The 115,107-nt window shown below is 72.0% G+C and carries 97 protein-coding genes and 4 pseudogenes (2 of these 101 only partly in view); 53 read left to right on the top strand and 48 right to left on the bottom strand.

What is annotated here, in order from left to right; translation table 11 throughout:
- On the bottom strand, positions 1–348 hold the 5' portion of the coding sequence (locus CLT71_RS10970; RefSeq protein ID WP_101367025.1) for a maleylpyruvate isomerase family mycothiol-dependent enzyme. Its footprint begins 408 nt before the window's first position; the window shows 348 of its 756 coding nt (coding positions 1–348); its start codon is at positions 346–348; its stop codon lies beyond the left edge, outside the window.
- 247 nt (positions 349–595) lie between these two features.
- Here CLT71_RS10970 and rsgA point away from each other — a divergent pair, with 247 nt between their 5' ends.
- The 5 genes and pseudogenes from rsgA to CLT71_RS10945 all read left to right on the top strand — a co-directional run bounded on the left by rsgA (position 596) and on the right by CLT71_RS10945 (position 8,572).
- On the top strand, positions 596–1,666 hold the full coding sequence (gene rsgA / locus CLT71_RS10965) for a ribosome small subunit-dependent GTPase A (protein WP_101367024.1): 1,071 nt from the start codon (positions 596–598) through the stop codon (positions 1,664–1,666).
- 142 nt (positions 1,667–1,808) lie between these two features.
- Positions 1,809–4,736, top strand: a pseudogene (gene uvrA / locus CLT71_RS10960) (excinuclease ABC subunit UvrA); the annotation flags it as partial.
- A 235-nt stretch (positions 4,737–4,971) separates the two neighbouring features.
- Entirely contained in the window at positions 4,972–5,460 is a 489-nt protein-coding gene (locus CLT71_RS10955; protein WP_101367022.1) for a Rieske (2Fe-2S) protein, read from the top strand.
- A 77-nt stretch (positions 5,461–5,537) separates the two neighbouring features.
- Positions 5,538–7,475: an excinuclease ABC subunit UvrC gene (gene uvrC / locus CLT71_RS10950; protein ID WP_101367021.1), complete on the top strand. Its 1,938-nt coding sequence runs from the start codon at positions 5,538–5,540 to the stop codon at positions 7,473–7,475.
- 386 nt (positions 7,476–7,861) lie between these two features.
- Positions 7,862–8,572 carry a hypothetical protein gene (locus tag CLT71_RS10945; RefSeq protein ID WP_486483041.1) on the top strand — a complete coding sequence of 237 codons (711 nt, stop codon included), beginning with the start codon at positions 7,862–7,864 and terminating at the stop codon, positions 8,570–8,572.
- A gap of 8 nt (positions 8,573–8,580) precedes the next feature.
- On the opposite strand, the gene CLT71_RS10940 is transcribed toward CLT71_RS10945, so the two are convergent.
- The 3 genes from CLT71_RS10940 to CLT71_RS10930 form a co-directional block, all read right to left on the bottom strand.
- Positions 8,581–9,219: a DUF4760 domain-containing protein gene (locus tag CLT71_RS10940; RefSeq protein WP_101367020.1), complete on the bottom strand. Its 639-nt coding sequence runs from the start codon at positions 9,217–9,219 to the stop codon at positions 8,581–8,583.
- A 63-nt stretch (positions 9,220–9,282) separates the two neighbouring features.
- Positions 9,283–10,578, bottom strand: coding sequence for an MFS transporter (locus CLT71_RS10935; protein WP_101367019.1), 1,296 nt, complete (start codon positions 10,576–10,578; stop codon positions 9,283–9,285).
- Complete coding sequence (locus CLT71_RS10930; protein ID WP_101367018.1) at positions 10,575–11,177, bottom strand: helix-turn-helix domain-containing protein; 603 nt, start codon at positions 11,175–11,177, stop codon at positions 10,575–10,577. The genes CLT71_RS10935 and CLT71_RS10930 overlap by 4 nt, the downstream gene beginning before the upstream one ends.
- A 343-nt stretch (positions 11,178–11,520) precedes the next feature.
- Between CLT71_RS10930 and rapZ the strand changes: the two genes are divergently transcribed.
- The 8 genes from rapZ to CLT71_RS10890 all read left to right on the top strand — a co-directional run bounded on the left by rapZ (position 11,521) and on the right by CLT71_RS10890 (position 18,498).
- Positions 11,521–12,369: an RNase adapter RapZ gene (gene rapZ / locus CLT71_RS10925; RefSeq protein WP_101371337.1), complete on the top strand. Its 849-nt coding sequence runs from the start codon at positions 11,521–11,523 to the stop codon at positions 12,367–12,369.
- Positions 12,366–13,331 (top strand): uridine diphosphate-N-acetylglucosamine-binding protein YvcK, encoded by a 966-nt coding sequence (locus CLT71_RS10920; RefSeq protein ID WP_101367017.1) that lies wholly within the window; start codon positions 12,366–12,368, stop codon positions 13,329–13,331. Before rapZ ends, CLT71_RS10920 begins: the two co-directional genes overlap by 4 nt.
- Positions 13,332–13,406: 75 nt before the next feature.
- Positions 13,407–14,387, top strand: a complete 981-nt coding sequence (whiA, locus tag CLT71_RS10915; protein ID WP_101367016.1) for a DNA-binding protein WhiA — start codon at positions 13,407–13,409, stop codon at positions 14,385–14,387.
- A gap of 244 nt (positions 14,388–14,631) precedes the next feature.
- Positions 14,632–15,636, top strand: a complete 1,005-nt coding sequence (gap, locus tag CLT71_RS10910; protein WP_101367015.1) for a type I glyceraldehyde-3-phosphate dehydrogenase — start codon at positions 14,632–14,634, stop codon at positions 15,634–15,636.
- Positions 15,637–15,735: 99 nt separating this feature from the next.
- Positions 15,736–16,935, top strand: coding sequence for a phosphoglycerate kinase (locus CLT71_RS10905; protein WP_101367014.1), 1,200 nt, complete (start codon positions 15,736–15,738; stop codon positions 16,933–16,935).
- A gap of 32 nt (positions 16,936–16,967) precedes the next feature.
- Complete coding sequence (tpiA, locus tag CLT71_RS10900; protein WP_101371336.1) at positions 16,968–17,732, top strand: triose-phosphate isomerase; 765 nt, start codon at positions 16,968–16,970, stop codon at positions 17,730–17,732.
- Between the two features lie 51 nt (positions 17,733–17,783).
- The gene (secG, locus tag CLT71_RS10895; RefSeq protein ID WP_101367013.1) at positions 17,784–18,038 is read left to right on the top strand and encodes a preprotein translocase subunit SecG; all 255 of its coding nucleotides are present in this window, start codon (positions 17,784–17,786) and stop codon (positions 18,036–18,038) included.
- Positions 18,039–18,135: 97 nt separating this feature from the next.
- On the top strand, positions 18,136–18,498 hold the full coding sequence (locus tag CLT71_RS10890) for an RNA polymerase-binding protein RbpA (protein ID WP_101367012.1): 363 nt from the start codon (positions 18,136–18,138) through the stop codon (positions 18,496–18,498).
- A 189-nt stretch (positions 18,499–18,687) separates the two neighbouring features.
- Here CLT71_RS10890 and pgl read toward each other — a convergent pair whose 3' ends face one another.
- Genes pgl through tkt form a run of 6 tightly spaced genes read right to left on the bottom strand, consistent with a single transcriptional unit; the run spans position 18,688 to position 27,048 of the window.
- A complete protein-coding gene (gene pgl / locus CLT71_RS10885) occupies positions 18,688–19,452 on the bottom strand; it encodes a 6-phosphogluconolactonase (RefSeq protein WP_101367011.1) in 765 nt (254 codons plus the stop codon).
- A complete protein-coding gene (locus tag CLT71_RS10880) occupies positions 19,449–20,432 on the bottom strand; it encodes a glucose-6-phosphate dehydrogenase assembly protein OpcA (protein WP_101367010.1) in 984 nt (327 codons plus the stop codon). Before CLT71_RS10880 ends, pgl begins: the two co-directional genes overlap by 4 nt.
- 39 nt (positions 20,433–20,471) lie before the next feature.
- A complete protein-coding gene (zwf, locus tag CLT71_RS10875; protein WP_101367009.1) occupies positions 20,472–21,986 on the bottom strand; it encodes a glucose-6-phosphate dehydrogenase in 1,515 nt (504 codons plus the stop codon).
- Between the two features lie 50 nt (positions 21,987–22,036).
- The gene (locus CLT71_RS10870) at positions 22,037–23,713 is read right to left on the bottom strand and encodes a glucose-6-phosphate isomerase (protein WP_486483192.1); all 1,677 of its coding nucleotides are present in this window, start codon (positions 23,711–23,713) and stop codon (positions 22,037–22,039) included.
- Positions 23,710–24,897, bottom strand: coding sequence for a transaldolase (gene tal, locus CLT71_RS10865; RefSeq protein ID WP_101367008.1), 1,188 nt, complete (start codon positions 24,895–24,897; stop codon positions 23,710–23,712). Before tal ends, CLT71_RS10870 begins: the two co-directional genes overlap by 4 nt.
- 12 nt (positions 24,898–24,909) lie before the next feature.
- Positions 24,910–27,048 carry a transketolase gene (gene tkt, locus CLT71_RS10860; RefSeq protein ID WP_101367007.1) on the bottom strand — a complete coding sequence of 713 codons (2,139 nt, stop codon included), beginning with the start codon at positions 27,046–27,048 and terminating at the stop codon, positions 24,910–24,912.
- 261 nt (positions 27,049–27,309) lie between these two features.
- Between tkt and CLT71_RS10855 the strand changes: the two genes are divergently transcribed.
- The 3 genes from CLT71_RS10855 to CLT71_RS10845 all read left to right on the top strand — a co-directional run bounded on the left by CLT71_RS10855 (position 27,310) and on the right by CLT71_RS10845 (position 29,718).
- The gene (locus CLT71_RS10855) at positions 27,310–28,272 is read left to right on the top strand and encodes a heme o synthase (protein ID WP_101367006.1); all 963 of its coding nucleotides are present in this window, start codon (positions 27,310–27,312) and stop codon (positions 28,270–28,272) included.
- A 193-nt stretch (positions 28,273–28,465) separates the two neighbouring features.
- Entirely contained in the window at positions 28,466–28,801 is a 336-nt protein-coding gene (locus tag CLT71_RS10850) for a hypothetical protein (RefSeq protein WP_101367005.1), read from the top strand.
- A 5-nt stretch (positions 28,802–28,806) separates the two neighbouring features.
- The gene (locus CLT71_RS10845; protein ID WP_101367004.1) at positions 28,807–29,718 is read left to right on the top strand and encodes a hypothetical protein; all 912 of its coding nucleotides are present in this window, start codon (positions 28,807–28,809) and stop codon (positions 29,716–29,718) included.
- 53 nt (positions 29,719–29,771) lie between these two features.
- Here CLT71_RS10845 and CLT71_RS10840 read toward each other — a convergent pair whose 3' ends face one another.
- On the bottom strand, positions 29,772–30,722 hold the full coding sequence (locus CLT71_RS10840; protein WP_101367003.1) for a COX15/CtaA family protein: 951 nt from the start codon (positions 30,720–30,722) through the stop codon (positions 29,772–29,774).
- A gap of 107 nt (positions 30,723–30,829) precedes the next feature.
- Between CLT71_RS10840 and CLT71_RS10835 the strand changes: the two genes are divergently transcribed.
- The 9 genes and pseudogenes from CLT71_RS10835 (at position 30,830) to CLT71_RS10795 (ending at position 38,924) form a co-directional block, all read left to right on the top strand.
- On the top strand, positions 30,830–31,585 hold the full coding sequence (locus CLT71_RS10835) for a helix-turn-helix transcriptional regulator (protein ID WP_486483191.1): 756 nt from the start codon (positions 30,830–30,832) through the stop codon (positions 31,583–31,585).
- Positions 31,582–33,012 carry a Fe-S cluster assembly protein SufB gene (gene sufB, locus CLT71_RS10830; RefSeq protein ID WP_101367001.1) on the top strand — a complete coding sequence of 477 codons (1,431 nt, stop codon included), beginning with the start codon at positions 31,582–31,584 and terminating at the stop codon, positions 33,010–33,012. Before CLT71_RS10835 ends, sufB begins: the two co-directional genes overlap by 4 nt.
- Positions 33,013–33,067: 55 nt before the next feature.
- A pseudogene (sufD, locus tag CLT71_RS10825) lies at positions 33,068–34,288 on the top strand (Fe-S cluster assembly protein SufD); the annotation flags it as partial.
- A gap of 116 nt (positions 34,289–34,404) precedes the next feature.
- Positions 34,405–34,734, top strand: a complete 330-nt coding sequence (locus tag CLT71_RS10820; protein ID WP_101366999.1) for a non-heme iron oxygenase ferredoxin subunit — start codon at positions 34,405–34,407, stop codon at positions 34,732–34,734.
- Positions 34,731–35,504, top strand: a complete 774-nt coding sequence (sufC, locus tag CLT71_RS10815; RefSeq protein WP_101366998.1) for a Fe-S cluster assembly ATPase SufC — start codon at positions 34,731–34,733, stop codon at positions 35,502–35,504. The genes CLT71_RS10820 and sufC overlap by 4 nt, the downstream gene beginning before the upstream one ends.
- Positions 35,505–35,523: 19 nt before the next feature.
- The gene (locus tag CLT71_RS10810; protein WP_101366997.1) at positions 35,524–36,831 is read left to right on the top strand and encodes a cysteine desulfurase; all 1,308 of its coding nucleotides are present in this window, start codon (positions 35,524–35,526) and stop codon (positions 36,829–36,831) included.
- A pseudogene (sufU, locus tag CLT71_RS10805) lies at positions 36,831–37,262 on the top strand (Fe-S cluster assembly sulfur transfer protein SufU); the annotation flags it as partial. The gene CLT71_RS10810 and the pseudogene sufU, both read left to right, overlap by 1 nt.
- A gap of 224 nt (positions 37,263–37,486) precedes the next feature.
- Complete coding sequence (locus CLT71_RS10800) at positions 37,487–37,864, top strand: metal-sulfur cluster assembly factor (protein WP_486483190.1); 378 nt, start codon at positions 37,487–37,489, stop codon at positions 37,862–37,864.
- Between the two features lie 94 nt (positions 37,865–37,958).
- A complete protein-coding gene (locus CLT71_RS10795; protein WP_101371334.1) occupies positions 37,959–38,924 on the top strand; it encodes a DUF559 domain-containing protein in 966 nt (321 codons plus the stop codon).
- Between the two features lie 52 nt (positions 38,925–38,976).
- Here CLT71_RS10795 and CLT71_RS10790 read toward each other — a convergent pair whose 3' ends face one another.
- Positions 38,977–42,234 carry a penicillin acylase family protein gene (locus CLT71_RS10790; protein ID WP_101366996.1) on the bottom strand — a complete coding sequence of 1,086 codons (3,258 nt, stop codon included), beginning with the start codon at positions 42,232–42,234 and terminating at the stop codon, positions 38,977–38,979.
- Between the two features lie 305 nt (positions 42,235–42,539).
- On the opposite strand from CLT71_RS10790, the gene CLT71_RS10785 reads away from it, so the two are divergent.
- Complete coding sequence (locus CLT71_RS10785; protein WP_101366995.1) at positions 42,540–43,166, top strand: LysE family transporter; 627 nt, start codon at positions 42,540–42,542, stop codon at positions 43,164–43,166.
- A 155-nt stretch (positions 43,167–43,321) separates the two neighbouring features.
- Positions 43,322–43,969 (top strand): acVLRF1 family peptidyl-tRNA hydrolase, encoded by a 648-nt coding sequence (locus tag CLT71_RS10780; RefSeq protein ID WP_101371333.1) that lies wholly within the window; start codon positions 43,322–43,324, stop codon positions 43,967–43,969.
- A gap of 98 nt (positions 43,970–44,067) precedes the next feature.
- Here the strand turns inward: CLT71_RS10780 and ypfJ are convergent, their stop codons facing one another.
- The gene (ypfJ, locus tag CLT71_RS10775; protein ID WP_101366994.1) at positions 44,068–44,982 is read right to left on the bottom strand and encodes a KPN_02809 family neutral zinc metallopeptidase; all 915 of its coding nucleotides are present in this window, start codon (positions 44,980–44,982) and stop codon (positions 44,068–44,070) included.
- A gap of 265 nt (positions 44,983–45,247) precedes the next feature.
- Between ypfJ and CLT71_RS10770 the strand changes: the two genes are divergently transcribed.
- From CLT71_RS10770 to CLT71_RS10750, 4 genes are all read left to right on the top strand, one after another.
- Entirely contained in the window at positions 45,248–46,855 is a 1,608-nt protein-coding gene (locus CLT71_RS10770) for an ABC-F family ATP-binding cassette domain-containing protein (protein ID WP_101366993.1), read from the top strand.
- Between the two features lie 689 nt (positions 46,856–47,544).
- A complete protein-coding gene (locus CLT71_RS10760) occupies positions 47,545–47,772 on the top strand; it encodes a helix-turn-helix domain-containing protein (RefSeq protein ID WP_007462679.1) in 228 nt (75 codons plus the stop codon).
- A gap of 46 nt (positions 47,773–47,818) precedes the next feature.
- On the top strand, positions 47,819–48,583 hold the full coding sequence (locus CLT71_RS10755; RefSeq protein ID WP_101366991.1) for an enoyl-CoA hydratase/isomerase family protein: 765 nt from the start codon (positions 47,819–47,821) through the stop codon (positions 48,581–48,583).
- Between the two features lie 130 nt (positions 48,584–48,713).
- Complete coding sequence (locus CLT71_RS10750; RefSeq protein WP_199187571.1) at positions 48,714–50,669, top strand: ABC transporter ATP-binding protein; 1,956 nt, start codon at positions 48,714–48,716, stop codon at positions 50,667–50,669.
- Here CLT71_RS10750 and mug read toward each other — a convergent pair.
- The 8 genes and pseudogenes from mug to CLT71_RS10710 all read right to left on the bottom strand — a co-directional run bounded on the left by mug (position 50,654) and on the right by CLT71_RS10710 (position 57,250).
- Complete coding sequence (gene mug / locus CLT71_RS10745; RefSeq protein ID WP_101366989.1) at positions 50,654–51,277, bottom strand: G/U mismatch-specific DNA glycosylase; 624 nt, start codon at positions 51,275–51,277, stop codon at positions 50,654–50,656. The two genes, CLT71_RS10750 and mug, sit on opposite strands and share 16 nt — an antisense overlap.
- 175 nt (positions 51,278–51,452) lie before the next feature.
- The gene (locus CLT71_RS10740) at positions 51,453–52,214 is read right to left on the bottom strand and encodes an SDR family oxidoreductase (protein ID WP_101366988.1); all 762 of its coding nucleotides are present in this window, start codon (positions 52,212–52,214) and stop codon (positions 51,453–51,455) included.
- Positions 52,215–52,434: 220 nt separating this feature from the next.
- A pseudogene (locus CLT71_RS10735) lies at positions 52,435–52,921 on the bottom strand (NUDIX hydrolase).
- Between the two features lie 402 nt (positions 52,922–53,323).
- Positions 53,324–53,815: an SCO6045 C-terminal-like domain-containing protein gene (locus tag CLT71_RS10730; RefSeq protein WP_101371332.1), complete on the bottom strand. Its 492-nt coding sequence runs from the start codon at positions 53,813–53,815 to the stop codon at positions 53,324–53,326.
- Between the two features lie 71 nt (positions 53,816–53,886).
- Positions 53,887–54,738 carry a multinuclear nonheme iron-dependent oxidase gene (locus CLT71_RS10725; RefSeq protein WP_101371331.1) on the bottom strand — a complete coding sequence of 284 codons (852 nt, stop codon included), beginning with the start codon at positions 54,736–54,738 and terminating at the stop codon, positions 53,887–53,889.
- Positions 54,735–55,646 (bottom strand): TIGR04222 domain-containing membrane protein, encoded by a 912-nt coding sequence (locus CLT71_RS10720; RefSeq protein ID WP_101366987.1) that lies wholly within the window; start codon positions 55,644–55,646, stop codon positions 54,735–54,737. The genes CLT71_RS10725 and CLT71_RS10720 overlap by 4 nt, the downstream gene beginning before the upstream one ends.
- A 145-nt stretch (positions 55,647–55,791) precedes the next feature.
- Positions 55,792–56,370 carry a TetR/AcrR family transcriptional regulator gene (locus tag CLT71_RS10715; protein WP_101371330.1) on the bottom strand — a complete coding sequence of 193 codons (579 nt, stop codon included), beginning with the start codon at positions 56,368–56,370 and terminating at the stop codon, positions 55,792–55,794.
- Between the two features lie 82 nt (positions 56,371–56,452).
- A complete protein-coding gene (locus CLT71_RS10710; protein WP_101366986.1) occupies positions 56,453–57,250 on the bottom strand; it encodes a thioesterase family protein in 798 nt (265 codons plus the stop codon).
- A gap of 72 nt (positions 57,251–57,322) precedes the next feature.
- Here CLT71_RS10710 and CLT71_RS10705 point away from each other — a divergent pair, with 72 nt between their 5' ends.
- The 3 genes from CLT71_RS10705 (at position 57,323) to CLT71_RS10695 (ending at position 60,202) form a co-directional block, all read left to right on the top strand.
- Positions 57,323–58,213, top strand: a complete 891-nt coding sequence (locus CLT71_RS10705; RefSeq protein ID WP_101366985.1) for a carbon-nitrogen hydrolase family protein — start codon at positions 57,323–57,325, stop codon at positions 58,211–58,213.
- 81 nt (positions 58,214–58,294) lie between these two features.
- Positions 58,295–58,939 (top strand): HAD family hydrolase, encoded by a 645-nt coding sequence (locus tag CLT71_RS10700; RefSeq protein ID WP_101366984.1) that lies wholly within the window; start codon positions 58,295–58,297, stop codon positions 58,937–58,939.
- Positions 58,940–59,251: 312 nt separating this feature from the next.
- Complete coding sequence (locus CLT71_RS10695) at positions 59,252–60,202, top strand: RIO1 family regulatory kinase/ATPase domain-containing protein (protein ID WP_101366983.1); 951 nt, start codon at positions 59,252–59,254, stop codon at positions 60,200–60,202.
- A 4-nt stretch (positions 60,203–60,206) separates the two neighbouring features.
- Here the strand turns inward: CLT71_RS10695 and CLT71_RS10690 are convergent, their stop codons facing one another.
- Positions 60,207–60,452, bottom strand: coding sequence for a DUF2630 family protein (locus tag CLT71_RS10690; protein WP_101366982.1), 246 nt, complete (start codon positions 60,450–60,452; stop codon positions 60,207–60,209).
- A 603-nt stretch (positions 60,453–61,055) separates the two neighbouring features.
- On the opposite strand from CLT71_RS10690, the gene CLT71_RS10685 reads away from it, so the two are divergent.
- Together CLT71_RS10685 and CLT71_RS10680 are read left to right on the top strand one after the other, a co-directional pair.
- A complete protein-coding gene (locus CLT71_RS10685) occupies positions 61,056–61,700 on the top strand; it encodes a hypothetical protein (RefSeq protein ID WP_143743435.1) in 645 nt (214 codons plus the stop codon).
- A 6-nt stretch (positions 61,701–61,706) separates the two neighbouring features.
- Entirely contained in the window at positions 61,707–62,663 is a 957-nt protein-coding gene (locus tag CLT71_RS10680) for a nucleoside-diphosphate kinase (RefSeq protein WP_101366980.1), read from the top strand.
- Positions 62,664–62,685: 22 nt separating this feature from the next.
- Here the strand turns inward: CLT71_RS10680 and CLT71_RS10675 are convergent, their stop codons facing one another.
- The 3 genes from CLT71_RS10675 to CLT71_RS10665 all read right to left on the bottom strand — a co-directional run bounded on the left by CLT71_RS10675 (position 62,686) and on the right by CLT71_RS10665 (position 67,518).
- Entirely contained in the window at positions 62,686–63,468 is a 783-nt protein-coding gene (locus CLT71_RS10675; RefSeq protein ID WP_101366979.1) for a TIGR03089 family protein, read from the bottom strand.
- Positions 63,469–63,584: 116 nt separating this feature from the next.
- The gene (locus CLT71_RS10670) at positions 63,585–64,496 is read right to left on the bottom strand and encodes an NADP-dependent oxidoreductase (protein WP_101366978.1); all 912 of its coding nucleotides are present in this window, start codon (positions 64,494–64,496) and stop codon (positions 63,585–63,587) included.
- Positions 64,497–64,662: 166 nt separating this feature from the next.
- Positions 64,663–67,518 carry an aconitate hydratase gene (locus CLT71_RS10665; RefSeq protein WP_143743434.1) on the bottom strand — a complete coding sequence of 952 codons (2,856 nt, stop codon included), beginning with the start codon at positions 67,516–67,518 and terminating at the stop codon, positions 64,663–64,665.
- A gap of 332 nt (positions 67,519–67,850) precedes the next feature.
- On the opposite strand from CLT71_RS10665, the gene CLT71_RS36435 reads away from it, so the two are divergent.
- Entirely contained in the window at positions 67,851–68,528 is a 678-nt protein-coding gene (locus CLT71_RS36435; protein ID WP_143743433.1) for a hypothetical protein, read from the top strand.
- Between the two features lie 43 nt (positions 68,529–68,571).
- On the opposite strand, the gene CLT71_RS10655 is transcribed toward CLT71_RS36435, so the two are convergent.
- Positions 68,572–68,766 (bottom strand): hypothetical protein, encoded by a 195-nt coding sequence (locus tag CLT71_RS10655; RefSeq protein ID WP_101366976.1) that lies wholly within the window; start codon positions 68,764–68,766, stop codon positions 68,572–68,574.
- Positions 68,767–68,825: 59 nt separating this feature from the next.
- On the opposite strand from CLT71_RS10655, the gene CLT71_RS10650 reads away from it, so the two are divergent.
- Together CLT71_RS10650 and CLT71_RS10645 are read left to right on the top strand one after the other, a co-directional pair.
- The gene (locus CLT71_RS10650) at positions 68,826–69,470 is read left to right on the top strand and encodes a hypothetical protein (protein ID WP_101366975.1); all 645 of its coding nucleotides are present in this window, start codon (positions 68,826–68,828) and stop codon (positions 69,468–69,470) included.
- Complete coding sequence (locus CLT71_RS10645) at positions 69,467–70,153, top strand: hypothetical protein (protein ID WP_101366974.1); 687 nt, start codon at positions 69,467–69,469, stop codon at positions 70,151–70,153. The genes CLT71_RS10650 and CLT71_RS10645 overlap by 4 nt, the downstream gene beginning before the upstream one ends.
- On the opposite strand, the gene CLT71_RS10640 is transcribed toward CLT71_RS10645, so the two are convergent.
- Both CLT71_RS10640 and CLT71_RS10635 read right to left on the bottom strand, forming a co-directional pair.
- Positions 70,113–70,643, bottom strand: coding sequence for an ankyrin repeat domain-containing protein (locus tag CLT71_RS10640; protein ID WP_101366973.1), 531 nt, complete (start codon positions 70,641–70,643; stop codon positions 70,113–70,115). The two genes, CLT71_RS10645 and CLT71_RS10640, sit on opposite strands and share 41 nt — an antisense overlap.
- A gap of 120 nt (positions 70,644–70,763) precedes the next feature.
- Positions 70,764–71,657 carry a LysR family transcriptional regulator gene (locus CLT71_RS10635; protein ID WP_101366972.1) on the bottom strand — a complete coding sequence of 298 codons (894 nt, stop codon included), beginning with the start codon at positions 71,655–71,657 and terminating at the stop codon, positions 70,764–70,766.
- A gap of 71 nt (positions 71,658–71,728) precedes the next feature.
- Here CLT71_RS10635 and CLT71_RS10630 point away from each other — a divergent pair, with 71 nt between their 5' ends.
- The 3 genes from CLT71_RS10630 to CLT71_RS10620 all read left to right on the top strand — a co-directional run bounded on the left by CLT71_RS10630 (position 71,729) and on the right by CLT71_RS10620 (position 80,174).
- Positions 71,729–72,625, top strand: coding sequence for a dihydrodipicolinate synthase family protein (locus CLT71_RS10630; RefSeq protein ID WP_101366971.1), 897 nt, complete (start codon positions 71,729–71,731; stop codon positions 72,623–72,625).
- Positions 72,626–72,682: 57 nt separating this feature from the next.
- The gene (gene pulA, locus CLT71_RS10625; RefSeq protein WP_101366970.1) at positions 72,683–78,250 is read left to right on the top strand and encodes a pullulanase-type alpha-1,6-glucosidase; all 5,568 of its coding nucleotides are present in this window, start codon (positions 72,683–72,685) and stop codon (positions 78,248–78,250) included.
- A 124-nt stretch (positions 78,251–78,374) separates the two neighbouring features.
- A complete protein-coding gene (locus CLT71_RS10620; RefSeq protein WP_101366969.1) occupies positions 78,375–80,174 on the top strand; it encodes a glycoside hydrolase family 15 protein in 1,800 nt (599 codons plus the stop codon).
- A gap of 107 nt (positions 80,175–80,281) precedes the next feature.
- On the opposite strand, the gene CLT71_RS10615 is transcribed toward CLT71_RS10620, so the two are convergent.
- Positions 80,282–81,289, bottom strand: a complete 1,008-nt coding sequence (locus CLT71_RS10615; protein WP_101366968.1) for an aminoglycoside phosphotransferase family protein — start codon at positions 81,287–81,289, stop codon at positions 80,282–80,284.
- A 52-nt stretch (positions 81,290–81,341) separates the two neighbouring features.
- The gene (locus CLT71_RS10610; RefSeq protein WP_158242211.1) at positions 81,342–83,570 is read right to left on the bottom strand and encodes a S8 family serine peptidase; all 2,229 of its coding nucleotides are present in this window, start codon (positions 83,568–83,570) and stop codon (positions 81,342–81,344) included.
- 162 nt (positions 83,571–83,732) lie between these two features.
- On the opposite strand from CLT71_RS10610, the gene CLT71_RS36430 reads away from it, so the two are divergent.
- From CLT71_RS36430 to CLT71_RS10595, 4 genes are all read left to right on the top strand, one after another.
- Positions 83,733–84,974 (top strand): tetratricopeptide repeat protein, encoded by a 1,242-nt coding sequence (locus CLT71_RS36430; RefSeq protein WP_158242210.1) that lies wholly within the window; start codon positions 83,733–83,735, stop codon positions 84,972–84,974.
- A gap of 144 nt (positions 84,975–85,118) precedes the next feature.
- Complete coding sequence (locus CLT71_RS10605; protein ID WP_101366966.1) at positions 85,119–85,424, top strand: hypothetical protein; 306 nt, start codon at positions 85,119–85,121, stop codon at positions 85,422–85,424.
- Between the two features lie 77 nt (positions 85,425–85,501).
- Positions 85,502–86,026 (top strand): SigE family RNA polymerase sigma factor, encoded by a 525-nt coding sequence (locus CLT71_RS10600; RefSeq protein WP_101366965.1) that lies wholly within the window; start codon positions 85,502–85,504, stop codon positions 86,024–86,026.
- A 10-nt stretch (positions 86,027–86,036) separates the two neighbouring features.
- A complete protein-coding gene (locus tag CLT71_RS10595) occupies positions 86,037–87,386 on the top strand; it encodes a hypothetical protein (protein ID WP_101366964.1) in 1,350 nt (449 codons plus the stop codon).
- A gap of 111 nt (positions 87,387–87,497) precedes the next feature.
- On the opposite strand, the gene CLT71_RS10590 is transcribed toward CLT71_RS10595, so the two are convergent.
- Complete coding sequence (locus tag CLT71_RS10590; protein ID WP_101366963.1) at positions 87,498–89,132, bottom strand: ABC transporter substrate-binding protein; 1,635 nt, start codon at positions 89,130–89,132, stop codon at positions 87,498–87,500.
- Between the two features lie 258 nt (positions 89,133–89,390).
- Here CLT71_RS10590 and CLT71_RS10585 point away from each other — a divergent pair, with 258 nt between their 5' ends.
- Positions 89,391–90,350 carry a winged helix-turn-helix domain-containing protein gene (locus tag CLT71_RS10585; protein WP_143743430.1) on the top strand — a complete coding sequence of 320 codons (960 nt, stop codon included), beginning with the start codon at positions 89,391–89,393 and terminating at the stop codon, positions 90,348–90,350.
- Positions 90,351–90,414: 64 nt separating this feature from the next.
- Here CLT71_RS10585 and CLT71_RS10580 read toward each other — a convergent pair whose 3' ends face one another.
- The 3 genes from CLT71_RS10580 to CLT71_RS10570 form a co-directional block, all read right to left on the bottom strand.
- Positions 90,415–90,897 carry a hypothetical protein gene (locus CLT71_RS10580; RefSeq protein WP_101366961.1) on the bottom strand — a complete coding sequence of 161 codons (483 nt, stop codon included), beginning with the start codon at positions 90,895–90,897 and terminating at the stop codon, positions 90,415–90,417.
- Between the two features lie 20 nt (positions 90,898–90,917).
- A complete protein-coding gene (locus CLT71_RS10575) occupies positions 90,918–92,651 on the bottom strand; it encodes a RyR domain-containing protein (RefSeq protein ID WP_158242209.1) in 1,734 nt (577 codons plus the stop codon).
- Between the two features lie 122 nt (positions 92,652–92,773).
- Complete coding sequence (locus CLT71_RS10570) at positions 92,774–94,291, bottom strand: aminopeptidase P family protein (protein ID WP_101366959.1); 1,518 nt, start codon at positions 94,289–94,291, stop codon at positions 92,774–92,776.
- Positions 94,292–94,503: 212 nt separating this feature from the next.
- Between CLT71_RS10570 and asnB the strand changes: the two genes are divergently transcribed.
- Positions 94,504–96,462 carry an asparagine synthase (glutamine-hydrolyzing) gene (gene asnB / locus CLT71_RS10565; RefSeq protein WP_101371328.1) on the top strand — a complete coding sequence of 653 codons (1,959 nt, stop codon included), beginning with the start codon at positions 94,504–94,506 and terminating at the stop codon, positions 96,460–96,462.
- A gap of 98 nt (positions 96,463–96,560) precedes the next feature.
- On the opposite strand, the gene CLT71_RS10560 is transcribed toward asnB, so the two are convergent.
- Positions 96,561–97,649 carry a lytic polysaccharide monooxygenase auxiliary activity family 9 protein gene (locus tag CLT71_RS10560; RefSeq protein ID WP_486483189.1) on the bottom strand — a complete coding sequence of 363 codons (1,089 nt, stop codon included), beginning with the start codon at positions 97,647–97,649 and terminating at the stop codon, positions 96,561–96,563.
- A 395-nt stretch (positions 97,650–98,044) separates the two neighbouring features.
- Positions 98,045–98,419 (bottom strand): nuclear transport factor 2 family protein, encoded by a 375-nt coding sequence (locus CLT71_RS10555; protein WP_101366958.1) that lies wholly within the window; start codon positions 98,417–98,419, stop codon positions 98,045–98,047.
- Positions 98,420–98,620: 201 nt separating this feature from the next.
- On the opposite strand from CLT71_RS10555, the gene CLT71_RS10550 reads away from it, so the two are divergent.
- Entirely contained in the window at positions 98,621–99,559 is a 939-nt protein-coding gene (locus CLT71_RS10550) for a PfkB family carbohydrate kinase (RefSeq protein ID WP_101366957.1), read from the top strand.
- A 159-nt stretch (positions 99,560–99,718) separates the two neighbouring features.
- Here CLT71_RS10550 and CLT71_RS10545 read toward each other — a convergent pair whose 3' ends face one another.
- From CLT71_RS10545 to CLT71_RS10525, 5 genes are all read right to left on the bottom strand, one after another.
- Positions 99,719–100,549, bottom strand: a complete 831-nt coding sequence (locus CLT71_RS10545) for an MBL fold metallo-hydrolase (protein ID WP_101371325.1) — start codon at positions 100,547–100,549, stop codon at positions 99,719–99,721.
- Between the two features lie 8 nt (positions 100,550–100,557).
- Complete coding sequence (locus CLT71_RS10540) at positions 100,558–101,007, bottom strand: thioesterase family protein (protein ID WP_486483188.1); 450 nt, start codon at positions 101,005–101,007, stop codon at positions 100,558–100,560.
- A gap of 162 nt (positions 101,008–101,169) precedes the next feature.
- Complete coding sequence (locus CLT71_RS10535; protein WP_101366956.1) at positions 101,170–103,461, bottom strand: FtsX-like permease family protein; 2,292 nt, start codon at positions 103,459–103,461, stop codon at positions 101,170–101,172.
- On the bottom strand, positions 103,458–104,114 hold the full coding sequence (locus CLT71_RS10530) for an ABC transporter ATP-binding protein (protein WP_101366955.1): 657 nt from the start codon (positions 104,112–104,114) through the stop codon (positions 103,458–103,460). Before CLT71_RS10530 ends, CLT71_RS10535 begins: the two co-directional genes overlap by 4 nt.
- Positions 104,114–104,665: a PadR family transcriptional regulator gene (locus tag CLT71_RS10525; protein WP_101366954.1), complete on the bottom strand. Its 552-nt coding sequence runs from the start codon at positions 104,663–104,665 to the stop codon at positions 104,114–104,116. Before CLT71_RS10525 ends, CLT71_RS10530 begins: the two co-directional genes overlap by 1 nt.
- A gap of 109 nt (positions 104,666–104,774) precedes the next feature.
- Here CLT71_RS10525 and CLT71_RS10520 point away from each other — a divergent pair, with 109 nt between their 5' ends.
- On the top strand, positions 104,775–105,938 hold the full coding sequence (locus tag CLT71_RS10520; RefSeq protein WP_101366953.1) for a phosphatase PAP2 family protein: 1,164 nt from the start codon (positions 104,775–104,777) through the stop codon (positions 105,936–105,938).
- Here the strand turns inward: CLT71_RS10520 and CLT71_RS10515 are convergent.
- The 3 genes from CLT71_RS10515 to CLT71_RS10505 form a co-directional block, all read right to left on the bottom strand.
- Positions 105,922–107,319 carry a PH domain-containing protein gene (locus tag CLT71_RS10515; protein WP_101366952.1) on the bottom strand — a complete coding sequence of 466 codons (1,398 nt, stop codon included), beginning with the start codon at positions 107,317–107,319 and terminating at the stop codon, positions 105,922–105,924. The genes CLT71_RS10520 and CLT71_RS10515 overlap by 17 nt on opposite strands.
- Positions 107,316–107,831, bottom strand: coding sequence for a PH domain-containing protein (locus CLT71_RS10510; RefSeq protein ID WP_101371324.1), 516 nt, complete (start codon positions 107,829–107,831; stop codon positions 107,316–107,318). Before CLT71_RS10510 ends, CLT71_RS10515 begins: the two co-directional genes overlap by 4 nt.
- Positions 107,832–107,968: 137 nt before the next feature.
- Entirely contained in the window at positions 107,969–108,223 is a 255-nt protein-coding gene (locus tag CLT71_RS10505) for a hypothetical protein (RefSeq protein WP_101366951.1), read from the bottom strand.
- 332 nt (positions 108,224–108,555) lie between these two features.
- Here CLT71_RS10505 and CLT71_RS10500 point away from each other — a divergent pair, with 332 nt between their 5' ends.
- From CLT71_RS10500 to CLT71_RS10490, 3 genes are read left to right on the top strand one after another with little or no spacing between them, the layout of a single operon-like run.
- On the top strand, positions 108,556–109,701 hold the full coding sequence (locus tag CLT71_RS10500) for an AAA family ATPase (RefSeq protein WP_101366950.1): 1,146 nt from the start codon (positions 108,556–108,558) through the stop codon (positions 109,699–109,701).
- Positions 109,698–110,654 (top strand): DUF58 domain-containing protein, encoded by a 957-nt coding sequence (locus CLT71_RS10495; RefSeq protein WP_101371323.1) that lies wholly within the window; start codon positions 109,698–109,700, stop codon positions 110,652–110,654. The genes CLT71_RS10500 and CLT71_RS10495 overlap by 4 nt, the downstream gene beginning before the upstream one ends.
- A complete protein-coding gene (locus tag CLT71_RS10490; protein WP_101366949.1) occupies positions 110,651–111,601 on the top strand; it encodes a VWA domain-containing protein in 951 nt (316 codons plus the stop codon). The genes CLT71_RS10495 and CLT71_RS10490 overlap by 4 nt, the downstream gene beginning before the upstream one ends.
- Positions 111,602–111,762: 161 nt before the next feature.
- Here CLT71_RS10490 and CLT71_RS36940 read toward each other — a convergent pair whose 3' ends face one another.
- The 4 genes from CLT71_RS36940 to CLT71_RS10475 all read right to left on the bottom strand — a co-directional run.
- Positions 111,763–111,936, bottom strand: coding sequence for a hypothetical protein (locus CLT71_RS36940; protein WP_158242208.1), 174 nt, complete (start codon positions 111,934–111,936; stop codon positions 111,763–111,765).
- A 339-nt stretch (positions 111,937–112,275) separates the two neighbouring features.
- On the bottom strand, positions 112,276–113,532 hold the full coding sequence (locus CLT71_RS10485) for an acyltransferase family protein (protein WP_101366948.1): 1,257 nt from the start codon (positions 113,530–113,532) through the stop codon (positions 112,276–112,278).
- Entirely contained in the window at positions 113,529–114,530 is a 1,002-nt protein-coding gene (locus CLT71_RS10480; protein ID WP_101366947.1) for an alpha/beta hydrolase, read from the bottom strand. Before CLT71_RS10480 ends, CLT71_RS10485 begins: the two co-directional genes overlap by 4 nt.
- Before the next feature lie 120 nt (positions 114,531–114,650).
- Positions 114,651–115,107 carry the 3' portion of a response regulator transcription factor gene (locus CLT71_RS10475; protein ID WP_101366946.1) on the bottom strand. The gene runs 209 nt beyond the window's last position, so 457 of the gene's 666 nt are visible here — the last part of the coding sequence; its start codon lies beyond the right edge, outside the window; it ends in the stop codon at positions 114,651–114,653.

The following is a 115,107-nucleotide window of genomic DNA, read 5'->3' as shown; positions in this document are numbered from 1 at the left end:
CCAGCCCTCCGCCGGCAGCGCCCGCGCCGCCTCGACGAACCGCTGCACGCTGGCCCGCAGGTCGGCGAGCTGCACGGCGACCGGCCGGGCCGCGCCGGCCACGATGTCCGCGTTCCGGGCGGCCGGGTTCGGGTACGCCGGGATCTCCTCCCCGGTACGCGCCGAGGTCAGCAGGTTGACGTAGGCGTCGGCGTTCCGGGCCAGATGGGTCAGGACATGCCCGCGGCTCCAGCCGGGGAGCAGGGACGGCTCGGCGATCGCCGCGTCGTCGAGCCCTTCGACGGTCCGCAACAGCCGGTCGGTCGCCCGGTCCACCTCGGGCAGCAGCGCGAGCGGGTCGAGTGTCACGACTCACGACGATAGCGGTCGACGGCCGGCGGGGCGCGACGCCGGGCCCGGGAGCGGCGGCGAGCCGGGGCCGGGAGCGGCTGCGGCGGAATTGGCTTTCCGTGTGGTCGGCCCAGCACCTACCGTTGCGGGGGACGCACCCGTAAGGCGTGAGGAGGTGGGATGCATGCCGGTCGCAGTGCGCGGCGCCACCGTTTCCACTTCTGGATTCGACTGCTGAATCTCACTCCTGACGACAAGGGTTGACATGACCTTCGATCTCGCGTCCCTCGGCTGGGACGCGTCCTCGGCCGCTCCGTACCCGGAACGCGGCGACGAACTACGGCCCGGCCGGGTGGTCCGGGCCGACCGGGGGATCTGCACGGTGCTCGGTACCGGCGGACCGGTCCGGGCCAGCCTCGGCGGCGGGGTACTCATCGCCGCCGCCCGGGACGCGGTGAACCTGCCCTGTGCCGGTGACTGGGTACTGGTCCGGAACTGGCCGGACCAGCGACTGACAGTGGAGGCGGTGCTGCCCCGGCGTACCGCGATCGTGCGGCGTACCGCCGACAAGGACTCGTCCGGGCAGGTGTTGGCGGCGAACGCCGACGCGGTGGCGGTGATCGAGCCGCTGCACCCGTCCCCGGACGTGGCCCGGATCGAGCGGCTGCTCGCCCTGGCCTGGGAGTCCGGCGCCACCCCGCTGCTGGTACTCACCAAGTGTGATCTGGTGGCCGATCCGGCGGCGGTTGCCGAGCAGCTCGGCCAGGTGGCGCCGGGGGTGGAGGTGCTGCCGGTGAGTGCCCAGCGCGGGACCGGGCTGGCCCGGCTGCGTCCGTGGATCGTTCCCGGCCGGACCCTGGCGCTGCTCGGGCCGTCCGGTGCCGGCAAGTCGACGCTGGTGAACGCGCTGGCCGGCGCGACGGTGATGACCACCCAGGGGGTACGCGGGGTGGACGGCAAGGGCCGGCACACCACCACGCACCGGCAACTGATCCCTATTCCGGGCGGGGGAGCGGTGCTGGACACCCCTGGCGTGCGGGCGGTCGGCCTGCTCGACGCGGCGACCGGACTGGACCAGGCCTTCGCCGACGTGGCCGCACTCGTGGCGGCCTGCCGGTTCGCCGACTGTGGGCACCGGGGCGAGCCGGGCTGTGCCGTCCAGGTCGCGTTGGAGGCGGGTGAGCTGAGCCCTCGGCGCTGGGCGAGCTGGCAGAAGCTCCAGCGCGAGGTGGCGTACGAGACACGCCGTCGGGACGCGCGGTTGGCGGCCGAGGAGCGGTACAAATGGAAGCGGATTCGCAAGGAGCAGCGGAGCCGGGGCGGCCCGGGGCGTTGACCGCCGGGCGTCGGTGGCGTTGACCTGCGGGAATCTGCCGGTGCGGAAAACTGTCATACGCCGGGGCTAGAGTTGCCGAGGCGCTCCTCTGCGCCACCAAATCGGACAGAACATATCTTTTCTCCCCGGGAGTGCGCGGACAGTGGCCGACCGACTGATCATCCGTGGCGCGCGTGAACACAACCTGCGCGACGTCAACCTCGACCTGCCGCGTGACGCCATGATCGTCTTCACCGGGCTCTCGGGTTCCGGCAAATCCAGTCTGGCCTTCGACACCATCTTCGCCGAGGGTCAGCGACGTTACGTGGAGTCGCTGTCGTCGTACGCCCGGCAGTTCCTCGGCCAGATGGACAAGCCGGACGTCGACTTCATCGAGGGGCTCAGCCCCGCCGTCTCGATCGACCAGAAGTCCACCTCCCGCAACCCGCGCTCCACCGTCGGCACCATCACCGAGGTCTACGACTACCTCCGGCTGCTCTTCGCCCGGGTCGGCGAGCCGCACTGCCCGATCTGCGGGCAGAAGATCTCCAAGCAGAGCCCGCAGCAGATCGTCGACCGGGTGCTGGCGATGGAGGAGGGCACCCGGTTCATGGTGCTCGCCCCGGTGGTGCGCGGCCGTAAGGGCGAGTACGTCGACCTCTTCGCCGAACTCCAGGCCAAGGGTTACGCCCGGGCCCGGGTCGACGGGGTGGTCCATCCGCTGACCGAGCCGCCCAAGCTGAAGAAGCAGGAGAAGCACACCATCGAGGTGGTGGTCGACCGGCTCACCGTCAAGGCGAGCGCCAAGCAGCGGCTGACCGACTCGGTGGAGTCCGCGCTCGGCCTCTCCGGCGGGCTGGTGCTGCTCGACTTCGTCGACCTGCCGGAGGACGACCCGGCCCGGGAGCGGCGCTACTCCGAGCACCTGGCCTGCCCCAACGACCACCCGCTGGCGATCGAGGACCTCGAACCCCGGGTCTTCTCCTTCAACGCCCCCTACGGCGCCTGCCCCGAGTGCACCGGGCTCGGCACCAAGAAGGAGGTCGACGCCGACCTGATCATCCCGGACCCGGAGCGGACCCTGCGGGATGGCGCCGTGCAGCCGTGGGCCGGCGGGCAGACCCAGGAGTACTTCCTCCGGCTGTTGCAGGCCCTCGGCGAGGCGGAGCACTTCGACCTCGACACCCCGTGGCGGGCGCTGCCGTCCCGGGCGCAGAAGACCATCCTGCACGGCTCCGGCGACCAGGTGCACGTCCGCTACCGCAACAAGTACGGCCGCGAGCGCTCCTACTACACCGGCTTCGAGGGCGTGGTGCAGTGGATCGAGCGGCGGCACAACGACACCGAGTCGGAGTGGTCCCGGGACAAGTACGAGGGCTACATGCGGGACGTGCCCTGCCCGGTCTGCCGGGGCAGCCGGCTCAAGCCCGAGGTGCTGGCGGTCACCCTCGGCGGCCGGAACATCGCCGAGGTCTGCGCGCTCTCGGTCGGCGAGTGCGCCGAGCTGCTCGGCGGGATGACCCTGACCGACCGGCAGAAGATGATCGCCGAGCGGGTGCTCAAGGAGATCAACGCCCGGCTGCGCTTCCTGGTCGACGTCGGCCTCGACTACCTGTCGCTGGACCGCCCGGCCGGCACGCTCTCCGGCGGCGAGGCGCAGCGGATCCGGCTCGCCACCCAGATCGGGTCCGGCCTGGTCGGGGTGCTCTACGTGCTGGACGAGCCGTCCATCGGGCTGCACCAGCGGGACAACCACCGGCTGATCGAGACGCTGGTCCGGCTCAGGGGGCTGGGCAACACGCTGATCGTGGTGGAGCACGACGAGGACACCATCCGGACGGCGGACTGGATCGTCGACATCGGGCCGGGGGCCGGTGAGCACGGCGGCCGGATCGTGCACAGCGGTTCGGTACCGGACCTGCTGACCAACACCGAGTCGGTGACCGGGGCGTACCTCTCCGGGCGCAGGTCGATCCCGACCCCGAAGGGGCGCCGGCCGCAGATGCCGGGCCGGGAACTGGTGGTGCAGGGGGCACGGGAGCACAACCTGCGCAACCTCACCGTGTCGTTCCCGCTCGGGCAGTTCATCGCGGTCACCGGGGTCAGCGGCTCCGGCAAGTCGACGCTGGTAAACGACATCCTCTACGCGGTGCTCGCCAACCAGATCAACGGGGCCCGGCTGGTGCCCGGCCGGCACACCCGGATCACCGGCCTGGAGCACGTCGACAAGGTGGTCGGGGTCGACCAGTCGCCGATCGGGCGTACCCCGAGGTCGAACCCGGCGACGTACACCGGGGTCTGGGACCACGTCCGCAAGCTCTTCGCCGAGACCACCGAGGCGAAGGTCCGGGGGTACGGGCCGGGCCGGTTCTCGTTCAACGTCAAGGGTGGCCGGTGCGAGGCGTGCAGCGGTGACGGCACGATCAAGATCGAGATGAACTTCCTGCCGGACGTCTACGTGCCGTGCGAGGTCTGCAAGGGTGCCCGCTACAACCGGGAGACCCTGGAGGTGCACTACAAGGGGCGGACGGTCTCCGACATCCTGGAGATGCCGATCGAGGAGGCGGCCGAGTTCTTCTCGGCGATCCCGGCGATCCACCGGCACCTGAAGACCCTGGTCGACGTCGGTCTCGGGTACGTCCGGCTCGGCCAGCCGGCACCGACCCTCTCCGGCGGCGAGGCGCAGCGGGTCAAGCTCGCCTCCGAGTTGCAGAAGCGCTCCACCGGCCGCACGGTGTACGTGCTCGACGAGCCGACCACCGGCCTGCACTTCGAGGACATCCGCAAGCTGCTCGGGGTGCTGGAGAGCCTTGTCGACAAGGGCAACACGGTGATCGTCATCGAGCACAACCTCGACGTGATCAAGACCGCCGACTGGCTGGTCGACATGGGGCCGGAGGGCGGGCACCGGGGCGGCATGGTGCTGGCCACCGGCACCCCGGAGGAGTTGGCGGAGGTGCCGGAGAGCCACACCGGCCAGTTCCTCCGGCCGGTGCTCGGGTTGACCGGCCCGCCCCAGGGAGCGAGCGCGGCCACCACCCGGGCGGCCCGGGCCAACGGCACGGCAAAGGCCAACGGCGTCGCGACCAGGGGGAATGGCGCCACGAAGGCGGGCAACGGCCGGGCCGCCGAGGGTACGGTGAAGGGCGGCACCGCCCGGGCCGGTACGACGGCGAAGGCCACGACCGCGAAGACCGGTACGGCGAAGAGCCGGCGGACCGGAAAGTCCTGACGCCGGTCCGGTTGAACCGGTTGGTGGATATATCCGTGTCTTCGGGCGTGGCCGCGGACGACCAGGAGCGCGGCGCCGAAGAGGAAGGCTAGGTATGAGTGACGAACTGACCGGGCCGGGCACGCAGACCCGACGGGCGCTGTTGGCGGGCGCGGGTGCGGTGGGCGTCTCCGTGGTGTTGGCCGCGTGCGGCACCGGTGACGACGACGCGCTCGACGGCACCGGAAGCAGCCCGTCGGCCGGCGGCGCTCCGGCTCCCAGCGGTTCGGCGAGCGCTCCGGCCGAGGGTGGCGGCGGCGCCGCACTGGCCAAGAAGAGCGAGATCCCGGTCGGCGGCGGCAAGATCTTCGCCGACCAGCAGGTCGTGGTCACCCAGCCGACCGAGGGCGAGTTCAAGGCATTCAGTTCGATCTGCACCCACCAGCAGTGCCCGGTGACCGGGGTCGACGGGGGCACGATCAACTGTAGTTGCCACTTCAGCAAGTTCTCCGTGACTGACGGTTCACCCAAGGGCGGCCCGGCCACCAAGCCGCTGGCCGAGCAGAAGATCACGGTCGACGGGGACAACATCGTCCTGGCCTGAGCGCCGGTTCGCCCGGCGCGGTCGACCCTCCGTCGCCGCGCCGGGCGGTGTCCCAGCCTGGGTCTAGGCTTGTCGGCGTGCCCGACCCCGCTACCTATCGCCCGGCACCGGGCACCATTCCCGACCTGCCCGGGGTTTACCGATTCCGCGATCCCAGCGGCCGGGTGATCTATGTCGGCAAGGCGAAGAGCCTGCGCAGCCGCCTCAACTCCTACTTCGGCGACCTGTGGAATCTGCACCAGCGCACCCAGCAGATGGTCACCACCGCCGGCAGCGTGGACTGGGTCACCGTCGGCACCGAGGTCGAGGCGCTCCAGCTCGAATACAACTGGATCAAGCAGTACGACCCTCGGTTCAACGTGCGCTACCGGGACGACAAGTCGTACCCCTATCTCGCGGTCACCCTCGACGAGGAGTTCCCACGGCTCCAGGTGATGCGCGGCGCCAAGCGCAAGGGGGTGCGCTACTTCGGGCCGTACTCGCATGCCTGGGCGATCCGCGAGACGCTGGACCTGCTGCTCCGGGTCTTTCCGGCCCGGACCTGCTCGGCCGGGGTGTTCCGGCGGCAGGCCCAGATCGGCCGGCCGTGCCTGCTCGGTGACATCGGCAAGTGCTCCGCACCCTGCGTCGGGCGGGCCTCCGCCGAGGAGCACCGCCGGATCGTCGAGGAGTTCTGCGACTTCATGGCCGGCCGTACCGACCAGATGGTCCGCCGGTTCGAACGCGAGATGGCCGAGGCGAGCGAGGCGCTGGAGTTCGAGCGGGCCGCCCGGCTGCGGGACGACATCGTGGCGCTGCGCCGGGCGATGGAGAAGCAGACGGTGGTCTTCGGCGACGGCACCGACGCCGACGTGGTGGCGTTCGCGGAGGATCCGCTGGAGGCGGCGGTCCAGGTCTTCCACGTCCGGGACGGCCGGGTACGCGGCCAGCGCGGCTGGGTGGTCGAGAAGGTCGAGGACCTGACCACCGGCGATCTGGTGCACCACTTCTGCTCCCAGGTTTACGGCGGAGCCGAGGGGGAGGGGGACGTACCCCGCGAGTTGCTGGTGCCCGCGCTGCCGGCCGACGTCGACGCGCTTGCCGAGTGGCTGTCGGCGCGCCGGGGTGGAAGGGTCGCCCTGCGGGTGCCGCAGCGCGGCGACAAGAAGGCGCTGCTGGAGACGGTGGCCCGCAACGCGGCCGAGGCGTTGACCCGGCACAAGCTACGCCGGGCCGGTGACCTGACCACCCGCAGCGAGGCGCTGGACGAGATCACCGAGGCGCTCGGGATGCGTACCGCGCCGTTGCGCATCGAGTGCTACGACGTGTCGCAGATCCAGGGCACCGACGTGGTGGCCAGCATGGTGGTCTTCGAGGACGGCCTGCCGCGCAAGAGCGAATACCGGCGGTTCGTGGTGCGCGGAGCCACCGACGACCTGTCGGCGCTCTCCGAGGTGCTGCGCCGTCGGTTCGCCCGCTATCTCCAGGCCCGGGGCGAGACGGGGGAGATCGGCGACGAGATGGCCTCCGACCCGGACCGGCCGGGGATCGATCCGACGACCGGACGGCCGCGCAAGTTCGCGTACCCGCCGCAGTTGGTGGTGGTGGACGGCGGGCAGCCCCAGGTCGCCGCGGCGGCGGAGGTCTTCGCCGAACTCGGCATCGACGACATCGCCCTCTGCGGCCTGGCCAAGCGGCTGGAGGAGGTCTGGCTGCCCGGTGACGAGTTCCCGGTGATCCTGCCGCGCACCTCGGAGGGGCTCTATCTGCTGCAACGCGTCCGGGACGAGGCGCACCGGTTCGCCATCACGTTCCACCGGCAGCGGCGCTCCAAGCGGATGACCGTCTCCGGCCTCGATCAGGTCCCCGGCCTCGGCGAGGTACGCCGCAAGGCACTGCTGCGGCACTTCGGTTCGGTCAAACGGCTGTCGGCGGCCACCGTCGACGAGATCGCCGAGGTGCCGGGCGTTGGTCGACGTACCGCCGAGGCGATCGTCGCGGCGCTCAACCCGGCGCAGGTCCCGGAGACCCACTGAACGGCTGAATGGCTGACGGCTGCCCGATCCGGACGGCGGGCTCTGGACGGCACATATCCCGTTTGGGTGTGGTGCCACCATGTCACCTTGGTGACTTGGTGGCACCACGCTCATGGGGGACATGCCTTCCCCGCCCGGGGCTCGAGGCTGGGAATGCCGGCCGCCGGCCGGTCGTTACATCTCGCGTACGGCTGAGTAGCACCGCCTGTGAGCTGGGCTGGTGGCCGGGCCGCCGGGAATGATCCGGGGCCTGCGGTCGTTACATATGGTGTTCGCCTGAGTACCAGCACCCCCCGGTGCGTGTGAGCCGGGCGAGCGTTCTTTTCTCCAATGGCACCCCGTGTCCCCCTGTGGGGTGTTCATCCCCGATTGGAAGGTGGACCATCGTGAACACGACTCTGTTCAGCCGATGGCTTCCGGCCGTCGCGCAGACTTCTCTGGTTCGTAGGACTGCTCTGGGTGTTGCTGGTCTGGCGTTCGTCGGTGGCGCTGTCGCCGGTCCCGCCGTGGCCGCGCAGGCTGCTCCGGAGCATGCCGGTTCGCCGGTGTCGCAGTCGGTGATGCAGGCCGACAAGCCCGACAAGGGCAAGAACGACAAGGGTGACAAGGGTAAGGGTGACAAGGGTAAGGATCGTAAGGGTGGTAAGCCGTCGCGGGACAGGCTTGTGCCGCGTGGTGTGCAGGGTGAGCAGTCGCGGATTCCGTTGTCGGGTGAGCAGTCGGACAATGTGCGGGCGATTGTGAAGGCGACGAAGAAGGCGGGTATGGATGAGCGTGCCGCGGTGATCGCGGTGGGTACCAGCCTGCAGGAGTCGAAGTTGGAGAACCTGGGTCATCTGGGTGCGCGTAACGACCATGACTCGCAGGGCCTGTTCCAGCAGCGACCCAGCTCGGGTTGGGGTTCGGTGGAGCAGATCACCGATCCGGAGTACTCGACCACGGCGTTCCTGAAGGGTCTGAGGCAGGTTGATGGTTGGCAGGACCTGCCGCTGACGGTGGCGGCGCAGAAGGTGCAGGTGTCGGCGTACCCGGACGCGTACGCGCAGTGGGAGGACCAGGCCGCTGACCTGGTAGCCAACGCCTGGAACAACAGCTGAGCGAACAGTCAGCCGATAGCACTACCCGCTCGCCGGGTCTCCAGTACTGGGGACTCGGCCAGCGGCGTCAGTCGGCGCCGGTACTCGGTCGCCAGCAGTTCCAGCGACTGGTAGATCTCCGCGCCGGCCAGGGACCGTCGGTCCGTTATGTAGCCACGGCAGAGCTCGAAGCACCTGGTCATGGTGCCGCCACGCAGGTTGAGCAGCAGCGGTACGTCCACCAGGCCGCGTACGGCGAGTACCGCGAGGAACTCGTAGTAGTCGAGCAGCGGCAGAACCTGTTGTTCGTCGTCGTCGGTCAGGTCGGCGCCGACCGGCTGGTGCTTGCTGATCCGGCGGGCCATCCAGACGTCTGCCTCGCAGAGCGTTTCCGCGCTCTGGAAGGCGGTGATCAGGCTGACGGTGTACTGCCGGCGCTGCGACTGCCGCTGTTGCAACACCGTCATCACACCGAAGACCACGGCGACCAGGATCGACGCCGCCGTTTCGTTGATCTCGCCACTGGTACGCAGGAAGGTGAAGCCGGTCATCACCAGGGCGGCGAGCCCGACGGCCTGCACCACCAGCCGGAGCGGCCGGCGGGCCAGCCGCCACCGCAGCTGTACCCGGCGCAGTAGGCGGGTCAGCCGCTCGCCGATGTCGCTCATTCCCCGTCCCCCATCACGCGGCTGCTGCGTGCAGTCGCCTCCAGCGAAGGTTATCGACCGCTGTCATCCCGCGACAGCGTGTTCCGGCTCCGGCAGCTCGCGCAGTTTCGGTATCGCGGTCGGCAGCACCCAGAGCAGCCCGGCGATCGCCCCGACGGTGGCGATCCAGAGCGTCGGGCGTACCCCGAGGTTGGCCCCCAGGGTGCCGCCCAGCAGCGCGCCGATCGGCCGGATGCCGTAGTTGACGGTCCGCTTCGCACCCGCGACCCTGGCCAGCAACCGCTCCGGGATGACCGCGGTCTGGAGCGAGCCGACGCTGATGTCGAGCATCATCAGGCCGAGCCCGGAGATGAACTCCGAGGCGAAGAGCACGCCGATCACCACCGGCGTCGACCCGCCGGCCAGCGGCACCAGCACCAGAGGCGCCGGGAAGAGCACGAAGCTGATGACCACGGTCCGGCCGATGCCGAGCCGGCGGACGAGCCGACCGGTCACCGCGGCGCCGAGCAGCGCGCCGATCGCGCCGATACCGATCACCAACCCGAGCAGGCCGGGGGAGAGGCCCAGTTGGGTGCTGACGTAGAGCACGTACAGCGCGGTGAACATGTAGTTGAAGAGGTTCAGCGTGGTGGTGCCGAGCAGCAGCGGGCGGAGGATCGGGGAGCGGACCACGAACCGGAGCCCTCGGCCGATGCCGAGACCGGCGCCGTCGGCCGACGCCGGCTTCGTCGGCCGGGTCAGCCTGATCCGGGCCAGGAAGAGCGCGGAGACCAGATACGACACCGCGTCGGCGAGCAGTGCGAAAGGCGCGGTGAGGGTCTGCACCAGTAGGCCGCCCACGCTCGGTCCGGCGACGAAGGACATCGCCCGGCTGCCGTAGGTCAGCGCGTTCGCGTCGACATAGTCCTTCCGGGGTACCAGGGAGACGAAGAGGGTGCTGTGGGCGACCTCGAAGAGCACGGCCAGGGTGCCGGTGAGGAAGGCCACCACGTAGAGCTGGCCGAGCGAGAGGACTCCGAACAGGTACGCCACCGGCACGGTGGCGAGCAGTACCGCTCGGCCCAGGTCGGCGACGACCATCACCCGGCGCTTGTGCGGGTACCTGTCGATCCAGGCGCCGAGGACCAGCGAGAAGAGCAGGTTCGGGGTCAGCGCGGCGGCGGTGAGGTAGCCCATCTCGGCCGGACCGGCACCGGTGCTGAGTACCGCGAGCAGGGGCAGGACGAGCACCGAGATCTCGTCGCCGAAGAGCGACACGGTCTGGGCCGACCAGTACCGCCGGAACTGCGTCTGGCGGAGCAGTTCCGGCACCCAGCGCCGGCGGCGTTCGAGGGGCGCCGGGGCCAGCGTGCCGGTCACCGTCCCGGCTCCTCGTCCGCGGCCGGCGCCGACGGCAACTCCATCGGCACCATCAGTTGGATGAGGTCGATCGGCCGGGAGCCCTCGGGTCGGGTCGACGGGTCGGTGATGCGTTCGTCGTACTCGGCGATCAGGGCTTCGATCCGCCGGCTCAGCTCGGCGAGTTCGGCGGAGGTGACGTGCACGAGCGAGTCGCCGAAGCCGAGTACGGCCCGCCAGTGTGCCGGCTCGTACGCCCGCCGCGCCAGGTGCTCGCGGGCCCGCGCGACGTAGTGGTCCAGGATCACCGCGTTGAGGTGGTTGGCGGCGGCCCGGGTCTCCGGATCGTCGGAGAGGTCGTCCCAGGAGGTGCTGAGTGCTGTCGCCTGCCAGGGGCGTTCCCGGGAGTCGGCGCCCTCGGCCCGCTCGGCGAGGCCGTACCTGGCGAGCTGGCGCAGGTGGTAGGAGCAGCTCGGCACGCTCTCGTCGAGTCGCTCGGCGGCCTGGGTCGCGGTGAGTGGCCCCTCCCGGCGGAGCAGTCCCAGCAGGGCCATCCGGAGCGGGTGCGCGTACCCCCGCAGGGCCCGGGGGTCGGTGAGGCGGATCTCGGGGATCGGCATATCCTAAAGATAACTCTAGAAAGATTCCTTTAGCAACGCGACGGCAGCGATCCCGCCGGCCCACCGCCCGGGGAGATTGCGACGGCCGGGTAGATTACGTCTCCAACCTCGCCGGATGGTCGACCGTCGGGAACACGCCTCGGGGCGCGTACCGTCGATCCGGCAGGCGGGTACGGCTGGGGGGTGGAACGTGAGCGAGACTCGGTTGGCGGCCGACGGGTCGCCGACGGGCACGGGCGACCAGAGCAGGGGGTACGAGACGGAACCGGCATCGGACGCGGCGCAGCCGGCACGGACCCGGTCCGAGACGGGACCGGCGGAACCGACCCGTTCGGACACCACCCTGGTGGTGGTCACCGGCGTCTCCGGCGGCGGGCGCAGCACCGTCGCCCGGGCCCTGGAGAACGTCGGCTTCTACGTGGTGGACAACCTGCCGCAGGCGCTCATGCTCGACATGGCCGAGCTGGCGTTCCGGGCCGGCGGGGCGGCCCGGAAGACCGCGATGGTGCTCGACGTGCGCAGCCGGGCGTTCTCCACCGACCTGGCCGGGGCGATCCGGGCCCTCAAGGAGCGCGGCTTCCAGCCCCGGGTGGTCTTCGTCGACGCCGACGACGAGGTGCTGATCCGGCGCTTCGAGAGCGTCCGACGATCGCACCCGTTGCAGGGCGACGGTCGGCTCGCCGACGGCATCGCGATCGAGCGCGGTCTGCTGGAGGAGGCCCGCGACCAGGCCGACGTGATCATCGACACCTCGCACCTGAACGTGAACCAGCTCCGCCGCCGGGTCGAGGAGCTGTTCGCCGGTGAGGACGCCCGGCGGCTGCGGGTGACTGTGCTCTCCTTCGGCTTCAAGTACGGCCTCCCGCCGGACGCCGACTTCGTGTTGGACGCGCGCTTCCTGCCCAACCCGTACTGGGTGCCGGAGCTGCGCGAGCACACCGGCCGCGAGGAGGACGTCAGCCGGTACGTGCTCGGCCAGCGCGGCGCGGTGACCTTCGTCGAGACGTACGCCCGGTTGATCAACGCGACCGCGCCCGGCTTCGAGCGGGAGGGGAAGCGCTACCTGACCGTGGCGGTCGGCTGCACCGGCGGCAAGCACCGCAGCGTGGCGATCGCCGAGGAGCTGGCCGCCCGGCTGCGCCAGGCCCGGTTGGCCGCCACCGCGCACCACCGGGACCTGGGGCGCGAGTGAGGCAGCGGATCGTCGCCTTCGGCGGCGGGCACGGCCTGGCGGCGTCGCTGCGGGCGCTGCGCCGCTGCACCCCGGAGCTGGACCTCGAGATCACCGCCGTGGTGACCGTCGGCGACGACGGCGGCTCCAGCGGGCGGCTGCGGCTGGAGCGCGGTGCGCTGCCCCCCGGCGACCTGCGGCAGGCGCTCGCCGCGCTCGCCGCCGACGAGCCCGTCACCCGGCGCAGTGCCGAGCTGTTCCAGCACCGGTTCGCCGGCTCCGGCCCGCGCCCCGACCCGCTGGCCGGCCACGCGGTCGGCAACCTGGTGCTCTGCGGGCTGATGGAGCTGCTCGGCGATCCGGTGGCCGCGCTCGACCACGCCGCGACGATGCTCGGCGCGGTCGGCCGGGTGCTGCCGATGGCCTGCCAGCCGGTCGGCATCGAGGCCCGGGTCCGGGGCGCCGACCCGCGCCGGCCCAGCGCGGTGCAGACGGTGAGCGGCCAGCACGCGGTGGCGGTCACCGACGGTCGGGTGGAGTCCGTCCGGCTCACCCCGGAGGGGCCGAGCGCCTGCCCGCAGGCGGTGGCGGCGGTCCGCCAGGCCGACTGGCTGATCTTCGGCCCGGGGAGCTGGTACACCAGCGTCATCCCGCACCTGCTGGTGCCCGAGTTGGCCGCGGCGATGGTGGCCAGCCCGGCCCGCCGACTGGTCACGCTCAACCTCGCCAACGAGGCGGAGACGCTCGGCCTCTCCCTCGCCGACCACCTGGCCGCGCTCGGCTGGTACCTGCCCGGGCTCACCGTCGACGTGGTGCTGGCGGACGGAAAGGCGGTCGGTGACCCCGAACCGGTGCATCGTGCGGCAGAATCCCTGGGTGCGCGGCTCGTCCTCGCCCCGGTGGCCGTACCGGACGGTGGCCCCCAGCACGATCCGGCAGCGTTGGGCGCCGCGCTGGTGCCTCTCCTGGGCGCCAATCGTTAAGCACCTACGAATCAACAACGAAGCACCTACGAATCACCGGCACCCGCCGGGACCGGCCCACGAGGTGACGACAAGATGGCGATGACGGCTGCGGTCAAGGACGAGCTGAGTCGGGTGGACGTACCCAAGCCCTGCTGCCGGCGGGCGGAGATGGCTGCCCTGCTGCGCTTCGCGGGCGGACTGCACATCGTCTCCGGACGGGTGGTGGTCGAGGCGGAACTCGACACCGGCGCGGTGGCCCGCCGACTGCGCCGGGAGATCGCCGAGGTGTACGGCTACCCGAGTGAGATTCACGTACTCGCCTCGGGTGGGCTGCGCAAGGGCAGCCACTACATCGTCCGGGTGGTCAAGGACGGCGAGGCGCTGGCCCGGCAGACCGGGCTGCTCGACGTGCGCGGCCGGCCGGTACGCGGGCTGCCCCCGCACGTGGTGGCGGCGAACGTCTGCTGCGCGGTCTCGGCCTGGCGGGGCTCGTTCATGGCGCACGGCTCGCTGACCGAGCCCGGCCGCTCCTGCGCGCTGGAGATCACCTGCCCCGGTCCGGAGACCGCGCTGGCCCTGGTCGGTGCGGCCCGCCGGATCGGCATCACCGCGAAATACCGGGAGGTGCGCGGGGTCGACCGGGTGGTGGTCAAGGACGGCGACGCCATCGCCGCACTGCTGACCCGGATCGGCGCCCACTCCAGCGTGCTCTCCTGGGAGGAGCGCCGGGTACGCCGCGAGGTGCGGGCCACCGCCAACCGGCTGGCCAACTTCGACGACGCCAACCTGCGCCGCTCGGCCCGGGCCGCCGTCGCCGCCGCCGCCCGGGTGACCCGGGCGCTGGAGATCCTCGCCGAGGACGCCCCGAACCACCTCACCTCGGCCGGCCGGCTGCGGCTGGAGCACCGGCAGGCGTCCCTTGAGGAGTTGGGTGCCCTGGCCGATCCACCGCTGACCAAGGACGCCATCGCCGGGCGGATCCGCCGGCTGCTCGCGCTGGCCGACAAGCGGGCCCGTGACCTGGGGATCCCCGACACCGAGGCGGCGGTCACCCCGGACATGCTGGCGGTCTGACCTCCCCCGGGGGAGTCGATCGGCCGGATTGTGCCCCGACGCAACGCGGGGCGGCGCGCTCGGATAGGGTCGCAGCGTACGGCGACGGGGCCGGTACCGGCCTTCTCCGCCGTGCTGACCGCCCAGAGGTCGCGGTGAGACGGCCGGGGTGACATCCAGCGGCCGGCTCCAACGGTCGGCGCACCCACCTTCGCCGCTGTGCGCTCTCACCGACGGCGAACCGAAACACGAGGAGATGGACCCAGTGACCATCCGGGTTGGCATCAACGGATTCGGCCGGATCGGCCGCAACTTCTTCCGCGCGGTGCTCGCGTCGGGCGCCGACGTCGAGCTGGTCGGCGCCAACGACCTGGGTGACAACGCCACGCTGGCGCACCTGGTCAAGTACGACAGCATCCTCGGCCGGCTGCCGCAGGAGGTCAAGGCGAGCGCCGACGAGATCAGCGTCGGCGGGCACAGCATGAAGGTCTTCGCCGAGAAGGACCCGAGCAAGCTGCCCTGGGGCGACCTCGGCGTCGACGTGGTGATCGAGTCGACCGGCTTCTTCACCGACGCCACCAAGGCGAAGGCGCACCTCGACGGCGGCGCCAAGAAGGTGATCATCTCGGCGCCGGCCAAGAACGAGGACGTCACGGTCGTGATGGGGGTCAACCACCAGAACTACGACCCGGCGAAGCACAACATCATCTCCAACGCCTCGTGCACCACCAACTGCCTCGCGCCGATGGCGAAGGTGCTCCAGGACACGGTGGGCATCGAGAAGGGGCTGATGACCACCATCCACGCGTACACCCAGGACCAGAACCTCCAGGACGGCCCGCACAAGGACCTCCGCCGGGCCCGGGCCGCCGCGCTGAACATCGTGCCGACCTCGACCGGTGCCGCCAAGGCGATCGGCCTGGTGCTGCCCGATCTGAAGGGCAAGCTGGACGGCTTCGCGCTGCGGGTGCCGATCCCGACCGGCTCGGCCACCGACCTGACCATCGAGGCCGGCCGGGACACCTCTGTCGAGGAGGTCAACGCCGCGATGAAGGCCGCCGCCGACGGTCCGCTCAAGGGCATCCTGCACTACACCGAGGACGAGATCGTCTCCGCCGACATCGTCACCGACCCGGCCTCGTGCATCTTCGACTCCGGGCTGACCAAGGTGATCGGCAACCAGGTCAAGGTCGTCGGCTGGTACGACAACGAGTGGGGCTACTCGAACCGCCTGGTCGACCTCGTGAAGCTGGTCGGCGCCGATCTCTGAGCGAGCTTGCGAGCTCCGCAGTCGTGAACGGAAAGGTAGCTCTGTGAGCGCGAGGAGTGAGCTTGCGAGCCCCGCAGTCGTGAACGGAAAGGTAGCTCTGTGAGCATCCGCAACCTCGACGATCTGCTCGCCGAGGGGGTCTCGGGTCGGCGCGTGCTGGTGCGCGCCGACCTGAACGTCCCGCTCGACAAGCAGACCGGCCAGATCACCGACGACGGTCGGATCCGGGCGGTGCTGCCGACACTGGCCGCGCTGCGGGACGCCGGTGCCGCCGTCGTGGTCTGTTCGCACCTGGGCCGCCCCAAGGGCGCGCCCGACCCGAAGTACAGCCTCGCCCCGGTGGCGGCCCGGCTCGGCGAGCTGCTCGACACCGAGGTCGCGTTCGCCACCGACACGGTCGGCGAGTCGGCCCGCGCAGCGGTCGAGGCGCTCGGTGCCGGCCAGGTCGCGCTGCTGGAGAACCTCCGGTTCAACCCGGGCGAGACCAGCAAGGACGAGGCGGAGCGGGCGGCCTTCGCCGACCAGCTCGCCGCGTTCGCCGAGGCGTACGTCGACGACGCGTTCGGGGCCGTGCACCGCAAGCACGCAAGTGTCTACGACGTACCGGCCCGGCTGCCGCACTTCGCGGGTCAGCTCGTGCTCCGCGAGGTGGAGGTGCTGGCCCGGCTGCGGCACGAGCCGGACCGCCCCTACGTGGTGGTGCTCGGCGGCTCCAAGGTCTCCGACAAGCTCGCCGTGATCGAGGCGCTGCTGCCGACCGTCGACCGGCTGCTGATCGGCGGCGGCATGTGCTTCACCTTCCTGCGCGCGCAGGGGCACGAGGTGGGCAAGTCGCTACTCGAAGAGGAGATGCTCGACACCTGCCGGGACCTGCTGGAGCGGGGCGCCGACCGGATCGTGCTCCCGGTCGACGTGGTGGCAGCGACCGAGTTCAGCGCCGACGCCGAGCACGACACCGTACCTGTGGACGCGATCCCGGCCGACCGGCTCGGCCTGGACATCGGCCCCCGTACGGTCGCCGAGTTCGCCGACATCGCCGGTACCGCCCGGATGGTCTTCTGGAACGGCCCGATGGGCGTCTTCGAGCTGGCTCCGTTCGCCGCCGGTACCCGTGGCGTCGCCGAGGCGATCACCTCCGTGAAGGGCTTCACCGTGGTCGGTGGCGGTGACTCCGCCGCGGCCGTACGCGCGCTCGGTCTGGACGAGTCGTCGTTCGGGCACATCTCGACCGGCGGGGGAGCCTCGCTGGAATACCTGGAGGGCAAGGCTCTCCCCGGCATCGTCGCTCTGGAGCAGTAGTGGCCACCCCCGCACCCGCCCGCCGCCCGCTGATGGCCGGCAACTGGAAGATGAACCTCAACCACCGGGAAGCCAACCTGCTGATCCAGAAGCTCGCCGCGAGCCTCAACGAGAAGCAGTTGACCGACGTGGAGACGGTGGTGCTGCCGCCGTACACCGACCTGCGGACCGTGCAGACCCTGGTCGACGGCGACAAGCTGCTGATCGGGTACGGCGCGCAGGACATCTCGCCGCACAAGGGCGGGGCGTACACCGGGGAGATCTCGGGTGCGCTGCTGACCGCGCTCGGCTGCACGTACGTGGTCGTCGGGCACTCCGAGCGGCGGACGTACCACCACGAGGACGACGCGCTGGTCAACGCCAAGACGAAGGCGGCGCTGGCCAACGAGTTGACCCCGATCGTCTGCGTCGGCGAGGGCCTGGACATCCGCGAGCAGGACGGGCATGTGGCGTACGTGCGCGACCAGCTCGACGGCTCGTTGGCCGGGTTGACCGCCGAGCAGGTGACGAAGGTGGTCGTCGCGTACGAGCCGGTCTGGGCGATCGGCACCGGCAAGACCGCGACGCCGGAGAACGCCCAGGAGGTCTGCGGCGCGATCCGGCAGCGGATCGCGGAGGTGCACGGTCAGGAGACGGCCGACCAGGTCCGGGTGCTCTACGGCGGGTCGGTGAAGGCGGCGAACATCGCCGCGATCATGGCGCAGCCGGACGTGGACGGCGCACTGGTCGGCGGGGCGAGTCTGGATGCCGAGGAGTTCGCGCAGATCTGCCGGTTCCCGGAGCACATCGCGCGCTGACGGTCGCTATCCTTGACGAGCCCCGCGTAGCTGAGAGGACTGACCCCTACCATGCCGATCTGGTTCGCATACACGTTGATCGTGTTGCTGGTGATCACGAGCGTGCTGCTCACCTTGCTGATCCTGCTGCACCGGGGCAAGGGCGGCGGGATGTCGAGCATGTTCGGCGGAGGGGTCAGCTCCAGCCTGGCCGGCTCCTCGGTGGCCGAGAAGAACCTCGACCGATACACCGTTCTGGTGGGTCTTGTCTGGTTCGCTTGCATCGTCGGTCTGGGTCTCTGGCTGCGTCTGGCCGAGACGACCTGACAACCAGGGCGTACAAACCGCGCGCGGTCCGCTAACGTGGGCCGCGCGCAGTTTGTCATACCCCTGGGGACCCCCTCTGACGAACGGAGCGAGCAGCGTGCCCACTGGCAGCGCTATCCGTGGCAGCCGAGTCGGTGCCGGCCCAGCCCGGCCGACCGAACGATGCGAACCCGCCCCCCGCCGCCCGGTCACCTACTGGTGCGGCAACGGGCACATGCTGGAGATCCTGTTGGCCGCCGAGGCCCAGATCCCGGAGGTCTGGGACTGTCCGCACTGCGGGCAGCCGGCCGGGCAGGACATGCACAACCCGCCGGGACGGCAGCGGACGGAGCCGTACAAGTCGCACCTGGCGTACGTGAAGGAGCGGCGCAGCGAGGCGGACGCCGAGGCGATCCTCGCCGAAGCGCTCGCCGCGTTGCGGGCCCGCCGGGGTGAGAGCCGGCCCGACTCGGCCCGGTGACGTCAACCGGCCCGGCTCCTCGGTCCGGTTCAGCCGGGACAGACCCCCTGACCCTGGCCGACGACCCGCCGGGGTCAGAGCCCTGACACCAACGAGCGACCCGCAGGGTCGGCGGACGGCGGTGACGCGGGCGACGGCCAGACCCGCCGGCAGAAACCCGGGCGGCAAGGCTTCAACGGAGGCGGAACGTCAGCCGAGGCCGTGCGACGTCGGTTTCACCTCGGCTGCCGCCGCCCGGTCCAGCAGCCACCGGGTCCGTTGCACCCCGGCGACCCCGGCCGCCGGCAACCGGACCGGCCCGCCGCCGTTGCGCGCCATGCCGACCGCCTCGGCCTTGCCGCCGCCGCTGGCGATCAACCAGACGTCCTCGGCGGTGTTGATCGCCCCCTGGGTCAGCGTGATCCGCACCGGTGGCGGCTTCGGGCTGCCCCGGACCGCGCTCACCGGTCCGATCTCGTTGTCGAGCGGATGCTCCGGGAAGAGGGAGGCCACGTGGCCATCCTCACCGACCCCGAGCATCAGCACGTCGAAGTGGGGCAGCCCGGCCGGACCTGGTCCGGCGGCTGCCGCCAGTTCGGCCGCGTACCTGGCCGCCGCCGCCACCGGGTCGGCACCGTCCGGGCCGTCCGAGGCGGGCATCGGGTGCACCCGGGCCTGCGGCAGCGCGTCGAGCAGCGCCTCCCGGGCCTGGGTCTCGTTCCGCTCCGGGTGCCCGGCCGGCAGGAACCGTTCGTCACCCCACCAGATGTCGACCCGGGACCAGTCGACCGCTTCCCGGGCCGGCATCTCGCGTACCGCGCGGTGGATGGCCGCCGCGATCCGGCCGCCGGTCAGCACCACGCTCGCCTCGCCCCGATCCGCCTGGGCGTCGATGATCCTGACCAGCAACCGGGCCGCTACCGCCTGGGCGAGCACTTCCGGGTCGGCGTGCACCACCACCGTCGTCTCGGTCACGCGACACCCTGCGGCTGCTTCGTCGGGTCCTTCCAGACGTGCACCCGCTGGGCAGGCCGCCGGTCCAGCCGGGCAACCCCGGCGACGGCACCCAGCGCCTCGGCGTAGATCTGGTCCGGGTCGAGCCGGCGCAACTCCTCGGCGAGTTCGTCGCCGAGCGGCCGGCGTACCAGTGGCAGTTGCCGGTCGGCCTGTCCGGTACGCCGGAACGTCGCCTGGTTGTCGTCCCGGGTCAGCACCAGCTCGTCGCCGTTGGCGCAGCGCAGCTCCACCGAACGCATCCGGGGGAACTCGCTCGTGTGCTCCCAGTGCGGGTGCAGGCCCAGCCGGGCCTTCAGCCAGCCGATCATCAGTGCCGCGGTCGGGTCGGTGTGCGGCGCGACGACGGTGGCCGAGGTGACCCTGTTGCCCTCGGTCGTGTCGAACGCCCCGGCGACCAGGGTGCGCCACGGGGTGATCCGGGTCCACGCCAGGTCGGTGTCGCCGGGGGCGTAGTCCCGGGCCCGCTGCCGTAGCGCCTCCACCGGATCGGCCGCCTGCGCGCAGTCGGTGATCCGGCGGTCGGCCACCACGCCGAGGAAGTCGTTGGCGATCTCGGCCGGCGGTTCGCCGTGCCACCAGGTCACCACCGGCACGTCCGGGACCAGCAGCGGCATCACCACCGACTCGGCGTGCAGGGCGAGCCGGCCGTACATCCGGGTCACCACCGCCTCGCCCGGGCCGAGCCGGCCGCCGACGACGATCTCGGCGTCCAGCCGGTTGCGGTCGCGTTCGATGTCGGAGCGGACCACCACCACCATCCGGCACGGGTGGGCGGCCGAGGCGATGGTCACCGCCGCCTCGGCCTCCCGTACCCGCGGCTCGTCGACGACGACGATCAGGGTCAGCGCCATGCCGCTGGCCACTCCGCCCGCGCTGCGCCGTTCGGCGGCCAGGGCCTTCACCACCTCGTTGCCGGTGGTGTCCCACAAGCCGATCAACGCTGCCTCCTGGTTGTTGTCGTTACGATCCTTCGCGGGTCACGCCCGCCGCCACGCCCTGCCCTCGCGGGCCAGCAGCTCGTCCGCCGCCCGGGGACCCCATTCGCCGGCCCGGTAGGGCTCCGGCTTGACGCCCTGCCAGGCCTCCTCCAGCGGGTCGATCACCTGCCAGCTCTGCTCGACCTCGGCGGCGTCCGGGAAGAGGGTCCGGTCACCGATCAGCACGTCCAGCACCAGCCGCTCGTACGCCTCGGGGCTGGCCTCGGTGAACGCCTCGCCGTACTGGAAGTCCATCGCGATGTCCCGGACCTCCATAGTGGTGCCGGGGACCTTCGAGCCGAACTTCAGCACCACGCCCTCGTCCGGCTGGACCCGGATGACGAGCTGGTTGTTGCCGAGCATCTCCATGTCGGCCGGGTTGAAGGGCAGGTGCGGTGCCTTCTTGAACATGATGGCGACCTCGGTCACCCGGCGCGGCAACCGCTTGCCGGCCCGGATGTAGAACGGCACCTCGGCCCAGCGTCGGTTCTGGATGCCGAGCCGGACCGCCACGTACGTCTCGGTGGTCGAGTCCGGCGGCACACCCTCCTCGTCGAGGTAGCCGACGGCCCGCTTGCCGGCCACCCAGCCGGGCAGGTACTGCCCGCGTACGGTGCCGGTCTGCACGTTCTGCGGCAGGGTGATCGCCCGCAGCACCTTCAGCTTCTCGGCCCGGATCTCGCTGGCGTCGAAGCTGGTCGGCTCCTCCATCGCCACCAGGGCGAGCAGTTGCAGGAGGTGGTTCTGCAACACGTCCCGGGCGGTGCCGGTGGCGTCGTAGAAGCCGGCCCGGGTGCCGATCCCGACGTCCTCGGCCATGGTGATCTGCACCGAGTCGACGTACTTGGAGTTCCAGAGCGGCTCGAAGAGGTTGTTGGCGAAGCGCAGGGCGAGGATGTTCTGGACTGTCTCCTTGCCCAGGTAGTGGTCGATCCGGAACACGTCGTCCCGGGTGAAGACGTCGTCGACCAGGTCGTTGAGCGCCTTCGCCGAGGGCAGGTCGTGCCCGAACGGCTTCTCCACCACGACCCGCCGCCAGCCGCCGCACTTGTCGTTGTCCGCCATGCCGGTCCGGGCGAGCTGCTTGAGCACGGTCGGGAACGCGGCCGGCGGGATGGAGAAGTAGAAGGCGGCGTTGCCGCCGATCCCGTGGCTGTCCCGCAGCTCGTCCAGGCAGGTGGCCAGCTTGTCGAACGCGGCGTCGTCGTCGAACGCGCCGCCGACGAACTTGATGTTGCCGGCCAGCCGGCCCCAGACCTCCTCCCGCCACGGTGTCCGGGCGTGCGCTCGGGCGGCTTCCCTGGCCATCGACTCGAAGTCGCCGTCGCCCCAGTCCCGCCGGGCGAACCCGAGCACCACGAAGCCCGGGGGCAGCAGCCCCCGGTTGGCCAGGTCGTAGACCGCCGGCAAGAGCTTCTTGCGGGCCAGGTCCCCGGTGACACCGAAGATCACCAGTGCGCACGGCTCCGGGATCCGCGGCAACCGCCGGTCCTGCGGGTCGCGCAGCGGATTCACGGCACCCCCTCCTCGCTGAAGTCCGTCAGTGTCAGCATGCCGGGTCGTCGTCAACTCCGCAGGCCCCGTACCGCGTCGAGGAGGTGCGGAATCGTGGCGCCCCGGTCCGTCAGGTGCAGCCGGAGCACCGGCCGGCCCCGCTGGGCGAGGGCCTCGCGGTCACCGGCGGCCTGCGCGGCCTGCAACTGCCCGAACGAGTACGGCTTGCCGGGCACCGGCAGGTCCTCGGCGACGTCCCCGGTGATCTGGAGGTACGACCCGAGCTGCGGACCGCCCTTGTGGTACTGCCCGGTCGAGTGCAGGAACCGGGGTCCCCAGCCGAAGGTGACCGGTCGCCCGGAGGCGGCGGCGAGTCCGGGGCGCACCTGTGCGGTCTTGGCGTCGGCGAACCGGTCCAGGTACGCCATCACGGCCAGGTAGCCGCCCTCGGCGAGCCCGTCGAGCAGCAGTCGCAGCGCCCCGGCCACGTCACCGGGGATCGGGTCGGTCCGCTGCGGCTCGCCCGGGAACCAGTACCCCTCGATCCCGTTGTCGACGAAGGTCGGCGTCTCGACCGGCAGCCCGGCGCCGAGCAGCCGGTTGGTGTTCTCCTTGGACTCGGTCACGTTCGGCTGGTTGAACGGGTCGATCCCGAGCACCACCCCGGCGACGGCCGTGGCGTACTCCCAGGCCAGGAACTGCGCGCCCAGCGGGCCGTTCACCGCCAGGTCGGCCCGGATCCCGCCGCCCGGCACGGCACCGGCGGCGAGCCCGCCGCCGTAGGTGACGGTGAGCACGTCCGGCCCGGTCGCTCCCGGGCTGCCCGGGTCCTCGACCACCACCGGCAGGATGCCGACGCCGTTCTTGCCGGTGGACTCGGCGATCAGCTGCTCGGCCCAGTCGCCGAGACCGTCGATGCCGGTGCCGTCCGAGATCAGCGCGACCTTGTCCCGGCCGGTGGTGGCGGCGGCACCGAGCGCGGCGCCGATCGCCAGCCCCGGGTTGTCCTGCGCCCCGCCGAGCGCCCCGGCCAGCTCCTCGGCCTGGTCGAGCAGTTCGGAGACGTCGACCCCGGCCAGCGCCGAAGGGACCAGCCCGAACGCGGTGAGCGCCGAGTAGCGCCCGCCGACGTCCGGGTCGGCGAGCACCACGAAGGCGCCCATCTCCTCGGCGGTCTTGGACAGCGGCGAGTCGGGGTCGGTGACCACCACGAAGCGCCGGCCGGCCTCCGCCTCGGTCAGCCCGGAGTCGAGGAACGCCTGCCAGTACGCCCGGCGGTGGCTGTCGGTCTCCACCGTCGAGCCGGACTTGCTGGCCACCACCACGACGGTCCGGTCCAGCCGGTCGGCGATGGCGGCGCGTACCTGCCCGGGGTCGGTGGTGTCCAGCACGGTCAGCGACCTGCCGAGGGTACGGGTGATCACCTCGGGGGCCAGCGACGAGCCGCCCATCCCGGCGAGTACTACGTGGTCGAGGTCGGCCAGTTCGGCCTTCAGCTCGGCGAGCTGGGGGAGCAGTTCCCGGCTGCGCCGGAAGGTGTCCACCCAGCCGAGCCGGATCGCCGCCTCGGCCTGCGCGTCCGTCCCCCACAGCGTCGGGTCCTTGGCGACCAGCCGGGCCGGTACGTCCTCGGCGAGCAGCGCGGCCCGGGCCGAGGCCGGTGCGGCGGCGTCGACCGTCTCCGCACCGTAGACGGCGAGTCCGGCCGCCCCCTCGCAGCCGCCGTCGAGCAGGTCCTGGCTGGTCACGCGTTGCCTCCCGCCCGGGCGGCCGCCTCGGCGTTCTCCCCGGCGGCCTGGTTCGGCTCCCCGGCGCCCTGTGCGGCGGCCTCCAGCGACTTGCGTACCCCGTCGAGCAGTTCCAGCCAGCTGGTCTCGAACTTCTCCACACCCTCCCGCTCCAGGGTGGCGATCACGTCGTCGAAGTCGACGCCGGCCTCGGCCAGCCCGGTGAGCACCTCCCGGGCCTCGGCGTAGGAGCCGGTGACGGTGTCCGGGCGGGTCTCGCCGTGCTCGGCGAAGGCGTCGATCACCGGCTCCGGCATGGTGTTGACGGTGCCGGGGGCGATCAGCTCCTCGACGTAGATCACGTCGCGGTAGTCCGGGTTCTTGGTCGAGGTGGAGGCCCAGAGCGGGCGCTGCGGGTGGGCACCGGCGTCGGCCAGCGCCTGCCAGCGGTCCGAGGAGAAGACCTCGGAGTACCGCTCGTAGGCGAGCTGGGCGTTGGCCACCGCCGCCTTGCCCTTCAGCGCGGCCAGGTCCGACCCGCCGGCACCGCCGAGCTTGTCCAGCCGCTTGTCGACCTCGGTGTCGACCCGGGAGACGAAGAACGACGCCACCGAGGCGATCTTGCTGAGGTCGTGCCCGTTCGCCTTCGCCTGCTCCAGCCCGGCCAGGAACGCCTCCATCACCTGCGAGTAGCGCTCCAACCCGAAGATCAGCGTGACGTTCACGCTGATCCCCTCGGCCAGGGTCGCGGTGATCGCCGGCAACCCCGCCTCGGTCGCCGGGATCTTGATGAACAGGTTCGGCCGGTCGATCAGCCACCACAGGGCCTTCGCCTCGGCCACCGTCGGCTCGGTCCGGTACGCGAGCCGCGGGTCCACCTCGATCGAGACCCGACCGTCCACCCCGGCACTGCTGTCGTACGCCGGGCGCATCACGTCGCAGGCCCACCGCACGTCGTACGTGGTCAGCGCGCGTACCGCCTCCTCGACGCTGACCCCGCGCATCGCCAGGTCCCGCAGCTGCCAGTTGTACTCGTCCGCGTCGCTGAGCGCCTTGGCGAAGATGGTCGGGTTGGTGGTCACCCCGACCAGGTGCTTCTCCCGGCGCAGCTGGTCCAGGTTGCCCGAACTCAGGCGCACCCTCGAAAGATCGTCGAGCCAGACCGCCACTCCCGCAGCGGTGAGCTCACCCAACCGGTCAGTCATGTCTGAAACCCCTCAGTTGCCGGTGGTGTCACCGGTGATCTGGCCCAGCCGGGTCAGCGACGCGTGTGCGGCCGCGACGATCCGGTCTGGGGTGAATCCGAACTGTTCGAAGAGCACGCTGTGCGGTGCGCTCGCGCCGTAGTGCTCCAGGCTGACCGCCTCGCCGCTGTCGCCGATCAGGTCACGCCAGGACATCGCGATGCCGGCCTCGACGCTGACCCGGGCCCGGACGGAGCGGGGGAGGACCGAGTCCTGGTATGCCGAGTCCTGCTCCCGGAACCACTCCTGGCAGGGCATCGAGACGACCCGGGTCGGGGTGCCCTCGGCCTCCAGCCGCTCCCGGGCGGTCAGGCAGAGCTGCACCTCGGAGCCGGTGCCGATCAGGATCACCTGCGGCTGGGCGTTCGACGCCTCGGCCAGCACGTAGCCGCCCTTGGCGGTCTGGTCGGCGCCGGCCAGCTCGGTGCGGTCCAGCGTCGGCAGCGGCTGCCGGCTCAGCGCCAGCGCGGAGGGCCGGTCGGTGTGCTCCAGCGCCCGCCGCCAGGCCCAGGCGGTCTCGTTGGCGTCGGCCGGCCGGATCACGTCCAGGCCGGGGATGGCGCGCAGCGCGCTCAGCTGCTCGACCGGCTGGTGGGTGGGGCCGTCCTCGCCGAGACCGATCGAGTCGTGCGTCCAGACGTAGACCACCGGCAGTTTCATCAGCGCGGCGAGCCGGACCGCCGGGCGCATGTAGTCGCTGAAGACCAGGAAGGTGCCGCCGTAGGGGCGGGTGCCGCCGTGCAGCGCGATGCCGTTCAGGATGGCACCCATCGCGTGCTCGCGGATGCCGAAGTGCAGCGTCCGGCCGTACTCGTTGCCCGGGAACGTCTTGGTGGCGTATTCGCTGGGGATGAAGGACGGCTCGCCCTCCATCGTGGTGTTGTTGCTCTCGGCCAGGTCGGCCGAGCCGCCCCACAGCTCCGGCAGCACCGGGGCCAGGGCGTTCAGGACCTTGCCGGAGGCGGCCCGGGTGGCGATCCCCTTGGCGTCCGCCGGAAACTCCGGCAGCGCGTCGGTCCAGCCGACCGGCAGGGTACGGGTGGCCAGCCGGTCGTGCAGCGCCTTGCCCTCCGGGTTGGCGTCCGCCCACGCCTGGTACGCGGTCTCCCACTCGGCACGCTCCGCCCGCCCCCGCTCCAGCACCTGCCGGGCGTGCGTCAGCACCTCCTCGTCGACCTTGAAGTGCTGGGCCGGGTCGAAGCCGAGCAGCTTCTTGGTCTCGGCCACCTCGTCGGCGCCGAGCGCCGAGCCGTGGATCTTGCCGGTGTTCTGCTTGGTCGGCGCCGGCCAGCCGATGATGGTGCGCAGCGCGATGAACGACGGTTTGCCGGTCTCCGCCCTGGCGGCCAGCAACGCGGCGTGCAGCGCCTCGACGTCCTCCTGGTAGTGGCCCTGGTCGGCGTCACCGCTGCGCCAGTCGACCGTCTGCACGTGCCAGCCGTACGCCTCGTAACGGGCGGCCACGTCCTCGCTCTTGGCGATCCGGGTGTCGTCCTCGATCGAGATCTCGTTGTCGTCGTAGATCAGGATCAGGTTGCCCAGTCGCTGGTGCCCGGCGAGCGCGCTGGCCTCGTGGCTGATCCCCTCCTCGATGTCGCCGTCCGAGGCGATGCACCAGATGTGGTGGTCGAAGGGGGAGGTGCCGGGTGCGGCGTCGGGGTCGAGCAGGCCGCGCTCCCGGCGGGCGGCCATCGCCATCCCGACCGCGTTGCCGAGCCCCTGCCCGAGCGGGCCGGTGGTGGTCTCGACGCCCCGGGTGTGTCCGTGCTCGGGGTGACCCGGGGTGAGCGAACCCCACTGGCGCAGCGACTTGAGGTCGGCGAGGCCGAGGCCGTAGCCGCTCAGGTAGAGCTGGATGTAGAGGGTGAGACTGCTGTGGCCGGCCGACAGCACGAACCGGTCCCGGCCGGTCCAGTCGGGGTGGCTCGGGTCGTGCCGCATGACCCGGTTGAACAGCAGGTAGGCGGCCGGTGCCAGGCTCATCGCCGTACCCGGATGGCCGTTGCCGGATTTCTCCACGGCGTCCATGGCCAGCACCCGGACGGTGTCGACGGCACGCTGGTCGAGCTCGGACCAGCTCAGCGAGGTTTGCTCGGGTCGATTGTCAGCCACGATCGTGTGTGCTCCTCGGCGTGATGGGCGGAACCCTCCCACATGACCCTAGCGACCGCTTCCGCGCGCCAACCCCCGGATCTCGTCCACTGGCCGCGCGGTTCGCCGGAAGTGTGATCGTTCGCACCGAAGAAGGGTCGCCCGGGCAGCGAAAACGACGACGCGTAGGCTGTCGGTCGGCGTGCTGACCATGCGGTCACCCGTCACCCGCGCTGCCCGCGCAGCCAATCACCCGTGCCCGATGCCGGAAGGTGGCAATCCGTGAGCATGATCACCGAGCGCCCCGTGACCGGCGGTGCCCCGGCAGCGGGGACTCCGGGCGAGGTTGCCCCGGGCGAGGTGACCCGGCGCCCCGACGTCGCCGCCCTGATCCGGGCGTACGTCGCGCTGACCAAGCCACGGATCGTCGAGCTGCTGCTGATCTCCACGGTGCCGACGATGATGCTTGCCCACGGCGGGATCCCGTCGCTCTGGCTGGTCGGGGTGGTGCTGGTCGGCGGGTCGCTGGCGGCGGGTGCGGCGAACGCGCTGAACTGCTACATCGACCGCGACATCGACCAGGTGATGAAGCGGACCAAGCGCCGGCCGCTGCCGACGCACACCGTGGCGCCCCGCAACGCGCTGGTCTTCGGGCTGGTGCTGGCGGCGGTCTCGGTGACCCTGATGGCGGTCTTCACCAACTGGCTGGCCACCGCGCTGACCCTGGCCGCCATCGCCTACTACGACCTCGTCTACACCCTGTGGTTGAAGCGGACCACCTGGCAGAGCACCCTCTGGGGCGGCATCTGCGGCTCGGCTCCGGTGTTGATCGGCTGGGCGGCGGTGACCGGCTCGCTGGCGCCGCAGGCCTGGGGCCTGTTCGCGGTGGTGTTCTTCTGGCAGCTGCCGCACTTCTACGCCCTGGCCATCAAGTTCAAGGACGACTACGCCCGGGCGGGCGTCCCGATGCTTCCGGTGGTCGCCTCGATGCGCCGGGTGACCATCGAGATCGTGGTCTACACCTGGTTGACCGTGGCGGCGTCGGTGCTGGTCTGGCCGCTTGGCATGGGCCCGGTCTACGGGGTCACCGTGCTTGCCACCGGTGGGATGTTCATCGTCGAGGCGCACCGGTTGAGCCAGCGGGCCGCCCGGGGCGGGCCGGTCAAGCCGATGCGGCTGTTCCACTGGTCGATCACGTACCTGACGATTGTCTTCGCGGCCGTCGCGGTCGACGCGCTGCTCTGAGTTTTGGGGCCTTCGTGCCCGTTCGTCCTGTTTGTCGAGCTTTAACGTGAATGATGGTTTTGAATTGGTCACGTATAGCCCGATAAATCCCCCGAAGTCGGTGCGCCGTTACCGTAAACCTCTCCGTAATCGGGATCACAAATTATCGGTAGCTGCCCCTCGTGGCGGCGGAAGTCTGCTTAGGCTTCGCGTTATGGCAGATGGTTCCGATACGACGCCGACGGGCGAGCAGACCGTCGCGGGCCAGACCAACAACGGTCTGGTCGCCGGCATCCAGTCGTTTGCCGCCGGGCACGGCGGCGCGAAGGCGGTCATCGAGTACGTCGGCAAGCGGGGCGCACGCATTGTCCTGGTGGGGGAGGACGGCGTGTGGGCCGACCAGTTCGCGGACAGCACCGATGTCGCGCGACTGGCCTGCGCCAAGGCGGGGGTCGCCGTGGAGAACGAATGGGAGCGGGAACTGATGGACCAGATGCGTCCGAGTCACGATCTATGGCGATCGATGGCTCGACGGACCATGGCTCGTTGATAAATTTGTCCGATAACTACCGTGCGACCCGGGGCGAACCCCGGGTCGCTCTCATTACCTGTGCGGAACTGCCTGAACTCGACCCCGACGACCGGCTGTTGCTGGCCCCGCTCGCCGAGCGCGGCATCCGGGTCGAGGTGGCGGTCTGGGACGACCCGGATGTCGACTGGGCCGGCTACGACCTGGCGGTACTCCGCTCGGCCTGGGACTACCCGCCCCGCCGTGCCGAGTTCGTGGCCTGGGCCGAGACCGTGCCCCGGCTGGCCAATCCGGCCGACCTGGTGCGCTGGAACACCGACAAGCGCTACCTGCGGGAGTTCGCCGACGCCGGACTGCCGACCGTTCCTACCAGCTGGCTGGACCCGAACACCGACTGGCAACTGCCGGCGACGCCCGGCGAGTACGTCCTCAAGCCCGTCGTCGGCGCCGGCAGCCTGGACACCGGCCGGTACGACCTGACCGACGCGGAGCACCGGGAGCTGGCCGTCGCACACGTCAAGCGGCTCCAGGCGGCCGGCCGGTGGGTGATGGTGCAGCCGTACCTGGCCGCCGTGGACACCACCGGGGAGACCTCGCTGCTCTACGTCGCCGGCCCGGACGGGCTCCGGTTCAGCCACGCCATCCGCAAGGGGCCGATGCTCGTCGGTCCGGACTACGGCGTCGACGGGCTGTTCCGGCCGGAGGAGATCACCCCGCGTACCCCGGCCGAGGCGGAGGTCGCCCTCGCCGAGCGGGTACTCCCGGTGCTGCCCGGCGGGCCGGATCGGCCGCTCTACGTCCGGGTGGACCTGATCCCCGGACCGGACGGCGCACCGGTGCTGGTCGAGGTGGAGCTCACCGAGCCATCGCTCTTCCTGGCCCACGCCCCGGGCGCCGCCGACCGCCTGGCCGACGCCATAGCCGCCCGCCTGCGCTGAGGTGTAAGGAAGGGCCCCCGCTACAACAGAAAACGATAAGAAGGGGCCCTTCCTTACACCCGTTCGAGCAGCCGGGTGTTGGCGCTGGGGGGTGGGGTGACGGCGGGCGCGGTGCGTTCCCGGGTCGACCAGAGCACCGCGAGAGCGGCCAGCCAGACCAGGCAGGAGCCGAGCATGTGCGCGCCGACCAGCACCACCGGCAGCCCGGTGAAGTACTGCACGAAGCCGATCAGACCCTGGCCGAGTTCGGCGAGCACGAGCAGGCCGGCCGCCCGGACCGCAGCGGCGGGTGCGTCGACCGCCCGGAACGCGAACCAGATCGCGATCGAGAGACCGAGCAGCAGGAAGACCGTGTCGGCGTGCACCTGGGAGATCGTCTCCGGGTCCAGGTTGTTGCGGGCCGCCCCGGAGTCGCCGGAGTGCGGGCCGCTGCCGGTCACCCAGGTGCCGACCACGAGTACGGCGGCGGCCACCCCGGCGGTGAGCCAGGCGAGGGTACGCAGCGGTGCCGGTACGGTCGGCCGGACCGGTCCGTCCGGTTCGAGGCTCCGGCGCCAGAACGCGTACGCCGCCGCGATCACCGCCATCGAGGCGAGGAAGTGCAGCCCGACCACCCACGGGTTCAGGTCGGTGAGCACGGTGAACCCGCCGATCACCGCCTGTGCCGGGATGCCGAACGCGGCACCGACGCTGAGCCAGCGGAGCCCTCGGCGGGCCGGCCGCTGCCGCCAGGCGGCGACGACCCCGGCGATGACCACCGCGGCCAGCACGAAGGTGAGCAGCCGGTTGCCGAACTCGATCACCCCGTGCACGCCCATCTCCCGGGTCGTCACGTAGGAGTCGTCGGTGCAGCGGGGCCAGGTGGGGCAGCCGAGTCCGGATTTGGTCAGCCGGACCGCGCCACCGGTCCCGACGATCAGCACATTCCCCACCACGGAGGCGAGGGCCAGTCGCGATAGGGTGGGTTTGCCAGAGAATTCGCCGAATCGGCTCACGCCGGCCATGGTACGTGCAAATGTGATCATGCTGGACGGCGCGTCCGTCGTCCGGTGGCCTGGATCACCGGATGCCGGGTTTGCGGACCTCGGACGAAATACGTAACGTTGGCGTAGTGAAAAACCTGGCGGCGTGCTCGGAGCGGGAACGGGTGACCGATGCGGTCGCCGGTCCCGGCGTGGCCGACGCCGCCGGGCCGGACGGCCGTCCCACCCGGGATCGGGTGACGCAGTTGCTGCTTGAGCACGGCGCGGCCACCGCGGCGCAGCTCGGCGCGGAGCTGGGGCTCAGCCCGGCGGCGATCCGCCGGCACCTGGACGCGATGCTCGCCGACGGCGACGTGATCGCCCGTGACCAGGTCGTCCGCGGCCAGCGCGGTCGTGGCCGACCCGCCCGGATCTTCCGGCTCACCGACTCCGGCCGGCGTCGCTGCGGCACCCACACCTACGACGGGATGGCCACCGCCGCGCTGCGCTGGATCTCCCGGCACGGTGGACCGGACGCGGTCGACGCCTTCGCCGCCGAGCAGGTCGCGGCGCTGGAGGCCCGCTGCCGGGCCGCCATGGAGGGCGCCGGGGACGACCCGCTGGCCAGGGCCGAGGCACTCGCCGGGGCGCTGACCGCCGAGGGATACGCTGCCAACGCGTCGACGATCGCCTCCGGTGGGCAGCTGTGTCAGCACCACTGCCCGGTGGCCCACGTGGCCGCGGAGTTTCCCCAGCTGTGCGAGGCCGAGACGGCGGTCATCTCCCGCCTGGTCGGCACCCACGTGCAGCGGCTCGCCACCATCGCCCACGGCGACGGGGTGTGCACCACGCACATCCCGACCCAGCCCAAACCCTTCCGTCTCAGTGTGAGGACAGACAGATGACCGAGCAGATCGTCCAGCCCCTGACGCAGGAGGAGCAGCTCGCCGCCCTGGGGCGCTACGAGTACGGCTGGGCCGACTCCGACATCGCCGGTGCCGCCGCCCAGCGTGGCCTGAACGAGGCGGTGGTGCGGGACATCTCCGCCAAGAAGAACGAGCCCGCCTGGATGCTCGACCTGCGGCTGAAGGGGCTGCGGCTGTTCGGCCGCAAGCCGATGCCGAACTGGGGCGCCGACCTCGGCGGGATCGACTTCGACAACATCAAGTACTTCGTCCGGTCCACCGAGAAGCAGGCCGCCAGCTGGGAGGACCTGCCCGAGGACATCAAGAACACCTACGACAAGCTGGGCATCCCGGAGGCCGAGAAGCAGCGGCTGGTCGCCGGTGTGGCCGCCCAGTACGAGTCCGAGGTGGTCTACCACAAGATCCGTGAGGACCTTGAGGAGCAGGGCGTCCTCTTCCTGGACACCGACACCGCGCTCAAGGAGCACGAGGACATCTTCAAGGAGTACTTCGGCACGGTGATCCCGGTCGGCGACAACAAGTTCGCCGCGCTGAACACCTCGGTCTGGTCCGGCGGCTCGTTCATCTACGTGCCGAAGGGCGTCAACGTGGAGATCCCGCTCCAGGCGTACTTCCGGATCAACACCGAGAACATGGGCCAGTTCGAGCGGACCCTGATCATCGTCGACGAGGGCGCGTACGTGCACTACGTCGAGGGCTGCACCGCGCCGATCTACTCCTCCGACTCGCTGCACAGCGCGGTCGTCGAGATCATCGTCAAGAAGAACGCCCGCTGCCGCTACACCACCATCCAGAACTGGTCGAACAACGTCTACAACCTGGTCACCAAGCGGGCTGTCTGCCACGAGGGCGCGACCATGGAGTGGATCGACGGCAACATCGGTTCCAAGGTGACGATGAAGTACCCAGCGGTCTTCATGACCGGCGAGCACGCCAAGGGCGAGGTGCTCTCGGTGGCGATGGCCGGCGAGGGCCAGCACCAGGACGCCGGCGCCAAGATGGTGCACGCCGCCCCGCACACCTCCAGCACGATCGTCTCCAAGTCGATCGCCCGGGCCGGTGGGCGTACCTCCTACCGGGGCCTGGTGCAGGTGTTGGAGGGTTCGCACCACAGCAAGAGCACCGTCAAGTGCGACGCGCTGCTGGTCGACACCATCTCCCGGTCGGACACCTACCCGTACGTCGACATCCGCGAGGACGACGTGGCGATGGGGCACGAGGCGACCGTCTCCAAGGTCAGCGAGGACCAGCTCTTCTACCTGATGAGCCGGGGCCTGAGCGAGGACGAGGCGATGGCGATGATCGTGCGCGGCTTCATCGAGCCGATCGCCAAGGAACTCCCGATGGAGTACGCCCTGGAGCTCAACCGGCTGATCGAGCTGCAGATGGAGGGCGCGGTCGGCTGACCCCGGCCGCCCGTCGATCCGCCCGCGACCTCGTCGAGACAAGACCAAGGAAGAGATGACTACCGAAGCATTCGCGCCCGAGGCACCCGGAGCGCAGACGGCTCAGGTCGCACAGACCAAGGCGCAGACGCTCCGCTCGTACGACGTACGCGACTTCCCGGCCCTGACCGGCCTGGAGGAGGATTGGCGGTTCACCCCGCTCAAGCGGCTGCGCGGCCTGGCCGACGACACGTTCAGTCCGGTCGACGGCCGGCTGCGTTACGAGGTGGCCGCGCTGCCGGACGGGGTGACCTTCGGCGGCCTGCACGAGGGTGACGCCCGGATCGGCAGCGTGTTGACCCCGTTCGACCGGATCAGCGCGCTGGCGCACGGCCGGGCCGGCGAGGCGGTGGTCGTGACGGTGGCCCCGGAGACCCGGCCCGCCGAGCCGGTCACCGTCCGGCTGGTCGGGCAGGGTGCCGACGGCGCCTCCTTCGGGCACACCTTCCTCGACGTGGGCCGGTTCGCCGAGGTCACGCTGGTGCTGGAGCAGACCGGTTCGGTGACCCTGGCCGACAACGTCGAGGTCGCCGTCGACGAGGGCGCGAGGCTGACCCTGGTCACCGTCGCCGACTGGGCCTCCGACGCGGTGCAGGCCCAGCACCTGCGGATCCGGCTCGGCCGGGACGCCAAGGTGACGCACGTCCAGGTGAGCCTGGGCGGGGATCTGGTCCGGCAGTACACGAGCGTGGAATACACCGGCCGTGGTGGCGAGGCCGAGCTCTACGGCCTCTACTTCGCCGACGCCGGGCAACACCTGGAGCACCGGCAGATGGTCGACCACACCGTGCCGGACTGCCGTAGCTACGTCGGCTACCGGGGTGCGTTGCAGGGCGAGAGCGCGCACACCGTCTGGGTCGGCGACGTGCTGATCCGGGCCGCCGCCACCGGCACCGACACGTACGAGATCAACCGTAACCTGGTGCTTACCGACGGCGCCCGCGCCGACTCGGTACCCAACCTGGAGATCGAGACCGGCGAGGTGGCCGGCGCCGGGCACGCCAGCGCGACCGGGCGCTTCGACGACGAGCAGCTCTTCTACCTGATGGCCCGGGGCATCCCCGAGGGCGAGGCCCGCAAGCTGGTGGTCCGGGGCTTCTTCGCCGAGCTGCTCAACAAGATCCCGGCCGAGGAGCTGCGCGACCGGCTGGGCGAGCAGATCGAGACGCGGCTGGCCAAGGCGAGGAGTGAGCTTGCGAGCCCCGCAGCCGCCGGCGAGGACGGTGCGGCCAAGGCGAGGAGTGAGCTTGCGAGCCCCGCAGCCGCCGGCGAGGACGGTGCGGCCAAGGCGAGGAGTGAGCTTGCGAGCCCCGCAGCCGCCGGCGAAGACGGTGCAGCCAAGGCGGCGGTCTGATGATCCGGATCTGTTCGACCGAGGACGTGCCGAAGGGCAGCGTCGTCTCCGCCGACGTGGACGGCACCGAGGTCGCCGTCGTGCACGCCGAGGACGGCAACTTCTACGCCATCCGCGACGAGTGCTCGCACGCCGCCGTCGCGCTCTCCGAGGGTGAGGTCGACGGCTGCACCCTGGAGTGCTGGCTGCACGGCTCCCGCTTCGACCTGCGTACCGGTGAGCCGACCGGGCTGCCCGCGACCGAACCCGTACCCGTCTACCCCGTCGAGATCCGCGACGGTGACATCTACCTGAGTCTCACGCCGAGCAATGGAGTTACCGCACCATGAGCGTTCTGGAGATCCGTGACCTGCAGGTGTCGGTCCGGCTGCCCGAGGGCGAGCTGAAGCCGATCCTGGCCGGGGTCGACCTCACCGTGCGGGCGGGGGAGACCCACGCCATCATGGGCCCGAACGGGTCCGGCAAGTCGACCCTGGCGTACTCGATCGCCGGGCACCCGAAGTACGAGATCACCAGCGGCGAGGTGCTGCTGGACGGTCAGGACGTGCTCTCGATGGCCGTCGACGAGCGGGCCCGGGCCGGCCTCTTCCTCGCCATGCAGTACCCGGTCGAGGTGCCCGGGGTGTCCGTGGCGAACTTCCTGCGCACCGCGAAGACCGCGATCGACGGCGAGGCGCCGAAGCTGCGCACCTGGGCCGGCGAGCTGCGCGGCGCGATGGAGCGGCTCCAGATGGACCCGGCGTTCGCCCAGCGCAACGTCAACGAGGGCTTCTCCGGCGGCGAGAAGAAGCGGCACGAGATCGTCCAGCTCGAACTCCTCAAGCCGAAGGTGGCGATCCTCGACGAGACCGACTCCGGGCTGGACATCGACGCCCTGCGGGTGGTCAGCGAGGGAGTCAACCGGGTCCGCGAGACCGGCGAGACCGGGCTGCTGCTGATCACCCACTACACCCGGATCCTGCGCTACATCAAGCCGGACTTCGTGCACGTCTTCGTGGCGGGGCGGATCGTCGAGCAGGGCGGCCCGGAGCTGGCCGAGAAGCTCGAGGCCGAGGGGTACGAGCGGTACGTCGCCGGCGCGGGTTCGGCGCGGGCCTGAGCCGAAGGGCACTGTCGAGATGACCACGATCGCGATCCCGCCGGGGATGCCACAGTACGGCGACGTGCCGCGCTACGACGTCGAGGCGGTACGCGCCGACTTCCCGATCCTGGGCCGTGAGGTCAACGGCCACCCGATGGTCTATCTCGACAGCGCCAACACCTCGCAGAAACCCCGGCAGGTGCTGGACGCGCTGCGGGAGCACTACGAGCGGCACAACGGCAACGTCTCCCGCTCGGTGCACACCGTCGGAACCGAGGCGACCGAGGCGTACGAGGCGGCCCGGGCGAAGGTGGCAGCCTTCATCAACGCGCCGAGCCCGGACGAGGTGGTCTTCACCAAGAACTCCACCGAGGCGATCAACCTGGTCGCGTACGCCTTCTCCAACGCTTCGCTCGGCGGCCCGGCCGGTGACCCGCGGTTCCGGCTCGGCCCCGGCGACGAGATCGTGATCTCCGAGATGGAGCACCACTCCAACATCGTGCCGTGGCAGCTCCTCTGCGAGCGGACCGGCGCCACGCTGCGCTGGTTCCCGGTCACCGACGGCGGCCGGCTCGACGAGTCCGGGCTGGAGGAGCTGGTCAACGAGCGGACCAAACTGGTCTCGATCGTGCACATGTCCAACATCCTCGGCACGGTGAACGCCACCGCCCGGATCACCGAGCGGGTCCGCCAGGTCGGCGCGCTGCTGCTGCTCGACTGCTCGCAGTCCGTGCCGCATCTGCCGGTGGACGTGGTCGACCTGGACGTCGACTTCATCGCCTTCACCGGGCACAAGATGTGCGCGCCGAGCGGCATCGGGGTGCTCTGGGGCCGGGGCGAGCTGCTGGCCGCGATGCCGCCGGTCTTCGGTGGCGGTTCGATGATCGAGACGGTGAGCATGGCCGGCTCGACGTACGCGCCGCCGCCGGCCCGGTTCGAGGCGGGTACCCCGCCGATCGCCGAGGCGGTGGCGCTGGGCGCGGCGGTGGACTACCTGACCGGGATCGGCATGAACGCGATCCAGTGGCACGAGAAGGAACTCACCGCGTACGCGCTTGACGCCCTGGCGACCGTCCCCGGGCTGCGGATCTTCGGCCCGACGGTACCGGTCGGCCGGGGCGGGACGATCTCGTTCGCGCTGGACGGCATCCACCCGCACGACGTGGGTCAGGTGCTGGACGCCCAGGGCGTGGAGGTGCGGGTCGGCCATCACTGTGCGCGACCGGTCTGCGTCCGCTTCGGCGTACCGGCGACGACCCGCGCGTCGTTCTACCTGTACACCACGACCGGTGAGGTCGACGCCCTGGTGCGCGGGCTGGAACAGGTACGGAAGGTGTTCGGGTGATGCAGGTCGACCAGCTCTACCAGGAGATCATCCTGGATCACTACAAGCATCCGCACGGGCGCGGGCTGCGCGAGCCGTACGCCGCCGAGGCGCACCACGTGAACCCCACCTGCGGGGACGAGGTGACCGTACGGGTGGCCGTGGCCGACGACACGCTCAGCGACGTCTCGTACGACGGCCTCGGCTGCTCGATCAGCCAGGCGTCGGCGAGTGTGCTGCACGAGTTGCTCACCGGCCGGCGGGCCGGGGACGCGTTCGCGGTGCACTCCGCCTTCGTGGAGCTGATGTCGGGGCGCGGACAGGTGACCCCGGACGAGGAACTGCTCGGCGACGCGGTGGCGTTCGCCGGGGTGGCCCGCTATCCGGCGCGGGTGAAGTGCGCGCTGCTGCCCTGGATGGCGTTCAAGGACGCCGCGGCCCGGGCCGGCGTGCACGTCGAGGCGCCCGGCGGCGCGGACGTCGGAGTACTCGGCGGCGCGGACGCCGGAGTGCCCGGCGGCGCGGACGCCGGAGTGCCCGGCGGCGCGGACGCCGGAGTGGCCGGCGGCGCGGACGTCGGAGTGCCCGGTGGCGCGGACGTCGGAGTGCCCGGCGGCGCGGACGCCGGGACGGCCGGTGGCGAGGACAGTAACGAGCGGAGCGAGGTGAAGACGGCATGACTGACCAGGACATGAAGGCCGCGTCGGCCGAGTCTGCGGGCTCGACCGGCAGGGCTGCGGTCGCCGACATCGAAGAGGCGATGAAGGACGTCGTCGACCCCGAGCTGGGCATCAACGTGGTGGACCTCGGTCTGGTCTACGGGGTGCACGTCGACGACGAGAACGTCGCGACGCTGGACATGACGCTCACCTCGGCGGCCTGCCCGCTGACCGACGTCATCGAGGACCAGGCCCGGCAGGCGCTGACCACCGGCCCCGGCGGCGGCCTCGTCGACGACATCCGGATCAACTGGGTCTGGCTGCCCCCGTGGGGCCCCGACAAGATCACTGACGAGGGCCGCGACCAACTCCGCGCCCTCGGCTTCAACGTCTGACTTTCCACGGTCGAGTTGTCGCAGATCTTGACGACCTGTTGTCGTTCCCACGACAACAGGTCGTCAACATCTCCGGTGTACTCCCCGGGTGCGGATGCCGGGGGACGGGGATGGCGAGTGGGAGTGGCTGCTGTTCGAGCAGTCGCAGGTCGTCACATGGCAGCAGGCCAGCCGGGCGCTCTCGCCGGGCAGGGTGCGGCACCTGCTGGCGGCCGGGCGCTGGCGGCGGTGGTGCCGTGGCGTGCTCGTCACACATCCCGGTGAACTGACCCGGTCCCAACAGCTCTGGGTGGCGGTGCTGTCGGTCGGACCCGATGCCGTGCTCGCCGGCCTCAGCGCCGCCGCCGAGGCGGGACTGCGCGGCTTCCGGCGGGAGCCGATCGACGTACTCGTGCCGGAGCGGCACAGCACCTCGACCGCCCGCCGTCGACTCCAACCGGGAATGCCCGGCGTACGGGTGCACCGGACCAGATCGCTGCCGCCGGAGCAGGTACAGATGGCTCGGCCGCCCCGGACCGGTACGGCACGTGCGCTTGTGGACGCGGCCGGCTGGGCGCGTACCGACGACGAAGCACGGTCGGTGATCGCGGCCGGGTGCCAGCAGCGTCTGGTGCTGCCTGGCGAGATCGTCAAGGTGATCGAGGGGTTGCCCCGGGCCCGTCGCCGGGCGCTGGTGCTGGAGACTGCCCGGGATGCCGAGGGTGGTGCCGAGGCGCTCTCCGAGATCGACTTCGTCCGGCTCTGCCGTCGCTACCACCTGCCACGACCCGATCTTCAGCAGCGGCGACGGGACGCCGCCGGACGCCTGCGTTACCTGGACGCGTACTGGCGACGCTGGCGGTTGCACGTCGAGGTCGACGGTGCGCACCACATGGAGGTACGCCACTGGGAGGCGGACATGCGCCGGCAGAACGAGGTGTGGCTCGACGGCGACCGCCTGCTCCGCTTCACCGCCCACCAGATCCGCCACCGCCCGGCCGAGGTGGCGGAGCAACTCCACCGCGCCCTCACCACCGCCGGCTGGCGCCCGCCGAGCCACCGCCGAGTCGGCAGATCTTGACGAGTTCTCGTCGTTCGGGCGACAACAGGTCGTCAAGATCTCCTGACCGTCTTCAGTGTGCGTAGGCCTGGAGCTCCCAGAGGGAGACGCCGTAGCCGGTGGCTCGGGTGAGGGCGTGTAGGCGAAGGTAGCGGGCAGAGGTGGCGGGGAAGGCGTTGTTGTCGGTGTTGCCGTCGCCGACCGTGGTCGACCAGACCGGGCGCCAGCTGGTGCCGTCGGTGGAGACCTCGATTCGGTACGACCGGGCGTACGCCGCCTCCCAGTGCAACACCACCCGGCCGAGGGTACGGGTCGATCCGAGGTCGACGGTGATCGACTGGTTGTCCGACCAGGCGCTGGCCCAGCGGGTACCCGGATCGCCGTCCACCGCCCGGGCCGCAGGGTGCCCGAGCTGGCTGCTGGAGGCGCGCACCGGCCGGCCTGCGGCGAGGTTGGCGAGGTCGTCGCCGCGTCCGGCCGGGAACGACACCACCTGCTGGTACGTCGGCCGGTTCTGCCAGGCGATGATGTCGTGCCTGATCCCGCCCAGCGGGGACTGCACGATCGCGTCGGCGCACCACTGGTCCCCGGCGGCGCAGTACTCGTCGCCGGGATATACCTCGGCGGCCGGCTGGGCGGCGGCGGTGCGCAGGGTGTCCAGCAGGATCTGCCGGCAGGCAGCCAGGCTGCCGTTCCCGCAGTACGTCCGGCCGAGCCCGCCCGGCACCGGCTCGCCGAGTACCGCCCGCAGGTCGGCGTCGACGTAACCCCACCAGCCGTACTGGAAGGAGGAGCCCTTGTGCGTCTGGGCGCCGGCGGCCGAACCGGGCAGGTTGGTGTCCTCGCCCCGCTGGTGCCCGGAGGGTGACTCGTTGATCTGCATCGCGTTGACCAGCGCCTGGTAGAGGTCGCCGCCGAGCGGCCCGGCGAACTGGCCCCGAACCAGCAGCGGCCACCACGCGTCGAAGACCCGGATCGCCTCGGCGTGCTGGTACGTCCTCGAACCGGCCGAGGTCTCCACCCGCAGCGCCCCGGCCTGCCGCCACGCCTTCAGCCGGCCGATCACCCCGGCCAGGCCGGCGTCACCCACGGGTTGGCTCTCCAGCACCCGGACCAGTTCGTCGAGCACCTCGATCCCGCGCAGGTCGGTCAGGCCGGCCCGCTGCACCAGCGCGGTGAGCGAGGCGCGGTCGAACTTCCGTCCGGCCTCGATCGCCGCCCGGATCGGCTTGTCCAGCAGATCGCCCCGGTGCACCGGACCGAAACTGAAGTTGCCGTCCGCCGCGCCGTAGTCGGCGGCCTGCTTGTTGTTCCAGCTGACGTAGTAGTCCTGGTCGACCGAGTGCGGGTGTGCCGACGCCGGATGGTAGTTCGCGGTGTTGGTGGCCGGGTCGAAGCCCTGCCACTCGTACCCCGGTTCGGCCCGGATCGGCAGGTTCGGGTTCGATCCGGCGGCCCGGACCGGGTTCAGCCCGGAGTTGGCGTACGCGGCCTGGCGGGAGTTGACGTAGAACCAGTTGAAGGCGTACCCGATCTCGGCGGCAGCGGCGGTGAAGCCGGCGGCGTCGCCCATCGCGGCCGGGTCGTTGAACATCTGGAAGCCGATCGCCGAGTCGGCCTCGTGCCGGTACGTCGACCGGAGCTGGGTGAACGCGTGTGGCGCCCCGCCGACGGTGCCCCGCCAGGCGACCAGCCCCAGCCTGGTCCGCCGGGCGATCATCGTGTACGAGCCGGCCGCCGTGCCGTCCGCGACGGTCGGCTTCCAGGAGTTGACGTGCGAGATCTCCTCCATCGCCAGGCACTGCCCGCGATAGCGGTAGAAATTGCTGGCCAGCGTCGGTGTGCTGCCGTCGGTCGTGCAGAGCGGCACGGCGTAGGTGTCGGTGATGTCCTGGGTGGCCGAGGTGGCGCTCCAGGCGTAGTCCTGGCCCCGACCGAGCAGCACATAGAGGTTGACCCCGGCGAACGCGGCGCCCCGGGCGCTGATCCCCGGCCCCTGCAACTCCTGCATCATCAACAGTTGCGGGGCGAAGTAGCCGGTCTGCGGCCCGAAGACCGCTATCGGGTGACCGGTGGCCGAGTGCGCTCCGGAGATCACGGCGGCGTTCGACATTCCCCGATGGGTGACGGTGAGCCCCGACAGCGCGGCGGCCAGCTCGGCGGGTCCGCCGGTGGCCTGTCGGGCCGACCCGGTGGGATTGGCGGTGACCGCCTCGGGTCGGGCCGTGCCCGGGTCGGGGAGGACCACGCTGGGCGCGTCGGGGTCGGCGGCGCCGTACGGGAAGCTCTGCCCGTCGTGCAGGGTCAACACCGTCTCCGGGTTGTTCTGCATCCGGAACGCGGTCCAGACCCGGTCACCCTCGACCGGGCCGTACTTCGCCCGGGCGGCGATCCGGACCAGCGCGGACTGCATCTCGTGCCCGCCGCCGCCACCGAAGAGCCCGCCGACCACTCCGGAGATGGCGATCAGGTCGGTCATCTGGAACGGCTTCGGCCCGCCCGCGTTGGTGATCGCGTCCAGGTGCCCGGTCAGCACGTACTCGCCGGGGCAGTTGCGGTTGGCCATGCAGTGCCGGATGTAGGCGTTGATCCCGGCGATGTACTCCTGCACGTCGGCGTAGAGCTGCTCGCCCCGGGGACCGTGCTGGCGCAGCGCGGCGACCTGGGCGGCGAGGTCCGCCTCGGTGTACGGCGAGTTCCGCCAGACGCTCTGTTCGAGTGCCCGGTTGCCCGGTGCGCCGCCGGCGAACGGGGTGAGGGTGCCCCGGCCGACGTGCCGGAGCAGATCCATCGTGAAGAGCCGGTCCTCCGCATCGACGTAACCGGCGCCGAACATGGTGCCGCCCCGGGTGGTGCCGGTGACGTGCGGGACGCCTGTCGCCCGGTCCCGCAGCACCGTGACGTCGGCGCGCGGCGAGTAGCGGCGCTCGACCTGTCCGGCCGGTACCCCGAAGGAGGCGTCGTTGAAGAAGGCGCCGAGCTGATCCTCGCGCAGCCCGGCGTACCCGTAGACCAGGCTGGCGTACCGGTCGAGCTGGTCCCCGGCGTGCCGGGGCAGTACTCCGAGGGTCTGGTTGGCCAGCACCTCGACCAGGGTGGCGTTGCCGTTCTGGCCCGGCGGCAGGATGTCGGCGCACTCGCCCAGGCAGTGGTCGCCGGCCGCGAAGGCGGTGGCGGCGGGTGCGGCGGACGGTGCGGCGGGCGGTGCGGTGCCGGGGCCGGCGGGTCCGGGTGGCGGTGCGGCGGGTGCCGGGGCGGCGGTGAACGCGAGCGCGACCGCGCTGAGCACCGCGATCCCGGCGGCGGCGGGGCGGCGGGGACGGTGGGCCATCGGCGTTCCTTCCGACGGTACGAGCGAATGTGAGCAGCATTCGGCTACCGGATGGTAACGACTTCGTCGGCCCGATTGATAGTCCTGGATCGGCCCGGTTGCTGCCGCCTTCACCGACTCCGCCCCGCCGACGCTGCCGGATAATGCTTGGCGCACGGGGCACGATCGGGCCATCATGTTTAGATGATCATGGTTTTGCCGCGAGCCGCCGTTGCCGCCGCCGTTCCGGATCGGACAGTGCGGCGACGACCGAGGCGCCACCGACCGAGGCGCCATCGACCGATGTCGACGATCCTGGCGGTGTCATGAGCGAGGCACTCGTCGCCGGCCTGCTCGCCGGATATGGCGTCGCCATCCCGATCGGCGCCATCGCCATCCTCGTGATCGGACTGACCGCGCGTACCTCGATCCGGGTCGGCGCCGCCGCCGCGCTCGGGGTCGCCACCGCCGACGGGCTGTACGCCGCAGTGGCCGTGCTCGGCGGCGCCGCGCTGGCCGGCCTGATCGAGCCGATCGCCGAGCCGCTGCGCTGGGTCGCGGTCGGGGTACTGCTGCTGCTGGCCGGTACCGGAGCCTGGGGCGCCATCCGGCACCGGGCCGATCCCGGCCGGGCCGCCCGGAGCGACCGCAGCCTCGGTACGCCGCCACGGGCGTTCGGCGGCCTGCTGGCGCTGACCCTGCTGAACCCGATGACGATCCTCTACTTCGCCGCCCTGGTGCTCGGCCGGCGGGCCGGCGCCGACTGGACGGCAAGCGCGGAGGTGATCTTCGTACTCGCCGTCTTCGTCGCCTCGGCGAGTTGGCAGTTGCTGGTCGCCACCGGCGGCTCGCTGATCGGCCGGGCACTCTCCGGGCCCCGGGGACGGCTGGCCACCGCCCTCGTCTCCAGCGCGCTGATCGCCGCACTCGCCATCCAGGTGCTGCTGACCTGAGCACGACCCAGGTGCTGCTGACCTGAGCGCCCGCCATCCAACTGCCGACCTGAACGCGAACCATCCACCCTCGAGCGCCGTTGCGCCGGCTGGTAACGCGTCCCCGGGCGGACCCGGTGGCCGGGGGTGGGCGGCTGGCGTCGTACCGTTCGGTGGTGAACAGTCGACCCGCTGCCGGCGGCGGCCGGTGGGTGGACGTCTCCCCGGCCCGGCTCGCCCGCTGGCTCGACGGTTTCGCGCAGCGGCACGGCGGGCCGCCGGAGGTGACCGCCGGACCGGACGGGCCGTGCCTGACCGCCCCGGACGGCACCCTCGCGGTGCTGCACCCGCCACCCGGCGTGCCAAACACCGGTGACCTGCCCGACTTCCTGGCAGCCGTCGCCGCGCCCCGGCGGCTGGGCCTGCTGCTGGCCCGCAAGGGAGCGGTGGCGGTCGGCGTCGCCGACGGCGAGCAGCTCGTCACCTCCAAGGTGGACAGCCGGTACGTGCAGGGCCGCACCGCCGCCGGTGGCTGGTCACAGCAGCGGTTCGCCCGACGGCGCGACAACCAGGCGAAGGCTGCCGCCGCAGACGGGGCGGAGCTGGCGGTCCGGCTGCTGCTGCCCGAGGCCGCCCGGCTCGCCGCGGTGGTGACCGGTGGCGACCGGCGGGCGGTGGAGACCATTCTGGCCGACCGGCGACTCGCCCCGGTGGCGGCGCTGCGGGCCGAACGCCTGCTCGACGTGCCCGAGCCCCGGCACACCGTACTCGTCGACGCGATCTCCGCCGCCCGGGCGGTACGCGTGCTGCTCCGCGACCCGTAGCCGGAATCCGTAGCCGCGATCCGTAGCCGGGATCCCCCGCAGGACAGCGCCCGGCGGGGGAGCGGATCAGTGGGAGAGCCTGTCAGTGGGAGTGCGGCTCAGCGGGCGGTGCCGAAGGTGTCGCAGGAGGTCGGGTCGCCGCTGGAGTAGCCGGTGCCGAACCACTTCTGCCGGTCGGCCGAGCTGCCGTGGGTGAACTGCGACTCGTCGATCCGGCCGCCGGACTTCCGCTGGATCGCGTCGTCGCCGATCGCCGCAGCGGTGTCCAGCCCCTCCTGGATGTCCTGATCGGTGAGACTCTTGAAGATCTTCACCCCGCGATCGTCGGCGGTGCCGGTGGCGTTGCGGGCCCACGCGCCGGCGTAGCAGTCCGCCTGGAGTTCCAGCAGCACCGAGAGGCGGTTGGCCTCGGCGGGGTTGGCCTGCCGCTGGTCGCGTACCCGCTGCTCGGTGCCGAGCAGGTCCTGCACGTGGTGGCCGTACTCGTGCGCCAGCACGTACGGCTGGGCGAACTCGCCGGGGGCGCCGAGCTGCTCGGCGAGTACCCGGTAGAAGCTCAGGTCGATGTAGACCAGGTCGTCGAGCGGGCAGTAGAACGGCCCGACGCCGGAGTCGGCCCGGCCACAGGCACTGCTCACCGCCTGCTCGAAAAAGACCGTGTCGGACGGCTCGTACGGCCGGTCGAAGTGCTCCGGCATCGCCCGCTTCCAGTACTCCTGGATGGAGTTGACGAAGAGGGTGTTGCGGCAGTCGAGCTGGCGCAGCGCGTCGGCGGCGTCGCAGCGCTGCTCCAGCGCGGTGTTGTCGCCCTGTTCCCCCTCGCCTCCGCCGGCGAGCTGGCTGACGCCGAAGCCGCCGCCGACCAGGGTGACCAGGACGGCGATGATCAGGCCGACTATGCCGCCCCGACCGCCGCCGATCGGAATCGGGATCCCGGCGATCCCGCCGCCGCCGGACCCGCGCCGGTCGTCCACCTGACTGGTATCGATCCGTGCGTTCTCGTTGAGTTCCATCACGTACCCCGATCGCCCTGATCGCCGATGCCTTCGCCCGATGTCACCTGCGCAGACCGACTGTCGCCGGTGTTGCCCGGTGTCGGGTTCTGTCGATACCCGGTGATCTTGATCGGTAATCCGGCACCGGTCCGGGCCGGTCGCCCGGTACAATCGCACCGTGCTGCTCTGCGAAGGCTGAACGCCCCGAGCCGACGGATCGTGATCCGCCGGCTCGTCCGTGTGCCCTGAGTCAGCCTTCGACCCCGAGAGCGAGTCCTCCGACATGATCACTGCGAGCGGCCTGGAACTCCGTGCCGGCGCCCGGATCCTGCTGTCCGACACCACGCTGCGCGTCCAGCCCGGCGACCGGATCGGCCTGGTGGGGCGTAACGGGGCCGGCAAGACCACCACCCTCAAGGTGCTGGCCGGCGAGGGGCAGCCCTATGCCGGGCAGATCGACCGGCGCAGCCAGGTGGGCTACCTGCCGCAGGACCCGCGCACCGGCGACCTGGGGGTCACCGCCCGGGACCGGGTGCTCTCGGCCCGGGGCCTGGACGTGCTGATGGCCCGGATGAAGGAGATCGAGGAGCAGCTCGCCGACGGTTCCGGCGACGACCGGCTGGTCCGCCGGTACGGCGCCCTGGAGGACCAGTTCGCCTCCCTCGGCGGGTACGCCGCAGAGGCCGAAGCGGCGCGGATCTGCGCCAACCTCGGCCTGCCGGACAGGGTACTGGCGCAGACCATCGGTACCCTCTCCGGCGGTCAGCGCCGCCGGGTCGAACTGGCCCGGATCCTGTTCCGGGACGCGGCAGCCAACGGCGGCGGGATCCTGCTGCTCGACGAGCCGACCAACCACCTGGACGCTGACTCGATCACCTGGCTGCGCAGTTTCCTCGCCGCGCACAAGGGCGGCCTGATCGTGATCAGTCACGACGCCTCGCTGCTGGAGGCCGTGGTCAACAAGGTCTGGTTCCTCGACGCCACCCGCTCGGTGGTGGACGTCTACAACGTCGGCTGGCAGAAATACCTGGAGCAGCGGGAGACCGACGAGCGGCGCCGCCGCCGGGAGCGGGCCAACGCCGAGAAGAAGGCCGGCGCGCTGATGGCCCAGGCCGACAAGATGCGGGCCAAGGCCACCAAGACGGTCGCGGCGCAGAACATGGCCCGTCGGGCCGAGAAGCTGCTCTCCGGTCTGGAGGAGGCCCGGGTCGCCGACCGGGTGGCCAAGGTTCGCTTCCCCAGCCCGGCGCCGTGCGGCAAGACGCCGCTGACCGCCGTCGGGCTGTCGAAGTCGTACGGCTCGCTGGAGATCTTCACCGACGTGAACGTCGCCGTCGACCGGGGCTCCCGGGTGGCGATCCTCGGGCTGAACGGTGCCGGCAAGACCACTCTGCTGCGGATCCTCGGCGGCCTGTTGGAGCCGGACACCGGCGAGGTCCGGCCAGGGCACGGACTGCGGTTGGGTTACTACGCGCAGGAGCACGAGACGCTCGACGTGGACCGCAGCGTACTGGACCACATGCGCAGTGCCGCCAGCGAGCAGTCCGACACCGACCTGCGAAAGATCCTCGGCGCGTTCCTCTTCTCCGGTGACGACGTGGAGAAGCCGGCCGGAGTGCTCTCCGGCGGTGAGAAGACCCGGCTGGCGCTGGCCACCCTGGTCTGCTCGGGCGCGAACGTGCTGCTCCTCGACGAGCCGACAAACAACCTGGACCCGGTGAGCCGGGAGCAGGTGCTCGACGCGATCGCCCGCTATCCCGGGGCGATCGTGCTGGTCACCCACGATCCGGGTGCGGTGCTCGCGCTCAAGCCCGACCGGGCGATCCTGCTGCCGGACGGTGACGAGGACGCCTGGAGCGACGACCTGCTCGAACTCGTCGAGCTGGCCTAGCAACCTCTTCGAGCCGACCTGGCGACCTCGATCGAGCCGGCCTGGCCACTCGGTCGAGCCGGCCTTGGCGATCTGGTCTTGCTGGCCTGGTCGAGCTGGCCTGGCGGCGGGGTCCGTCGCCGGCCTGCCGCCCGACGCGCGGTGCCGGCTGCGGTGGTCGCGGCGGATTCCGGGTACTGACCGACGACGATCCGGGATCGGTGCCGTCGAGCCCGTGTCGAGGTGCCGAAGTGGACACCCAGTACGACAATGTCTCGTGGTTGCCGGTGGCGGGCACAGACGGCAGTCGGCGAGCCCGGAACGCATTCTGCGGAATCCACCCCTACGGAATCCGAGCCGGGAACGAAAGCCTCCGCGACGTGAGCCGAAACTTGACGTCGGTGGAACAAAACTCGCCGAATGATGAGCCGAAACTCTCGTGTCGTGGAAGGAAACTCGACCGGGCGGCGGTATATCCGCCTCGGCCCGGCTCGCGTCCGGGCGGTTGCGGCTCGAAATCCCTGCTGACGTGCGGTGGAAGCCCGGATGGTGGATGCGGACCTCGCCGGTGGCGCAATCACTCAATCGGGAAACTGACAGTGCTGTGCGTGTCGGTTGGCGAAGAGTTGATATCTAGCGCATGATCGTTCGAGGCGGTCTAATAGGTGGGACCGTATCGAACCGCACAGTCTGGGACGTGAGGAATCAACATGGCAGCCACTGGCACAGCCACCAGCACTGAGAAGGGTCGCCGGATCGTCGGAGCCGAGCGCCAGACGCTCGCCAAGGACCTGGTCAAGCGGTATACCTCCGGCGAAAGCATCCGCGCCCTGGCGGCCTCGACCGGCCGTTCCTACGGGTTCATCCACCGGGTGCTCACCGAGTCTGGTGTACAGCTTCGTCAGCGTGGCGGCGCGCGTCGTCGGAAGAAGGCGTGATCCGTTCAGCAGCCTGGTCCGGACCCGTACGCCCACGGACTTCTGCATGACCGTCGGCGTACGACTCAATTGCGACGGGCCGGTCGCGACAGTGACGTTGTGCCGGCCCGACGTACTCAACGCACAGACGCCGCAGATGTGGCGGGCGATGCGCGACTTCTCCCGGGAACTCCCGGGTGACGTGCGCGTCGTGGTGGTACGGGGCGAGGGTCGGGCCTTTTCCGCCGGGCTCGACCTCTCCGTGGTGACCGGCCGATCCGGGGCGGAGAACTCTCTCGCCGAGATGGCCGCGTTGCCGCCCGAGGAGTGTGCTGAACGGATCGCCGGTTTCCAGGCCGCTTTCACCTGGCTGCACCGGCCCGACCTGATCTCCGTCGCGGCCGTGCAGGGGCACGCCATCGGGGCAGGCTTCCAACTCGCGCTCGCCTGCGACCTTCGGGTGCTCGCCACCGACGCCACCTTCGCGATGGCCGAGGTGACCCTCGGTCTGGTCCCCGACCTGGCCGGCACCAAGCGGCTGGTGGATCTGGTCGGCTACGCCCGCGCCCTGGAGATCTGCGTGACCGGCCGGCGGATCGACGCGACCGAGGCTGAGCGGCTCGGCCTGGCCACCGTGGTCGTACCGCCGGACGACCTCGACGCGGCGGTCCGGGACCTGACCGCGGCGATCCTGAGCGGCGGCCGGAACGCGGTGGTGGAGATCAAGGCGCTGTTGGCCGGCGCCTCCGGGCGCTCCCCGGCCGAGCAGCAGCGGGCCGAGCGCGAGGCGCAGGTCCGGCGTATGCGTGATCTTGTCGGAGCCGGCGAATAGGCTGAGCCCGACGGTGTGCGTGATCACGCCGACGGGGTGTGATCATGGGGGCGATTCGGGAAGAATCGCGCCGCCACTCCGGTTGTCGTAGTCGTCGAGGACGACTGGGAGGTCGCGCGTGGTGAACCCGATGGGTGCTGGTGCCAGCATGGGCGGTTGGAACATGCTGCGTTCGTTGCGCAACCGCGACGAGGTGACCGCACACCGGGTGAGCCGGCGCAGCGTCCGGCGGGTCGTCGAGTTCGCCCGGCCCTACCGGCGCGACATCGCGGTCTTCCTGGTCACGGTGGTGCTCGCCGCGATCATCGGGGTGGCGACCCCGGTCCTGGCCGGTGACGTGATCAACGCGATCTCGCGGGGCGGTTCCGACGCGGCCGACCTGGTCGTCCGGCTGGCCCTGGTGATCGCCGGACTGGCGGTGGTCGACGCGCTGCTCTCGCTGGCCCAGCGCTGGTATTCGGCGCGGATCGGCGAGGGGATCATCCTCAACCTGCGGACCCGGGTCTTCGACCATGTCCAGCGGATGCCGTTGCAGTTCTTCACCCGTACCCAGACCGGGGCGCTGGTCAGCCGGATCAACAACGACGTGACCGGGGCGCAGCGGGCCTTCACCAGCACCCTCTCCGGAGTGGTCAGCAACATCATCCAGCTCGTGCTGACCGCCGCCGTCATGTTCACGCTCTCCTGGCAGATCACCGCGCTCTCCCTGGTACTGCTGCCGATCTTCATCATCCCGGCCCGCCGGGTGGGGCGCCGGCTGGCGGAGATCACCCGGGAGTCGTACGACCTCGACGCCAAGATGAACGCCACAATGACCGAGCGGTTCGGGGTGGCCGGAGCGCTGCTGGTCAAGCTCTTCGCCCAGCCGGAGGTCGAGGCGCGGCGCTTCGGTGACCGGGCCGAACGGGTCCGCGACATCGGTATCCAGTCCGCGATGTACTCCCGCACCTTCTTCGTGGCGATGCTCCTGGTCGCCTCGCTCGCCCAGGCCCTGACCTACGGGCTCGGCGGCTGGCTCGCCGTCCGGGGTGACGTCAGCGCCGGCACGGTGGTGACGCTCGCCCTGCTGCTCACCCGCCTCTACGGCCCGCTGACCGCGCTGTCGAACGTCCGGGTGGACGTGATGAGCGCCCTGGTCTCCTTCGACCGGGTCTTCGAGGTGCTCGACCTCACCCCGTCGATCGCCGAGAGGCCGGACGCGGTGGAGATCCCGCGCGGTGCCGGGCGGCTGGAATTCGCCGACGTGCGGTTCCGCTACCCGTCCGCCGCCGAGGTCTCGCTCGCCTCGCTGGAGGAGGTCGCCACGCTGGACCGTACCGTCAACGAGCCGGTGCTGCGCGGCGTCTCGTTCACAGTCGAGCCGGGCCAGATGGTGGCCCTGGTCGGGCCCTCCGGCGCCGGCAAGTCCACCACCTCGATGCTGGTCTCCCGGATCTACGACGTGACCGACGGTGCGGTCCGGGTCGGCGGTGTCGACGTCCGGGACGCCACCGGAGACTCACTGCGCGACACCATCGGGGTGGTGACGCAGGACTCGCACCTGTTCCACGAGACGATCGCCGAGAACCTGCGCTACGCCAAGCCCGACGCGACCGACGACGAACTCTGGGCGGCGCTGCGCGGCGCCCAGGTGGAGGAGCTGGTCCGATCCCTGCCGGACGGGCTGGACACCATGGTCGGCGAGCGGGGCTACCGCTTCTCCGGCGGTGAGAAGCAGCGCATCGCCATCGCCCGACTGCTGCTCAAGGCCCCGTCGATCGTCATCCTGGACGAGGCGACCGCACACCTCGACTCCGAGTCGGAGGCGGCGGTGCAGCGGGCCCTGTCGGTGGCGCTGAGCGGGCGTACGGCGCTGGTCATCGCACACCGGCTGTCGACGGTACGGGAGGCCGACCAGATCCTGGTCCTCGACCGCGGCCGGATCGTCGAACGGGGCCGGCACGACGAACTGGTCGCCGTCGGCGGCCTCTACGCCGAGCTGTACCGGACGCAGTTCGCCGTCGTCGACTCCCCGGTCCCGTACGCCGACGCGGTCGGCCCGGAGCCGGTGATCACGATGCCCCGTCCGGACTACGACCCGGTCTGACCCACCTGCTCCAGGGTCGCCGCCCGAAGCGCAGCGAACTCGGCGGCCAACCCGGGGCCGGTGAAGTGCGCGTTCAGCCCGCTCGGGTTCGGCAGCACCCAGAGTCGCGCGTCGCCGATCGTCTCCGGTTGCCGGCCGATCCTCGCCGTACGCCGCTCGAACGCCGTCCGGTACGCCGTCACCCCGAGCACCGCCACCCAGCGGGGCCGGTAGCGGCGAACCTTCTCGACCAGCAGCCGGCCGCCCTCGACGAGTTCGTCCCGGGTCAGCTCGTCGGCCCGGGCGCTGGCCCGGGCCGCCAGATTGGTGATGCCTAGCCCGTAGCCGAGCAGTTCGGCCTGGTCGGCTGGATCGAGCAGGTGCGGTGTGAACCCGCCCTGGTGCAGCGCCGGCCAGAACCGGTTGCCGGGCCGGGCGAAGTGCCAGCCGGTCGCCGCCGAGTAGAGCCCCGGGTTGATGCCGCAGAAGAGCACCTCCAGGCCCGGGGCGATCAGGTCCGGAAGCAGCCGGTCGGCCGCCGCCGCCACCTCGGCCGGGGTCGGCCGGCGCCTGGCCCGGGGCGCTGCGGCCGGGCTCGGCCTGCGTCTGGCCGGTGGCGTGGTGGTCACGGTTGGCCGTTCTTCCGGGTCGCCCAGATCAGCGTCACCGCCAGGACGGTCACCACCAGGCAACCCAGCCCACCGACGGCGAGCACGATCAAACTGATGGTAAGGATGACATCCACCTCCCCGGCAACGGGTGGCAACTCTATCCGGATCGGTGCCGGCCGGTGTCCCGAGACAGTCAGAGGCCGCGCAGCGCGCCGCCGTCGACCGGGATGGTGACCCCGGTCAGATAGCTGGCGGCGGGGGAGAGGACGAACGCCGCCACCCGGCCGAACTCCTCCGGATCGCCGAGCCGCCGCAGCGGTATCGCCGCCTCGGCGTCGGCCCGGGCCCGCTCCGGGTCGCCGGTGGCGGCGAAGAGGTCCCGGTTACGGTCGGTCAGGATCCGGCCCGGAAGCAGACTGATCACCCGTACGCCGCGCGGGCCGTACTCGTCGGCCATGTCCTTGGCCACCCCGGCCAGCCCTGGCCGCAGCCCGTTCGAGATGCCGAGCCCTGGAACCGGTGCCCGTACCGAGGTGGAGAGGACCAGGCCGAGCGCACCGCCGCTCTGCAGTGCCGCCGCGATCGTCCGGGCAGCCCGGACGGTGCCGAGGAAGATGGTCTCGAAGGAGTCCCGCCACTGCGCGTCGGTGGCCTGGGCGACGCTTCCCGGCGGCGGGCCGCCGACCGAGACGAGTGCGCCGTCGAGCCGGCCGAACCGCTCCAGCGCGGTCTCGACCAGTCGGCTCGCGGTCTCCGGCGCGGCCAGGTCGGCTACCAGCCCCACCACCCGGTCCTCCGGGCCGAGCCGGCGCGCCGTCTCGGCCACCTGGTCGGGATCGCGTGCCGAGATCACGACCCGGGCGCCGTCGGCCACCAGGGCACGTGCGGTGGCGAGACCGAGTCCCTTCGAGGCGCCGGTGAGCACGTACGCCCGGTCCGCGAGTCCGAGGTCCATGGAAGGGATCCTATGACCCGGGCGGCGTCGAGGCGATCTTCCGTACCCGTGAGTGCCCGGGCTGAGCCGGGCTCGCCACCCTGCAGTCCCGAAATGTCGGCAGACTGGTTTGATCGGGTGTCATCCGAGGTCGGCGGGCGTGTTGGGGCCGTTCGGGGTCGGGTCCGGCCGGCACTTCATCAGCCGCATCGACGCCATCCTCGGCCGGCGGCGTTGACCGTTACAGCTCCCCGCGAGCCCTACGCGCGACCAGCTCCAGCACCGCGATCACTGTGCCGGCACCGACGATCTCACCCCGGGACACCAACTCGTACGCCTCGTCGAGCGGAATCCAGGCGACCTGCTCAGCCTCGTTCACGTCCAAGGGTGTGCCGATGTGCTCGGCCTGCCGAGACAGGAAGAGCAGGGTCTCGGCGTCGGCGAGTCTCCTCCTCGACGTCCCGTACCGCGCACTGCGCCGGGTGCTCCTCGTCGTCGACGTAGCCGCCGGGCAACTCCCACACCCACCGGTTGAACACGAAGCGGTGCCGTCGCATCAACAGCAGGCGCAGCTGATCGTCGAGTACGGCGACCATGGCCGACCGGGGAGCCCGGATCACGTACTGCTCGAAGCGAACTCCGTCGGGCAACTTCACCTCGGCAATGCTCAGCCGGGCCCGGCGGGTGTCGTCGACCACCCGCTCACCGTGGATGGTCCACCGGGTCATCTCCGCTGGTCCACGTTGCTCAGATGGTGCCTCGTCTTTGCGGGTTGATCGGGTGATCCGGTGCCGCCGGGTATCTCTGGGTCGGCGTTCTGACGTCGGGTCGGGTGCCGGGGTGGGGATACGCGCCGTGGAGACTGTCGAGCTGCCCCGCTTGTGTACCCACCCTCCCGGGCTGCCCGAACCCCCCGGGCCCGCCCGGCGGTCGACCCGAACCGCGGCACGCCGTCGGCAACCCCGACTCCCGCGCCCCGCTTGTGCACCCAGCTCGACAGTCTCCGCGCCGACCACCCCCGGCCCCGCCGCCGATCGCTCACGGCTTGAAACCGTGATCCGTCGGTGGCCTCCCGACTCTGTCGGGTAGCCGGATTCGAACCGACGACACTCTTCGTCTGGAACGAGAGGTCACCGACGGGCGGTGGCCCGGGAGCCGGGCACCCTGTACGCCCGTACCCGGCCGGCGATCTGCACCACCAGCGCGTCCGGAGTGCGGCGCAGCGCCGGCAGCCGGCGTCGGCGTGGGGGTGTGCGACCGTCGTACCACCAGCCGGCCTCCCGGATGGCGAGTTCCTCGGCGGCGGGCGCCGGCAGGGTCTTCTCGGCGGCCAGGTGCCGGGCCAGGTCCCAACCGTCCCGGATCGAGCCTGCGGTCGGGCGGCCCGCCGCCCAGGCCGCGAAGACGGCCCGCCAACTCCGGCCGTGCCCGGCGGCGAGCAGCGGCCAGTGCCGGGCGACCTCGCCGGCCCGCTTGTGCAGCAGCGCCGACCGGGCCACCCCGACCAGCCGGGCATCGAAGCCGGGCGGCAGCGGTGCCCCGGCGACCAGGGCGGCCACCAGCGCGGCCTGCCGGTCGGCCAGCGCGGCGGCCGACTCCGGCGGGGAGGCGTCGGTGACCATCGGGTGGCCACCGGCGGGAGCCGCACCCCGGCCCCCGTCGCCCGCCCTCGCTGCACGCTGATCGGTCATCGTCAGGTCACCGCCGGATAGCCGGCGGCGGCGGCGATCGCGTCCAGTTCGGCGCGGAGCGTCGCCGCCGGTGGATAGTGCCCGTCCCGCTCCAGCAGCAGCGCCGGCGGCCGGCGCCGGGCGGAGAGTTCGGCGACCAGGTCGAGTACCTCCGGTGGGACCGGGTCGGTGTGCGTGTCGTGGTAGATGCCGTCGCTGGCCGCGCCACCCGCGACGTGTACGTAGCCGATTCGTTCCAGCGGCAGCCGGTCGAGCAGGTCGAGCGGGTCGGTACCCCGGTTGCGGGCGTTGGCGTAGACGTTGGCGATGTCCAGCAGCAGCAGCGCGCCGGTACGGTCGAGGATCTCGGTGAGGAAGTCCGCCTCGTCCAGCTCGTCGTCCGGCCAGTCGAAGATGGCGGCGATCGGCTCCAGGGCGAGCGGGACGGCAAGTTCGGCCCGTACCCGGGCGACGTTGGCGACCACCGCGTCGACCGCCTCCCGGGTGCGCGGCAACGGCAGCAGGTGACCCGCCTCGATGCCACCGGCCCGGACGAATGCGATGTGTTCACTGGCCAGTGGGGCGTCCAGCAGTTCGGCGGCCCGGGCGAACTGGCGTACCCGGGCCGGTTCCACCGGTTCGGCGCCACCGAGGGAGAGCCGTACCCCGTGCGGTACCACGGTCACGCCGCGTTCGCGCAGCTCGGCGAGGCCGGGCGGTGGCCCGGCGGCGGGGATCGACTCGGCGATCACCTCGACGAAGCGCAGGCCGGGCAGTTCGGCGACGAAGCCGGCGATCTCGGGACGCCAGCCGATCCCCACGCCGTATCCGGCCGTCGTGACCGCCGCGCCGGGCACGGCGTCACCGGTCGTCATCCGCCGCACCCGCCGCAGCCACCGCACCCGCTGCCGCATCCGCCGGAGCCGCCACCACCGTCCCCGCCACCGGAGCTGCCGCCGCTGCTGCCGGTGGTCGTCGAGCCGCTCATCGTCCGCTGCACCTCCGCCTCCATCGCGAACGCCGGATCGAACCCGACGAGCGCGGCCGTGCCGAACAGGGCGATCCCCAGCGCGGCACTGGCAGCGCCATAGGTGGCGTAGGCCGGGGAGTATCTCGGTTCGAGGTGCCGGTGTTGCCGGCGCAGTTCACGCAGCAGTGCGCCCGCCGCCCGGGTCCGGTGCGGCACCGTGCGGAGCAGTACCACGCCGGTGGGCGCCAGCACCAGCAGGCTAAGCCCGAGGTAGCCGACCGGCTGGCCGCCGACCAGGCCGGCGACCAACCGGGCCACGCCGACCACCAGCAGCCCGAGCAGCACCACCGGCCCGATCCGGGCGGCCGGGCGGGCCGACCGGGGCAGCGCCAGGCCACTGCGGGCAAGTTCGGCGCGGAGCGCGGCGAGCGCCGCGAGGACCTCGGGATCGCTGTCGAGGGCCCGTCCGGGTACGCGCCGCGCGGCGGCCCGGTGCACGGCGGCGTCGAGCGGCGTCGCGGGTACCGGCAGCGGCCCGGTGCGCGCCAGCCGGCGCTGTGCCGTGGTGCCGACCGCCCCGGCCGCACGCAACCCGCCGAGGGTGGCGTGTACGGCCAGCCGGTCACCGCCAGCCAGCCAGGCGAGCTGGATGGGGTGCAGCCGCTCGGCTCCCGGTGGCCGGTGCCCAGCGAAGGCGACCCACCGGTGGAGCAGGGTGCCGAGCAGGACGACCCCGGCGATCGTCAGGTAGACGGTCAGGAAGACCGGCCCGGGTACGCCCCACGTCTCGGTCTGCGATGTCAGCGCGTCCATCCGGGTGCCTCCAGGCGTACGGGCGGCGGAGTGTCACCATTGTGGAACGGCTGCGCCAGTCGGCCCGGTCGCGATTCGGCAAACCTCACGAGTGGTCCGGTACATCCTCACGAGCAGTCCGGTGCAGCCTCACGAGCCGACCCGCTTAGCCCTCCGGTCGGCGGACCGCCTCCTCGACCAGGTCCAGCACCGGGCCGAGGTCCCCGGCCGGGCGGGCCATCGCCAGTTGCAGCACCAGGCCGTCGTAGGCCAGCTCCAGGAACCGGGCCAGCGTCTCGATGGGTACGTCGTCGCGCAGCACCCCGGCGTCCCGCTGCCGGGCCAGCCGCTCCCGGGTGGCCTCGGCGAGACTCGCCGACCGTTCCGCCCAGCGCTGTGCGAACTCGGGATCGGTGCGCAGTCGCCGGGAGACCTCGAGCTGGCTGCCCAGCCAGCCGGTGGTGTCGGGGGAGGTGGCACCGGCCAGCAGGTCCCGCATGACCTGCACCAGACCGTTGCGGGCCACCGTGGCGACCATCGCGGCGGCGTCGTCCTCGGCGACGGCGAGGAAGAGGGAGTCCTTGTCCCGGAAGTGGTGGAAGATCGCTCCCCGGGAGAGCCCGGTCGCCTCTTCGAGCCGGCGCACCGTGGCACCCTCGTAGCCGTGTCGGGCGAAGCAGGCCCGGGCCGCGCCGAGAATCTCCTGACGGCGGGCGTCGAGCTGGTCCTGACTTACCCTGGGCACCATCCGATCGTGCCAGGCGGCGTGGCGGTATGCAATCCGTACGTACGTCTTGGACCGCCGACCGCCGTCCCCACCGGGCCGCTCAGTCGGGCCGGCGTCCCACCATCAGGGCCTGGGCGCCCCGGCCCAGTTGACCGTCGGAGTCGGAGAGCACCGTCTCGGCCAGCCCGGACCCGTACCCGTCCAGGGTCGTACCGGCCCGTACGTGCAGCCACTCCTCGGCCGGCTGCCGGTGCAGGTGCACAGTCAACTCGGTGTTGATGAACCACCACCGCTGCATGTCCAGCAACCGGCTCAGCCCGTTGCCGGAGTCGGCGAGCAGGGCGACCCGCTGCACCGGGCTCGGCTCCTCGCCGGCCACCAGCGGGATCCGTTGCCGGGCCCAGGCCGAGGCCGGGCCGGGACGCTCGAAGTGGCCCTCGACGAACCGCCAGTCGATTGCCCGCAGATAGCCGATCTGCCAGCGTGGCTCGGTGAACCGGGACGGTTGGGCCGGTCGGGGCGGCGGTGCCAATGCAGCGGTGAGCACCTCGGCGGGCAGGTCGACCGGGGTACGCCGGATCCGCCAGACCCGGGCACGCAGCGCCACCCGTCCCGCCGCGTGCAACTCGGCCTCGACCAGTTCCACCGAACGGCCGGGCCGGGCCACGGCGGCCCGTACGGAGACCTCGGCCACCGGTACGGCGCCGAGGAACTCCAACGTCAGCCGGCTGACCTGTGCCGGCCCCTCCAACGAGCTGGCTACCCGTTCCACGGCCCTCGCCAGCAGCGCGCACGGCGGTCCGCCGTGTTGCAACCCACTGCTCCACGGGCCCTCGGTGGCCGGAGTGGCGAGGTACCGCTCGGGATCGTCGGTGGGTAGGTAGAAGGCGTCGGGCACGGGCCGATTTTCCTCTCCGGCGCCGGTTTCGCAAGATCGGGGCGGCTCCGCCGCCCGGTTATCATCGCGGCCGTGACGCAGACCACCGCAGAGCCACCGGCCGCGACCACCGCAGAGCCACCGGCCGCCGTACTGCCCGTCGCCGCGATCCAGGCGCAGCCGGAGCCCGGGGACGTGCCGGGGAACGCCCGCTCCGCCGCCCGGTTGGTGACCCGGGCCGCCGACGAGGGCGCCCGGGTCGTCGTACTGCCCGAGCTGTTTCTGCCGGCGTACCATCCGCCGACCCTCGCCGACGATCCGGCCGCCACCGACGTGGCCGCCGACGACGACGGGTGGGTGGCGGACGTCCGGCTCGATCCGCTGCGCCAGGTGGCCCGGGATCGCGCGGTGGTGGTCGTGGTCGGCGCGGCGGTCCGGCACCCGGACGGCCGGCGGACCTGTTCGGCGCTGGTGCTGGACCGCGCCGGCCGGGTCGGCGCCGGATACGCCAAACAACACCTCTGGGGTCCGGACGAGAACGCGCTGTTCACGCCCGGGCGCAGCGGCGCGACCCTGGTGGTCGACGGTTGGCGGCTGGGGCTCGGGGTCTGCTACGACGGCTGCTTCCCCGAGCACGGACGGGCGGCGGCGGACGACGGGGCGCACGGCTACCTCTGCCCGAGCGGCTACCTGGCCGGCTCCGAACACCGGCGCGACCTCTACTACCGCGCCCGCGCGCTCGACAACACCATGTACGTGGTCTTCGCCAACGCGGTCGACGGCGCGGCGCCGTGGCGGTTCAACGGCGGCGCGGCGGTCTACGACCCCGAGGGCCGGGTGCTGCGCCGGGCCGGGGACTCCGGCGAGGCCGTCGTCGTCGCCCGGCTCGATCCGGCCGAACTGCATCGGGTACGTGACGCGCACCGGATGCTCGCCGACCGGCTGCCCGAGCAGGGGCGGGTACGGATCCGATTGACCGGTTGACCACCGTACCCGGCATGGCAACCCGGGTTGTTTACATGGTGGGACTGTTGTCCGACCGGGTGCGTCCCGTACTGTGCGCAAGTGCCGCTGTTGCTCCTCGATCTGGACAACACTCTGCTCGACCGGGCGGGCCCGTTCCGCACCTGGGCGCAGGGGTTCCTGGCCGAGATCGGGGCACCGGAGAGCGACATCGACTGGCTGCTCTCGGTGGACGCCGACGGCCTGACCAACCGCTGGGACGTGGCCGACGCGATCCGTGACCGGTACCGCCTGCGGATTCCCTCCATCGACCTGGTCGAGGCGCTGCACGAGGGTGTGGTGGAGTACACCCGGCTCGATCCGCTGATCGCCTGCGCGCTGCGGATCGCCGACGACGCCGGCTGGGTGCCGGTGGCGGTCACCAACGGCACCGAGCGGTTGCAGGAGATGAAGATCAGGCGTACCGGCCTGGATCGTTACCTGGCGGACTGGGTGATCTCCGAGGAGGTCGGGGTCAGCAAGCCGAACCCCCGGATCTTCACGCTCGCCGCCGAACGGGTCCGGATGCGGCTGCGCGGCGCCTGGGTGGTGGGGGACAGCCCGGAGGCCGACATCGGTGGCGCAGCCGCGGTCGGGCTGCCCAGCGTCTGGCTGCACCGGGGCCGCCGCTGGATGGAGCGCCGGTACGCCCCGACCAAGACCGTGGACGGCCTGATTCCCGCCGTCGCCACGGTGCTCGCCGCCTGATCCCGGCCTGATCCCGGGCCGCCTCGGCCGCCGGGTCCCGGCCACTTCGACCGCCTGATCCCGGGCTGCCTCGGCCGATCGTGGGCTGCCTCGGTCGATCCTGAGGTCGCCCGGCCGATCGTGGTCGGTAATTCGGTTGACCGGCGCCGTTCCGGTTGGCGAGCATTGCGCGTCGGAGGGCCCTGCCTGGTCTCTCCGGGTCGTATCGCATCCCGGGCACCCGCCCGGCCGAGTGGAAGGAGGAGTGACCGTGGCTGTCGTTGTGCTGCGCTTCCGCCCGCCTTCTTCCGACTCGACCAGAGGATTCCCCAAGTGCCACGCGATCATGACGACCATTCCGGTGCTTCCCGCTCCCGTGGCGGCCGCACCACCCGCCGGTTCGACGACGACGAGCCGCACTATCTGAAACGGAACCGGCACGCCACGAGGGCCAGGTTCGACACGAACGCCGACACCGACAGCCCGGACGTCGGCGACCGTTGGTCGACCTGGGACCAGGCGGTGCACGGGCCGGAGCCGCATCCCGACTGGCTGGTCACCGAGCTGGCCGCCGTCGACACCGAGCTGGGTGTGCTGAAGACCGGCAAGGAGGCGGACGTGCACCTGGTCCGCCGGGCCGTACCGGACAGCGACCGGAGCTGCCTGCTCGCCGCCAAGCGCTACCGCGACCCGGAGCACCGGCTCTTCCACCGCGACGCCGGCTATCTGGAGGGGCGGCGGGTACGCCGGTCCCGGGAGAACCGGGCGATGCAGGGGCGTACCGCCTTCGGTCGGCAGGTGATCGCCGGTCAGTGGGCCGCCGCCGAGTTCGCCGCGCTGACCCGACTGTGGCAGGTGGGGCAGGAACTCGGCAGCGTCGCGGTGCCGTACCCGGTGCAGTTGATCGGTACGGAGTTGATGCTCGAGTTCGTCGGCGATCCGGTGCAGGGGGAGGCGGCGCCCCGGCTCGCCCAGCTCCGGCCCGGCCCGGTGCTGCTGCGCCAGCTCTGGGACCAGCTCGTCGACGCGCTCGTCGTGCTGGCCCGGGCCGGGCTGGCGCACGGTGACCTGTCGCCGTACAACCTGCTGGTGCAGGCCGACCGGCTGGTGCTGATCGACCTGCCGCAGGTGGTGGACGTGATCGCCAATCCGAGCGGGCGGGACTTCCTGGCCCGGGACGTACGCGTGGTGGCCGCCTGGTTCGCGGCGCGGGGACTTTCCGGCGAGCTGGTCGACCCGGAGGTACTGACCGGGCGACTGCTCCGGGAGGCAGGGCTGCGCTAACGCTTCACTGGAGGTACTTCTCGACCTCGTTGACGCTGCGTACTCCGGTGTTGTCCGGGTCGTCGCCGGCCTGCCGGGCGGCCCGGCGCCGCCGGAGCAGGTCCCAGCACTGGTCGAGTGACTCCTCCAGGTCCCGCAGCCGGGCCCGGTCCTCCTCGGTCGAGTTCTCCACCTGCTGGGCGTGGTTGCGGAGCCGGTGTTCCTCGTCGACAAGCTCGGAGATCCGGCTCAGAATCGTCCTGTCGTCCATGCCAAGATCCTGGCACAGCGTCGAACCCGCCGCCCAGCATCCGGGTCGCTGGGGGCCGGCCCGCGCCGGGACGTCGGCGGACCGGCCCACCACCCATTGACCGGGACGTCGGCGGACCGACCCCCACACTCATCGACCGGGCCGTCGGCGGACCGGGCCGACGGTCATTGACATAGTTCGCTGTGGTTCCTATCGTGGCGGATAGGAAAGCGCTTTCCGAATCTCTGTCGGCAGCGCCGTACCCGAGGCTTCCCCGACGGCCCACGCCGCAGGCACCGGTGCCGGAAGATCTCCGGCTGACCCGATCCCCCGGCTGCCCGGTCACTGGCTGACCGGTCAGTCGGTGGCCAGCCGGGGCGGACGGTCGGGAGGTGGGTCCCGACCGTCCGCCGGGCGCAGTGCCCCCGCGTGCCGCGCGGGGGCACTGCGCGTCATCGATCGGTGACCGCCGCTGCTATTTGGTCATTCGGCTCCGACCGGGGTGTCCGTTTGATATGAACTACCAAACCCGGTGCCGGGGAGCCCGCAGATCGGGCATTCTCGATGCCGGGAGTAGTCCTGTCCTCAGGGGACCAGACCCGGAACGGAAAGAGCCCGAACATTATGGACCAAGCTACGTTGCCGACCCCGCTCCGCGAGGCTGTCACGGTCACCACGGCCGGGGCCACCGGGGTGGCGAGGCTGGTGATCCAGGGTCTGCTCGACCTGATCGACGACCCCGCCGCGACCGCCGCCGCGACGGAGTTCCTGACCGCCCGGCTGCCGGGCTACGCACCGATGTGGCACATCGCCAACGCGGTACGCACCGACGAACCGGCCGAGGCACTCCGCCGGATCCGGGCCGAACTCGACCACGCGGTGGAGAACACCGTGAAGGCGGCCGTCACCTGGGTCGGCGAGCAGGGCGTCCCGGTCACCTACGCGCCCAGCAGTTCCATCGTCAAGGAGATCCTGGCCCAGTTGCCGGAGTCGCTGCGCACCGGCGAGCCGGCGATCGCGCTGGCCGGCGCCGACGCGATCGGGCCGGACACCGTGCTCAACATCCGGGGTACCCGGGAGCTGGCGCAGCGGCTGCCCACCCTGATCGTCACCACCGCGCTGAAGCTGGTCCCCGCGCCGGTCTTCGCCCGGCTCGGCGCACCGGTGTTCGAGCACATCCCGCTGGAGGGCTTCGTCGGCGTGGTACTCGACGGTGAGCTGCTCAGCCCGGGAGAGGTCGGCAGGCGAGCCGCGGAACTGCGTGAGTGACACGCGATGGCCACCCCCGGCGCACAGCAGATCCCCGCCTTCCTGTCGACGCTTCCCCAGAAGCGGTCCCTCTACGCGGTCGACACGTACTTCCGGGAGAGCTTCGAAGACCTGCTCGCCGTCGGTGGTGGCCGGATCGAGGAGTTCTGTCACGACCACGCACTCCTGCTGCTGAAACCGGACGCCGTGGTCACCCGCCGGCTCGGCCCGGTGCTGCGCTGGGTGCTGTCGTACGGCTTCAGCATCGTCTGGGCGGCGACGGTGACCATCGACCGGCACGGCGTACGGGCACTGTGGCAGTACGGCCTGAACGCCGCCAGCCGGGACCGACGGGACGCCGCAGACCTCTACGTCACGGCGTCCGAGTGCCTGCTCCTGCTGCTCGCCCTGCCCGGCCGCGCCGAACCGGCCTCACTGGTGCTCAGCACCGCCAAGGGGCCGGCCGACCCGGTCCGGTGCCGTCCCGGGCAGCTCCGCTACGACGTCGGCAGCTTCAACTACCAGCTGAACCTGGTGCACGCCGCCGACGAGCCTGCCGACCTGCTCCGGGAACTGGCAGTGCTCTGCAACCACGAGACCCGGGCCGGCCTCTACCGGCGCACCCTGGGCGGCTCGGCCGACCTGACCCCGGACGGCCGTTCCGAGGCGTTCGCCCTGGCCGACCGGCTGGAGGCGGCCACCCCGCAGGTCGACCTCGAACTGGACCGGACCCTCGGCGAGCTGGCCGACATCGCGCAGGCCCGCCGCCGAGGCGACTCCGGCACGGCGGCCGGCGAACTCGTCTCGCTGATAGAGCGGATCCGGGCCCGGTGCTCCCGGGACTGGCGGGCGGTGGTGCGGCTGGCCGAGTCGAGCGGGGTACCGGTCAGCCGGTGGCAGCGGATCGTGCTCGCCACCCACCTGCTCGACCCGTACGTGCCCGGCACCACAAGCCTGCTGCCGGACGCCAGTACCGCCCCCTGACCCGGCCGGGCGGCCGGCGACCTCACAGCACCCGGGTCACCCGTTCGGCCTGGCTGCGCCGCCGCACCGTCGCCGGGTCGAGGTTGGCGCAGAGCACCACCGTTGCTCCGGCGGCCAACGGTGCCAGCAGCCACTTCGCCGGGTGCTCGTGTTCGGCCGCGTCGACGAGTACCCGGTCGCCGGGGCGCAGCTCGAAGACCTCGTCCGCCAACCCCCGGGCCAACCGGCCCCACTCGGCGTAACTGGTGCCGTCCACACTGGCCGGATCGTCGGGGTGCAGCGGCACGTACGGCCGCAGGTCGGCGTCGTGCCGGCGTACCTCGGCCAGGTAGTCCCGGTAGCCGTCCGGTGGCGCGGCCAGCGGGGCGGCGTCCGGGGCGAGACCGAGCACGAACCGGTGCTCCGCCTCGGGTACGTGGTCGAGCCAGTCGTCGATCCGGTGCAGTGCGGCGTACGTGACGTCGAAGGGCTCCTCGACGCCCGGACCGAGCCGGGGCAGCCCGGCGGTGGCGGCACCGTGGAAGCTCACCGACACCCCGGCCGACCAGGTGCCGAGCAGTACGGCAGCGGTCTGCCAGTGCGGCGGCAACAGCACCGCGGACCGGGCACCGAGGCCCAGCCCGCAGCCGTACGCCAGCAGGTTCGCCGTCCGGGCCACCCACTTTGCCAGCTCCTCGGCGGAGAGTTCGGTGCGTTCCCCGGTGGCGTCGTCGTAGTAGGTGAGCAGCGGCCGGGCCCGATCCGTCGCCAGCGCGGACGCGAAGAGCGCCGGCGCCGCGCCCAGCTGCGTCGAACTCTGCCGCATGCGGTGCTCCCTGCCTCGTCGGTGCCGCCCGGTCTGCCCCGCGCGGCACCGACGATACCGGTCCCGACGTCCCGACCCGTTCGGCCTCGTCCGGCAGCGGCGCGGCGATTGCGGAATCAGTCGATGGTGAGCACCAGCTTGCCCCGGCCGTGCCGGGTCTCCATCTCGCGGTGCGCCTCGGCGGCGCGCTCAAACGGCAGCGTCCGGCGGACGTGGATCCGCAGCTCGCCCCGGGTGTACAGCTCGACGAGCCCGGCCAGCCGCTGTGCCGACCGGAGGTTGGCGGTGACCTGGACGCCGAGTTTCTCGGCCCGGTCGTGATCGACCAGCGTGAGGATCCGCTTGCGGTCCGGCACCAGCTCCAGGCTGACCTCCAGCGCGTCGCCACCGGCCCCGTCCAGTGCCGCGTCCACCCCGTCCGGCGCGAGCGCGCGGACCCGGTCGGCCAGCCCCGGCCCGTACGCCACCGGGGTGGCACCGAGCGAGCGCAGGTAGTCGTGGTTGTCCGGCCTGGCCGTACCGAGCACCGTCGCGCCGGCCGCCACGGCGAGCTGTACCGCCACCGTGCCGACCGCACCGGCGGCGGCGTGCACCAGCAGTGTCTCGCCGCGCGCGATGCCCAGCGCGTCGAGGGCGATGTGCGCGGTCTGCGCCCCGGCCGTGAAGCCGCCGGCCACTTCCCAGGGCATGCTCGCCGGCTTGGCGGTGATCTGGTCGGCCGGGATGACCAGGTATTCGGCGTAGCAGTTGAGGAAACCGAAGCCGAGCACCTCGGCACCGACGTCGACGCCTGTGACGTCCGGCCCGAGCTGGTCGACGATGCCGGCGAACTCGTTGCCGGGCACCCTCGGCAGCACGTCCGGTGCCCCCGCCGGCACCCAGCCGTCCCTCAGCCGACAGTCGTACGGCTGCACCCCGGCCGCCTTCACCCGGATCCGTACCTGACCGGGGCCGGGGACCGGGGTGGGCAGCTCCAGCAGCCGCAGTACCTCGGGCCCGCCGTACTCGGTGAAACCCACCGCTCGCATTGGACATCCTCCCCGTAGTGGTTTCGACAGGCCGAGTCTGCGTCCTCAACTGCGGATGAGGTCAAGTCGCCACTGTGGATGAGGTCAGGTCGCCGGGAAAGGGGCCGGGCCGGTCACCCCCCGACGGGGAGTGACCGGCCCGGTCTCGCGGAGCTGGCGCGCCGGTTCAGGCGGCGAGCATCTTGCGCAGCACGTAGCGCAGGATGCCGCCGTGCCGGTAGTAGTCGGCCTCGCCCGGGGTGTCGATCCGGACCACCGCGTCGAACTCGACGCCGGTGTCCGTGGTCACCCGGACGGTACGCGGGATCTGGCCCTCGTTCAGCGCGGTCACCCCGCTGAACGAGAACGTCTCGGTGCCGGTCAGCCCCAACGACTCCGCGTCGGTGTCGGCCGGGTACTGCAACGGCAGCACGCCCATCCCGATCAGGTTCGACCGGTGGATCCGCTCGTACGACTGGGCGATCACCGCCCGTACCCCGAGCAGCATGGTGCCCTTGGCGGCCCAGTCCCGGGACGAGCCGGAGCCGTACTCCGTACCGGCCAGGATCACCAGCGGGATGCCCGCCTCCTGGTACGCCACCGAGGCGTCGTAGATCGAGGTCTGCTCACCGGTCAGGTGGTTGACGGTGAACCCGCCTTCGGGGAGCGCAGCTCCCGCAGCCCCACCGTCGCCCGGCATCCGCAGTTGATTCCGCAGCCGGATGTTGGCGAAGGTGCCCCGGATCATCACCTCGTGGTTGCCGCGCCGGGACCCGTAGGAGTTGAACTCGTGCCGGGCCACGCCGTGCTCGGCGAGGTATTTCCCGGCGGGGGAGTCGGGCTTGATCGAGCCGGCCGGCGAGATGTGGTCGGTGGTGACCGAGTCGCCGAGCTTGGCCAGCACCCGGGCGCCGGAGATGTCCTCGACCGGCGACGGTTCCCGGTCCATCCCCTCGAAGTACGGGGGCTTGCGCACGTACGTCGACTCGCCGTCCCAGGCGAAGGTGTCGCCCTCCGGGGTGGGCAGCGAACGCCACTGCTCGTCCCCGGCGAAGACGTCGGCGTAGTCCTTGGTGAACATCTCGCTGCGCAGCGCGCTCGCGATGACCTCGTCGATCTCGGCGGAGCTGGGCCAGATGTCCCGCAGGTAGACGGGCGTTCCGTCGGCGCCGGTGTCGATCGGCTCGTTGGCCAGGTCGATGTCCATGGTGCCGGCCAGCGCGTACGCCACCACCAGCGGCGGGGACGCCAGGTAGTTCATCTTGACGTCCGGGTTGATCCGGCCCTCGAAGTTGCGGTTGCCGGAGAGCACCGAGACCACCGACAGGTCGTGCTCGTTGACCGCCGCCGAGACCTCCTCGGGCAGCGGGCCGGAGTTGCCGATGCAGGTGGTGCAGCCGTAGCCGACCAGGTGGAAGCCGAGCTTCTCCAGATAGGGGGTGAGGCCGGCCCGCTCGTAGTAGTCCATCACCACCTTGGAGCCCGGGGCCAGGGTGGTCTTCACCCACGGCTTGCGGGACAGCCCCCGGTCGACGGCGTTGCGGGCCAGCAGCGCGGCACCGATCATCACCTGCGGGTTGGAGGTGTTGGTGCAGGAGGTGATCGCGGCGATCACCACCGCGCCGTGGTCCAGCTCGTATTCCGCGCCGTCCTCGCCGGTGACCCGCACCGGGTTGCTGGCCCGGCCATTCGCTCCGGTGGCCGCCGAGATCAGGTCACGGGGCGCGTCCGCCGGGTCGTTGACGCCGTTGGCCGGCGGGTCGCTGGCCGGGAAGGACTCCTCGCTCGCCTCGTCGGCCGGGCCGAGTGCGCCGTCGCCGCCGTCACCGACGTAGTCGGTCAGCGCGGACCGGAAGAGCGTCTTGGCGTTGCCCAGCGGCACCCGGTCCTGCGGGCGCTTCGGGCCGGCCAGCGACGGCTCGATGGTGGAGAGATCGAGTTCGAGCCGCTCGCTGTAGTCGGGTTCGGCGGCCGGGTCGTGCCAGAGGCCCTGTTCCTTGGCGTACGCCTCGACGAGCGCGACCTGCTGCTCGGAGCGCCCGGTCAGCTGGAGGTAGCGGACCGTCTCCTCGTCGATCGGGAAGATCGCGACGGTGGAGCCGTACTCCGGGGACATGTTGCCGATGGTGGCCCGGTTGGCCAGCGGCACCGCGCTGACGCCGGGACCGTAGAACTCGACGAACTTGCCGACCACGCCGTGCTTGCGGAGCATCTCGGTGATGGTCAGCACCAGGTCGGTGGCGGTGGTGCCGGCCGGCATCTCGCCGTGCAGCTTGAAGCCGACGACCCGGGGGATGAGCATGCTGACCGGCTGGCCGAGCATCGCGGCCTCGGCCTCGATGCCGCCGACGCCCCAGCCGAGCACGCCGAGCCCGTTGACCATGGTGGTGTGCGAGTCGGTGCCGACCACGGTGTCCGGGTACGCCTGGCCGCCCCGCTCCATGATCGTCCGGGCCAGGTACTCGATGTTGACCTGGTGCACGATGCCGGTGCCGGGCGGGACGACCTTGAACTCGTTGAAGGCGGTCTGACCCCAGCGGAGGAACTGGTAGCGCTCCTTGTTGCGGCCGTACTCCAGCTCGACGTTGCGGGCGAAGGCGTCCTGCCGGCCGAAGAGGTCGGCGATCACCGAGTGGTCGATCACCAGCTCGGCCGGTGCCAGCGGGTTGACCTTGGTCGGGTCGCCGCCCAGCTCGCGGACCGCCTCGCGCATGGTGGCCAGGTCGACCACGCAGGGCACGCCGGTGAAGTCCTGCATCAGCACCCGGGCCGGGGTGAACTGGATCTCCACGCTCGGGTCGGCGTTCGGGTCCCAGTCGCCGAGCTGCCGGATGTGCTCGGCGGTGATGTTGGCACCGTCCTCGGTGCGGAGCAGGTTCTCCAGCAGGATCTTCAGGCTGTACGGCAGGCGCTCGTGCCCGGGTACCGTGTTGATCTTGAAAATCTCGTAGCTCGCGTCTGCGACGCGTAGCTGGCTCTTCGCACCGAAGGTGTCGAGGCTCGCCACGTCGTACTCCTTCACGCTGTCTTCGTCCCGGCCCATGCCGCCGGCGTCCGGGGCGGGTCGGCCGGCCCCCCGACCGGCGGGCGACCGGGCGTAGTAACCCGCAGTCTTTCCTACCCGGCACCTCGCCGCCGGGCTCAGGTAACCCTTACCAACGTTCGTTTGACTCAACAAAACCGTACGTCCGTCTTGCTATAAATGCAAGCCTGTCCGGATCGCGGGACGGCGGATACGTCCGGCCGGAGCCGAGGGCCAGCGGGGCGGCCACCCAGCCCCGGGTGCCGGACCGGCATCGGCTGTCGACGTGGTTGGCGTGGCTCAGGTCGGCGAGTCGGATGCTATAAAGAAGGCTCCTGTTTGGAATGGAGCCTATGTCACTAGTCTCAGACCCGGATCTCGAGCATGCAATCCTGCAGCGGGTTGGGCACGAGCCTCCGGTAACACCCGACGACCTTCTCGCGATCACGACGATAGTGGTAAAACGAAGCCGGCGAGTCGACGAACTGGCGAGGCTGTCGAATCTCGAAATAGCGGTTCTTGTTGGGTGTGACCCGGTGCGTCCGGCGGAACTATCGAATCTTCTCTCGCTTTCCCTGCTTCAGATCGAATACTCCAGATTCTCTGATCTGACGGGCCTGGCGCATCTGCCAATAGTCGACCTGGAGGTCAGATGCGGTTTCGTCAGGGATCTGACGCCACTCCTCGACTGGCCTCGCCTCGCGCGACTGGACGTGACTGGCAACCCTCTCGCTGAGCACTCGCGGCAGCATGTTCTCCCGGAACTTCAGAGGCGGGGGTGTAAGGTGATTTGCTCGCAGGAGCGCGAATGGTCACTGACCGTTCGGATGCAGAATAGCGGGCTACCGTTTTCCTGCTATTTCGATGATGTCGATGGTTTCCGACTCTGCGCCCCTGGTCTCAATATCACCGCCGTGCCCGACATGGGCCATCCCGCCGTCGATCCAGAGGAACTGGAAAGGCTGCTGGCCCAGGACCCGCAGCAGATCGAGAAACTGTTCGAGCGAAACGGGGCTGATGTCGGGCTGTGACGGGGCCCGGGGTAGGCGCAATCCCTCCGGCCCGCCGGCCGCATCAACGTTCTGCCCCGGGTGGGTCGTTGTCGGCGAACGGCACACCGTCGACCGCCAAGGCGTGCCGTTCCCGCAGCCGGTCACGGATCTGCTCCGGGGTGTACGCCCGACGGCGCCGTTCGGCCCGGGCCAGCACCACCCCGGTGGCGGCCACCCCGACGACGCTTGCCACACCGATTACCTTCCACCAGCGCATCCGCCTAGGGTAGTCAGTCGGCGGGCCCTGGGACGGCCCGGCGGACCGAGGTGGGGGCGATGGCCGAGGAGCGTACCGAACTCAGCCTCGACGAGGCGGTCGAGTTGACCCGTACCGGCGACGTCTGGGTCTTCCGGGGCCGCAGCGTGCCGGATCGGGCGATCCAGTTCACCACGAACAGTCCGGTGAACCATGTCGGAATGTCCGTGGTCATCGAGGACCTGCCGCCGTTAATGTGGCACGCCGAACTCGGTCGGTCGCTGCCCGATCTGTGGTCGGGAACCCACCAGCGGGGCGTGCAACTGCACGACCTGCGCGATGCCGTCCGGGTCTGGGGAATCCGGTACGGTCAGCGCGCCTGGCTGCGGCAACTCGAACCGCCGGCCGACGAGGAGATGGAGAACGGGGTGCTGCGTACCATCGCCCGCCTGGACGGGACACCGTTTCCGTCCACCGCCCAACTCGCCTGGCGGTGGCTGCGCGGCCGGGCACCCGCCGTACGCCGCCGGCCGAACGACAGCACTCTGGAGACGGCGTACTGCGCCGAGGTGGTCGCGGAGACCTACCAGGCGATGGGGCTGCTCCCGGCCGGGCGCCGACCGAACTGGTACGACCCCGGCCGGTTCTGGAGCGGCGACGACCTGGAACTCTCCTCCGGGCGGCGGCTCGGCGACGAGATCTCGGTGCGGATTCCGGCGCGGTGAGCGCCCCCGAACCGACCCGGCCGCGGTTGCTCGCGGCGGCGCCGTGGATCGTCGTGCTGGCCGGCGTCCTGGTCATGATCGTGCTCTTCGTCCTGGCCACCGGATACCTCACCGGCGAACGGCGCACCTCCGGCGCACCCGAACCGGACTGGCCCTTCGCCCCGGGCGCCACCCCGGCACCCGTGGACTCCGGCAGCGGCCCGGCGAGTCCGAGCGGATCACCGGCGCAGACGCCCCGGACCCCGGCGCCGACCTCGGCCCGACCCACCGGCGGCAAGCCGACGACGACCCGCCCGGCGCCGCCGCGCACCACACCGCCGCAGGCTCGGCCGACCACCTCGGCGCCGCAGCCACCAGTGCCGCTGACCGGCCGCTACCGGGTACTCGCCGACTACCGTGACTCGTTCATCGCCGAGGTGCTGGTGCGCAACGAGAGCGGCTCGGCACAGTCCTGGACGGTGGAGCTGCGGTTCCGCGACGAGGTCGACGACCTGCGGGGCTTCTGGGTCGAGGGTGCGGCCCGGCCGTCGGTGGACCGTCAGGGAGACAGGTGGATCTTCCGTAGCGGTGCGGCGCTGGCCGGTGGGCGCTCCGATCCGCTGCGGTTCCAGTTCGAACGCTGGGGCGACGGCGAGCGGCCGGTCAGCTGCACGGTGAACGGTCGGGCCTGCCAGCTTCCGTAGCCGCCCGGAGCAGTTCGACCGTCTCCCGGTGGTCGCCGCGTACCGCCCACTCCAGGGCGGTGGCACCGGTACCGGAATCCTCCCGGCGACCCGGGTCGGCGCCGTACGCCAGCAGCAGGCGTACCACCTCGGTGTGGCCCCAGGCCGCCGCACCGGTCAGCGGGAGGCCCTCGTCGCCCCGCCCGCTCTCGGTGTCCGGCGATGCCCCGGCGGCCAGCAGCAGCCGGACGACCGGGGGCAGGCCCTGCACGCTGGCCAGGTAGAGCGGGGTGCTGCCGTCCGGGGTGGCCGCGTTCGGGTCGGCACCGGCGGCCAGCAGCCCGACGACCCCGAGCACGTCCGCCCCGAGCACCGCGTCGGCGAGCCGCTTGCCGAGCTTCTTGCGCCGCCGCGCCCCGAGCTTCCTACGCCGCCGTGGCCCGACCTTCCTCCACCCTGTCCCGGGCTTCGTCCGCCGTGCCCCGGGCAGGGTCCGCCGCCGTGTGCGCATCCGGCAAGGGTAGGAGTCACAGCCGCCGGGCGCCGCCCGATATCCGGCCACCGGGACCGGCGTCGGCCTGGCGTCGGGGGCGTCCTGTCGTGCTCGGGCGAGCGGGGCGGCCCGGCCCGGTCAGCGGCCGAGGAAGCCGCTGGTGGCGGTGCGGATCGCGGCGACGAAGGCGGCGGTCGCCGGATGGCTCGCGCTGCCACGCCGGTAGGCGATCCGGGTCCGGCGGCGGGTCTCCAGCGGTACCAGCCGGACGCCGGGCGGCGGCTGTGCGGCGGCGAGCTGCGGGATCACCGAGACGCCCTGCCCGGCGGCGACCAGCGCCAGCACGGTGGCGAAGTCGTCGGCGTGGTGCCGGGCCCGGGGCGTGAAGCCGGCGGCCCGGCAGACGTGCAGGGTCGCGGTGTGGCAGAGGGTGCCGGGGCTGGCCAGGATCCAGGCCGCGTCCCGGGTGGCCCGCAGCGGGTCGGTGGATTCCGGCTCGCCCGCCGGCACGGCGAGGAAGACCGTCTCGTCGAGCAGTGGCACCGTCTCCAGCCCGGGATCGGGTTCCACGGGTACGACGTCGTAGTCGTGCAGCAGCCCCACGTCGAGTCGGCGCTCGCGCAGCCCCGCCGGTACCGCGACCGGGTCCAGTTCGGTCACCCGCAGCTCCAGCCCCGGGTGCTGCTGGCCGAGGTCGACCAGGGTGGCCGGGAGCAGCGTACGGACGGCGGTCGGGAAGGCGCCGATCCGCAGCGGGCCGGTCGGGCCGGTGGCGACCGCGGCGAGCGCGGCGGTGGTCTGCTCCAGGGCGGTGAGCACGGTCTCGGCGTGCCGGACCAGTACCCGGCCGGCGGTGGTGAGGGTGACCCGCCGTCCGGTGCGTTCCAGCAGCGGTACGCCCGCCTCCCGCTCCAGTACCGCCAGTTGCTGGGAGACCGCCGACGGGGTGTACGTGTGCGCCTGCGCCACCGCCGCGATGGTGCCGAGCCGGGCGAGGTCGCGGAGCAGCCGGAGTCGACGTACGTCGAGCATCAGCAGAGCTTACGCTTCTGTGCAGGAAGCTGAACTGGACCTTACGGGTCTGCCTGCCCGAGGCTGTGCTCATGACCTTGTCCGGCGTGTACGTACCGCTGATCACCCCGTTCGACGCCGCCGGTGCGGTGGCGCTCGACGCGCTCGTCACCCTGACCCACCAGGTGCTGGAGGCCGGTGCGACAGGCGTGGTGGCCCTGGGCACCACGGCCGAGCCGGCGTCACTCGACGCCCGGGAGCGGCAGGCCGTGGTCGACGCGGTCGCCGGAGTATGCCGGGAGCGGGCCGCCCCGCTCATCGTCGGGGCCAACGCGGTGGAGGCGGTCGAGGCGCTGCCCCGCCGAGCCGGGGTGGTGGCGGCGCTCAGCGTGGTACCGCCGTTCCTGCGCCCCGGCGAGGCGGGGGTGATCGCACACTTCGCCGCGCTCGCCGCCGCCAGCCCGGTGCCGCTGGTCGTCTACCACGTGCCGTACCGGACCGGTCAGCACCTTGGCACGGACGCGATCCGGCGGCTGGCCGAACTGCCCGGGGTGGCCGGGATCAAGTACTCGGTGGGTGCCCTCGACGGCGACACCGTCGAGTTGCTGGCCGACCTGCCGCCGGACTTCGCGGTGCTGGGTGGGGACGACGCGCTGATCTCGCCACTGCTGGCGCTCGGCGCGCACGGCGGGATCCTGGCCTCGGCGCACCTCGGCACGGCCGCCTTCGTGCGGCTTGTCGAGGCGTGGCGGCTCGGCGACACCGCTCGGGCCCGCGCGCTCGGGCACCGGCTCGCCGTGCTCTCCACCGCGCTTTTCGCCGAGCCCAACCCCACGGTGATCAAGGCGGTACTGCACGCCCAGGGCCGGATCCCGACCCCCTCGGTACGGCTTCCGCTGGTCCCACCCCACCCGGAGGCGGTACGGGCGGCGGTGCAGCTTGCGCAAGATGATGAATGGCGGACGCTTTCATTGCAAGGTCTTGCATAGACTTTCCGCAAAGGACTAGCGTGCGGGCGAACTTCAGCGTCCAGAGGAAGGCCGCCAATGAAGCCGCTCCCGCCGCCGCGTACCGCCCGGTCGCTCGCCGTCGCCCGGCGTACCGTGCGGGCACGTGCCCTTGCGCTGGCCCTCGCCGCAGTGCTTCCGCTCGGGCTCCCCGGAGCCGGCGCGGTCACCGGCCCGGAGATCGAGCCGGCCGGCGGGACGGCCCGGCCGGGCGACCGGGCCGCGACCGGCAGCGGCGCCCACGCCGCACAGTGGACGGCGGAACCCTCGGCCGGGGCGCTGCTCGACGCCGCCGACGCCGACCGGGGCCGGGCCGAGCAGTTCTACTTCGTGCTGCCGGACCGGTTCGCCAACGGCGACCCCCGCAACGACCGGGGCGGGCTGGCCGGCGACCGGCTGCGGCACGGCCACGACCCGACCGACAAGGGCTTCTACCACGGCGGTGACCTGCGCGGCCTGCTGGACAGGCTGGACTACGTCCAGGGGCTCGGCACCACCGCGATCTGGCTGGCCCCGGTCTTCGCCAACCGGCCGGTGCAGGGCAGCGGGGCGGACGCCTCGGCCGGCTACCACGGCTACTGGATCACCGACTTCACCCGGGTCGACCCGCACTTCGGCACCAACGAGGATCTGCGGAAGCTGGTCCGGGAGGCACACCGGCGGGGCATCAAGATCTATCTGGACGTCATCGTCAACCACACCGCCGACGTCATCCGCTATCCCGACGGGCAGACCGGCTACCGGGTCAAGGCGGACCGGCCATACCGGGACGCGCAGGGGCGAGCGTTCGAGGACCGCAACTACGCCGACGGCAGCCGCGCCTTCCCCGCACTGGACGAGGAGTCCTTCCCGTACACCCCGGTCTTTCCCACCGAGGCGGACCGCCGGGTCAAGGTGCCGGCCTGGCTCAACGACCCGACGATGTACCACAACCGGGGCGACTCCACCTTCGTCGGCGAGAACAGCGAGTACGGCGACTTCGCCGGGCTGGACGACCTCTTCACCGAGCGCCCCGAGGTGGTGCGCGGGATGACGAAGATCTTCGCCGACTGGGTCACCGAGCTGGGTGTCGACGGCTTCCGGCTGGACACCGCCAAGCACGTCAACCTGGAGTTCTGGCCGCAGTTCCGGGCCGGCGTCGAGCAGGCCGCCCGGCGGGCCGGCAAGCCGGACTTCTTCATGTTCGGCGAGGTCTACGACGCCAACCCCGAGGTCGCCTCCACGTACGTCCGCCGGGGCGGGCTGCCGGCCACCCTCGACTTCACCTTCCAGAACGCGGCCCGGGGCTACGTGGCGAACGGCGGCTCGGCGAAGGCCCTGGCCGACGGGTTCGCCGCCGACGACCTCTACACCGCCCGGGACACCGACGCAGGCCGGCTGCCGACCTTTCTCGGTAACCACGACATGGGCCGGATCGGCTCCTTCGTCGCGAACGGCGGCACCGACCCGGCCAGCCACCTGCGCCGGGACCAGCTCGCGCACGAGCTGATGTTCCTCACCCGGGGACAGCCGGTCGTCTACTCCGGCGACGAGCAGGGCTTCACCGGGCCGGGCGGGGACAGGGACGCCCGGCAGGACATGTTCGCCTCCCGTACCGCCGACTATCTCGACGACGACCTGCTCGGCACCGACCGGAGCCACGCCGTCGACCAGTACGACCGGACGCATCCGCTCTACCGGACCATCGCCGGGCTCGGCGCGCTGCGCAAGGCTCATCCGGCACTGCGCGACGGCATCCAGGTCACCAGGTACGCGGCCGACGGTCCCGGGGTCTTTGCCTTCTCCCGGATCGCCCCCGCCGACCGGGTCGAGTACGTCGCCGCGGTCAACAACGCCCCGACCGCACAGACCGTCACCGTCGACACCTGGTCGGCCGGCACCCGGTTCACCGGCGTCTACGGCTCCGGCGCGACCGTACAGGCCGGCCCGGACGGCAGGCTCTCCGTCACCGTGCCGCCGCTGGCCGCCGTCGTGTTCCGGGCGGACGCCCCGATCGCCCGGCCGACCGCCGCGCCGAGCGTACGGATCACCGACCCGGCCCCGGACGCGGCAGTGCCGACCCGGGTCGGGGTGGTCGCCCAGGTCACCGGGGACCCGCTGGCCACCGTCACGGTGGCGGCCCGGGTCGACGGGGGCGCCTGGACACTGCTCGGCCAGGCCCGCAACCAGGGCGGGCCGGTGCCGTACCGGGTCCACCACGACCTGGCCGGGTTGCCGGGCGGCGCCCGGATCGAGTACAAGGCGGTGGTGCGGGACTCGTCGGGGCGTACCGGCACCGCCCGGTCGACGGCCAGGGTGGGCACCCCGCCCCGGGCCGACAGCCGGGACTGGCTGGTGGTGCACTACCAGCGCCCGGCCGGCGGGTACGCCGACTGGCAACTGCACGCCTGGGGCGACATCGACCCGGCGTACCAGACACCGTGGCCGAGCGGGCAGCCGTTCGCCGGGGAGGACTCGTACGGCCGGTTCGCCTGGGTGAAGTTGAAGCCGGGAGCCCGCTCGGTCGGCTTCCTCGTGGTCGACGCCGCCGGAAACAAGGACGTGCCGGTGGACCGGAGCGTCGACGTGACCCGGACCGGTGAGATCTGGCTCAGGCAGGGCGACCCGACCATCCATCCGAGCCGCCAGGCGGCCACCGGGGAACCGGATCCGCCGGTCGACGAGAGCGTGGCGGTGCTGCACTACCGCCGGGCCGGCAACGACTACGCCGGCTGGGGGCTGCACGTCTGGGACGGCGCGGCCAGCCCGACCGACTGGGCCAACCCGCTGCCGCCGGCCGGCCGGGACGAGTTCGGCATCACCTTCCGGGTGCCGCTGGCCGCCGGAGCGACCGGACTGAGCTACATCATCCACAACGGAGACACCAAGGACCTGCCGGACGACCAGCGGCTCGACTTCGCCGGCGCCGGCCGGGAGGCATGGCTGCTCGCCGGCACAGCCGGACGGCTGTTGCCGGTCACCGGCGGCGCCGCCCCGGACCTCGACATCACCAGGCAGCGGGCACACTGGGTCGACCGCTCCACAGTGCTCCGGCCACCGGGGCAGTCCACCGACGGCCGCCGGTACGCCCTGGCCAGCGCCCCGGACGGCGGGCTGTCGGTGCGGGACGGCGAGCTGGTCGGGACGTACACCGAACTGCCGTTGCGGGCGGTGCCGGGCGGGCCGACGGAGGCCCAGCGGGCGAGGTTCCCGCACCTGTGGCAGTTCCAGGCCCTCAGGCTGGACCCGCGCGACCGGGCCAGGCTGGCGGCGGCACTGCGCGGGCAGCTCGTGCTCACCGAGCGGGACGCCGCCGGGGCGCTGCTCGGGGCCACCGGCGTGCAGGTGCCGGGCGTGCTGGACGACCTCTACGCGCCGGCCACCGACGCGCGGCTCGGCCCGATCGTCGAGGGTGGACGGCCCAGCCTCGCCGTCTGGGCTCCGACCGCCCGGAACGTGACACTGGAACTCTCCGACTCACCGGAGGCGGCACCCCGGACCGTGCCGATGCGCCGCGACGACCGCACCGGGGTCTGGTCGGTACGCGGCGAACGCGACTGGCTCGGCCGCTACTACCGCTACCGGGTGCAGGCGTGGCAGCCGGCGGCACAGCGCATCGTCACCGCCCCGGTCACCGACCCGTACTCGCTGGCGCTCACCGCGAACTCCACGCACAGCCGGATCGTCGACCTGACCGATCCGGCGCACACCCCGGCCGGCTGGGCGGGGCTGCGCAAGCCGGCTGCGGTGCCGTCGACGCGTACCCAGATCCAGGAGGTCTCGGTCCGGGACTTCTCCATCGCCGACGCGTCGGTGCCGGCACAGCGGCGCGGGACGTACCTGGCCTTCACCGACCCGACGACCACCGGGATGCGGCACCTGCGGTCGCTTGCCGACGCCGGGGTCAGCCATCTGCACCTGCTGCCGGCCTTCGACTTCGCGACCATCCCGGAGCGCCGGGCCGACCAGGCCGCGCCACCCTGCGACCTGGCGGCGCTGCCGGCGGACTCGGAGCGCCAGCAGGAGTGCGTCGGCGCGGTGCGGGACACCGACGGCTACAACTGGGGGTACGACCCGCTGCACTACACCGTCCCGGAGGGCGGGTACGCGGTCGACCCGGACCGGCGCACGAACGAGTTCCGGCAGATGGTGGCCGGGGTCAACGCGGCCGGGCTGCGGGTGGTGCTGGACGTCGTCTACAACCACACCTCGGCGGCCGGCACCGATCCGAGGTCGGTACTCGACCAGATCGTCCCCGGCTACTACCACCGGCTGCTCGACGACGGTACGGTCGCCAACTCCACCTGCTGCGCCAACACCGCCCCGGAACACGCCATGATGGGCAAGCTCGTGGTCGACTCGGTGGTCACCTGGGCGAAGGCGTACCGGGTCGACGGGTTCCGGTTCGACCTGATGGGGCACCACCCGAAGGCGAACATCCTGGCGGTGCGGGCCGCGCTGGACCGGCTGACCCTGGCCCGGGACGGGGTCGACGGGCGCGCGATCCTGCTCTACGGCGAGGGTTGGGACTTCGGCGAGGTGGCCGGCGACGCCCGGTTCACCCAGGCGACCCAGGCCAACATGGCCGGTACCGGGATCGGCACCTTCAACGACCGGCTGCGGGACGCGGTGCGGGGCGGCGGGCCGTTCGACGCCAACCCCCGGGTGCAGGGCTTCGGCTCCGGGCTCTACACCGACCCGAACGGCGACCCGGTGAACGGCAGCCTCGCCGCACAGCGGACCCGGCTGCTGCACCAGCACGACCAGATCAAGGTCGGGCTGACCGGCAACCTGGCCGGCTACCGGTTCGTCGCCTCGTCCGGCAGGACGGTGACCGGGGCACAGGTCGACTACAACGGTGCGCCGGCCGGCTACACCGCCGCGCCCGGCGAGGCGGTCACGTACGTCGACGCGCACGACAACGAGATCCTCTACGACGCGCTGGCGTACAAGCTGCCGCAGCGGACGCCGGCGGTGGACCGGGCCCGGATGCAGGTGCTCTCGCTGGGTACGGCGGTGCTGAGCCAGGGGACCGGATTCGTGACCGCCGGCAGTGAACGGCTGCGGTCGAAGTCGCTGGACCGCAACTCCTACAACAGCGGGGACTGGTTCAACCAGATCCGCTGGGACTGCGCCGAGGGGAACGGGTTCGGGATCGGGCTGCCGCCGGCCGCCGACAACGCCGACAAGTGGCCGTACGCCCGGCCGCTGCTGGCCGACCCGAAGCTGGTACCCGACTGCGCGGCGATCGGGCTGGCCGAGGCGCGCTACCGCGAGCTGCTGCGGGTACGGGCCTCGTCGCCGGTCTTCGGACTGCCGAACGCGGCCGAGGTGCAGCGCCGGATGTCGTTCCCACTCTCCGGTGTGGACGAGACGCCTGGAGTGCTGACGATGAGGTTGGACGGGACGGGGCTCGACCGGCGCTGGCGGTCGGTGACTGTGGTCTTCAACGCGACCCCGGCGACGGCGACCCAGATCGTTGCCGGGCTGCGGGGTGCCTCCGTGGCGTTGCATCCGGTACTGCGCACCTCGGCCGACCCGGTACTCCGGACGGCCTCCTTCGACCGTTCCACAGGCACCTTCACCGTCCCGCCGCGCAGCCTCGCCGTCTACGTCGAGTCGTACTGAGCGTTAGGCCGGCCGGGAGCCGGGTAACCGGCTACCCGGAAGTACGCGAAAAAGGAGTCATCCGGACGAAGTGCCCGGGGAGCGACGGGTTACCGGACATCGAGGAGCCAGGAGGTTTCCCGCGGTGTGCGCCCGTCGCATCGACGAATATGGATATATTGCCGACGGCCGGTCGGGGGCGCTGGTCGGCCGGGACGGCTCCGTGGACTGGTGGTGCCCGCCCCGCTTCGACGCGCCGTCGGTCTTCGCCCGCCTGCTCGACGAACGCGGTGGGCACTGGTGGATCCGCCCGGCCGGCGAGTTCCGGGTCGAGCGGAACTACCTGGCCGACACGCTGGTGCTGCGTACGGTCTTCCACACCGGGGACGGTTCGGTGGCGGTCACCGACGCACTGGCCCTGGGCCACGGCCGGGGGCACGACATCGGCCGCACCCCGCCCGGCCAGCTCCTCCGGCTGGTCGAAGGGCTGACCGGGCGGGTGCCGATGGTGATGTCCTACGCACCCCACTTCGAGTACGGCCGGGTGCGGGCCTACCTCGAACGGCACGGTCGGACTGTGCTCGGCAGCGCCACCGGTGCCACCCTCGGGATGACCGCGAGCGTGCCTGTGGACTGCCACGAGACGTCCGCCTCGTCGTCGTTCACCATCGGGCCGGGCCAGCGGGAGAGCTTCTCGCTGGCCCACTGGTCGAGCTACCGGGAGGAGCCACCGATACCTCCCGACGTTTCGGCGATGCTCTCCGAGACGATCGAGGGCTGGCGCTCCTGGATGGCGGAGCACGACTACCAGGGGGAGCATGCGGAGCTGGTACGGCGCAGCACGTTGCTGCTGATGGGGCTGACCTACCAGCCCAGCGGCGGTGTCGTCGCGGCGGCGACCACCTCGGTACCGGTACGGCCGGAGGGGCACGACAACTACGACTACCGCTACGTGTGGCTGCGCGACTTCAGCCTCACCCTGCGCATGCTCTCCGTCGCGGCCTGCCCGGTGGAGGCGGACCGGCTCTTCTGCTGGCTGGCCGAGTCGATCGGCGACGCCCACGTGGCACCCGTACCGGTCATGTTCGGTGTGGAGGGCGAGCGGGACCTCGCCGAACGTGAACTCGGCACGCTCGGCGAGCCGGGCGAGAACGATCCGGTGCTGCTCGGCAACGACGCCTGGCAACAGCGCCAGCAGGACGTACTCGGCCAGGTGCTCGACGCCGCGTGGCTGCTGCGCAAGCGTCTCGACCCGATGCCTAAGCCGGTACGGCGGATGCTGCGAACCCTCACCCAGCGCGCGGTCGAGACGTGGCACCTACCGGACTCGGGCGTCTGGGAGCTGCGGGGCGAGGAGCGGCACTACCTCACGGCCAAGCTGGGCTGCTGGATCGCGCTGGACCGGGCCGTACGGTTCGACGCCCTGCTGGGCGAGGCGGCCGAGGTGGCGCGCTGGGCGGCGGTCCGCGACGAGATCAGGGAGGCGATCCTGCGGCACGGCTGGAACCCCGGGATCGGTGCCTTCACCGACGCCTTCGGGTCGGACCGGCTGGACGCGTCGGTCCTGGTCCTTCCCCTGGTCGGGTTCATCTCCGCGACCGATCCTCGGATGCGCGCGACGATCGAGCGGATCGAGCGGGAGTTGACCACCGACGGGCTGGTCCGGCGCTGGCCCGGCGACGCCGCCGGCTTCGTCATCTGCTCCTTCTGGCTGGTCGGTTGCCTCGCGCTGCTCGGCGAACAGGATCGGGCCGACGCGCTCTTCGTTCGGCTGGCGGCCCGGGCCAACGATCTCGGTCTCTTCGCCGAGCAGATCGACCCGCGTACCGGCGAGCAACTGGGCAACTTTCCGCAGGCGTTCTCGCACATCGGGCTGATCTCGGCAGCCTGGCGGCTCACCTCGGCGAAAAGCGGCCGGCCCACGCCGATCAGCACGGTGATCTGACACGCCGCTGCCCTGCCCTGCGCTGCGCGTTGCCCTGCCCTGCCGTGCCCTGCGCTGCCCTGCGCTGCGCTGCGCGTTGCCTTGCTGCTGGTGGCTGCTCCGCCGGTTCAGCCTCTGGTGGCCGGGAGCGTGCCGATGTGCTCCAGCACCGAGCGGAGGATCGCGAAGGACTCGTCGTCGTCCGCCGTCCCGGCGTGCGGGGCACGGAACCGGCTCGCCTCCTCGGCGACGTCGGCAAGGTGCCACCAACTGCGGTACAGCTCCAGCAACTCCGGCAGCGGCACCACACCGGTGGCCTCGGCGTAGGCGTCGAGCACCGACCCGTCACCGGGCTCGATCAGCCAGAGGTCGCGCTCGGGCGGCGCGACCCGCACGGTGTCCCGGTCGATCAGCCGCCAGCCGTCGGCGGTCCGCATCGTGTTGCCCGGATGCGGCTCACCGTGGGTCAGCACCATCCGGTCCGGCCGGGCGCGCGCCAGCCGGACGAGTTCACCGTGCCGGGCGAGCAGCCGGCGTACCGGTGTCGCGTGCCGGGCGAGCAGCCGGGCGGCGAGGCGGGCGTACGGGCCGGTGTCGGGGACGTCATTGCCGGCCAGGCCGAGTTCCAACTCGTCGGCGTGCGGAATGGCGAAGTCGTCGACCGGGGCGCCCTCGCGGGCCGCCGCCGGCGCCGCGTGCACCGCCAGCACCATGTCGAGTACGCCCCGCAGGTGCGCCGCCGACGGGAACGGGCCCCACTCGAAGCTCTCCCCGTCGACGTACGGGTAGAGCGCGAGCGCGAACCGGTCACCCAGCCGGACCACCGGCTCGCCGCCCGAGGTCGGGATCGGCGCCACCACGAACCCGCGGCCGTGCTCCCGGAGTCGCCGGGCGGTGCCGAGTGCGGCCCGCAGCCGGGCGTACGCCGCGTCGAGCGGGTCGGTCAGGGCCAGCCGCTTGGTGGTCAACTCGTCGACGGAGGCGAACCGGAGCGTGCCCTCGGTGTCGGTGACCGCCCAGTGGTGGCTGCCCCGCCCCACCGCGCGGTACCCGACCGAGGCGACGTCGAGCCCCCACGCCCGGGCCAGTGCGGACCGGAGTGCGTCTTCGGGCAGGTCAGCGGGGGCTGTCAGCATCCGCTCACGATGGTTCCGGCTGGTGGATCGGGGCAACCGGTTTTCGCCCCGGCTACCCGCCGTACCCGGAGGGCCCGCCGGACCGGTGCGGCCCGGCCGGTGGCGGTCCGGCGGGTGGTGGTGCCGGTGGTCCAGCGGGTGGTGGTGCCGGTGGTCCGGCCGAGGGTGGCCCGGCCGAGGGTGGCCCGGCCGAGGGTGGTCCGGCCGGCCAGTGCGGGCCCGGCGGTGCCGGGTATCCGGCCGGGAGTGGGCCGCTGCCGGCCGACCGCACCCGGTTGGCGGCCCGCCGACGGGCCACGACCAGGAGCACGACCAGCACGCCGACGATGGCCAGCAACAGCAGGGCCGCTCCGGCGAGCAACACGATCGACCCGAGACCGAGGCCGTCACCGGAGCCGGTCCGGCGGGGTGGCCCGGGGTCGCCGGCCGGGTTCGCCCGCGCCGGCGGCCGGTCGGCGGTCAGCGCGGCCAGCGGGTCGACGAGCCGCTGCTCCCCGATCTCGGTCGCGCCGTCGGTCAGCGGCGACGCGGTGCCGACGAGCCGGTCCACCACCGAGGCGGCGTTCAACTCGGGGAACCTGGCCCGGACCAGGGCGGCGACGCCGGCCACGATGCCGCTGCCCACCCCGTCCAGCAAGCCGAAGCCGTAGGGTTGCGGCGCCTTCGCGCCGGGCGCCTTGGCGACCAGTACGTGCCGGCCGCCGGGCGCCGCCAGCAGACCCGAGCCGTGGGTCTGCACCCTGCCGTCGGCGTTCAGTTCGGCGACAGCGAGAACGCCAGGTACGCCTGTCGGAGCGTCGGACGCCGTGCCGACCAGTACGACGTCGCGGCTCGCCGCGTACCGGATCGCGTCCTGGCCCTCCTCGTCCAGCTCGACCGACGGCACGATGATCACCTTGGCGCCGTGGTCGGTGAGCCAGCGCAGCCCGGGGCCGACCTGCCGGCTGCTCAGGTTCTCGCTGCGCACCGTCACCAGTCTGGCCTCCGGCGCGATCCCGAGCAGGCCGTCACCGCCACGTGCCACCGCCGCTCCCGCCACCCCGGTCTGCCCTGTCAGGTCGACATCGGACGGAGGGTTGGCCAGCCCGTCCGGCAGCGGTCCGGTGCGTACCTCGCCGCTGTGCTGCTGCCAGGCGGACGAGTCGACCTGGCCGCGCAGGTCCGGATGCTCCAGATAGAGGCTGTCGGTGAGCATCCCGATGGCGATCCCGGAGCCACGGGTGACCCGGTGCGCCTCCGGGATCCGCAGCGCGTCCAGATACCACTGGGAGTCGCGCGGCAGCCAGCCGGCGGTGGCCGCCGGCCCGCCGGCACCGGCCGGTGCGGGCAGGGCGACCGGGTCGACGGTGAGCGCGGCGACCGGATCGACCAGACCCCAGCCCCGGACGAGGTTCCGCGGCGACGGCCCGTCCGGTGAGGTGTTGCGGAGCCGGTGGATGGTGTCGGCCGCCGAGAGGTCGGGAAACCTGCCCCGGACCAGCGCGGCGACCCCGGCGACGATCGCGACCGCGTACTGCGGGCCGGCGACGGGGCGGTAGAGGTCGCCATTGCGACCGGAGAGGCGCAACAGCGAGAGCACCTCCTCGCCGGGGGCCAGCAGGTCGATGTCGAGGTTGCCGTCGGCACCGAGCCCCTGCCGCCGGCCGTCCCGGTCGGTGGCGCCGACCGAGACCACCCCGGGCAGCGCACCCAGGGTGCTGATCGAGCCGAAGAGCGGACTGGCCACCGCGACGACGAGCACGTCGGCGGCGACCGCTGCCCGTACCGCCCGGCGGAGGTCGTCGGTGATCTCGGCCGTCCCGACGTACGAGACGGCGACGACCCGGGCACCGCGCGACACGGCGAGATCGAGGCCCCGGGCCAGTGCGGCCGGTTCACTCTGGATGGCGTTCGCGCCGACCCGGATCGGCAGCAGCTTCGCCTCGGGTGCGACACCGCGCAACCCGGCCACCCCGTCACCCCGGGCGGCGATCAGTCCGGCGGCCGCGGTGCCACTGCCGGGCTGCGGATCGTCCGCCCCGTCGGTGGCGTCCAGCGCGGGCAGCAGCGCGCCGCGCAGGTCACGGTGCGTCTCGACCGAGCCGTCCAACAGCGCCACGGTGACCCCGGCGCCCCGGCCGACCTTGTGTGCCGCGTCGAGGTTGAGCGTCGCGACGTGCCAGGCGTCCCGGGGAGTCGGATCGTCGGCGTACCCGGGTGTGGGCGCCACCGTGGCGAACAGGATTCCGCAGAGCGTGGCCACCGCCGTCGGGCCCCAGCGTCCCGCCGTGTTCCGCCGCACCTTCCGATCGTCGGCCCCAACTGGATGCGCCATCGCCCCCGCCTCCCCCGGTGTTCGGGGCCGATCGTAGTGGCCGGCGCCCGAGGCGAGAGCACCGGTCATCCGGCGGAACGCGCCCACCTGCGTGCCCCACCGGAGGGCGGGCGCTGGCACCATGTGCTGATGTCCGAGCTTCCCCGGCGGTCGGCTGCGCAGGCGTACCAGCGTGCCCGGCTGCTCGCCGACTCCGGCCGGTACGACGACGCCGAGCGGCAGATCCGCTCCGGGTTGGCCGTCCACCCCGACGACCCGGACTCGCTGGTCTTCCTGGCATACCTGCTGCGGGTCCGGGAGCGGTACGTCGAGGCGCTCGCCGCCTGCGACGCCGCCGTGGCCGCCGCGCCCGGCAACGCCGAGGCGTACGCCGAACGGGCCGAGGCGCAGATCGCGATCTTCCGGGGCGAGGCGGCGGTGCGGGCCGCCACCGAGGCGGTCCGGCTCGACCCGCAGGCGCCGAGGACACATCGGACACTCGCCCGTGCGCTCGCCTTCGAGCAGCGGTACGACCCGGCCCGGTACGCCGTCCGGCAGGCGCTCGCGCTCGACCCGGCGTCGGTCGAATCGCTGCTGACCCTGGCCGCCGTGGAACGGGACGCCGGCAACCGGGGCGCCGCCGAGCAGGCGGTGCGGGCGGCACTGCGGCACGATCCCGACAACGCGAACGGTCGGCGGCTGCTCGCCGTACTCGACGCGGACCGGTGGCGGGTCGGCCGCTCGATGCGTACCCTCCGGGCGGTCGCCGCCCAACACCCGGCCGATCCCGACCCGGTGGCGATGGTCTGGCCGCTGCGCCGGGCACTGTCCGGCCCGCGCCGCTGGCTCTACGGCGGCGCGCTCCTGCTCGCCGTCGCCGCGCCGCTCGCGGCCGGACCGCTGCCCGCCCCGGCCGAGATCGTCGTCCGGCTGGCCGCCCTCGTGCTGTCCGGGGCCGTCGTCGCCGTCCAGCTCCGGATGCTGGTGCCGGCCGGGCGTACCCCGTGGCGCTGCCTGCGACTGGTGCCCCGGCTGCTGCGCACCGCGCTCGGCCTCGGCCTGCTCGTCTCGACCGTGCTGCTCGGGCTGCTCGTCGGGTACGCCGGCACCGGCTGGTGGCTGCTGCCGCCACTCGCGCTCGCCCTCGTGCCGCCGCTCTGGGCCTGCGTGCTCGCGGAACGGATCGGTGCGCGCGCCGACGACCCGGGCCTGCACCAGGCGGCTCGGGACCTCGGCTCCGGCTTCGCGCAGTGGTGGGCGGACCTGCGGCAGTGGTGGGTCGACACCCGACGGGACCTGCGGACAGCCTGGCAGGAACCGGTCCCCGGACCACCCGTGGACGGAACGAACAGCGGCGTACGATCCGGCGATGCCCGAGAAGTCGACAGATGAGCCGCCGGACCAGGCCCGCGCCACCGGCGACACCCCGGCGACCGCGATGCCGGCGGTCGGCTACCTCACCCTGCTCGGCTTCGGCGTCGGTCTGCTGGCCTGCTGCGGGGTCGGTACCGCCTGGTTCGGCCCCGGGATAGTGCTGTGGATCGCAGCCAGGGCAGGCTCTTCGGCGGCCGGACCCTCGGCTACCACGTACGGACCAGGAACGGCTCCTGGCTGCGCGTCGAGGCCCGCCCGCACCAGCAGTCCGACCCGTTCGGCGAGCACCTGCTGGCGGCGGCCGAGGCGGCACGGCTGCCGGTCGAGCGGGGCGGCCCGTACTACGGCGAGTGCGGCCCCGCCGCTCCTGAGCCGGCCAGCGGCCCCGCCGCTCCTGAGCCGGCCAGCGGGCCTACCGCTGCTGATCCCGGCGACGGCTCGGTGATGGTGACCGCCTCGTACCGTTAGCGCCCGTTTTCTCCCGACTGCAACGCCCGAACGGTCACGGCCCGTTTCCGAGGCGAGAGCATCCAGAAGGGAGCGGCATGCGTGCCGACGGCGAGACCGAGTACGTCGAGTACGTCACCGCGCGGCTGCCCGCACTGCACCGGGCCGCGTACCTGCTGTCCGGTGACACGCACCGCGCCGACGACATCGTGCAGAGCACCATCACCGCCCTGTACCGGCACTGGACCCGGGCCCGGGCGGTCGAGAACCTCGACGGGTACGTGCACCGGATCCTGGTCCGCAAGCACCTCGACGAGGTACGCGGACCGTGGGCCCGGGTACGGCTGATGTTCCAGCCACCCGACCGGCCGGCCGCACCGGCGTCGAGCGTCGAGGACCGGGACACCCTCCAGCGGCTGCTCGGCGAGCTGAGCGCGGCGCAGCGGACCGTCCTGGTGCTGCGTTTCGCCTGTGACATGTCGGTGCACGAGGTGGCGGCGGCGCTTAACACCTCCACCGGCAACGTCAAGAGCCATACCGCGCGGGGACTGGCGGCACTCCGGCGCCACCTCGACGTCAAGCAGTCCGGCACCGGCAGCGGCACCGGCATCGCACAGCGCTGAGGAGGAAATCGTGCCCATCGACAACGACCATGAGACGACACAGGCACTGCACACGTTGTTCCGCGAAGCGGAGGTGCCGCCCAGCCGGGCCGACATCGGCGCGGCCGTCCGGCAGGGGCGCCGGGCCGCACGACGTCGCCGGGGCGCGGCAGCCACCGTGTCGGTGCTGGCGGTGTTCGGGATGATCGGGACGGTAACGGTCGTACTGGACCGGGGCGAGGGTGTCCGGCTGGAGACGGCCCGACCCGCCCCGTCGGTCTCGCCCGGCCCGATCGGCACCGTGACCGCGCAGGTGCAGACCGTCCAGGTGGGCATCGACGACAGCGCGCTGCGTTGTGTGGTCGCCCCGCTGGCGCCGCCGGGCGAAGCCAGTCATGTACACGCCACGGGTGTCGACCCGAGCGGACGGTTCATCGTCGGCGGGATTCCCGCTCCGGACGAACAGACGCCGCGGTTCGTCGACCCCGAGCCGGAGGGCACCGCGACCCCGTCGCCGAGCGTCGGAGGGCAGCAGGTGTTGTGGGATCGGGGGAAGCCCAAGGTCTTCACCGTGCCGAAATCCTTCTACGATACGCCGCTGGTGAACGCAGCCGGGCTGGTGGCCGGCACCGGATCCGACAACCAGAGCGCGGGGCGTGGCCCGGAGTTCGGTTGGGTTTACCGGGACGGCCAGGTCCACCGGCTGCCGTTGCTGCCCGGTTACGACTCGGCCCGGCTTGTGGCGATCACCGAGCAGGGTGACGTCGTCGGGTACGCCTACCGGTTACCGCCGGAGGGTGAGCCGATCAGTGCCGCCGTACCGGTGCTCTGGCGGTCGGACGGCACGGGCGGCCCCTGGCCGTTGAGCACTCCGGAGAACGGCGGCCGGGTGCTGGGCGTGACCCGGGACGGCGCCGTGGTCGGCCAGCACGGCGACTCCCATCTCCGGATCTGGCGGCCTGACGGCAGCGCGGCTGAACTGCGGCTGCCGCCCGGGATAACCCGGATGTCCGGCGGGCACGTCAGCGGCGACTGGGTGGTCGGGTTCGTCGCGTCCAGTGACGCGCAGTCACCGACCCCGCTGATGCGGTGGAACGTCCGCACCGGGCAGCTCTACGTCTATCCGGGCATCGACACCGGGGACACCTTGAGCATGGCCGTCAACGCCGGAGGATGGGTGATCGTCACGACTCCGAAGGACCACCAGTTGGTGGTGACGCCGGACGACACGGTCCGCCGGCTGCCGACGCCGCCGGGCGCGGAGGAATGGGCGGAGAAGGTCATCGCGACTGCCATCAGCGACAACGGGCTGGTGGTCGGCTCCCTCTACCGGGGGCCGGATGAACCGACCCACAACCACACCTGGCAGTGCGGGGGATGAGACTTCGGTAGCGCGGGCCAGGTGTCGTGCCCCTCCGCCGCTGGCAGCAGCAGCGGCGGAGGGACACGGCGTCGTCGGGTACCCCCGCGAGGTCGTCCGGATCGGTGCCGGTCAGCCGGTCGCCTCGATCTTCGACAGGTCGACCTGGCCGAACGCGTCCATCTCGACGTTGCTGACCCGGGTCGAGTGGCCGAAGTTGTTCTGGCCGAACCGGAGCGGGATCACCGGCATCTCCCGGGCCAGGATCTGCTCCGCCTCCTGGTATTTCTTGATCGCCTCATCCTGGTTCGGCGCCCGCTCACCCTCGGCGACCAGTCGGTCGAACTCGGCGTTGCTGAAGCCGTAGTAGTTCGACGACCCCTCGGTGGTGTAGATCGGCCCCAGGTAGTTCTGCATCGACGGATAGTCCATCGACCAGCCCATCCGGAACATCCCGACCGGGGTCTTCGCCTCCACCTTGTTGAGCAGGTCGGCGAATCTCGCCTCCGGGGTACTGCTGCACTTCACCCCGAGGTTGTTGGAGAGCTGGTTGCAGGTGGCGACCACCCACTCCTGGTGCCCGCCGTCGCCGTTGAAGGAGATCTGCAACTGGGCCGGCCCGCCGGCCGCCTGGTAGGCGGCCTTCGCCTTCGCCGGATCGAACTGGCACGCCTCGCCGCAGGTGTCCGGCCGGGCGCCGGCGACCAGCGGGGAGACGAAGGAGCGCGCCGAGGTCTGCGAGTCCTTGAAGACGGACTTCACGATCTCGTCCCGGTCGATCGCCATCGAGATCGCCTTGCGTACCTCGGCCTTGGCGAACTCCGGCTGGAAGGTCGGGAAGGCGAGGAACTGGAACGACGACAGCGGGCTCTTCCTGAACCGGTCGCCGAGGTCGCCCGGCGCCGTGCCCAGTGCCTCGGTCGGCACCTGCCTGGTCACGTCGTTGTTCCCGGCGAGCAGGTCGGCGTAGTCGGCGGCCAGCTCCTGGTAGATCTGGAAGACCACGCCGCCGATCTTCGGCTTCGGGCCGGGATGGGCGTCGTACCGCTCGACCTCGATCCGGCTGTCGTGCTGCCAGGTGCCCTTCATCCTGAACGGGCCGTTGCCGATCGGGGCCTGCTCGAAGTCCTCCTTCAACACCCCGTCCGAGGCCCACGCGGCGTCCGGCAGCGGCGCGAAGACGTGGTAACCGAGCACCGACTCGAACTCGGCGAACGATCCGGAGAGGGTGATGGTGAAGGTGAGATCGTCGACCTTCTGCAGACCTGTCAGCTTCTTCGCCAACGGATCCGGAGCCTTCTGCGGGCCGTCGCCGTCCGGGTCGGTCGACTGGAGATCGTCGTACCCCTCGATCTGCCCGAAGAAGTACGCCCCGCCGTGGCCGTTCGGCCCGTACGCCGCGTGGTTCCAGGCGTTGATGTAGCTGTCGGCGGTGACCGGCTCTCCGTTGTGGAAGGTGTAACCACCCTTCAGCTTCACCGTCCACAGTTTGTTGTCGGTCGACTCGATCGACTCGGCCGCCACCTCGAACGGTTTCTTGTTCTCGTCGAAGTCGACAAGCGGGGTGTAGAGGGCGGCCAGCACCTGCGCCCCGGCGCTCTCGGTGGCGTTCGACGGGATCAGGTGCTGTGGCTCGGCGATGCCGATCCGCACCACCGCGTCGGCGTCCGGGGTGCTCGGGTCCTCGCCGTCGCCACTGCACCCCGGCACGGCGAGTACGGCGGCCAGGGCCACCGCGCTCCAGGTCATCCGTCTGGACACCGGCATGAGGTCTCCTTCGCATCGCCGCCGCACCGCGGGCACCGGGCGGCGTGACCTTGCCGGGCGTGACTGTCGTCAGTCCGGCCGGACCGGGCCATGGCCGGCTCCTGCCTCCCAGTTACGAGCCGATCAGCCCGTCGCGGCAATGCTTTTGACTGGGTCCAAACCGTCCGGAGAGCCGACAACTGGGCGGCGTGGCGACCGCGTCTCGTGATCAGACGAACAGCGGTAGGGCGCCGTTCGGCTCCAGGCGTGGAGGTGGTGATGATCCGGATCTGGCTCGGCCCCGAGGACATCGCCCGAACCCGGATCGCAGCCGCGCCCCTCCCGCTCTACGAGGTCTTCGTCAGCCTCGCCGGTTCCCTGGCCGACGGCGGGACGGCAGGTCAGGCGGCCGGGCCGGAACTCGCCGGCTGGCTGCGGGAGCTGGCCGAGTCGACAGACGCCGCGTGGGGCGTCCGGCGGGGTACGCCGGTGGCCCGGACCGGCCGGCCCGAGTCGGCCGAACTGCTCGCCCCGCTGACCGAGGACCGGACCCTGGAGGGCGCCCTCGCCTGGCTGCTCACCACCTCGGCACGCCGGGCCCGCAGCCTGGCGGCGGCGGTGCGCGGCTACTACGACCGGCGGGTACGCGCCGAGCTGGCCGCCTGGGAGCCGGTGGTCCGGCTCGACGTCAACGAGCGGGGCCGGGCCCTGGCGACCGGTGGGGTGGAGGCGCTGCTGACGATGTTCGACCCGTGGGCGGCGTGGCGCACCCCGGTGCTCTCGGTCAGCTCCACCATCGACCTGGACCTGCGGCCGAACGGCACCGGCCTGCTGCTGGTGCCCTCGGTCTCCGCCCGGAAACTCTGGGTCGGTGGTCGACCCGACTCGGTGGTGCTGGCCTATCCGGTACGCCGACCCCGCACCCCGGGCGGCCGTGCCCCGGGACACCGGCCGGTGCCGGCGTACGCGCTGGGCGCCGCCGCGACCACCGGGGACCCGTTGACCGCGCTGCTCGGGCGCTCCCGGGCGGCGGTGCTCCGGGCCGCCATGGTCGGGGCGAACACCACCGACCTGGCCCGGCGGGCCGGCATCAGCACCCCGTCCGCGTCCCAGCACGCCAGCGTGCTCCGTGACGCCGGACTGCTGCGGACCACCCGGCACGGCAAGGCGGCCCACCACACGCTGACCCCGCTGGCCCGCGCCCTGCTCACCTGCGACGACACCGTCACCCACCGCTGACCCAGGTGTAAGGAAGGGCCCCCGCTTATCGTTTTCTGTTGTAGCGGGGGCCCTTCCTTACGGGTCAGCGGCGGCGGGCGCCGGCCGGCCAGAGTACGGTCACCGGCAGTTGTCGGGCCTGGGCCGCCTGGACCACGTCTGCGGTGTCCCCGATGTCCACCGAGGGATTGCCGTCCCAGACCGCGAAGAGCCGCTCGCACCGGCGCAGCATCTCCAGGCTCGCCGCCAGGAACGCGTCCCGACCGGAGCGCGGAAACGGCATGTACGACACCGAGCTGGCCCGGCGCAGCAACTCGTCGAAGGCGGGCAGGTTGTGCGCGCGTACCGCCTGCTGCCGGTAGTCCCGGGCCGGGATCACCGCCTCGAAGCTCCCGCCACTGTCGAGTACCGCCCGGGCGAAGATCTGGTCGGCGCCGTCGGCGAGGCAGGTGATCCCGTGCAACTGCGGCCCGGCGTACGGGCGCAGCTCCTCGGTCAGCCGGGCGTAGACAAGCTCCGCCGTGCCGTCGGCCAGCACTACGTGCCCGGTGACACCGATGCGGGCCATCCAGCACCGTCCGTTCGTGGTTACGACTGCCCGACCCGGACGATCCGGAAGCCCGCGTCGGCCAGGATGACCGGGAGTTCCCGGACAGCCTCGTGGTTACGCTCCCGGAGATCCTGCCGCAGATCCTCCCAGGGGCTCAACGCCGGATGCAGTCGTCGCTCGTCGTCCCGGTGTGGCGCGTACCGCCAGCCGCTCGCCACCTGCTCGGCCAACCAGCGCTGGTGCTCCAGGATGGCCAGCCGCTCGATCTCGGGCTCCTCCAGGGCGTGCTCGTCGCCCGGCCCGACCCGGGGCGACAGTGCGCAGCCGAGTTCGCGCAGCTTGCGGCCGATGTCCTTGGCCTGGGCCCGGTTGGCCCGGCGCAGCGACTCCGGCAACTCCTCCCAGGGCACCAGCGCGGGGTTGCCGCCCGGCCGTTCACCGTGTCGGCGCCGGGCCACCACGTAGCTCTCGTGGATCACCCGGGCCAGCCGTTCCACCAGGTCGTCGCCGATCAGCGCCGGATCGCAGGCGGCGTGCACCACACCGTAGAGGCGGAGCGCGCCGGAGAGGTCGTCGAGGACGCCGAGGCCGTGCCCGCTGCCGAACGCCTCCCGCAGGTTGGCCAGCCGGTCCAGCCGGACCACCATCGAGCCGGGGCCGCCGTGCCAGAGCTGCTCGGCGGTGAGCGCGGTCTTCAGCGCCCGCTCCTCATCGTCGTAGCAGATGAAGACCCGGTCCGGCGGGAGCGGGAAGCCGGCCCGGGGCAGCTGGCTGAGCAGTTCGCCGAGACCGCCGTCGAGCGGGATGATCCGGCAGACCCGGGCCAGGAACGGATAGCGGTGGGTGAGCTGGGCCGCCGCCTCGGTCGCCGCCTCGTCGACCAGGACCAGCGGTACGAGCCGGGCGCCGTGCGGGTCTCGTACCCGCCATCGCCGGGCCAGCTCGACCAGCACCGCCCGGCCGAACGCGGTGGCGCCGAGCACCACCACCCGGGGCGGCCGGCCGTCCACAGCGGTCAGCGGGTCCTCGGCGAAGAGTTTCCGGGCGGCCAGGTCGTCGACGTTGAAGAAGTCCAGTCGGGCGCCGGGGTGCCGGGCCAGCCCCAGGTGCCGGGCCTGCAACGCGAGGCAGAGTTCGGGGTCGGCGACCTGGGCGTAGACGGCGAGCGGGGAGTTACCGTGCCGGGCCGCCGCCAACCCGATCGCGGCGTTGGTGGCGCTGTCGTCGGTACACGCGTAGACCGCCCTGGCCCGGCCGATGCCGGCGCCGCGCAGCACGCTCGGATCCCGGGCAGCGCGGGCCACCTGGCCGGAGCCGGACGGCGTCGTGACATCGGAGCGGACCGCCACCACCCGGTGACCAGCGGCCTGGAGCCGCCGGGCCAGGGTGTCGGCGACCAGGCCGTCGCCGCAGACGATGACGTGCCCCCGGGCGTTGCGGTCGCGCAGCCGGCGCAGCTCGGTGGCGAAGAGCAGCCGGCAGGCCTCCACCAGGGCGTACGCGGTGACGGCCGGCGCCGCGAACCGGGCGAAGTCCAGCAGTGGCGGGAACGGCCCGCCCTCGTCCAGCGGCGGTGCACCGAGCACGAAGAGCTGCAGGTCGTAGTAGATCAGGTCGAACGGTTCGGATCCGTAGCCGCCGATCCGGTCGATGTGCTGGGCGAGCCCGAGGTAGCCACAGACGAAGGCGACCACCCCGGTGAGCGCGAACACCAGTCTGAGCACACTCTTGGTCGGTGCGCGGGGCGGTTCGCCGAGGCTGTTTCCGGGCACCACACCTCTCCTGCTGTCCGGTGTGACGACGCAGCGCTATCGTACCGTCGCGGTCTGCCCGCGGCGAACGTGAAAGATCGAGATCTTCCACAACGGAACGCGGTGGCGGAGGACGGTGGCGTTCAGCCCGGCAGCCGGAACCCGGCCTCACGCTGGGCCGCCAGCCACTGCTCCACCTCGTCGGCCCGTCGGGGCAGCCCGGCCGAGAGGTTCACCGCGCCGTCAGCCGTCACGAGTACGTCGTCCTCGATCCGGATGCCGATCCCGCGCAGCTCGGCGGGGACCAGATCGTCCTCGGGCTGGAAGTAGAGTCCCGGCTCGACGGTCAGCACGTACCCCTCGCCGAGGGTGCCGTCCCGATAGCTCTCCTTGCGGGCGTTGGCGCAGTCGTGCACGTCGAGCCCGAGCATGTGGCCGAAGCCGTGCAGGGTCCACCGGCGGTAGATCATCGACTTCTCGTCCATCGCCTCGTCCACGCTGACCGGCAGCAGGCCCAGCTCGGCAAGCCCTTCGGCGAGGACCCGCATGCAGGTCCGGTGCACGTCCTTGAACGTCACCCCGGGCCGGATGAAGTCGATGCCGGCCTGCTGGGCGGCGTACACGATGTCGTAGACCTGGCGTTGCAGCGGCGAGAAGGTGCCAGAGACCGGCACCACCCGGGTCACGTCGGCGGTGTAGAGGTTCCGCCCCTCCACGCCCATGTCCATCAGCAGCAGCTCGCCCGGGCGGGTGATGCCGGTGTTGTGGATCCAGTGCAGGATCGTGGCGTGCTCGCCGGCACCGACGATCGAGTTGTAGCCGACGTCGTAGCCGTCGTGCCGGGCCCGCAGCCCGAAGACCCCCTCCAGGAGCCGTTCGCTCACCGGGCGGTCGGCCGGCAGCACCCGGGCGACGTCCTCGAAGCCGCGTACGGTCGCGTCGATCGCCTCCTGGAGCTGGGCGATCTCCCACTCGTCCTTGACCAGCTTCTGTTCCGACAGCAGCGCGGCCAGTTCCCGGTCCCGGCCGAGCGGGGTGCCGGCCTCCTCGCCCTGCGCGCTCCTGGGCGGCTCGTACGGCCGCACCGCACCGTCCACCGTCGGGTCCAGCCCGCGCAGCACCCGGGTCCGTCCCGGAGCGCAGTCGGCCAGCGCCGCCGGCAGCTCGGACAGGGGCGCGGTCTCGATGCCCAGCTCGGTCGACTTCTCAGTCAGGGTGTGCCGGCGGCCGACCCAGAGTTCGCCGTCCCGGCTGCGGAAGAACTCGTCGGTCTCCCGGGACGAGCGGGGGCGCATGTAGAGCACCGCGTCGTGGCCGGAGCCGTTCGGACGCATCACCAGCACGCCGTCCGGGTCGTGGTCGCCGGTGAGGTAGACGAAGTCGCTGCCGGGGCGGAACCGGTAGGCGGTGTCGTTGGCGCGTACCTTCTCCGGACCGGTCGGGATCACCAGGGTCTCGCCGGAAAGGGCCGCCGAGAGCGCCGCCCGGCGCTTGGCGTGGTTGGGTACCTCCGGCCGGGGGCCGACCGGCAGGGTGCTGTCCTGCCAGCCCTGCCGCATGAACTCGAGGAACTTCTCCGGGAAGTCCGGGTCGTGTGACTCCGTCCGGGCCGTCTCCACCTCTGCCGGCTCCGCCGTGATGTCGGTGTGCTCGTCTGACATCGCCGCTCCTCCCTCGTCCGGCCCGGTCCGCGCGAGGTCCGATCGGTGCGCGGCCGGGGATCGACGACTCCCCGCCGGCTGGCGACCCTGTCCCTCGTCCGGCTGAGCTTGATCTGCGCTTCTGGCGTGTCCCGACCGTACCGTGCCCGGACCGGTCGGTCTCGGTGGCGGTGCCGGCACAGCGGGCGGGTCCGCGTGGAAAGATGACCGCCATGTGCGGACTTCTGGCCTTCTTCAGCGCGCACGGCAACGCCGGCGCACATCGAGACGCCCTGGCCGGTGCGTTGGAATGCCTGCACCACCGGGGACCGGACGAGACCGGTGTAGAGGTGATTTCGACCCCGGACGGGTACACCGACGCCGTTTTCGCGCACAAGCGGCTCTCGATCATCGACGTCGCGTCCAGCCACGAGCCGCTGCCGTACGCGGGCGGCCGGTACCTGCTGACCTTCAACGGGGAGATCTACAACTACATCGAGCTGCGCGAGGAACTGGCCCGGGACTACGGTGCCCAGTTCGCCACCGCCGGAGACGGCGAGGTGATCGTCGCCGGCTTCCACTACTGGGGCGAACAGGTGCTCACCCGGCTGCGCGGGATGTTCGCCTTCGTGATCTGGGACCGGCAGCAGCGCCGCGCCTTCGGCGCCCGGGACTACTTCGGGATCAAGCCGCTGCACTACCTCCAGACCCGGGACGGGGTCTACCTCGCCTCGGAGAAGAAGGCGCTGCTGCCCTTCGCGCCCTCGGCACACGCCGGTGACGCCGGGGTGGACACCGCCAACCTGTCGCACTACCTCACGTTGCAGTACGTCCCCGAGCCCGGCACCCTGCACCAGGGGATCAGCCGGATCGGCTCGGGGGAGTACCTCACCTGGAGCCCGGGCCGGCAGATCGAGGTGCGCCGCTGGTACCGGCCGGTGTTCCGGCCCGCCCCGGTGCAGGAGCCGCAGAAGCTCTACGACCGGATCCGGGAGACGCTGCGGGAAAGCGTCCGGATGCACATGCGCGCCGACGTGCCGGTGGGCTGCTTCCTCTCCAGCGGCATCGACTCGACAGCTGTGGTGGCGCTGGCCCGGGAGTTCAACCCCAACATCCTCACCTTCACCGTCGGCTACGACGTGCCCGGCTACTCCGAGATCGAGGTGGCCCAGGACTCGGCCCGGCACCTCGGGGTCACCACCATCCCGACCAAGATCGGTCCGCGGGACATGATGGAGGCGCTGCCGAAGATCGTCTGGCACCTGGACGACCCGGTCGCCGACCCGGCCCTGGTACCCCTCTACTTCGTCGCCAAGAAGGCCGCCGAGCACGTCACGGTGGTGCTCTCCGGCGAGGGTGCGGACGAGTTCTTCGGCGGGTACACGATCTATCGGGAGCCGCTCTCGCTCGGCAGCGTGAACGGCCTGCCCGGCGGGGTGCAGAAGGGGCTGCGGGCGGTCTCCAAGGCGATCCCGCAGGGGGTCAAGGGCAAGAGCTTCCTGGAGCGCGGCACCACCCCGATCGAGCAGCGCTACTACGGCAACGCCCGGATGTTCACCGAGGAGGAGAAGCAGAAGCTGCTCCGCCGCTACGACCCGGCCGTCCGCTACACCGACGTCACCGCGCCGATCTACGCCGAGTGCACCGAGCTGGACGACGTCACCAAGATGCAGTACGTCGACCTCTACACCTGGCTGCGCGGCGACATCCTGGTCAAGGCGGACCGGATCTCGATGGCGCACTCGCTGGAGGTGCGGGTGCCGTTCCTCGACCGGGAGGTCTTCGAGGTCGCCGCCGGCATCCCGGTGGACCTGAAGCTGCCGCCCCGGTCCGACGCCACGAAGTACGCGATGCGCCAGGCGTTGCAGGGCGTGGTTCCGCCGGCCATCGTCAACCGACGCAAGCTCGGCTTCCCGACCCCGACCCGGGTCTGGCTGGCCGGCGAGATGTACGAGTGGGCCCGGCACATCTTCTCGATCTCCGGCGCCGGGGAACTGCTCGACCTGTCGTACGCGATGCGGCTGCTCGACGAGCACCAGCGGGGCGAGGCCGACCACTCGCGCAAGATCTGGACCGTGCTGATCTTCTGTGTCTGGCACGCCATCTTCGTGGCCCGCACCCTGGACCCGGGCATCCAGCGCAACCAGTCGGCGCTGCTCACCAAGCCGGTCGTCGGCTCGATGGTGCGCTGACACCCGGCTCTCGAACCGGTCAGCGTAGGGCGAACGGGCCCGGCGTCGTCGACGCCGGGCCCGTCGCGTGCGGTGCTGTGGTGCTGCCGTGCTTGTGGTTACGGGCTGGTGCAGGTCAGCGTCGGTGTGCCGCTGGTGGTCCCGCTGCCCACGAAGCCGAAGCTTGCGGACGCACCCGGGGCGAGACTGCCGTTGTGTGCGACGTTGCGGACGGTCACCGTACTGCCGCTCTGGCTGTGCGTGCCGTTCCACAGGCTGCCGATGGTCTCGCCGTTCGCCCAGGTCCAGCCGGCCGTCCAGCCGCTCAGCGCGGTGGTGCCGCTGTTCCTGATGGTCACCTCGGCCTGGAAGCCGCCGCTCCAGCTACCGGTCGACCGGTAGGTGGCGGTGCAGGCGGCCGGTCCACCCGGGTTGTTGGTGGGCGGGTTGGTCGGATTGGTGGTCGGGTTGCTGGTGGGCGGGTTGGTCGGGTTGCCGCCACCCGGGCCGACCCCGGTGACCTCGCCGTTGCCGCCGTCGAAGACCACGTCCGAGCAGCCGAAGAAGTTCTCCTGGCTGTCCGAGCGGACCCAGCGGGAGTAGATGATGTGCTGGCCGCTCTTGCCGGTCGGCAGCCGCCCGCTGAAGTAGTAGTGGCCCTCGTTGCTGCCGACCGAGCCCTGCTGCGGCGGGTTGGTCACCGTCAGGAACGGCGTCGACTCCAGGTCACTCCAGTTCAGCGCCCGGGTCGGGCTGAAGCCGTCCCGGGTCACGTAGAAGTAGAACGTGCCGGGGTGGTGGGCCCAGTTGCTGTACTTGAAGTTGAAGTTGCCACCGGCGGTCAGGTGGGTCAGCGGCCAGTCGTTGCGGGCCAGGTTGTAGCCGCTGAAACTGGTGTTGCCGCCGCTGCACAGCTGCCCGTCCGGAACGAAGCCGGTGGTCCGGCCGCCCGCGTCCGAGCGCAGCACGCTGAACCAGTTGTAGAGCGAGTTGGCCCCGCTCTGCGCCACCGCGGCCGCACAGGCTGGGTTGTTGGGCCTGATGTCGCCCTGTGGGCTGAGCCCGTCCTTCCAGCAGAGGAAGGTACGGCTGCCCGGCGCCATGGCGGCACCGTGCGCGGCGACGGTAGTGGGATTGACCACCGTGATGACACCGGCGGTGAGCGCGGCCACGGCGCCGAGCACCGCGATCCTGCGTAGACGTTTCACCCGAGTTCTCCTTCTGGGGGCAGTGTCGCAGCTGGTAACCGACGCTGCGGACGAACTGCGGGGGACCCGCGACACGGCGGGCGCCCGCTTCCGACACTGGTTGCGGTATCGCCGGTCCGCCCCGCCAGAGGTGGTGGGCTGGTATCTGCCGGATGGCAGACGGGCGACACGGCGCACAGTCCGATCACGGATGTGTGCCCTTCGCGTGGCCCCTTGCCGGCACCCGGCACAGCGCGTCAGCCCCCGCACTGGCTCGGTACGGCAATCGCATCACGGAACCCGGTGCCGAGGCAATAGGAATCTCTCGATGAAAAGTTTCCGGGCGGATTGACGGGTGTCAGGGTCGGACGTCCGGTCGACCCTGACACGGCCGGTGTGCCCTCCCCCCGGTGTGCTCAGTACCGCTCGGTCAGGTGCTCCCGGCCGGACGGCGGGTCGTACGGCTCCGGCCAGAACTCGGTGATCCGGACGATCAGCCCGGCGTCGTCGAACTCGAAGAAGGAGAGGGCCGGCACCTCCGTACCCTGGTGGCCGACCCGGACCCAGGAGGCCGCGTGCGCGTCCTCGCCGACCACCCGCTCGACGGTGACGTGCCACTCGCCGGGATATTCGATGTTGAACCGGAGGAACGCCTCGCGGCCGGGGATGCGCTCCCGGGTCTGCGGCAGGTCGTAGACCACATCCTCGGCGAGCAGCCCGCCGACCCGCTCCCAGGCACGCGCCTCGCACGCTGCCCAGTACTCCGAAACGATCTTGTGCGCTTTCGTCATGGCGCCGGAGTCTGCCCGGTGGGTACGACGGAACCGGCGGTATGCCAAGGTCGGAGGGGACACACCGGAACCAGCCGGTGCCGGCCGGCCCGGTCCGGCAACGACTCCGGTGCGGACGGCGGTGGGTGCGGACGGCGGTAGGTCGGACGGCGGTAGGTGCGGACGCGGTGTGGCCGGCGGTGCGGCTCGGGAGGGGCTCGGATGGGATACGCGGTGGTGCTCGGCGAGGCCCTCGTCGACCTGCTCGACGGCGAGTACGACGGGCAGCCCGTCTACCGGCAGGCGATCGGCGGGGCACCGCTGAACGTGGCCGTCGGGGCGGCCCGGCTCGGCGCCGAGGTGGAGTTCGCCGGCTCGCTCGGCGACGACGCACTCGCCGGGCGGATCGCCGACTTCCTGGCCGGTGCCGGGGTCGGCCGGCGGGGCGTGGTGGTCCGCCCCGTGCCGACCGCGCTGGCGGTGGCCACCTTCGCCGGGGCGGAACCCGACTTCCGGTTCTACGGCGAGCCGCTCTCCTACGGGCTGCTCGGGCCGGACGATCTCGACGTACCCCTGGTCGAGGGTGCCTCGGTGCTCTACGCCGGCTCGATCGTGCTGCTCTGCCCGCCGGTGCTGGCCGCCGCCCGACGGGCCTGGACCCTCGCCACCGGGCTGCGGGTCTTCGACCCGAACGTCCGGCCCCGGCTGTTGCCGGACGAGGCCGCGGTGGCCGGGCTCCGGGCCGTGGTGGCCGAGTTCGTCGCCTCCGCCGACCTGGTCAAGCTGAGCCTGGCCGACGCCGAGGTGCTCTACGGGGACGACTCGGCCGAGGCCACCGCCGGGCGGCTGCACGACCTCGGCGCCGGCACCGTCGTGGTCACCCTCGGCCCGCGTGGCGCGCTGGTCTCGACCGGCGCCGGCGCCACCGGGGTACGCCTACCGGCGCCGGTGGTCGACGCCGTGGACGCGACCGGCGCGGGCGACTCGGTGATGGCGGCCCTGATCGCCGACCTGCTCGCCGACGGCCTTCCGGCGGACCAGGCCGGTTGGTCCGACCGGGTCGGCTACGCGCTCAAGGTCGCCGGGCTGGTCTGCGAGTCCCCGGGCGGTGCGGTCTCGATGCCCACCCGGGCCCAGGTCGCCCGCCGTTTCCCCAACTGACCCCACCCTCGAACCGCTGCCGGTTAGGCGTCGCTGTGCCCGTACCGCAGAACCCGCTGCCGGTCAGGCGGTGCCGGTCAGGCGGTGCCGTGCGGTGCGGTCAGGCGGTCCCGGTCAGGCGGTCCCGTGCGGTCCGGTCAGGCGGTGCCGTCGCTCCGGTCAGGTGTTGCCGTGGAGTTCGGCGTACCCGCGCTGGACGGCGGCGAGGCCGGCCTCCGGGCCGAACGGCGTGCGCTGGGCGACCCGCTCGGCGGGAGCCCGGTCGGCGTCCCCGTTGCGGATCAGCCAGCTCATCGTGGCCAGGTCGTCGTGCTGGACCCGGACGAACTCGCTGTCGACCACGGTGCCGTGCCCGGGGACGACCACGGTGGCAGGGGTGAGCAGGCCCAGCAGCGCGGCGACGGTCTCCACCCACTCCAGCGGGAAGGCGTCCTCGAAGGCGGGCGGGCCGCTCTGCTCGATCAGGTCACCGGCGACCAGCACGTCGGCGTCCGGCACCTGCACCACCAGGTCACCCTCGGTGTGCCCCCGGCCCAGGTGCCGCAGCAGCACCGCCCGGCCGCCGACGTCGACGGTGGCCTCCTGGCGTACCGGGTGGGTGGGGGCGAGCACCGTGGTCCGGGCCAGTTCGGCGGCGAGCCCGGGATCGGCCGGCAACACCTCGTCGTACGCCTGCCGGCGCAGCAGCGCGGGCTGTTCGCGGAGCAGCCGAGCGGTCTCGTCGTGCGCGTAGATCGGTACCGGCCCGTCGGCGGCCAGCGCGGCGTTGCCGAAGCAGTGGTCGAAATGGTGGTGCGTGTTGACCACGATCAGCGGGTCGGTGGTGAGGGCCCGGACGGCGTGGAGCAGTTCGGCGGCCTGCCCGGCGGTGGAGAGGGTGTCCACCACCAGCGCCGTGCCGTCGCCGACCACCAGGGTCACGTTGACGTCGAGCAGCGGCTGGCGCAGCACGTACACCCGGTCGGCGATCTCGGTGAAGGCGACGCCCATGGTGGTCGTCATGGCGTACCCTGCGCCCGCTCGACGAAGCGGTGCCGGTCCACCAGTACCCGTTCGACCCGGCCCTCGGCCACCGTCGTGGCGCCCTCGGTGACGGCCACCTCGAAGAGCAGCCGCCGCCCGTCGACCTTGGCCAGCCGGGCCTGCGCCACGGCGGTCCGGCCGACCGGGGTCGGCACCCGGTGGTCGAGTTCCACCCGCATCCCGACGGTGGTCATCCCGGCCGGTAACCGGCTGGCGGTGGCGGCGACGGTGGCCGCCTCGGCCAGCGCCAGCACCCGGGGCGTACCCAGCACCGGAACGTCGCCGGAGCCGACCGCCTGCGCGGTGTCGACGTCGGTGACGGTCAGCTCGACCCGGGCGGTCAGGCCGGGCGGAAAAACGCTCTCTGCCTCCGGTGCGGTGGCCCGTGCCTCCGGCACGGGTCCGGCCGGGTGTTCCTGATCCATCAGCAAAGCGTAAGTGTTCGGCCGACCGCTGACTCCGACACGCGACGACACGCCGGACGACTGTCGGACAGTCCACAGCTGGCCGCACCCGCTGACCTGGGCAACGGAGGCGTTACCGGTCGCCCGTAACGCCTCCGTCGTCCAGGTGCGCGTCCGGGCAGGTCAGGGCCGGCGGAGCTGCTCGGCGGTGATCCGCTGGGTCAGCCAGGCCGGTACGGCGATCAGCACCACCCCGACCACCAGCGCCCCGCCGGCCAGCCAGAGCGTCGGGGCGACCCGGTCGAGCACCCGCGCCCGGTCGACGTCGAAGAGGCCGGCCAGGACGATCGCGATGGTGATCGTGGCCAGGCTGGCCAGCCCGAGCCCGATCGCCAGCGGCAGGGTGCCGAATCCGATCTCTCCGGCGGTGATGACGCGCGGGCTGGTGCCGACCACGGCCAGCGTGGCGTTGTCCCGGCGCCGTTCCACGGTGCGGTCGATTGCGGCGGCGGCGAACGCCCCGATGCCGAGCACGAAGCTCAGGGTGAGCCCGGCGACCAGCAACGTCATCACCAGTTCCGTGTCGAACCCGCGCCGGGCCCCGAGGTCGCCCGCCAGATAGCTGGTCGGCACCCGGGCGGCCAGCACCTGGGCGGCCCGGTCGGCGGCGGCCCGGTCGGAGGCCACCAGTTGCAGGTGGGAAGACGGCGGTACGCCGAGCGCGGCAGCGACCGGTGCCCGCCGGGTGACCAGCAGTTGCCCGCCCACACCCCGGTCGAACCGCATCGTCAGGTGCAGGATCTGCTCCGGTACCGGTACCCGGGTGCCGTTGCCGGCGACCACCTCGGTGCCCGGCTCCGCCAGCGGCGCCCCGCCGAAGAAGGTCTGGTGCACCAGCCGGTAGGTCTGCCCATCCACGCAGGATTCGCCAGCTTCGAGTGTGAACATCCCGGTCAGGTCCGCGCAGTCCCCGACGACCAGGTAGTCCGGCTCGCCGGCGACCGTCGCCGGCACGCTGACCAGGTCGACTACCTGCACGCCGGGCACCTGCCGCAGCTCGGCCGTCGGGAGCGGGCCTGGGCCGCCGGCCTGGTACATCTGGCGTCCGTCCGGATCGCTGGTCGAGCTCAGATCACCGACGTCGATGACCAGGCTGATGCCGAGCGAGCCCATCCCGGCCGCGTAGACCATCACGGCGAAGGCGGCGACCAGCCTGGGTGCCACCCCTGGCGCGTGCCGCAGCCGGGCGGCGGCCAGTTCCAGCCAGACCGGGGTACCCGGCAGTCGGGCGACCAGCGCGGCGGCGGCGTACCCGAGGGTGGGCAGGGCGAGCGGCAGGGCCAGCCCGGTGAGCAGCATCGAGCCGGCGAAGAGCAGGGCGTCGCCCTGGGCGGGTTCGTGCCGGCCGGACCAGCCGGCGAGTACCGCACCGGCGAGACCGGCGATCAGCGGCAGTACCCGCCAGACGCCGGGGCGGCGGTGCGGTGCGTTACGGCGTACCGCCAGCGGGTCGATCCGGGCCGCCCGGGTGGCGAGTACGCCGATGGCGACCGCGTACACCACGGTCACCGCGACCATCCCGAGGACCACCGGCACGGGTACGGCGAGGTCGGCGGCGTACCAGCGCAGCCGCCCGATCCGCCAGCCCTCGGACAGCGGTGCGAGGATCGCGAACCCGGCCAGCCCGAGCAGCGCGCCGCCGAGGGTGACCACCCCGGTCTCCACCGCGTTGACCAGGGTCGCCTGCCGGGCCGAGACGCCGAGCAGTCGCAGCGCGGCGATCCGTCGGTCCCGGGTGGAGGCGGAGAGCCGGGCGCAGGTGGCCAGGAAGACGCCGAACGGAACCAGCACGAAGAGTCCGAACGCGCCGGCCAGGATCCGGGCCGGGGTGAAGACGTCCGGCCCGGCGCCCTGGCCGAGGGCGTAGCCCAGCGGGTGGCCGAAGCCGGTGACCGGCCAGTGTTCGTCGAGCATCCGGTCCACCTCCGGCACGGTCACCGGTGGCGACCCGACGTAGGCCAGCAGTTCGTCCGGGGCGAGCAGCCCGGCCGGGCCGACGGTGCCGATCACCCGCTGCGGCAGGCGTGCCGCCGTTTTCGGGTCGGTGCCGAGCAGGTCGCGCAGGGCCGGCGAGACCACCATCTCCCCGGGTGCGGGCAGCGCGGCCACCCCGGGCGGGCGGGGGCTGGTCGCGGTGGCACCGATCACCGCGGTACGCCGGAGCACCCGGCCGTCGACCACGTCCTCGATGTCGTAGACCCGCAATGTAGACGGGTTGGCCGGGTTCTCCTCCCGGACCGGGGTGCGCGCCTCGGCCCGCCCGTGCTGTGCCCCGGCCACCGAGACCGTGGCCAGTGACGCCAGCACCAGCAGTACCCCGAGTGCCGCCCCGGACGACATCAGCGCGGTGCGCAGCAGCCCGCCCCGCCCCGAGCCGACCGAGAGTCGCAGTCCGAGCCAGATCCACCGCCTCATGCGGTCACCCGGCCGTCGCGGAGGAAGACGGTCCGGTCGGCGTACGCCGCGACCCGGGCCTCGTGGGTGACCATCACGACCGCGCTGCCCTCCTTGCGGGCCAGTCCGGTCAACGCGTCCAGCACCACCTCGCCGGCCGCGCTGTCCAGCGCACCGGTCGGCTCGTCGGCGAAGATCACCGCTGGCCGGTGCGCCAGTGCCCGGGCGACGGCGGCGCGCTGTGCCTCGCCGCCGGAGACCTGCCCCGGGCGCCGGTCGGCCAGCTCGGCCACGGCCAGGTGGCCGAGGAGTTCGGCTGCGCGCCGCCGTGCCTCGCTCCGGGGGGTGCCGAGCAGCCGCAGCGGCAGTTCGACGTTCTCCCGCAGCGACAGCTCGGGCACCAGGTCGCCGAACTGGAGCACGAAACCGAACGACCGGAGCCGGAGCCTGCTGCGCGGGCCGTCCGGGAGGATGTCGATGCGCTGGTCGTCGAGGCGTACCTCGCCGTGCTCGGGGCGGAGGATGCCGGCGAGTACGTGCAGCAGGGTCGACTTGCCGGAGCCGGATGGTCCCATCACGGCGACGATCTCGCCGGGGGAGATGGTCAGGTCGGCGCCGTCGAGCGCGACGGTCCGGCCGAACCGGAGGGCCAGGTTGCTGCCCTGGAGCGTCATCAGGACTCCTTCTCCGCCTCGTCGAGGCGGGTCACCAGCGCGGCCAGCCGGGAGAGCCGGGCGACGGCGCCGTCGATCCACTTGAGATCCGCGTCGAGGTGGTACATCTCGAAGTCGGCGTCGAGTTGGGTGAGCAGGTCGCCGGCCTGCCGCTGGGCGCGCAGCTCGCGCATCCGGGCCAGGTGCGCCTGGCGCTGCCGGTCGAGCATCGGTTCGGCCGGCCGGCCGCTGGAGAGCGCGATGAGCACCTTGGCGAAGAGCACCCGGCGACTGCCGGTCACCTCGGGTACCTCCGGCTCGTCGAGCCAGCGGTCGAGTTCGCCGACGCCCGCCTCGGTTATCGCGTAGACCCGACGGTCCGGGCCGACCCCGCTGGCCACCCCGGCGAGATCGATCAGCCCGTCCCGGTCCAGCCGGCCGAGGGTGGCGTAGACCTGCGCCGACTTGAGCGGGCGGCTGTTGCCGAACCACTCGTCGTAGCGGCGCCGCAGCACGTAGCCGTGTTGGGACCTCGGTTCGAGGAGGCCGAGCAGGATCCGGGAGACCGACATGACCTGGGACACTAGCAACTGAGTTACTAGACTAGCAAGCGAGTTGCTAGTCGCCGCGCCAACGTCCCTCCCGGCGTCCGTCGTACCGGCGCCGTTAACCTGGACGGCGATGCTCGTCACCGACACCCCGCCCGCGCCGTCGCCCGATCCGGCGCCCCCGGACGGCCAGCGCCGCCGCCGGTTCGTCGCCATGTCGATCTGGACGGTGGCCTTCGTCGCCGCCTGGCTGCTGATCGGCCTGCCCACCGACCCGCTGTACGCCTTCGCCTGGCTCTGGGCCGCCACCATCGCCTGGCGCAGCGACCGGCCCTGGCGTACCCACCTGGGCTTCGCCCGGGACTGGCTGCCGGTGGTGGTGCTGCTCGCCCTCTACAACCTCTCCCGGGGGTTCGCGGACAACGGGGCGACGCCACACGCCTACGAGCTGATCGTCACCGACCGGTGGATGTTCGGCTGGGCGATGGACGGCCAGGTCCCCACGGTCTGGCTGCAACAGCATCTCTACGACCCGGACGGCATCCACTGGTGGGACGTCGGGGTCAGCTGGGTCTACTTCTCGCACTTCGTGGTCACCCTGGCCGCCGCGGTGGTGCTCTGGCTGCGCTCCCGGCCCCACTGGGCGGCGTTCATGCGCCGGTGGGGCTTCCTCTGCGCCAGCGGCCTGGTCACCTACTTCATCTACCCGGCCGCGCCGCCCTGGTGGGCCGCCCAGTACGGGATGCTGGAGGAGGTCGCCCGGATCTCCACCCGTGGCTGGCGGGAGTTCGGCATGCACGGCGCCGGCAACCTGCTCAACGCCGGTCAGATCGCCTCCAACCCGGTCGCCGCGATGCCGTCGCTGCACACCGCCTGGGCGCTCTTCGTGGTGGTCTTCTTCCTCGGCTCGACCCGGCGACGCTGGTGGCCGTTGCTGCTCTGCTATCCGCTGGCGATGACCTTCACCCTGGTCTACGCGGGCGAGCACTACGTGATCGACGTACTGGTCGGCTGGGCGTACGTCGGGCTGACGTTCCTGGCCGTCGGCCTCGCCGAGCGCTGGTGGGCGGCCCGCAAGGCACGGCGCCGGCCGTCCGAGCCCGACCCGTCCGGCTCAGCGTCGACCGGTTCCGAGTCGACCGTGGACAGTGCAGTTCTGGGCGGGGCGGCTCTGGACGGTTCGGCCGTGGCTGGCGGCCGGGCGGCCGGGGCGGGTGCCGAGGTCGAATCGGTTCCCGGCGCTGCCGGGCCGGAGTCCGGGCCGGCGCCGGAGCGGACGGTCAGCGCGGGTCGCTGAGCCGGGCCGCCCGAGCCCGGGCGGTCAACTCGGCCGCCAGCGCCCACGCCTCGTGCAGGTCCCGGTCCCGGGCGGCGGCAGCGGGCCCACCCGCGGTGTCCGCGTACACGGTGGCCAGGCGCAACCGGCGCTGAAGCGGCCCCTGCACCACCCGTACGCTCTGGATCCGGGCGTACGGCACGACGAGGAGTTCCCGGGTCAGCAGCCCGGAGCGGACCGCGAAGACCCGGGCGGAGAGCCCGGCGCCGAGCGCGGTACGCGCCAACGGGTGCACCCAGCGGGCCCGGGCGGGCGGTGGGGTGAGGGTGCCGGTGATCGCCACCCCGGGAAGGATCTCCGCCATGATCATCTGTGCGGTGGTCAGGTCGCCGACCGGTAGCAGCCGGTCCGGGTGGCTCCGGTCGTCGACCTCGCCGCCGGCGTACCCGGCGACCGACAACCGCATCCGCAGCCAGCCCTTCATCCGCCAGAGCAGTGGCCAGGTGACCCCGATCGCCTGGAGCCGGTCCAGCGGTACCGTCTGGGCCCGGGTCTCCAGCAGCCCGTGCCGGACCCGCAGCGCGGCGTCGTCCCGGGCCAGCCGGAAACTCCAGTCGTCGAGCACCCGCCGGATCGGCTGGAGCACCACCCCGGCCATCGCGGTGAGGGTGCTGGCGACCGCGATGAACGACCAGGAACCCTCGGTGAAGAACTGGGTCAGCACGAACGCGAGCCCGAACGGCAGGAAGAACGCCTGCGGGGTGAGGAGCTGGCTGACCAGCAGGTCACGGTTGGCGACCGCGTGCAGGTGCCGGCCGACCGGAGGTTCGACGGTGCCGACCAACCCGGGCAGGCCGGGAATGCCGGGCTGACCCGCCGGCGACGCACCGGGCTGCCCCGGTGGTGTCGTGCCGGGCGCGGCACCGGGCAGCTCGACCGGGGCGGACGGCGCCCGGCCGGCCAGCACCAGCAGCCGTTCCCGCAGGGCCACCGCGTCGGCCACCGTCACGTAGGCCAGCGGCGCCTCCGTCTTGCCGCCGCCGACCACCTCCAGGCGCAGCTCGGCGAGCCCGCTGAGCTGGGCCAGCAGCGGCCGGACCACCTCCACGGACTGCAACCGCTCCAGCGGGATCGCCCGGGTACGCCGCCACAGCAGACCCTCGTGGATCCGCAGTTCCCGCCCCACCACGTGGTAGCCGGTGTTGTACCAACTGACCACCGAGAGGGCGAGGGCGCCGAGCAGCAACACCACCACCAGCAGGGCGAAGAAGCCGAGACCGACCCGGGACAGCGTCGACCAGGAGAGCGCGGCGACGATCACCACGAGTGACTTCGCCCCGTGCAGCAGCGGACTCAGCGGGTGCAGCCGCTTGCGGGGTTCGGCGACTCCCTCCGCGGTCACAGACCCTCCGCCCGGTCCTCGCCGAGTGCGGTGAGCCGGTCACGCAGCCGGGACGCCTCGGCCGGGCGCAGACCGGGCACCCGGGCGTCGCTCGCGGCGGCAGCGGTGTGCAGTTGCACGGTGGCCAGGTCGAAGGCGCGCTCCAGCGGCCCGGCGGTGACGTCCACGAACTGCATCCGGGCGTACGGCACGATCGAGAGCCGCCGGACCAGCAGACCGTGCCGGACCAGCAGGTCGTGGTCGCGTTCGGCGTATCCCCAGGCGTGTACGGCCCGGACGATCACCGCCAGCCGCCAGAGGGTGAGTACTACCACCGCGCCGAGGGCGAGGCCGAACAGCCAGTGACCGGTGAACGTGAGGCCGATCCCGGCCCCGATGGCCAGGGCCAGCATGCCGATCCCGAGCCGGAGTGCCTCCACCTTTATCAGGTCCGTGGAGACCGGCTGCCAGGCTACGGTCTCGGGCCACGGTTCCAGCGGGTCCGTCGGTCCGGTCGTGGCGGGCCCGACCACCGGCTCGCCGCTCGACGCCGCGCCGTGCCCGCCCCGGCCGTCCGCGCCGTACCGGTCTCGTGCGTCGTCCTGCTCGTCCGCGCCGGGCCCGCCCCGGTGGTCCTCGCCGTGCCGGTCTCGCTCGCCGTCTCGGTCGCTCACGTGTCGAGCGTAGGCGATCCATCGGCGGGTGCTACCTCGCGCAGGAACCCGCGCGCGCCGAGAAAGTCGCCGAGCGACTGCCGGTGCTCCACACAGGCGAGCCAGGTCTTGCGCCGTTCCGGGGTGTGCAGCCGGGGATTGTTCCAGTGCAACGCCCAGGCGGCCGGTGCCCGACAGCCCCGCGCCGAGCAGGTCCGGGGCGGGTCGTCGGCCGGCGGAGAACTGCCGGCGGCTGCGGACGCTTCGCTCACGGCGGCGAGTCTACGGCTCGGCACGGCCAGGTCCGGGCAGGGCACGGCCGGGCCGGGCAGGGCAGCGGGACGGCCAGGGCCGGGCGGAGAGATCGCCGGGCGGCCACGGGGGGAGCCGCCCGGCGATTCGCGCCATCGTACACAGAGAAAACCCCTCTATGTCTACCCACGATCGCCCGTTTTCCGGATTGCGCGTCTCGACGAGGCGCAAATGCGCGGCATGGAACCGCAAATCCGGTTCTCCCTTCGCGGTCCGCTCGGCGGACGTGCGAGGCTTGGGGACGTCGGCCCGCGCCGACCCGTTGATCCCGTGACCCTGCTGTGGAGGACTGGTGGCCCAGCCGACGACGCCCGACACCCCGACCCCGCCCGACGTCGGCGGTGCCGTCCCGACCGTCGGGAGCACCCCGGCCGAGGACGCCACCCTGCTCGAACGAGCCCTCTTCGAGGTCAAGCGGGTGATCGTCGGCCAGGACCGGATGGTGGAGCGGATGTTCGTCGCGCTGCTGGCCCGGGGACACTGCCTGCTCGAAGGGGTACCCGGGGTGGCGAAGACGCTCGCCGTGGAGACTCTGGCCCGGGTGGTCGGCGGTACCTTCGCCCGGGTGCAGTTCACCCCGGACCTGGTCCCCGCCGACATCGTCGGTACCCGGATCTACCGGCAGTCGAGCGAGAAGTTCGACGTCGAACTCGGTCCGGTCTTCGTGAACTTCCTCCTCGCCGACGAGATCAACCGGGCACCGGCCAAGGTGCAGTCGGCGCTGCTGGAGGTGATGTCCGAGCAGCAGGTGTCGATCGGCGGGCAGACCCACCGGGTGCCGAATCCGTTCCTGGTGATGGCCACCCAGAACCCGATCGAGCAGGAGGGCGTCTATCCGCTGCCGGAGGCGCAGCGGGACCGCTTCCTGATGAAGATCATCGTCGGTTACCCCACCGACGCCGAGGAGCGCGAGATCGTCTACCGGATGGGGGTCAGCGCCCCCGAGCCGTCGTCGGTCTTCACCCCGCTCGAACTCGTCGGGCTGCAACAGAAGGCCGACCGGGTGTTCGTGCACAACGCCCTGGTCGACTACGCCGTACGCCTGGTGCTGGCGACCCGCGCCCCGGCCGAGCACGGGATGCCGGACGTGGCCCAGCTCATCCAGTACGGCGCGAGCCCGCGCGCCTCGCTCGGCATCGTCCGGGCCACCCGGGCCCTCGCCCTGATGCGCGGCCGGGACTACGCGCTGCCACAGGACGTCCAGGACATCGCCCCGGACATCCTCCGGCACCGGCTGGTGCTCAGCTACGACGCGCTGGCCGACAACATCCCCGCCGATCACGTCGTCGACCGGGTGATGTCCACCATCCCGCTTCCCTCGGTCGCGCCCCGACAGAACGCCACCCCCGCCCCGCCGGCCGGCCCGGGACCCGTCCTCGGTCCCGCGTCCGGAGTGCCGGCGGCCGGCCTGGCGTGGCCCGGGCGCCCGCCGGCATGACATCGGCGACCGACGGCAGTCCGGCCCGGGCCGAGGCCGTACTCTCCCGGTTGCAGTTGCTGGTCACCCGCAAGCTCGACGGGCTGCTCCAGGGCGACTACCTCGGACTGCTGCCGGGGCCCGGCACCGAGGCGGGGGAGTCCCGGGAGTACCGCCCCGGTGACGACGTACGCCGGATGGACTGGCCGGTGACGGCCCGGACGACGGTGCCGCACGTCCGGCGTACGGTCGTCGACCGGGAACTGGAGACCTGGCTGGCGGTGGACCTCTCGGCAAGCCTCGACTTCGGCACCGGGCGCTGGCTCAAGCGGGAACTCGTGATCGCGGCGGCGGCGGCGATCACCCACCTGACCGTGCGCGGCGGCAACCGGATCGGCGCGGTGATCGGCACCGGCCCGCCCTCGGGCGGCGGGACCGGATCGCCGTCCACGCCGCCGGGAGTGCTGCGGCTGCCGGCCCGACCCGGGCGCAAGGAGGCGCAGGGCCTGCTCCGGGCCGTCGCCGGCACGCCTACCCGACCCGGGCGCACCGACCTCGGCCTGCTGGTGGACGCGCTCAACCGTCCGCCCCGGCGCCGGGGGATGGCCGTGGTGATCTCCGACTTCCTGGCCCCGCCGCAGCAGTGGGGACGCCCGGTACGCAAGCTCGGGGTCCGACACGAGGTGCTCGCGGTCGAGGTCGTCGACCCGAGGGAACTGGAACTGCCCGACGTCGGGGTGCTGCCCGTCGTCGACCCGGAGACCGGTGAGCTGCACGAGGTGCAGACCGCCGACCCACGGCTGCGGCGCCGTTACGCCGACGCGGCGGCAGCCCAGCGTGCCGCCATCGCACACGAGCTGCGGGCCGCCGGAGCGGCGCACCTGCGGCTGCGTACCGACTCCGACTGGCTGCTGGACATGGTGCGCTTCGTCGCAGCGCAGCGGCACGCCCGTACCCGGGGGACGACTCGATGATCCGTTTTCTGCAACCGTGGTGGCTGCTGGCCGTACTTCCCGTGCTGTTGCTCGCCGGGGCGTACGTCTGGCGGCAGATGCACCGCCGCACGTACGCGATGCGGTTCACAAACGTCGAGCTGCTGCGCAGCCTCGCGCCGAAGGGGATCGGCTGGCGCCGGCACGCCGCGGCCGGGGTGATGCTGCTCAGCCTGCTGGTTCTGGCCACCGGGATGGCCCGCCCCGCGATCGACACTAAGGAGCCGCTGGAGCGGGCCACCATCATGCTGGCGATCGACGTGTCGCTGTCGATGGAGGCGGCCGACGTGGCGCCGAACCGGCTGGAGGCGGCCCAGGAGGCGGCGAAGCAGTTCGTCGCGGAACTGCCGCCGAGCTACAACCTCGGGTTGGTCGCCTTCGCCAAGTCCGCGAACGTGCTGGTGCCACCGGGCAAGGACCGCCCGGCGGTGACCCAGGCCATCGACGGTCTGGTACTGGCCGAGGCGACCGCGACCGGCGAGGCGGTCTTCACCTGCCTGGAGGCGATCCGTTCGGTACCGGCGGACGGTGCCCAGGGCATCCCGCCGGCCCGGATCGTGCTGCTCTCCGACGGATACCGCACCTCGGGCCGCTCGATCGAGGAGGCCGGTGCGGCGGCGCAGGCCGCGAACGTGCCGGTCTCGACCATCGCGTTCGGCACCGACTCGGGCCAGGTCGACATCGGCGGCCAGGTGCAGCGGGTACCGGTCGACCGGCTGGCCCTGGCCGAGCTGGCCGAGACGACCCAGGGTTTCTTCTACGAGGCGGCCTCGGTCACCGAGCTGAAGCAGGTCTACCAGGACATGGGCAGCTCGATCGGGTTCCGCACCGAGGCCCGGGAGATCACCCAGTGGTACGCCGGGATCGCGCTGCTCTTCGCGCTCTGCGCGGCGGGACTGAGCCTGCTCTGGACCTCCCGCCTGGTCTGACCACCTCGCCGGCCGTCAAGCGGCGGTTGGCGGCCGTCACCCGCGCGGTGGTGCTCAGGCGTGTGACGGTGGTCAGGCGTGTGACGGTGCTCAGGGAGTCGACGGTCGGCCCAGGGTCGACCGTCGGCCCGGGATGGCGGTCGTCGCTTGGGTGGTGGTGGTCACGGGGTCGCGCTGACCAGGATGAAGACCAGCACGACCCAGGCGGCGGCGAGGGTGAAGCCCAGCGGGGCGACGTAACGCTGCATGATTCTGCTCTCCGGGTGGCGACTGGAGACGCCCGCGGCGGCGCGGAGCCGGGCGGGACCGTCTCGGGGATCAGTGGGCGCGCACACGAAGTCGTGACCGGTTGGCTCCACACATCTCGGCTCGGCGACAGCCATCGGAAGGCGCACGGCCGGACGGCGCGCCGGCAGATGCCGGGCGGTCCGGGGATGCGGTGTGGAGCGGAACTGGGTCAGTCGGCGGGAGACGTCACGGCTCAGGCGGACTGACCAAGGACCCGGCCACGACTGGGAGGATCGCTATTTCGCACAGCGATCACCTCCATCTGTCGACCGGACCTGGGACGTGAATCATCGTACACCCGCAGGGCCCGGCGGCCGCAGTCGGCATCCGGGTCCCACGGGTGTCGGCTCCCCGACCGCACCGGGCCGGGAAAGTGGTTCTGTCGGTCACTCTCGGTATGAATCCGGGTCGCTGCTCCGGAGCCGCCCGGAAGCCGCTCGACGCTCGTCCCGGGCACCCCGCCGCCGGTCGCCGCCGACCCGCCCGACGAGTACGGCGAGGACCAGCAACAGCAGCGGCAGCCAGGCCAGCCGGGCGACCACCCAGGCGGGGCCGTCCGGTGCCGTGTGCAGTCCGGGTACGGCACCGGTGCCGGTCAGCCGGGCCGCGAGCGCGGCCAGTGCGGTCACCCCGAGCAGGGTGCTCTGGTGCCACAGGTAGACGCTGATCGCCAGGGTGTTGAGCCGGTTCACCGGCCCCCACCGGGCGGGTCGGGCCAGCGCCCGGCCCAGTGCCGGCCGGAGCAGCAGCGCCGCGCCGACCTGCGCCAGCGCCAGGCAGACCGCGAAGAGCGACGGTGGGTCCAGGTTGGACATTCCCTGCCCGGGAACCCCGACCGCGCTGAGCGGATAGCCCGCCCAGCCGAGCCCGGCCATCCCGGCCCCGCCGGCCAGCAGCAGCCCCAGGGCGGTCCGCCGGCCACCCAGCCGGCCGTCGGCGAGGGCCATTCCGAGCAGGTACGGCAGCAGCCAGCCGGCCAGCACCGCGACCGGTACCCGCCACGCCCCGTCCCCGGGCAACGGCACCGGCCAGCTCGACGGGTCCCCGACCCGCCCGGCGAGGTCGCTGAGCGTGACCAACGCCACGGCCGGTACGGCGAGCCGGGCGACCCCGTACCGGTCCAGTGCCCGGGCCAGTGGCGCGGTCGACGCGATCAGCACCACCAGCGGCAGCAGGAACCACAGTGGACTGACCACCAGGGTGGCGGCGGTACGCAGCGTTCCCGCCGGAGTGCCGAGCAGGGCTGCTGCGCCGAGTACCGCCAGCCAGCCGCCGAGCAGCAGCAGTACCGGCCGACCGAGCCGGCCGAGTCGTCGGCGCAGCCACGGCAGTGGGGCCAGTCCACGGGCGGTAGCCGAGTGGAGTGACCGGGCCGAGGCGTACCCGCTGACGAAGAAGAAGAGGCCGAGCGTCTGGAACAGCCAGCTCACCGGTACCAGCGCCGGCATCGCGGCCAGTGGACTGGCGGTGCGCAGCGCGCCGTCCGGGCCGAGTACCAGGGCGGTGACCAGCCAGTGCCCGAAGACCACCCCGCCGATCGCGTACGCCCGCAGCCCGTCGATGCCCCGATCCCGCTCGCCACCCCCCGACGGCGTCGGGTGCGCCGCCGTGCCCTCGGTCCGCCGCGCTTCGAGGAGGCTCATCGGCCGCTCACCCCGTCGGCAGCCTGCCGGTCGACCTCAGCGGCAGCCTGCCGCCCGACCCCCGCGGCAGCTCGCCGGTCGACCCCGGCGGCCGGGGCGGCGCCTGCGGCCGCACCGAGGGTGACCAGGGCGGTCGCGTGCAGCGTGGCGCTGCCCGGCACCAGGTAGCCGTCGTGGCCGCGCACCCCCGCCACCGGCAGCGGCCGGGCGCCGAACTCCGGTGCCGCCGGCCGGACGCCGTGCCCGAAGCCGAGGATCCGCACCGGGGGCAGCCGGCGGATCCAGTCGTCCGGCGCCTCGGCCGCCCAGACCCGGGCGTCGGTGCCCAGCTCGGCCGCCCGGTCCACGCCGGTGCCGATCCCGGCCAGCGTCACCAGGTCGGTCACCTGCGCCGGCACCCGGGACGCCGCGAGCCCGACCACAAGCGCGCCGTAGCTGTGCCCGATCAGCGTCACCGCCGCGTCGGGGCGGTGCCGGGCCAGCGTCCGGGTCAGCTCGACCAGGGCGTCCGCCCCGGCCCGCGCGTGCTCGGCGCGGGCCGCCGCCCGACCCAGCCCGTTCGGCGGGTCGTAGCCGAGCCAGGCCAGCACCGCCACCCGGGCACCGGGCTGGACGGCTCGGAGTTCGTCGTGGAGGGCGCGGGCCTGGACGGCCGGGGCGCGCCGGCGTACCCCGCCCAGGCCACGGTCGAAGTTCCGCAGCGTACTGTCCACCCCGGGCACCAGCACGGCGATCCGGTCGGCGCTGCCGAGGTCGCCGAACACCTCCACGGCCAGCCCGTCACCGCGCGGATCGAACGCCAGGAAGTCCCGGCCGGCGGCGATCCAGTCGGCGTACGGCGCACCGGCCGCCCGCATCGCCGCCGCCACCGCCGGGTACGCCTCGACGAACCCGACCCGCGCCACCGCCACCCCGCTCGCCCCGGCCGGTGGTGGCACCATCAGCCCCAGCGCGAGCAGGCCGGCCAGCACCGGTCGTACCGCCGGTCGCCACACCATCCCGAACTCCCTCCGATCGCCTGTGCAGCAGAGGATGCGGGTTCGGAGATGGCTGGCGCGTCACGCCACGGGACGGCTTCCGGCGACCTACCCGGGGACTACGGCAGGGGTACCGGGGCACTAGTCGCCGGCGGCGACCAGCCCGGACTCGTACGCGACGACCACCGCCTGGGCCCGGTCGCGCAGGTCGAGCTTGCTCAGGATCCGCCCCACGTGGGTCTTCACGGTCTGTTCCGCGACCACCAGCTCGGCGGCGATCTCGCCGTTGGAGCGCCCCCGGGCGATCAGCCGCAGCACCTCGGTCTCCCGGGGGGTGAGCCCGGCCAGGCTGGTCGGGCGGGGCCGGTCCCGGCCGGGCCGGGCGGCGAACTCGGCGATCAGCCGGCGGGTCACGGCCGGGGCGAGCAGCGCGTCGCCGGCCGCGACCACCCGGACCGCGTGCACCAGGTCGGCCGCCGGGGCGTCCTTGAGCAGGAAACCGCTGGCGCCGGCCCGCAGCGCCTCGTAGACGTAGTCGTCGAGGTCGAAGGTGGTCAGGATGAGCACCCGGGGCCGGTCCGCCCCCGGCCGGTCGCCG

It is taken from the genome of Plantactinospora sp. CNZ320, from assembly GCF_002846275.1.
The sequence above is the reverse complement of the archived record's forward strand: the minus strand, read 5'-3'. Positions and strand labels throughout refer to the sequence as shown.

Bases quoted from the DNA above. Each gene is read 5' to 3' on its own strand.
- rsgA (WP_101367024.1), top strand. From the start codon at position 596: ATGACCTTCGATCTCGCGTCCCTCGGCTGGGACGCGTCCTCGGCCGCT.
- CLT71_RS10955 (WP_101367022.1), top strand. From the start codon at position 4,972: ATGAGTGACGAACTGACCGGGCCGGGCACGCAGACCCGACGGGCGCTG.
- CLT71_RS10940 (WP_101367020.1), bottom strand. From the start codon at position 9,219: ATGAGCGACATCGGCGAGCGGCTGACCCGCCTACTGCGCCGGGTACAG.
- CLT71_RS10930 (WP_101367018.1), bottom strand. From the start codon at position 11,177: ATGCCGATCCCCGAGATCCGCCTCACCGACCCCCGGGCCCTGCGGGGG.
- whiA (WP_101367016.1), top strand. From the start codon at position 13,407: ATGGCGATGACGGCTGCGGTCAAGGACGAGCTGAGTCGGGTGGACGTA.
- tpiA (WP_101371336.1), top strand. From the start codon at position 16,968: ATGGCCGGCAACTGGAAGATGAACCTCAACCACCGGGAAGCCAACCTG.
- secG (WP_101367013.1), top strand. From the start codon at position 17,784: ATGCCGATCTGGTTCGCATACACGTTGATCGTGTTGCTGGTGATCACG.
- tal (WP_101367008.1), bottom strand. From the start codon at position 24,897: ATGACTGACCGGTTGGGTGAGCTCACCGCTGCGGGAGTGGCGGTCTGG.
- CLT71_RS10850 (WP_101367005.1), top strand. From the start codon at position 28,466: ATGGCAGATGGTTCCGATACGACGCCGACGGGCGAGCAGACCGTCGCG.
- CLT71_RS10840 (WP_101367003.1), bottom strand. From the start codon at position 30,722: ATGGCCGGCGTGAGCCGATTCGGCGAATTCTCTGGCAAACCCACCCTA.
- sufB (WP_101367001.1), top strand. From the start codon at position 31,582: ATGACCGAGCAGATCGTCCAGCCCCTGACGCAGGAGGAGCAGCTCGCC.
- CLT71_RS10820 (WP_101366999.1), top strand. From the start codon at position 34,405: ATGATCCGGATCTGTTCGACCGAGGACGTGCCGAAGGGCAGCGTCGTC.
- sufC (WP_101366998.1), top strand. From the start codon at position 34,731: ATGAGCGTTCTGGAGATCCGTGACCTGCAGGTGTCGGTCCGGCTGCCC.
- CLT71_RS10810 (WP_101366997.1), top strand. From the start codon at position 35,524: ATGACCACGATCGCGATCCCGCCGGGGATGCCACAGTACGGCGACGTG.
- CLT71_RS10800 (WP_486483190.1), top strand. From the start codon at position 37,487: ATGACTGACCAGGACATGAAGGCCGCGTCGGCCGAGTCTGCGGGCTCG.
- CLT71_RS10795 (WP_101371334.1), top strand. From the start codon at position 37,959: ATGCCGGGGGACGGGGATGGCGAGTGGGAGTGGCTGCTGTTCGAGCAG.
- CLT71_RS10790 (WP_101366996.1), bottom strand. From the start codon at position 42,234: ATGGCCCACCGTCCCCGCCGCCCCGCCGCCGCCGGGATCGCGGTGCTC.
- CLT71_RS10785 (WP_101366995.1), top strand. From the start codon at position 42,540: ATGAGCGAGGCACTCGTCGCCGGCCTGCTCGCCGGATATGGCGTCGCC.
- ypfJ (WP_101366994.1), bottom strand. From the start codon at position 44,982: ATGGAACTCAACGAGAACGCACGGATCGATACCAGTCAGGTGGACGAC.
- CLT71_RS10770 (WP_101366993.1), top strand. From the start codon at position 45,248: ATGATCACTGCGAGCGGCCTGGAACTCCGTGCCGGCGCCCGGATCCTG.
- CLT71_RS10760 (WP_007462679.1), top strand. From the start codon at position 47,545: ATGGCAGCCACTGGCACAGCCACCAGCACTGAGAAGGGTCGCCGGATC.
- CLT71_RS10755 (WP_101366991.1), top strand. From the start codon at position 47,819: ATGACCGTCGGCGTACGACTCAATTGCGACGGGCCGGTCGCGACAGTG.
- CLT71_RS10750 (WP_199187571.1), top strand. From the start codon at position 48,714: ATGGGTGCTGGTGCCAGCATGGGCGGTTGGAACATGCTGCGTTCGTTG.
- CLT71_RS10740 (WP_101366988.1), bottom strand. From the start codon at position 52,214: ATGGACCTCGGACTCGCGGACCGGGCGTACGTGCTCACCGGCGCCTCG.
- CLT71_RS10730 (WP_101371332.1), bottom strand. From the start codon at position 53,815: ATGGTCACCGACGCCTCCCCGCCGGAGTCGGCCGCCGCGCTGGCCGAC.
- CLT71_RS10725 (WP_101371331.1), bottom strand. From the start codon at position 54,738: ATGACGACCGGTGACGCCGTGCCCGGCGCGGCGGTCACGACGGCCGGA.
- CLT71_RS10720 (WP_101366987.1), bottom strand. From the start codon at position 55,646: ATGGACGCGCTGACATCGCAGACCGAGACGTGGGGCGTACCCGGGCCG.
- CLT71_RS10690 (WP_101366982.1), bottom strand. From the start codon at position 60,452: ATGGACGACAGGACGATTCTGAGCCGGATCTCCGAGCTTGTCGACGAG.
- CLT71_RS10685 (WP_143743435.1), top strand. From the start codon at position 61,056: ATGGACCAAGCTACGTTGCCGACCCCGCTCCGCGAGGCTGTCACGGTC.
- CLT71_RS10680 (WP_101366980.1), top strand. From the start codon at position 61,707: ATGGCCACCCCCGGCGCACAGCAGATCCCCGCCTTCCTGTCGACGCTT.
- CLT71_RS10675 (WP_101366979.1), bottom strand. From the start codon at position 63,468: ATGCGGCAGAGTTCGACGCAGCTGGGCGCGGCGCCGGCGCTCTTCGCG.
- CLT71_RS10670 (WP_101366978.1), bottom strand. From the start codon at position 64,496: ATGCGAGCGGTGGGTTTCACCGAGTACGGCGGGCCCGAGGTACTGCGG.
- CLT71_RS10665 (WP_143743434.1), bottom strand. From the start codon at position 67,518: ATGGGCCGGGACGAAGACAGCGTGAAGGAGTACGACGTGGCGAGCCTC.
- CLT71_RS36435 (WP_143743433.1), top strand. From the start codon at position 67,851: ATGTCACTAGTCTCAGACCCGGATCTCGAGCATGCAATCCTGCAGCGG.
- CLT71_RS10655 (WP_101366976.1), bottom strand. From the start codon at position 68,766: ATGCGCTGGTGGAAGGTAATCGGTGTGGCAAGCGTCGTCGGGGTGGCC.
- CLT71_RS10650 (WP_101366975.1), top strand. From the start codon at position 68,826: ATGGCCGAGGAGCGTACCGAACTCAGCCTCGACGAGGCGGTCGAGTTG.
- CLT71_RS10640 (WP_101366973.1), bottom strand. From the start codon at position 70,643: ATGCGCACACGGCGGCGGACCCTGCCCGGGGCACGGCGGACGAAGCCC.
- CLT71_RS10635 (WP_101366972.1), bottom strand. From the start codon at position 71,657: ATGCTCGACGTACGTCGACTCCGGCTGCTCCGCGACCTCGCCCGGCTC.
- CLT71_RS10630 (WP_101366971.1), top strand. From the start codon at position 71,729: ATGACCTTGTCCGGCGTGTACGTACCGCTGATCACCCCGTTCGACGCC.
- pulA (WP_101366970.1), top strand. From the start codon at position 72,683: ATGAAGCCGCTCCCGCCGCCGCGTACCGCCCGGTCGCTCGCCGTCGCC.
- CLT71_RS10615 (WP_101366968.1), bottom strand. From the start codon at position 81,289: ATGCTGACAGCCCCCGCTGACCTGCCCGAAGACGCACTCCGGTCCGCA.
- CLT71_RS36430 (WP_158242210.1), top strand. From the start codon at position 83,733: ATGTCCGAGCTTCCCCGGCGGTCGGCTGCGCAGGCGTACCAGCGTGCC.
- CLT71_RS10600 (WP_101366965.1), top strand. From the start codon at position 85,502: ATGCGTGCCGACGGCGAGACCGAGTACGTCGAGTACGTCACCGCGCGG.
- CLT71_RS10590 (WP_101366963.1), bottom strand. From the start codon at position 89,132: ATGCCGGTGTCCAGACGGATGACCTGGAGCGCGGTGGCCCTGGCCGCC.
- CLT71_RS10585 (WP_143743430.1), top strand. From the start codon at position 89,391: ATGATCCGGATCTGGCTCGGCCCCGAGGACATCGCCCGAACCCGGATC.
- CLT71_RS10580 (WP_101366961.1), bottom strand. From the start codon at position 90,897: ATGGCCCGCATCGGTGTCACCGGGCACGTAGTGCTGGCCGACGGCACG.
- CLT71_RS10570 (WP_101366959.1), bottom strand. From the start codon at position 94,291: ATGTCAGACGAGCACACCGACATCACGGCGGAGCCGGCAGAGGTGGAG.
- asnB (WP_101371328.1), top strand. From the start codon at position 94,504: ATGTGCGGACTTCTGGCCTTCTTCAGCGCGCACGGCAACGCCGGCGCA.
- CLT71_RS10555 (WP_101366958.1), bottom strand. From the start codon at position 98,419: ATGACGAAAGCGCACAAGATCGTTTCGGAGTACTGGGCAGCGTGCGAG.
- CLT71_RS10550 (WP_101366957.1), top strand. From the start codon at position 98,621: ATGGGATACGCGGTGGTGCTCGGCGAGGCCCTCGTCGACCTGCTCGAC.
- CLT71_RS10545 (WP_101371325.1), bottom strand. From the start codon at position 100,549: ATGGGCGTCGCCTTCACCGAGATCGCCGACCGGGTGTACGTGCTGCGC.
- CLT71_RS10540 (WP_486483188.1), bottom strand. From the start codon at position 101,007: ATGGATCAGGAACACCCGGCCGGACCCGTGCCGGAGGCACGGGCCACC.
- CLT71_RS10535 (WP_101366956.1), bottom strand. From the start codon at position 103,461: ATGAGGCGGTGGATCTGGCTCGGACTGCGACTCTCGGTCGGCTCGGGG.
- CLT71_RS10530 (WP_101366955.1), bottom strand. From the start codon at position 104,114: ATGACGCTCCAGGGCAGCAACCTGGCCCTCCGGTTCGGCCGGACCGTC.
- CLT71_RS10525 (WP_101366954.1), bottom strand. From the start codon at position 104,665: ATGTCGGTCTCCCGGATCCTGCTCGGCCTCCTCGAACCGAGGTCCCAA.
- CLT71_RS10520 (WP_101366953.1), top strand. From the start codon at position 104,775: ATGCTCGTCACCGACACCCCGCCCGCGCCGTCGCCCGATCCGGCGCCC.
- CLT71_RS10495 (WP_101371323.1), top strand. From the start codon at position 109,698: ATGACATCGGCGACCGACGGCAGTCCGGCCCGGGCCGAGGCCGTACTC.
- CLT71_RS10490 (WP_101366949.1), top strand. From the start codon at position 110,651: ATGATCCGTTTTCTGCAACCGTGGTGGCTGCTGGCCGTACTTCCCGTG.
- CLT71_RS10485 (WP_101366948.1), bottom strand. From the start codon at position 113,532: ATGAGCCTCCTCGAAGCGCGGCGGACCGAGGGCACGGCGGCGCACCCG.
- CLT71_RS10480 (WP_101366947.1), bottom strand. From the start codon at position 114,530: ATGGTGTGGCGACCGGCGGTACGACCGGTGCTGGCCGGCCTGCTCGCG.